117 protein-coding genes (2 of these 117 cut by a window edge) are annotated in these 110620 nt (G+C 69.7%); 42 read left to right on the forward strand and 75 right to left on the reverse strand.

Going from position 1 to position 110620, the window contains the following annotated elements; genetic code table 11:
- Nucleotides 1–463: the 5' portion of a response regulator transcription factor gene (locus tag AB0B45_RS01870; protein ID WP_358123807.1), read on the reverse strand. Its footprint begins 188 nt before the window's first position; the window shows 463 of its 651 coding nt (coding positions 1–463); the start codon lies at nucleotides 461–463; the stop codon falls past the left edge of the window.
- Nucleotides 460–1629, reverse strand: a complete 1170-nt coding sequence (locus AB0B45_RS01875) for a histidine kinase (RefSeq protein ID WP_358123809.1) — start codon at nucleotides 1627–1629, stop codon at nucleotides 460–462. The genes AB0B45_RS01870 and AB0B45_RS01875 overlap by 4 nt, the downstream gene beginning before the upstream one ends.
- Nucleotides 1630–1740: 111 nt before the next feature.
- Between AB0B45_RS01875 and AB0B45_RS01880 the strand changes: the two genes are divergently transcribed.
- The 3 genes from AB0B45_RS01880 to AB0B45_RS01890 are packed head-to-tail and all read left to right on the forward strand — an operon-like array spanning nucleotide 1741 to nucleotide 4151.
- Nucleotides 1741–1962, forward strand: a complete 222-nt coding sequence (locus AB0B45_RS01880; protein ID WP_358123811.1) for a hypothetical protein — start codon at nucleotides 1741–1743, stop codon at nucleotides 1960–1962.
- A 3-nt stretch (nucleotides 1963–1965) separates the two neighbouring features.
- Complete coding sequence (locus tag AB0B45_RS01885; RefSeq protein WP_358123813.1) at nucleotides 1966–2457, forward strand: PH domain-containing protein; 492 nt, start codon at nucleotides 1966–1968, stop codon at nucleotides 2455–2457.
- Complete coding sequence (locus tag AB0B45_RS01890; RefSeq protein ID WP_358123815.1) at nucleotides 2454–4151, forward strand: PH domain-containing protein; 1698 nt, start codon at nucleotides 2454–2456, stop codon at nucleotides 4149–4151. The genes AB0B45_RS01885 and AB0B45_RS01890 overlap by 4 nt, the downstream gene beginning before the upstream one ends.
- A gap of 55 nt (nucleotides 4152–4206) precedes the next feature.
- Here the strand turns inward: AB0B45_RS01890 and AB0B45_RS01895 are convergent, their stop codons facing one another.
- From AB0B45_RS01895 to AB0B45_RS01905, 3 genes are read right to left on the reverse strand one after another with little or no spacing between them, the layout of a single operon-like run.
- A complete protein-coding gene (locus AB0B45_RS01895) occupies nucleotides 4207–5733 on the reverse strand; it encodes a hypothetical protein (protein WP_358123817.1) in 1527 nt (508 codons plus the stop codon).
- A 44-nt stretch (nucleotides 5734–5777) separates the two neighbouring features.
- A complete protein-coding gene (locus AB0B45_RS01900) occupies nucleotides 5778–7205 on the reverse strand; it encodes a serine/threonine-protein kinase (RefSeq protein ID WP_358123819.1) in 1428 nt (475 codons plus the stop codon).
- Nucleotides 7206–7209: 4 nt separating this feature from the next.
- A complete protein-coding gene (locus AB0B45_RS01905) occupies nucleotides 7210–8727 on the reverse strand; it encodes a serine/threonine-protein kinase (protein WP_358123821.1) in 1518 nt (505 codons plus the stop codon).
- Nucleotides 8728–8865: 138 nt separating this feature from the next.
- Between AB0B45_RS01905 and AB0B45_RS01910 the strand changes: the two genes are divergently transcribed.
- Both AB0B45_RS01910 and AB0B45_RS01915 read left to right on the forward strand, forming a co-directional pair.
- On the forward strand, nucleotides 8866–10590 hold the full coding sequence (locus AB0B45_RS01910) for a DEDD exonuclease domain-containing protein (protein ID WP_358123823.1): 1725 nt from the start codon (nucleotides 8866–8868) through the stop codon (nucleotides 10588–10590).
- Nucleotides 10591–10607: 17 nt separating this feature from the next.
- Nucleotides 10608–10895 (forward strand): Lrp/AsnC ligand binding domain-containing protein, encoded by a 288-nt coding sequence (locus AB0B45_RS01915; RefSeq protein WP_358123825.1) that lies wholly within the window; start codon nucleotides 10608–10610, stop codon nucleotides 10893–10895.
- Between the two features lie 240 nt (nucleotides 10896–11135).
- On the opposite strand, the gene AB0B45_RS01920 is transcribed toward AB0B45_RS01915, so the two are convergent.
- The 4 genes from AB0B45_RS01920 to AB0B45_RS01935 are packed head-to-tail and all read right to left on the reverse strand — an operon-like array spanning nucleotide 11136 to nucleotide 15325.
- Nucleotides 11136–12782 (reverse strand): ubiquinol-cytochrome c reductase cytochrome b subunit, encoded by a 1647-nt coding sequence (locus tag AB0B45_RS01920; protein WP_358123827.1) that lies wholly within the window; start codon nucleotides 12780–12782, stop codon nucleotides 11136–11138.
- Complete coding sequence (locus tag AB0B45_RS01925; RefSeq protein WP_358123829.1) at nucleotides 12779–13888, reverse strand: Rieske 2Fe-2S domain-containing protein; 1110 nt, start codon at nucleotides 13886–13888, stop codon at nucleotides 12779–12781. The genes AB0B45_RS01920 and AB0B45_RS01925 overlap by 4 nt, the downstream gene beginning before the upstream one ends.
- Entirely contained in the window at nucleotides 13885–14694 is an 810-nt protein-coding gene (locus AB0B45_RS01930; protein WP_358123831.1) for a c-type cytochrome, read from the reverse strand. The genes AB0B45_RS01925 and AB0B45_RS01930 overlap by 4 nt, the downstream gene beginning before the upstream one ends.
- A gap of 16 nt (nucleotides 14695–14710) precedes the next feature.
- Complete coding sequence (locus tag AB0B45_RS01935) at nucleotides 14711–15325, reverse strand: heme-copper oxidase subunit III (RefSeq protein WP_358123833.1); 615 nt, start codon at nucleotides 15323–15325, stop codon at nucleotides 14711–14713.
- 196 nt (nucleotides 15326–15521) lie between these two features.
- Here AB0B45_RS01935 and AB0B45_RS01940 point away from each other — a divergent pair, with 196 nt between their 5' ends.
- From AB0B45_RS01940 to AB0B45_RS01950, 3 genes are all read left to right on the forward strand, one after another.
- Nucleotides 15522–15920, forward strand: a complete 399-nt coding sequence (locus AB0B45_RS01940) for a hypothetical protein (RefSeq protein ID WP_358124718.1) — start codon at nucleotides 15522–15524, stop codon at nucleotides 15918–15920.
- Between the two features lie 7 nt (nucleotides 15921–15927).
- Nucleotides 15928–16974, forward strand: coding sequence for an anthranilate phosphoribosyltransferase (gene trpD / locus AB0B45_RS01945; protein WP_358123835.1), 1047 nt, complete (start codon nucleotides 15928–15930; stop codon nucleotides 16972–16974).
- 105 nt (nucleotides 16975–17079) lie between these two features.
- On the forward strand, nucleotides 17080–17772 hold the full coding sequence (locus AB0B45_RS01950; protein WP_358123837.1) for a histidine kinase: 693 nt from the start codon (nucleotides 17080–17082) through the stop codon (nucleotides 17770–17772).
- Between the two features lie 13 nt (nucleotides 17773–17785).
- Here the strand turns inward: AB0B45_RS01950 and AB0B45_RS01955 are convergent, their stop codons facing one another.
- The 4 genes from AB0B45_RS01955 to coxB all read right to left on the reverse strand — a co-directional run bounded on the left by AB0B45_RS01955 (nucleotide 17786) and on the right by coxB (nucleotide 21920).
- Complete coding sequence (locus AB0B45_RS01955) at nucleotides 17786–18862, reverse strand: Ig-like domain-containing protein (protein ID WP_358123839.1); 1077 nt, start codon at nucleotides 18860–18862, stop codon at nucleotides 17786–17788.
- 252 nt (nucleotides 18863–19114) lie between these two features.
- Complete coding sequence (locus AB0B45_RS01960; protein ID WP_358123841.1) at nucleotides 19115–19510, reverse strand: cytochrome c oxidase subunit 4; 396 nt, start codon at nucleotides 19508–19510, stop codon at nucleotides 19115–19117.
- A complete protein-coding gene (gene ctaD / locus AB0B45_RS01965; RefSeq protein WP_358124721.1) occupies nucleotides 19507–21096 on the reverse strand; it encodes a cytochrome c oxidase subunit I in 1590 nt (529 codons plus the stop codon). The genes AB0B45_RS01960 and ctaD overlap by 4 nt, the downstream gene beginning before the upstream one ends.
- A 65-nt stretch (nucleotides 21097–21161) precedes the next feature.
- Nucleotides 21162–21920, reverse strand: coding sequence for a cytochrome c oxidase subunit II (coxB, locus tag AB0B45_RS01970; protein ID WP_358123843.1), 759 nt, complete (start codon nucleotides 21918–21920; stop codon nucleotides 21162–21164).
- Between the two features lie 197 nt (nucleotides 21921–22117).
- On the opposite strand from coxB, the gene AB0B45_RS01975 reads away from it, so the two are divergent.
- From AB0B45_RS01975 to AB0B45_RS01990, 4 genes are all read left to right on the forward strand, one after another.
- Nucleotides 22118–23251: a cysteine desulfurase family protein gene (locus AB0B45_RS01975; protein WP_358123845.1), complete on the forward strand. Its 1134-nt coding sequence runs from the start codon at nucleotides 22118–22120 to the stop codon at nucleotides 23249–23251.
- A gap of 64 nt (nucleotides 23252–23315) precedes the next feature.
- Nucleotides 23316–23561: a sulfurtransferase TusA family protein gene (locus tag AB0B45_RS01980; RefSeq protein WP_358123847.1), complete on the forward strand. Its 246-nt coding sequence runs from the start codon at nucleotides 23316–23318 to the stop codon at nucleotides 23559–23561.
- Nucleotides 23562–23823: 262 nt separating this feature from the next.
- On the forward strand, nucleotides 23824–24270 hold the full coding sequence (locus AB0B45_RS01985) for a MarR family winged helix-turn-helix transcriptional regulator (protein WP_358123849.1): 447 nt from the start codon (nucleotides 23824–23826) through the stop codon (nucleotides 24268–24270).
- A gap of 125 nt (nucleotides 24271–24395) precedes the next feature.
- Complete coding sequence (locus tag AB0B45_RS01990) at nucleotides 24396–24827, forward strand: CBS domain-containing protein (protein ID WP_358123851.1); 432 nt, start codon at nucleotides 24396–24398, stop codon at nucleotides 24825–24827.
- Nucleotides 24828–25022: 195 nt separating this feature from the next.
- Here the strand turns inward: AB0B45_RS01990 and AB0B45_RS01995 are convergent, their stop codons facing one another.
- Complete coding sequence (locus AB0B45_RS01995; protein WP_358123853.1) at nucleotides 25023–26009, reverse strand: carbohydrate kinase family protein; 987 nt, start codon at nucleotides 26007–26009, stop codon at nucleotides 25023–25025.
- Between the two features lie 100 nt (nucleotides 26010–26109).
- Nucleotides 26110–26463 (reverse strand): iron-sulfur cluster insertion protein ErpA, encoded by a 354-nt coding sequence (erpA, locus tag AB0B45_RS02000; RefSeq protein WP_358123855.1) that lies wholly within the window; start codon nucleotides 26461–26463, stop codon nucleotides 26110–26112.
- A gap of 341 nt (nucleotides 26464–26804) precedes the next feature.
- On the opposite strand from erpA, the gene nadA reads away from it, so the two are divergent.
- Nucleotides 26805–27947, forward strand: coding sequence for a quinolinate synthase NadA (gene nadA, locus AB0B45_RS02005; RefSeq protein WP_358123857.1), 1143 nt, complete (start codon nucleotides 26805–26807; stop codon nucleotides 27945–27947).
- 57 nt (nucleotides 27948–28004) lie between these two features.
- On the opposite strand, the gene AB0B45_RS02010 is transcribed toward nadA, so the two are convergent.
- The 7 genes from AB0B45_RS02010 to AB0B45_RS02040 form a co-directional block, all read right to left on the reverse strand.
- Nucleotides 28005–28724, reverse strand: a complete 720-nt coding sequence (locus tag AB0B45_RS02010; protein WP_358123859.1) for an SIMPL domain-containing protein — start codon at nucleotides 28722–28724, stop codon at nucleotides 28005–28007.
- Between the two features lie 56 nt (nucleotides 28725–28780).
- The gene (locus tag AB0B45_RS02015) at nucleotides 28781–29539 is read right to left on the reverse strand and encodes a maleylpyruvate isomerase family mycothiol-dependent enzyme (protein ID WP_358123861.1); all 759 of its coding nucleotides are present in this window, start codon (nucleotides 29537–29539) and stop codon (nucleotides 28781–28783) included.
- 85 nt (nucleotides 29540–29624) lie between these two features.
- Entirely contained in the window at nucleotides 29625–30938 is a 1314-nt protein-coding gene (locus AB0B45_RS02020) for a DUF998 domain-containing protein (RefSeq protein WP_358123863.1), read from the reverse strand.
- A 53-nt stretch (nucleotides 30939–30991) separates the two neighbouring features.
- Nucleotides 30992–31549, reverse strand: coding sequence for a hypothetical protein (locus AB0B45_RS02025; protein ID WP_358123865.1), 558 nt, complete (start codon nucleotides 31547–31549; stop codon nucleotides 30992–30994).
- A gap of 3 nt (nucleotides 31550–31552) precedes the next feature.
- Entirely contained in the window at nucleotides 31553–32452 is a 900-nt protein-coding gene (gene htpX / locus AB0B45_RS02030; protein ID WP_358123867.1) for a zinc metalloprotease HtpX, read from the reverse strand.
- 2 nt (nucleotides 32453–32454) lie between these two features.
- Complete coding sequence (locus AB0B45_RS02035) at nucleotides 32455–32733, reverse strand: hypothetical protein (RefSeq protein ID WP_358123869.1); 279 nt, start codon at nucleotides 32731–32733, stop codon at nucleotides 32455–32457.
- The gene (locus tag AB0B45_RS02040) at nucleotides 32730–33530 is read right to left on the reverse strand and encodes a PspA/IM30 family protein (RefSeq protein WP_358123871.1); all 801 of its coding nucleotides are present in this window, start codon (nucleotides 33528–33530) and stop codon (nucleotides 32730–32732) included. The genes AB0B45_RS02035 and AB0B45_RS02040 overlap by 4 nt, the downstream gene beginning before the upstream one ends.
- Nucleotides 33531–33682: 152 nt before the next feature.
- On the opposite strand from AB0B45_RS02040, the gene AB0B45_RS02045 reads away from it, so the two are divergent.
- Together AB0B45_RS02045 and AB0B45_RS02050 are read left to right on the forward strand one after the other, a co-directional pair.
- On the forward strand, nucleotides 33683–34267 hold the full coding sequence (locus AB0B45_RS02045; RefSeq protein ID WP_358124724.1) for a DUF3043 domain-containing protein: 585 nt from the start codon (nucleotides 33683–33685) through the stop codon (nucleotides 34265–34267).
- 161 nt (nucleotides 34268–34428) lie between these two features.
- Nucleotides 34429–36333, forward strand: a complete 1905-nt coding sequence (locus tag AB0B45_RS02050; RefSeq protein WP_358123873.1) for a multicopper oxidase domain-containing protein — start codon at nucleotides 34429–34431, stop codon at nucleotides 36331–36333.
- Nucleotide 36334: 1 nt separating this feature from the next.
- Here the strand turns inward: AB0B45_RS02050 and AB0B45_RS02055 are convergent, their stop codons facing one another.
- Both AB0B45_RS02055 and AB0B45_RS02060 read right to left on the reverse strand, forming a co-directional pair.
- Nucleotides 36335–37321: an SMI1/KNR4 family protein gene (locus AB0B45_RS02055; protein ID WP_358123874.1), complete on the reverse strand. Its 987-nt coding sequence runs from the start codon at nucleotides 37319–37321 to the stop codon at nucleotides 36335–36337.
- A 10-nt stretch (nucleotides 37322–37331) separates the two neighbouring features.
- Nucleotides 37332–38291 carry an SMI1/KNR4 family protein gene (locus tag AB0B45_RS02060; RefSeq protein ID WP_358123876.1) on the reverse strand — a complete coding sequence of 320 codons (960 nt, stop codon included), beginning with the start codon at nucleotides 38289–38291 and terminating at the stop codon, nucleotides 37332–37334.
- A 37-nt stretch (nucleotides 38292–38328) separates the two neighbouring features.
- Here AB0B45_RS02060 and AB0B45_RS02065 point away from each other — a divergent pair, with 37 nt between their 5' ends.
- On the forward strand, nucleotides 38329–39327 hold the full coding sequence (locus tag AB0B45_RS02065) for an aldo/keto reductase family protein (RefSeq protein WP_358123878.1): 999 nt from the start codon (nucleotides 38329–38331) through the stop codon (nucleotides 39325–39327).
- Nucleotides 39328–39377: 50 nt separating this feature from the next.
- Here AB0B45_RS02065 and AB0B45_RS02070 read toward each other — a convergent pair whose 3' ends face one another.
- On the reverse strand, nucleotides 39378–39584 hold the full coding sequence (locus AB0B45_RS02070) for a hypothetical protein (protein WP_358123880.1): 207 nt from the start codon (nucleotides 39582–39584) through the stop codon (nucleotides 39378–39380).
- Between the two features lie 80 nt (nucleotides 39585–39664).
- Between AB0B45_RS02070 and AB0B45_RS02075 the strand changes: the two genes are divergently transcribed.
- The gene (locus AB0B45_RS02075) at nucleotides 39665–40297 is read left to right on the forward strand and encodes an SCO2322 family protein (RefSeq protein ID WP_358123882.1); all 633 of its coding nucleotides are present in this window, start codon (nucleotides 39665–39667) and stop codon (nucleotides 40295–40297) included.
- A 3-nt stretch (nucleotides 40298–40300) separates the two neighbouring features.
- On the forward strand, nucleotides 40301–41326 hold the full coding sequence (locus tag AB0B45_RS02080) for a bifunctional adenosylcobinamide kinase/adenosylcobinamide-phosphate guanylyltransferase (RefSeq protein WP_358123884.1): 1026 nt from the start codon (nucleotides 40301–40303) through the stop codon (nucleotides 41324–41326).
- A gap of 75 nt (nucleotides 41327–41401) precedes the next feature.
- Here AB0B45_RS02080 and AB0B45_RS02085 read toward each other — a convergent pair whose 3' ends face one another.
- Entirely contained in the window at nucleotides 41402–42208 is an 807-nt protein-coding gene (locus AB0B45_RS02085) for an ATP-binding cassette domain-containing protein (protein ID WP_358123886.1), read from the reverse strand.
- A 162-nt stretch (nucleotides 42209–42370) separates the two neighbouring features.
- Between AB0B45_RS02085 and AB0B45_RS02090 the strand changes: the two genes are divergently transcribed.
- Nucleotides 42371–43132: an adenosylcobinamide-GDP ribazoletransferase gene (locus AB0B45_RS02090; RefSeq protein ID WP_358123888.1), complete on the forward strand. Its 762-nt coding sequence runs from the start codon at nucleotides 42371–42373 to the stop codon at nucleotides 43130–43132.
- On the opposite strand, the gene AB0B45_RS02095 is transcribed toward AB0B45_RS02090, so the two are convergent.
- From AB0B45_RS02095 to AB0B45_RS02105, 3 genes are read right to left on the reverse strand one after another with little or no spacing between them, the layout of a single operon-like run.
- Nucleotides 43125–44003 carry a CPBP family intramembrane glutamic endopeptidase gene (locus AB0B45_RS02095; RefSeq protein WP_358123890.1) on the reverse strand — a complete coding sequence of 293 codons (879 nt, stop codon included), beginning with the start codon at nucleotides 44001–44003 and terminating at the stop codon, nucleotides 43125–43127. The two genes, AB0B45_RS02090 and AB0B45_RS02095, sit on opposite strands and share 8 nt — an antisense overlap.
- Nucleotides 44000–44977, reverse strand: coding sequence for a hypothetical protein (locus AB0B45_RS02100; protein ID WP_358123892.1), 978 nt, complete (start codon nucleotides 44975–44977; stop codon nucleotides 44000–44002). Before AB0B45_RS02100 ends, AB0B45_RS02095 begins: the two co-directional genes overlap by 4 nt.
- Nucleotides 44974–45321: a GntR family transcriptional regulator gene (locus AB0B45_RS02105; protein ID WP_358123894.1), complete on the reverse strand. Its 348-nt coding sequence runs from the start codon at nucleotides 45319–45321 to the stop codon at nucleotides 44974–44976. The genes AB0B45_RS02100 and AB0B45_RS02105 overlap by 4 nt, the downstream gene beginning before the upstream one ends.
- 96 nt (nucleotides 45322–45417) lie before the next feature.
- Between AB0B45_RS02105 and AB0B45_RS02110 the strand changes: the two genes are divergently transcribed.
- The 8 genes from AB0B45_RS02110 to lipA all read left to right on the forward strand — a co-directional run bounded on the left by AB0B45_RS02110 (nucleotide 45418) and on the right by lipA (nucleotide 54310).
- Nucleotides 45418–46887, forward strand: a complete 1470-nt coding sequence (locus tag AB0B45_RS02110) for a leucyl aminopeptidase (protein WP_358123896.1) — start codon at nucleotides 45418–45420, stop codon at nucleotides 46885–46887.
- 38 nt (nucleotides 46888–46925) lie between these two features.
- On the forward strand, nucleotides 46926–48290 hold the full coding sequence (gene lpdA, locus AB0B45_RS02115) for a dihydrolipoyl dehydrogenase (protein ID WP_358123898.1): 1365 nt from the start codon (nucleotides 46926–46928) through the stop codon (nucleotides 48288–48290).
- A gap of 21 nt (nucleotides 48291–48311) precedes the next feature.
- On the forward strand, nucleotides 48312–49799 hold the full coding sequence (sucB, locus tag AB0B45_RS02120) for a 2-oxoglutarate dehydrogenase, E2 component, dihydrolipoamide succinyltransferase (protein ID WP_358123900.1): 1488 nt from the start codon (nucleotides 48312–48314) through the stop codon (nucleotides 49797–49799).
- Nucleotides 49800–49901: 102 nt separating this feature from the next.
- The gene (locus AB0B45_RS02125) at nucleotides 49902–50795 is read left to right on the forward strand and encodes a TIGR01777 family oxidoreductase (protein WP_358123902.1); all 894 of its coding nucleotides are present in this window, start codon (nucleotides 49902–49904) and stop codon (nucleotides 50793–50795) included.
- 37 nt (nucleotides 50796–50832) lie between these two features.
- Nucleotides 50833–51570 (forward strand): peptidase E, encoded by a 738-nt coding sequence (locus AB0B45_RS02130; protein WP_358123904.1) that lies wholly within the window; start codon nucleotides 50833–50835, stop codon nucleotides 51568–51570.
- A gap of 107 nt (nucleotides 51571–51677) precedes the next feature.
- Nucleotides 51678–52352 carry a lipoyl(octanoyl) transferase LipB gene (lipB, locus tag AB0B45_RS02135; RefSeq protein ID WP_358123906.1) on the forward strand — a complete coding sequence of 225 codons (675 nt, stop codon included), beginning with the start codon at nucleotides 51678–51680 and terminating at the stop codon, nucleotides 52350–52352.
- A 32-nt stretch (nucleotides 52353–52384) separates the two neighbouring features.
- Entirely contained in the window at nucleotides 52385–53362 is a 978-nt protein-coding gene (locus AB0B45_RS02140; protein WP_358123908.1) for a M48 family metallopeptidase, read from the forward strand.
- Between the two features lie 18 nt (nucleotides 53363–53380).
- Nucleotides 53381–54310 carry a lipoyl synthase gene (lipA, locus tag AB0B45_RS02145; protein WP_358123910.1) on the forward strand — a complete coding sequence of 310 codons (930 nt, stop codon included), beginning with the start codon at nucleotides 53381–53383 and terminating at the stop codon, nucleotides 54308–54310.
- A 160-nt stretch (nucleotides 54311–54470) separates the two neighbouring features.
- Here the strand turns inward: lipA and AB0B45_RS02150 are convergent, their stop codons facing one another.
- Complete coding sequence (locus AB0B45_RS02150; protein ID WP_358123912.1) at nucleotides 54471–54815, reverse strand: hypothetical protein; 345 nt, start codon at nucleotides 54813–54815, stop codon at nucleotides 54471–54473.
- Nucleotides 54808–55368 (reverse strand): sigma-70 family RNA polymerase sigma factor, encoded by a 561-nt coding sequence (locus tag AB0B45_RS02155; protein WP_358123914.1) that lies wholly within the window; start codon nucleotides 55366–55368, stop codon nucleotides 54808–54810. Before AB0B45_RS02155 ends, AB0B45_RS02150 begins: the two co-directional genes overlap by 8 nt.
- A gap of 236 nt (nucleotides 55369–55604) precedes the next feature.
- On the opposite strand from AB0B45_RS02155, the gene AB0B45_RS02160 reads away from it, so the two are divergent.
- The 4 genes from AB0B45_RS02160 (at nucleotide 55605) to AB0B45_RS02175 (ending at nucleotide 60858) form a co-directional block, all read left to right on the forward strand.
- On the forward strand, nucleotides 55605–57968 hold the full coding sequence (locus tag AB0B45_RS02160; RefSeq protein WP_358123916.1) for a glycoside hydrolase family 3 C-terminal domain-containing protein: 2364 nt from the start codon (nucleotides 55605–55607) through the stop codon (nucleotides 57966–57968).
- A 147-nt stretch (nucleotides 57969–58115) separates the two neighbouring features.
- Nucleotides 58116–59336, forward strand: a complete 1221-nt coding sequence (locus tag AB0B45_RS02165; RefSeq protein ID WP_358123918.1) for a lipase — start codon at nucleotides 58116–58118, stop codon at nucleotides 59334–59336.
- An 80-nt stretch (nucleotides 59337–59416) separates the two neighbouring features.
- Nucleotides 59417–60097, forward strand: coding sequence for a DUF4191 domain-containing protein (locus AB0B45_RS02170; RefSeq protein WP_358123920.1), 681 nt, complete (start codon nucleotides 59417–59419; stop codon nucleotides 60095–60097).
- The gene (locus AB0B45_RS02175) at nucleotides 60097–60858 is read left to right on the forward strand and encodes a class I SAM-dependent methyltransferase (protein WP_358123922.1); all 762 of its coding nucleotides are present in this window, start codon (nucleotides 60097–60099) and stop codon (nucleotides 60856–60858) included. Before AB0B45_RS02170 ends, AB0B45_RS02175 begins: the two co-directional genes overlap by 1 nt.
- A gap of 82 nt (nucleotides 60859–60940) precedes the next feature.
- Here AB0B45_RS02175 and AB0B45_RS02180 read toward each other — a convergent pair whose 3' ends face one another.
- Nucleotides 60941–65170, reverse strand: coding sequence for a GH92 family glycosyl hydrolase (locus AB0B45_RS02180; protein WP_358123924.1), 4230 nt, complete (start codon nucleotides 65168–65170; stop codon nucleotides 60941–60943).
- A gap of 108 nt (nucleotides 65171–65278) precedes the next feature.
- The gene (locus AB0B45_RS02185; RefSeq protein ID WP_358123926.1) at nucleotides 65279–65746 is read right to left on the reverse strand and encodes an RDD family protein; all 468 of its coding nucleotides are present in this window, start codon (nucleotides 65744–65746) and stop codon (nucleotides 65279–65281) included.
- A gap of 128 nt (nucleotides 65747–65874) precedes the next feature.
- On the opposite strand from AB0B45_RS02185, the gene AB0B45_RS02190 reads away from it, so the two are divergent.
- Together AB0B45_RS02190 and glnA are read left to right on the forward strand one after the other, a co-directional pair.
- Nucleotides 65875–66888 carry a hypothetical protein gene (locus tag AB0B45_RS02190; RefSeq protein ID WP_358123928.1) on the forward strand — a complete coding sequence of 338 codons (1014 nt, stop codon included), beginning with the start codon at nucleotides 65875–65877 and terminating at the stop codon, nucleotides 66886–66888.
- A 95-nt stretch (nucleotides 66889–66983) separates the two neighbouring features.
- Nucleotides 66984–68408, forward strand: coding sequence for a type I glutamate--ammonia ligase (gene glnA, locus AB0B45_RS02195; protein ID WP_358123930.1), 1425 nt, complete (start codon nucleotides 66984–66986; stop codon nucleotides 68406–68408).
- 194 nt (nucleotides 68409–68602) lie between these two features.
- Here the strand turns inward: glnA and AB0B45_RS02200 are convergent, their stop codons facing one another.
- From AB0B45_RS02200 to AB0B45_RS02245, 10 genes are all read right to left on the reverse strand, one after another.
- Entirely contained in the window at nucleotides 68603–68845 is a 243-nt protein-coding gene (locus tag AB0B45_RS02200; RefSeq protein WP_358123932.1) for a helix-turn-helix domain-containing protein, read from the reverse strand.
- A gap of 46 nt (nucleotides 68846–68891) precedes the next feature.
- The gene (locus tag AB0B45_RS02205; RefSeq protein WP_358123934.1) at nucleotides 68892–69227 is read right to left on the reverse strand and encodes a hypothetical protein; all 336 of its coding nucleotides are present in this window, start codon (nucleotides 69225–69227) and stop codon (nucleotides 68892–68894) included.
- Nucleotides 69224–71215 carry a hypothetical protein gene (locus AB0B45_RS02210; RefSeq protein ID WP_358123936.1) on the reverse strand — a complete coding sequence of 664 codons (1992 nt, stop codon included), beginning with the start codon at nucleotides 71213–71215 and terminating at the stop codon, nucleotides 69224–69226. The genes AB0B45_RS02205 and AB0B45_RS02210 overlap by 4 nt, the downstream gene beginning before the upstream one ends.
- Before the next feature lie 9 nt (nucleotides 71216–71224).
- Nucleotides 71225–72244, reverse strand: coding sequence for a hypothetical protein (locus AB0B45_RS02215; protein ID WP_358123938.1), 1020 nt, complete (start codon nucleotides 72242–72244; stop codon nucleotides 71225–71227).
- A complete protein-coding gene (locus AB0B45_RS02220) occupies nucleotides 72244–72702 on the reverse strand; it encodes a hypothetical protein (RefSeq protein WP_358123940.1) in 459 nt (152 codons plus the stop codon). Before AB0B45_RS02220 ends, AB0B45_RS02215 begins: the two co-directional genes overlap by 1 nt.
- 14 nt (nucleotides 72703–72716) lie before the next feature.
- Entirely contained in the window at nucleotides 72717–73238 is a 522-nt protein-coding gene (locus AB0B45_RS02225; RefSeq protein WP_358123942.1) for a hypothetical protein, read from the reverse strand.
- Nucleotides 73213–73467: a hypothetical protein gene (locus AB0B45_RS02230; protein ID WP_358123944.1), complete on the reverse strand. Its 255-nt coding sequence runs from the start codon at nucleotides 73465–73467 to the stop codon at nucleotides 73213–73215. The genes AB0B45_RS02225 and AB0B45_RS02230 overlap by 26 nt, the downstream gene beginning before the upstream one ends.
- A 164-nt stretch (nucleotides 73468–73631) precedes the next feature.
- Nucleotides 73632–74060: a hypothetical protein gene (locus AB0B45_RS02235; protein ID WP_358123946.1), complete on the reverse strand. Its 429-nt coding sequence runs from the start codon at nucleotides 74058–74060 to the stop codon at nucleotides 73632–73634.
- Nucleotides 74060–75775, reverse strand: a complete 1716-nt coding sequence (locus AB0B45_RS02240; protein WP_358123948.1) for a hypothetical protein — start codon at nucleotides 75773–75775, stop codon at nucleotides 74060–74062. The genes AB0B45_RS02235 and AB0B45_RS02240 overlap by 1 nt, the downstream gene beginning before the upstream one ends.
- Nucleotides 75772–76140, reverse strand: coding sequence for a WhiB family transcriptional regulator (locus tag AB0B45_RS02245; protein WP_358123950.1), 369 nt, complete (start codon nucleotides 76138–76140; stop codon nucleotides 75772–75774). The genes AB0B45_RS02240 and AB0B45_RS02245 overlap by 4 nt, the downstream gene beginning before the upstream one ends.
- 289 nt (nucleotides 76141–76429) lie before the next feature.
- On the opposite strand from AB0B45_RS02245, the gene AB0B45_RS02250 reads away from it, so the two are divergent.
- Nucleotides 76430–77131 (forward strand): GntR family transcriptional regulator, encoded by a 702-nt coding sequence (locus AB0B45_RS02250; RefSeq protein WP_358123952.1) that lies wholly within the window; start codon nucleotides 76430–76432, stop codon nucleotides 77129–77131.
- A gap of 61 nt (nucleotides 77132–77192) precedes the next feature.
- Here AB0B45_RS02250 and AB0B45_RS02255 read toward each other — a convergent pair whose 3' ends face one another.
- Entirely contained in the window at nucleotides 77193–77909 is a 717-nt protein-coding gene (locus AB0B45_RS02255; protein ID WP_358123954.1) for a 5-formyltetrahydrofolate cyclo-ligase, read from the reverse strand.
- Between the two features lie 13 nt (nucleotides 77910–77922).
- Nucleotides 77923–79089: a helix-turn-helix transcriptional regulator gene (locus AB0B45_RS02260; RefSeq protein WP_358123956.1), complete on the reverse strand. Its 1167-nt coding sequence runs from the start codon at nucleotides 79087–79089 to the stop codon at nucleotides 77923–77925.
- Between the two features lie 385 nt (nucleotides 79090–79474).
- Between AB0B45_RS02260 and AB0B45_RS02265 the strand changes: the two genes are divergently transcribed.
- The 4 genes from AB0B45_RS02265 (at nucleotide 79475) to AB0B45_RS02280 (ending at nucleotide 83223) form a co-directional block, all read left to right on the forward strand.
- Nucleotides 79475–80317, forward strand: a complete 843-nt coding sequence (locus AB0B45_RS02265) for an SAM-dependent methyltransferase (RefSeq protein WP_358124727.1) — start codon at nucleotides 79475–79477, stop codon at nucleotides 80315–80317.
- A gap of 913 nt (nucleotides 80318–81230) precedes the next feature.
- Nucleotides 81231–81473, forward strand: coding sequence for a hypothetical protein (locus AB0B45_RS02270; protein ID WP_358123958.1), 243 nt, complete (start codon nucleotides 81231–81233; stop codon nucleotides 81471–81473).
- A gap of 198 nt (nucleotides 81474–81671) precedes the next feature.
- Nucleotides 81672–82079 carry a Rid family hydrolase gene (locus AB0B45_RS02275; RefSeq protein WP_358123960.1) on the forward strand — a complete coding sequence of 136 codons (408 nt, stop codon included), beginning with the start codon at nucleotides 81672–81674 and terminating at the stop codon, nucleotides 82077–82079.
- A gap of 211 nt (nucleotides 82080–82290) precedes the next feature.
- Nucleotides 82291–83223 carry a TauD/TfdA family dioxygenase gene (locus AB0B45_RS02280; RefSeq protein ID WP_358123962.1) on the forward strand — a complete coding sequence of 311 codons (933 nt, stop codon included), beginning with the start codon at nucleotides 82291–82293 and terminating at the stop codon, nucleotides 83221–83223.
- Between the two features lie 138 nt (nucleotides 83224–83361).
- Here AB0B45_RS02280 and AB0B45_RS02285 read toward each other — a convergent pair whose 3' ends face one another.
- Nucleotides 83362–84135, reverse strand: a complete 774-nt coding sequence (locus tag AB0B45_RS02285) for a glycosyltransferase family A protein (protein ID WP_358123964.1) — start codon at nucleotides 84133–84135, stop codon at nucleotides 83362–83364.
- A gap of 66 nt (nucleotides 84136–84201) precedes the next feature.
- Here AB0B45_RS02285 and AB0B45_RS02290 point away from each other — a divergent pair, with 66 nt between their 5' ends.
- Genes AB0B45_RS02290 through AB0B45_RS02300 form a run of 3 tightly spaced genes read left to right on the forward strand, consistent with a single transcriptional unit; the run spans nucleotide 84202 to nucleotide 87923 of the window.
- Nucleotides 84202–85455 carry a nucleotide sugar dehydrogenase gene (locus AB0B45_RS02290; protein ID WP_358123966.1) on the forward strand — a complete coding sequence of 418 codons (1254 nt, stop codon included), beginning with the start codon at nucleotides 84202–84204 and terminating at the stop codon, nucleotides 85453–85455.
- Between the two features lie 45 nt (nucleotides 85456–85500).
- Entirely contained in the window at nucleotides 85501–86808 is a 1308-nt protein-coding gene (locus AB0B45_RS02295; RefSeq protein ID WP_358123968.1) for a hypothetical protein, read from the forward strand.
- Nucleotides 86805–87923 (forward strand): glycosyltransferase family 4 protein, encoded by a 1119-nt coding sequence (locus tag AB0B45_RS02300; protein ID WP_358123970.1) that lies wholly within the window; start codon nucleotides 86805–86807, stop codon nucleotides 87921–87923. The genes AB0B45_RS02295 and AB0B45_RS02300 overlap by 4 nt, the downstream gene beginning before the upstream one ends.
- A 168-nt stretch (nucleotides 87924–88091) precedes the next feature.
- Here the strand turns inward: AB0B45_RS02300 and AB0B45_RS02305 are convergent, their stop codons facing one another.
- Genes AB0B45_RS02305 through AB0B45_RS02350 form a run of 10 tightly spaced genes read right to left on the reverse strand, consistent with a single transcriptional unit; the run spans nucleotide 88092 to nucleotide 97329 of the window.
- Entirely contained in the window at nucleotides 88092–88352 is a 261-nt protein-coding gene (locus tag AB0B45_RS02305) for a hypothetical protein (RefSeq protein WP_358123972.1), read from the reverse strand.
- A gap of 51 nt (nucleotides 88353–88403) precedes the next feature.
- Nucleotides 88404–88709 (reverse strand): hypothetical protein, encoded by a 306-nt coding sequence (locus AB0B45_RS02310; protein WP_358123974.1) that lies wholly within the window; start codon nucleotides 88707–88709, stop codon nucleotides 88404–88406.
- A 43-nt stretch (nucleotides 88710–88752) separates the two neighbouring features.
- The gene (locus AB0B45_RS02315; protein ID WP_358123976.1) at nucleotides 88753–89724 is read right to left on the reverse strand and encodes a peptidoglycan recognition family protein; all 972 of its coding nucleotides are present in this window, start codon (nucleotides 89722–89724) and stop codon (nucleotides 88753–88755) included.
- A 38-nt stretch (nucleotides 89725–89762) separates the two neighbouring features.
- Entirely contained in the window at nucleotides 89763–90074 is a 312-nt protein-coding gene (locus AB0B45_RS02320) for a hypothetical protein (protein ID WP_358123978.1), read from the reverse strand.
- Nucleotides 90071–90472, reverse strand: coding sequence for a hypothetical protein (locus tag AB0B45_RS02325; RefSeq protein WP_358123980.1), 402 nt, complete (start codon nucleotides 90470–90472; stop codon nucleotides 90071–90073). Before AB0B45_RS02325 ends, AB0B45_RS02320 begins: the two co-directional genes overlap by 4 nt.
- 50 nt (nucleotides 90473–90522) lie before the next feature.
- Nucleotides 90523–93663: a fibronectin type III domain-containing protein gene (locus tag AB0B45_RS02330; RefSeq protein WP_358123982.1), complete on the reverse strand. Its 3141-nt coding sequence runs from the start codon at nucleotides 93661–93663 to the stop codon at nucleotides 90523–90525.
- A complete protein-coding gene (locus AB0B45_RS02335; protein ID WP_358123984.1) occupies nucleotides 93656–93826 on the reverse strand; it encodes a hypothetical protein in 171 nt (56 codons plus the stop codon). The genes AB0B45_RS02330 and AB0B45_RS02335 overlap by 8 nt, the downstream gene beginning before the upstream one ends.
- On the reverse strand, nucleotides 93827–93994 hold the full coding sequence (locus tag AB0B45_RS02340) for a hypothetical protein (protein ID WP_358123986.1): 168 nt from the start codon (nucleotides 93992–93994) through the stop codon (nucleotides 93827–93829). It lies immediately after the preceding gene.
- Entirely contained in the window at nucleotides 93991–94470 is a 480-nt protein-coding gene (locus AB0B45_RS02345; protein WP_358123988.1) for a hypothetical protein, read from the reverse strand. The genes AB0B45_RS02340 and AB0B45_RS02345 overlap by 4 nt, the downstream gene beginning before the upstream one ends.
- 9 nt (nucleotides 94471–94479) lie before the next feature.
- On the reverse strand, nucleotides 94480–97329 hold the full coding sequence (locus AB0B45_RS02350) for a fibronectin type III domain-containing protein (RefSeq protein ID WP_358123990.1): 2850 nt from the start codon (nucleotides 97327–97329) through the stop codon (nucleotides 94480–94482).
- 36 nt (nucleotides 97330–97365) lie between these two features.
- Here AB0B45_RS02350 and AB0B45_RS02355 point away from each other — a divergent pair, with 36 nt between their 5' ends.
- Nucleotides 97366–97539, forward strand: a complete 174-nt coding sequence (locus tag AB0B45_RS02355) for a hypothetical protein (protein ID WP_358123992.1) — start codon at nucleotides 97366–97368, stop codon at nucleotides 97537–97539.
- Here the strand turns inward: AB0B45_RS02355 and AB0B45_RS02360 are convergent.
- The 19 genes from AB0B45_RS02360 to AB0B45_RS02450 all read right to left on the reverse strand — a co-directional run.
- Nucleotides 97530–98399 (reverse strand): hypothetical protein, encoded by an 870-nt coding sequence (locus AB0B45_RS02360; protein WP_358123994.1) that lies wholly within the window; start codon nucleotides 98397–98399, stop codon nucleotides 97530–97532. The genes AB0B45_RS02355 and AB0B45_RS02360 overlap by 10 nt on opposite strands.
- Before the next feature lies 1 nt (nucleotide 98400).
- On the reverse strand, nucleotides 98401–100773 hold the full coding sequence (locus AB0B45_RS02365) for a hypothetical protein (RefSeq protein WP_358123996.1): 2373 nt from the start codon (nucleotides 100771–100773) through the stop codon (nucleotides 98401–98403).
- Between the two features lie 243 nt (nucleotides 100774–101016).
- Nucleotides 101017–101535 (reverse strand): hypothetical protein, encoded by a 519-nt coding sequence (locus AB0B45_RS02370; RefSeq protein ID WP_358123998.1) that lies wholly within the window; start codon nucleotides 101533–101535, stop codon nucleotides 101017–101019.
- Nucleotides 101532–102008, reverse strand: a complete 477-nt coding sequence (locus tag AB0B45_RS02375) for a hypothetical protein (RefSeq protein ID WP_358124000.1) — start codon at nucleotides 102006–102008, stop codon at nucleotides 101532–101534. Before AB0B45_RS02375 ends, AB0B45_RS02370 begins: the two co-directional genes overlap by 4 nt.
- A gap of 60 nt (nucleotides 102009–102068) precedes the next feature.
- Nucleotides 102069–102518, reverse strand: coding sequence for a minor capsid protein (locus AB0B45_RS02380; protein WP_358124002.1), 450 nt, complete (start codon nucleotides 102516–102518; stop codon nucleotides 102069–102071).
- The gene (locus AB0B45_RS02385; RefSeq protein ID WP_358124004.1) at nucleotides 102515–102868 is read right to left on the reverse strand and encodes a hypothetical protein; all 354 of its coding nucleotides are present in this window, start codon (nucleotides 102866–102868) and stop codon (nucleotides 102515–102517) included. The genes AB0B45_RS02380 and AB0B45_RS02385 overlap by 4 nt, the downstream gene beginning before the upstream one ends.
- Entirely contained in the window at nucleotides 102868–103179 is a 312-nt protein-coding gene (locus AB0B45_RS02390; RefSeq protein ID WP_358124006.1) for a hypothetical protein, read from the reverse strand. Before AB0B45_RS02390 ends, AB0B45_RS02385 begins: the two co-directional genes overlap by 1 nt.
- Nucleotides 103176–103565: a hypothetical protein gene (locus AB0B45_RS02395; protein WP_358124008.1), complete on the reverse strand. Its 390-nt coding sequence runs from the start codon at nucleotides 103563–103565 to the stop codon at nucleotides 103176–103178. Before AB0B45_RS02395 ends, AB0B45_RS02390 begins: the two co-directional genes overlap by 4 nt.
- A gap of 2 nt (nucleotides 103566–103567) precedes the next feature.
- Nucleotides 103568–103912 carry a hypothetical protein gene (locus tag AB0B45_RS02400; protein ID WP_358124010.1) on the reverse strand — a complete coding sequence of 115 codons (345 nt, stop codon included), beginning with the start codon at nucleotides 103910–103912 and terminating at the stop codon, nucleotides 103568–103570.
- The gene (locus AB0B45_RS02405; RefSeq protein WP_358124012.1) at nucleotides 103899–104189 is read right to left on the reverse strand and encodes a hypothetical protein; all 291 of its coding nucleotides are present in this window, start codon (nucleotides 104187–104189) and stop codon (nucleotides 103899–103901) included. The genes AB0B45_RS02400 and AB0B45_RS02405 overlap by 14 nt, the downstream gene beginning before the upstream one ends.
- Nucleotides 104186–104404, reverse strand: coding sequence for a hypothetical protein (locus tag AB0B45_RS02410; protein ID WP_358124014.1), 219 nt, complete (start codon nucleotides 104402–104404; stop codon nucleotides 104186–104188). Before AB0B45_RS02410 ends, AB0B45_RS02405 begins: the two co-directional genes overlap by 4 nt.
- A complete protein-coding gene (locus tag AB0B45_RS02415; protein ID WP_358124016.1) occupies nucleotides 104401–105339 on the reverse strand; it encodes a P22 phage major capsid protein family protein in 939 nt (312 codons plus the stop codon). Before AB0B45_RS02415 ends, AB0B45_RS02410 begins: the two co-directional genes overlap by 4 nt.
- A gap of 52 nt (nucleotides 105340–105391) precedes the next feature.
- Nucleotides 105392–106219, reverse strand: a complete 828-nt coding sequence (locus AB0B45_RS02420) for a hypothetical protein (protein ID WP_358124018.1) — start codon at nucleotides 106217–106219, stop codon at nucleotides 105392–105394.
- A gap of 76 nt (nucleotides 106220–106295) precedes the next feature.
- On the reverse strand, nucleotides 106296–106466 hold the full coding sequence (locus tag AB0B45_RS02425) for an Rmf/CrpP fold protein (protein ID WP_358124019.1): 171 nt from the start codon (nucleotides 106464–106466) through the stop codon (nucleotides 106296–106298).
- On the reverse strand, nucleotides 106463–108430 hold the full coding sequence (locus AB0B45_RS02430; protein ID WP_358124021.1) for a phage minor capsid protein: 1968 nt from the start codon (nucleotides 108428–108430) through the stop codon (nucleotides 106463–106465). The genes AB0B45_RS02425 and AB0B45_RS02430 overlap by 4 nt, the downstream gene beginning before the upstream one ends.
- Nucleotides 108430–109995, reverse strand: a complete 1566-nt coding sequence (locus AB0B45_RS02435) for a phage portal protein (protein ID WP_358124023.1) — start codon at nucleotides 109993–109995, stop codon at nucleotides 108430–108432. The genes AB0B45_RS02430 and AB0B45_RS02435 overlap by 1 nt, the downstream gene beginning before the upstream one ends.
- Nucleotides 109996–110010: 15 nt before the next feature.
- Nucleotides 110011–110175 (reverse strand): hypothetical protein, encoded by a 165-nt coding sequence (locus tag AB0B45_RS02440; RefSeq protein ID WP_358124025.1) that lies wholly within the window; start codon nucleotides 110173–110175, stop codon nucleotides 110011–110013.
- On the reverse strand, nucleotides 110172–110432 hold the full coding sequence (locus AB0B45_RS02445) for a hypothetical protein (RefSeq protein WP_358124027.1): 261 nt from the start codon (nucleotides 110430–110432) through the stop codon (nucleotides 110172–110174). Before AB0B45_RS02445 ends, AB0B45_RS02440 begins: the two co-directional genes overlap by 4 nt.
- A gap of 9 nt (nucleotides 110433–110441) precedes the next feature.
- Nucleotides 110442–110620: the 3' portion of a hypothetical protein gene (locus AB0B45_RS02450; protein WP_358124029.1), read on the reverse strand. Its footprint extends 109 nt past the window's final position; only the last 179 of its 288 coding nucleotides appear in the window; its start codon lies beyond the right edge, outside the window; the stop codon is at nucleotides 110442–110444.

A 110620-nucleotide genomic window follows, 5' to 3' on the forward strand; every position in this document is an offset into this window, starting at 1 on the left:
CCAGCAGGGAGCGCGCCCTGTCCCGACGGCTGCCCGCGCCGCCGTCTGCCACGTGGGAGATGAGCTGCCTGGTGACGGCCGGCGACAGGATCGGCTCCCCCGAGGCGACCTTACGGATCGCGGCGACCAGGTCGGCGGGCGGGATGTCCTTCAGCAGGAACCCGGCCGCGCCCGCCCTCAGCGCCCGCAGCACCTGCGCGTCGGCGTGGAAGGTGGTCAGCACCACCACCTCGGGCGATCCTGTCGTGGCGCGCAGCGCCTCGGTGGCCGACAGGCCGTCGACCCGCGGCATGCGGATGTCCATGAGCACCATGTCGGGGCGGTGCAGGGCGACCATCTTCGGCACCTGGTCCCCGTCGGCGGCCTCGCCCACCACCTCGATGTCGCCCGTGCCGCCGAGGATCATCGACAGCCCTGCCCTGACGAGCGCGTCGTCGTCGACGATCAGCACGCGAATCTTCATGTCGGCCACGGCAACCATGCTTCCAGAACGAAATCACCCTCGGGCGTACGGCGGTGCTCCAGCCGTCCGCCCGCCAGTTCGGCCCGCTCGGCCAGCCCTATCAGGCCCGTCCCCGTGCCGGGGATGGCGGACGGCCAGCCGATCTTGTTGCGCACCGCGATGGTCAGCCCCTCTTCCTTCCCGCCCGTCACGGCGACCAGGACAGGTGCGCCGGGCGCGTGCTTGCGCGCGTTGGTGAGCGCCTCCTGGACGATCCGGTAGGCGTTGCGGCCGAGGCTCTCCGGCGCCTGGTCGGCCTCCATCCGGAGCGTCACCTCCATGCCCGCCTCACGCGACTCCTCGGCCAGACTCGCCAGGTCGGCCAGCGTGGGCTGCGGCCGCTCGGGCTGGATCTCCCCCTGGTCGCCCGGCTGGCGCAGCACGCCGATGACCTCGCGCAGGTCCTGCAGCGCCTGGTGGGCGCTCTCCCTGATCGCCCCCGCCGCCTTGGCGATCTGCTCGGGCCGCGCGTCCGGCCTGAACTCCAGCGCGCCCGCGTGCAGGCTGAGGATCGAGATCCGGTGGGCGAGCACGTCGTGCATCTCGCGGGCGATGCGCTCGCGTTCGAGCCGCCTGGCCTCGCGCCCCGCCACCTTGGCCTGCTCCCTGAGCGAGTAGACCAACTGCCGCCTCGACCTGACCACGATCCCCCAGCCGAACACCAGCAGCACGAGCATGAAGCCCACCCCCGCCGACCACACGGGGCCGAGCTCTTCGTCGGGGCGCCACCACGACAGCGGGAGGAGCGTGACCAGGTTCAGCCCGAGGAGGATGCCGGAGATCTTGAAGGGGCGGTGCACGGCGACCGTGAACAGCGCCACCGCGGCCGCCCCGCCCACCATGACGAACGCGGTCGACACCAGCGTCGTCACGACCGACAGCGTGACCGGCCACCGGCGGCGCAGCCACACCGACGCGCACGTGAGCGCGCCGAGCACCTGCTCGCTGATCCGCAACGGCCTGGCCAGGCCGTCCAGGTCGGGCAGCGTCAGCACGGCCAGCCCGCAGGCGACCAGGAAGATGACGATGTCGACGATCCAGTCTCGGGTCGAACGGCGCACTGGCCGCCCCTCGTCGGGGTCGCCGAGCAGGACCGAAGGCAGCAGCCACCGGTACTCCAACTTCATGTCGCCCCACGTTAGGGCCTCCCTTCGGCACGCCGACAGCGACCAAAGTCGATGCCGGTCTCAACCTCCGGCCGACGCCCCGGCCCCCGTCCGAGCCGGAGGCTTGACGGCATGAAGGCAATCCTCGAAGTGGTCGGAGCCCTGTTCCTCATCCAGGGCATCGGCGGTGTGGTCAACACCGTCCTCGGCTGGTGGGGCTGGGCGCACAACTTCCTGATCATCAACCGCCTGCCGTTCCTCGACGGCTACGAGGTCTTCGCCGGCATCGGGCTCGGCGTCCTCGGTTTCGCGCTGCTCGCCGCGGCGGGCTCCATGAAGAAGCAGGCGAGCTGAACCATGGCCGAGCTCACCCTTCGCCCTCCTCGCAACCTCGCCGACCCTCGGGCCGCCTCCTGGTGGACCGTCCAGGCGTTCATGCTGGCGCTGCCGCTCGTTGTGGCCGTCGCCGTGGCGTACTGGTTCTTCACGCCGCACTCGGTCGCGCTCGGCGCGGCGGCCGTGGCCGTCTCGCTGGCCTGCGTGCTGCTGGCCGCGTTCGCGCCGCGCGCCTACTACCGGGTCCAGCGGTGGGAGATCACCGACGAGGCCGTCTACGTCCGCTCCGGCTGGGTCACCCACACGTGGAGGGTGGCGCCGATGTCGCGCATCCAGACCGTCGACACCGCCCGCGGCCCCGTGCAACGGCTGTTCGGACTGGCCGACGTCACGGTGACGACCGCGTCCGCCGCGGGCGCGATCAAGATCGAGGGGCTGGACCACGAGCTCGCCGCGGAGCTGGCCGCCAGGCTCACCGCGATCACGCAGGCCACGCGGGGAGACGCCACGTGACCGCCCAACGAGAGATCGAGACCGGGCTCGCGTGGAGCACGCTCCACCGGAGGATCCCGCTCGCCACCGCGGCGATGTCGCTGACGGTCGCCGCGCCCGCGGCGTTCGGCGTGACGCGGTTCCTGCTCGAGCAGGACCTGTCCCGCGAGCTGGTCATCGCCTGCGCCGCGGGCGTCGTGGCCCTGGTGCTGGTCGCCGGTTACGTCTACGGGGTGGCCCGCCTGCGCACCACCCGCTTCAGGCTCACCCCCGACCGGCTCGAACTGCACACCGGGGTCCTGGTGCGCCAGCACCGCTCGATCCCCCGTGACCGCGTGCGCAGCGTCGACGTCAAAGCCGATGTCGTACGGCGTGCGCTGCGCCTGGCCGTCGTCAAGGTCGGCACCGGCGAGCACACCACGGGAGAGCACACCGAGCTCACCCTGAACGCGATAGCCGCGCACGAGGCCGAGACGCTGCGTCGCACCCTCCTGACGGGGGCGGGTGCGGCCGCGTCAGGCCATGCCGCCGACACGCTCGAAGCGCCTTCCGCGCCGGGCGCCGAGCACGAGGAGAGCGGGCAGGCCGTGGCCACGCTGCGGTGGAGCTGGATCCGGTACGCGCCGCTGTCGATCTGGGTGTTCGTCGGTGGCGCGATCGCGTTCGGCGCGATCAAGAAGGTGCTCGACGTGGTCGGCGTCGACCTGTTCAGCACCTCGGCTGCCAAGGCGGTGTGGGAGTGGCTGGTCGGCAACCCGTGGGTCGCGGTGCCGAGCGTGATGGCCGTCAGCCTGCTGGTGGGGCTGGTCGGCGCGGTGGGCCTGTTCGCCGAGTCGTGGGGGAACTATCGCCTGGAGCAGGAGCCCAGGACGCTGCGGGTGCGCAGGGGGCTGCTCACCACCCGCTCGCTCACCATGGAGACGCGCAGGCTGCGCGGGGTGACGGTGGCCGAGCCGCTGCTGCTGAGGCTGGGCGGGGGCGCCAAGGTCAGGGTGGTGGCGGTCGGGCTGCGGAAGGCGGAGGGGCGGGAGAGCGAGGAGGTCTCCGCGCTGACCCCGCCGGTCCCGCGCGACGAGGCCTTCCGCGTCGCCTCCCACGTCCTGCACGCCGCGCCCGCGCCGGCTCGCAACACCCACGCCCCGCACGCCGCGCCTGCGCCGAGGCAGGGCGCCCACGCCCTGCCCGGGACCTCCGGCACGCTCGCCGCCTCGGCGGCGCGTGAGGCCGCGCTGTGGGGAGATCTGGAGCCGCACCCGAGGGCGGCCAGGGGGCGGCGGACGCGTCGGGCGCTCGTCACCGTCGCGCTGCTCGCCGCCGCCATGGGCGTCACCGAGTGGCTGACCGGCTGGATCCCGCCGGCCGCGTGGGCGCTGCCCGTCCTCGTCCTCCCCTTCGCCCTGGCCCTCGCCGCCGACGCCTACAGGGGGCTCGGGCACCGGCTCACCGGCGGTCACCTGCTCGCCAGGGCCGGCTCGGCCGGGCGCACCACGGTCGCGCTGGACACCGGCGGCATCGTCGGCTGGCGGATCAGGCAGTCCTTCTTCCAGCGCCGTCTCGGCCTCGTCACCGTGGCCGCCACGACCGCGGCGGGCGACGGCCACTACGACGTGATCGACGTGGGCACCACCGAGGGGCTCGACCTGGCGGCCCGCGCCGTACCAGGGCTGCTGGGGCCGTTCCTCGTCAGGGGCGTCGGCGGGGAGCGGCGGCGTTGACGCTTCCGCAGGAGCGGGCCCGCCGCCCCTCGGCGGCGGGCTCGTCAGTCCTTCTTCAGCCCGACTGGGCGAGAGAGGCGAGGATCTCCTTCGCGACCGTCATGGCGCCGGCCCTTGCCTCCTTCTCGCCCAGCACCTTGACCTTGGGCGAGTTGGTGGGCTCGTCGGCGCCGAGGTCCGACCCCGCGAATGAGGCGTGGACGAGCGTGGGGCCGAGTCTGACCACGACGTCGGCGCTGCCGTTGAACACGGTGTTCTTCTTGTCGACCCAGTACTGGATGTAGGCGTCGTCGCCGAGGCCCTTCAGCTTCTCGATCTTGCCCCAGGTGACGCCGCCGAACGCGCTGCTCTCCGTGGCCCTGGCGCTGCCGATCTTGCTGGAGAAGCGGCTCAGCGCGGCGGTCGGGTCGCCCGCGCCCGCGCGGTTGCTGAACACCTGGATCGTCAGGAGCGCGCTGCGGATCCTGCGCCTGCCCTCGCCTCCGGGCGCGTTCAGGCTGAGCCAGCGGCACTCGGTCTCCTTCATACCCGCGACGTCGTTGGCCCTGGCACGCTCGGTGGCCCCCGGCACGAGCTTCGTCATCGCGGGCGACATCCGCTTGCAGGCAGGAGGCAGCTGGGCCACCACCGTGGGTGTGGAAGTCGGCGTCGGCGTCGGCGTGCGGGTCGCGGACGGCGGCGCGCTCGGCTCGGCCTTGGCGAGCCGGCCCGGGTGGGCCCGCTTCCACTCCGCCGCCGACTTGGCCAGGTCCGTCAGCAGCAGGCCGACCTCGCGCAGCGCGTTCTCCTCGCTGACGGACTGCGTGCTCTCGCTCGAGAGGATCTTGGCGTCCTTGCGCTGCTGGCTCGCCTCGTAGTGGACCTCGATGATCAGGTCGTCGACGCGGGCGCGGCCCTCGCCGAAGGAGTACCAGAGCAGCTTGTCGCGCCGCCACGTGTACTGGCCGAAGGCGCCGTCGCCCACCCCCGCGTACTCCTTGACGGGCGAGTAGTAGTCCTTCTCCCCCGGGTCGTCGTCGGCCTGCTTCTTGTTGTTCGCCTTGTAGGTGAAGAAGCCCCGCTCCGACTCGTGCGACTGCTGCGCCTGCGCCCTGCCGGTCTTCGGCCCGTTGGGCTTGTGCTGGGCGATGCTGACCTTGATCTCGCGGCTGCGCCAGAACTCGCCGTAGGAGATGCGGCGGTTGGTCCAGTCGCAGGAGGAGTAGACGGCGAAGTCGGCGTCCCTCGACCGCTTGTCCACGGTCGCCGCGGGCACCAGCCGCTCGGTCTGCGCGGCGGGCAGCATGGTGCAGACGTCCAGCACCGGCGCGGCGGAGGGCGGCGTGGCGGACCCGCTCGCGGCGGGCGAAGCCGAATCGCCGGGGGTGGCCTTCGAGGCGGCCCTGCCGTACAGGAGGAAGGCGCCGGCGCCACCGGCGATCAGGACGACCGCGGCCCCTGCCGCCACGGTGGGCAGCACCCATGAGCGACGCTTCGGCGGCGGGGGCGGCGGTGACGACGGCATGGTCGGCACCTGCTGGAACTGCCAGTCCGGCGCGCGATATGGGTTGGTGGGAGGGGGATCGTCCTGACTCCAAGACATGGGCATGGATGCTAGCCGCTGTGATGGCGATTGACTCGCAGGGGTCAACCTCGAAGTGAGGATGTGACCTGCCGCGCCGCCTCCACCGCCACCCGCTGCCCCACCGCGTCCGCCTTCTTCACTTCCCTGACGTTGTAGACGATCTCCGCGGTGAGGTTGCTGTCGCGCGACGCCACGCGGTACCACACCTGTCCCGAGTCGCCGTCGCCCATCTGGTAGATCTCGAAGGAGTCCTGGGCGAAGGCGGCCTCACCCACGCCCTGCACGTCCCTGATCTTGTAGGTGGTCTTCCTGAAGATCGAGTCGTCGGACGAGGCGGCGGCCGCCCGATCGTCGTCGAACACCAGCTTCGCGACCTGCGGCCCGTCGTGGCCGCCCTGCGGCCGGTGCACGGCCAGCCGCAGGCTGATCGAGCGCTCGGCGTGCGATCCCTTCCACACCTCCCACACGCATCCGCCCCTGATCGGGGTGTTCCTGCGCACCTCTGCGCCGCCCAGCAGAGCCTTGGCCTGGGCGTCGGTGAGCAGCGCGCAGGCGTCGGGCACGTCCGCGAACCTGCCCCGCTCCCCCTCACCCGGTACGGCGAAGGCGTAGGTCACCCCGCCCACGGCGGCCACCGCCGCGACCGCCAGCGCCGTGGGCAGCTTCCACCTGCGGCGCGGCCGGTAGGCGACGGGCGCGGTGTTCGTCGAGCCGGTGAGCCGCTCGCGCGCCTCCCGCGGATGCGGGCGCCGTTCGGGCTGCTTGGCCAGCAGGTCGAGGATCAGCCTGCCCAGGTCCCTGCCCGCCCGCTCCGGCGGCGGCGGATCGCGCAGCAGGACGGCGGCGGCCACCGCGGCCTGCGTCTCCCTGTGGAAGGGCGCGTGGCCCTCGACCGCGGTGTAGAGGCTCGCGCCCAGCGAGAACAGGTCGGAGGCGGGGCCGGCGGGCAGGCCGTTCAGGCGCTCGGGGGGCATGTAGCCCGGCGAGCCCCCGCCGCCGACGCCGCCCACGGGCGCGGCCACGCCGAAGTCGGTGAGCATGGCGGTGCCGTCGGCGTCGAGCAGGATGTTGGCGGGCTTGACGTCCTGGTGGAGGATGCCGTGCGCGTGCGCCACCTCCAGCGCCGACAGCACCTGGAGGCCGATGCGGGCCACGATGTGCGGCGGCAGCGGCCCGCTCTCCTTGATGATCCTGTCGAGGGAGCGTCCCGTCGCCAGGTCCATGACGATCCAGGGCAGCCCCTGGTCGAGCACCACGTCGTGGACCATGACGATCGACGGGTCACGCAGCCTGCCCGCCGACCTGGCCTCGTGGATGGCCTGCTCGACGAAGGCCTGCCGTCCCGCCGCGTCGAGCTGCTGGGGGATGCGGACCTGCTTGAGCGCGACGTCGCGGCCGAGCCGTTCGTCGCGGGCGCGCCACACGGTGCCCGCGCCACCCTCGCCGAGCCGTTCGGCCAGCCGGTAGCGACCGGCGAGCACGTACTCCACGTCGCTAGCCCCCGCTCCGCAGCGCCTGCTCGCTCTGCCGGGCGACGGTGAGCGCGGTCGCCTTGACCTGGTCGTCGGTGGGCCTGCTCGCCAGCGTGGTGAACTCCACCTGGACCACCAGATTGGCCACCCGGTACATGACGACGGCGGTGTGGACCCTGCCCTGGGCGCTCAGCTCGTAGGTGTAGCCCTCCTCGCCCACTCCCTGCAGCGGCTGCGCCTTGCTGACCTGGGCGGTGAACGGCCCCTTCGCGCCGATCTCCTTCCACGACCACTGCAGCTGCCGGTACTTGCCGATCCACGCCCGCTGGCTCTCCATCAGCCTGCGCGCGGACTCGGTGGTCATCGACCACGGCTGCGGGGTGTCGGAGTCGCGCTGCGCGACCACCGACACGCCCCTGCCGCTGACCGTCCAGTCGCAGGCCACGCCGAGCCTGTCGTCGCTCTCCGCGGCGCTCTGCACGCCCTTGGGCGGCTGGCCCGTGCCGAGCACCTCGCCGACCTGCGAGGGGGTGAGCAGCCCGCACATGTCGACGGGAAGCGTGAACGCGGTGGGCGTGGCCGTACCGCCCCTCCAGAACACCAGGGCCGCGGCGACCGCGCCCGCGACGACCACGGCGCCGACGGGGATGAGCCACAGCGACCGGCTGCGCCGCGGCTTGGCGATCCTGCCGGGGACCGTCAGGTCCTGGCCGGCCAGCGGCGGGGCGGACTGGCCCATGGCGACCTGGCGCAGCGCGTGGACCGTGCTCCACGGGTCGGGACGCGCGGCGGGATGCCTGGCCATCATCGCGCTCAGCACGGGCGCCAGCGGGCCCGAGCGGTGCGGAGGCCTCGGCGGCATGGTGAGCGTCGCCTGGATGCGCTCCATCGCCGTGCCCTCATAGGCGGAGACCCCCTCGGCCGCGGCGAACAGCGTCGCGCCCAGCGACCACAGGTCGGCCGGCGGCCCACCGGCCTCACCCTCCAGGCGCTCGGGCGCGATGAACCCGGGCGAGCCGATCATCAGGCCCGCCTGGGTCAGCGTCGCCTGGCCCTCCTGCCTGGCGATGCCGAAGTCGGTCAGCACGACGCGGCCGCTGTCGGTGAGGAAGACGTTGCCCGGCTTGACGTCGCGGTGCTGCAGGCCGCGCGAGTGGGCGGCGGTCAGCGCCTCCAGCACGTCCGCGCCGATCCTGGCGACCGTCGCGGGCGGCAGCGCGCCCTCCTGCGCGATGGCCTCGCCGAGCGTGCGGCCGCGCAGCAGCTCCATGATCAGCCACGGCCTGCCGTACTCGACGATGACGTCGTGGAGCGCCACCACGCCGGGGTGGCGCAGCTGCGCGGTGGCCTGCGCCTCCCGCACCGCCCTCGCGACGGCTTCGGCCCTGCCCTGCTCGTCGAGCCCTTCGGGCAGCGTGAGCTCCTTGACCGCCACCTCGCGGTCAAGCATCTCATCTCTGGCCAGCCAGACCTTGCCCATCCCGCCGCTGCCCAGCGGCCTGATCAGGGTGTAGCGGCCGGCGAGTCGTCCCCCGGACATACAGGGGAGAGTAACGAATAATCTCCCCTGATGAGGTCCGGCCTCCGCGTTGTGACCTCTCGGCTCAGGCTCCCGATCAGTCGGGCGATCACCGGGCCGCCCCGATAACTGTCGGTCGCCGACTCTATGGTCTTGGACGTGGACGCGGTTCAAGGCACTCTCGACGAGCTCGGCACGCCGCTGAGCGAGGTCACCTTCGTCGTTTTCGACCTGGAGACCACCGGCGGCTCGGCGCACGAGCACGCGATCACCGAGATCGGCGCGGTCAAGGTGCGCGCGGGCGAGGTGATCGGCGAGTTCGCCACCCTCGTCGACCCCGGTGGACCGATCCCGCCGTTCATCTCCGTGCTGACCGGCATCACCGACGCCATGGTCGTGGCCGCCCCGCGCGTCGAGTCGGTGCTGCCCAGCTTTCTCGAGTTCATCTCGGGCACCACGCTGGTCGCCCACAACGCCGCCTTCGACACCGGCTTCATCAAGGCCGCCTGCGCCGCTCAGGGCTACCCCCCGCCCGCCAACCCGGTCGTCGACACCGTCGACCTGGCGCGCAGGGTGCTGACCCGCGACGAGATCCCCAACGCCAAGCTCTCCACGCTCGCCAGGTTCTTCCACAGCCCCGTCGAGCCGTGCCACCGCGCCCTTCAGGACGCCAGGGCGACCGTCGACGTGCTCCACGGCCTGATCGCCCGCGCCGGCTCCTTCCAGGTGCACACGCTCGAAGAGCTCAAGTCGTTCGTCCGCGCCCCCACGCCCGAGCAGCAGCGCAAACGCCATCTCGCCGAGACGGTGCCCCACGCCCCCGGCGTCTACCTGTTCGAGGACTCCCGCGGCGAGGTCCTCTACATCGGCAAGTCCACCAACCTGCGCAACCGCGTCCGCTCCTACTTCACCGCCAGCGAGACCAGGCCCCGCATCCGCGAGATGATCGGCATCGCCGAGCAGGTCCGCCACATCGTCTGCGCCACCCCGCTGGAGGCCGAGGTCAGGGAGCTGCGCCTGATCGGCGGCACCAAACCCCGCTACAACCGCAGGTCCCGCTTCCCTGAGAAGGTCGTCTGGCTCAAGCTGACCGACGAGGCCTTCCCCCGCCTGTCGATCGTCCGCGAGCTCAAGGACGACGGCGCCGCCTACCTCGGCCCGTTCACCAGCGCCAAGTCCGCCGACGACGCCCGCACCGCGATCCACGAGGCCCTGCCGCTGCGCCAGTGCACCGAACGCCTCACCCTCAAGACCTGGCGCCCCGCCTGCGTGCTGCACGAGATGGGCAGGTGCGGCGCCCCCTGCGAGGGCAAGGAGACGCCCGCCGACTACGCCCTCCACGTCGACAGCGCCCGCAGGGCCATGGCCACCGACGTCTCCCTCGTCTTCACCGCCCTCGAGGCCCGCATGGAGCGCCTGTCGGTCGAGCAGCGCTACGAGGAGGCCTCCGTCGACCGCGACCGGCTCGCCACCTACGTCCGCACCGCCGCCCGCATGCAGCGCCTGATCTCGCTGACCCGCATCCCGCAGATGGTCGCCGCCAGCCCCGCCTTCGACGGCGGATGGGAGATCCACGTCATCCGGTACGGCAGGCTCACCGCCGCGGGACACATGCCGCGCGGCGCCCACCCCACCCCCTTCGTCGAGGCGCTCGTCGCCACCTCCGAAACCGTCGCCCCCGGCGCGGGCCCCATCCCCGCCGCCAGCGCCGAGGAGACCGAGTGCATCCTGCGATGGCTGGAATCACCGGGCGTGCGGCTGGTCGAGGTCGACGGCGAGTGGGCGCTGCCCGCCCACGGCGCCGCCCGGCACAAGGCCCGCATCGACCTGGCCTACCAGCGCCTCGACCACCGCAGCAGGCGCGAGGGACGGCCATTGCGGTGACCCGATACAGTTGGAGCATGGTCACGGCAATCGTTCACATCAACGCCGAGGTGGACCGAATCCCGGAGATCGCGCAGACGATCGCCGAGATCGACGGCGTCAGCGAGGTCTACTCGATCACCGGCGAATACGACCTGATGGCCATGGTGCGCGTCGCCGCCTACGAGCAGATCGCCGAGGTCATCCCCGGCCGGCTCAACAAGGTGCCGGGCGTGCTCAACACCTCGACGCACATCGCGTTCCGCACGTACTCCAAGCACGACCTCGACGCCGCCTTCTCCATCGGCCTCACCGAATCCGACTAACCCCCCACCCATCTCCGCCTGACGTCGAGCGTCCCCTGCCATCCAGCGTTCCCCGGCGGCCGTTCAGCGTTCTCCGGCCGGGCCGTCCATCAGCCTGTACGGCAAGCCAGGTCGAGGCCACCGCAGGCGCGTGGGACCCCGCGTTGCCCCCTAAAGCCCTCCCGGACGGACCCGTGGAGATGCGGAAACGCCCCGGCTCGGACGGATGGTGTCCGGGACGGGGCGTTTCGCGTGGTGAGCCTAGTGCGTCAGGCTGCGGTCCTCGCCGGCGGTGATCTCGGCGTGCTCGTCGCCGTGACCGTGGCCGTCGTCCAGCGGGATCTTCTCCCCGCCGTACGCCTTCGACATCCGCCCGCGCAGCTTGCCGAGCGGGCCGCGCATCCCCTTCGGCGGGATGCCCTCGCCGTCGGCGTCGACGTCGACCTGCTGGATGGCCTCCTTGCCCCGCATGTGCGCCTCGATGTCCTCCGCCGGCGGCGTGTGGATCTCGATGAACTCACCGTGCGGCAGCCGCTTGATCACACCCGACTCCACGCCGTGCCCGATGACGGCGGCGTCGGAACGCTGCAGCCCCAGGCAAATGCGGTAGGTGACGATGTAGGCGATCACCGGGCCGACGATCACGGCCACGCGGCCGATGTAGGTCGTCCAGTTCAGGCTGATGTGGAAGTTGGCCGACAGCTCGTCGTTGGCGCCCAGCAGCCACAGCACGCCGTAGAACGTGATGGCCGCCATGCCGATCGAGGTGCGGTGCGCGTTGTTGCGGGGACGGTCGGCGATGTGGTGCTCGCGGTTGTCGCCGGTGACCCACCGCTCCAGGAACGGGTACAACGCCAGCCCGGTCATCACGATGCCCATCGGCACCAGCGCCGGGATGATCACGCTCAGCGGCAGCGTGCCGAACTCGTTGGCCCCGAAGATGTTGATCTCCCATGGCGGCATCAACCGCAGGGAGCCTTCGAGGAAGCCCATGTAGAAGTCGGGCTGTGAACCGGCCGAGATGTCGGCGGGGGTGTAGGGGCCGAACGCCCAGATCGGGTTGATCTGCGCGAAGGTCGCCAGGCCCGCCACCATCGCGAAGGTGAACAGGAAGTACGCCCCGGCCTTGAGCATGAACGCCGGGTAGAACGGAGCGCCGACCACGTTGTGGTTGTCGCGGCCCTTGCCGGGCATCTGCGTGTGCTTCTGCACCCACATCAGCACCATGTGGGCCGAGATGAGCGCCAGCAGGATGCCGGGGATCAGCAGGATGTGCAGCGAGTAGAACCGGGAGATGACGTCCTCGCCCGGGTACTCCCCGCCGAACAGGAAGAACGTGATGTACGTGCCGACCAGCGGCAGCGAGATCGCCACACCCTCGGTGATGCGCAGACCGGCGCCGGACAGCAGGTCGTCCGGCAGCGAGTAACCGGTCAGGCCCTCGGCCAGCGCCAGCGTCAGCAGCAGGACACCGATCAGCCAGTTCAGCTCGCGCGGCTTGCGGTATGCACCCGTGAAGAACACGCGGAGCATGTGCACCATCATGCCGGCGACGAACAGCAGGGCCGCCCAGTGGTGGATCTGCCGCATCAGCAGACCGCCGCGGACCTCGAAGCTGATCTCCAGCGCGGAGGCGTAGGCCTCCGACATCATGACGCCCTTGAGCGGCTCGTAGGAGCCGTCGTAGACGACGTGCATCATGCTGGGCTTGAAGAACAGCGTCAGGAACGTGCCGCTCAGCAACAGGATGACGAACGAGTAGAGCGCGATCTCACCGAGCAGGAACGACCAGTGGTCGGGGAAGACCTTGCGCAGGTTGCGCTTGAGGAAGGAGCCCGCGCCGATCCGGTCGTCGAGGTAGCTCGACGACCCGCCGATGGCCTTGGGAACCGTCTTCAGGTCGCTCATGCGTGGCCTCCCTCGGACCGGACCTTCGCCTCGGCGTCGCCGCGCTCCCAGAAGCTGGGACCGACGGGCACCGCGAAGTCTCCCTTGGCGATGAGGTAGCCCTGCTCGTCGACCGCGATGGGCAGCTGCGGCAGCGGCCTGGCGGCCGGGCCGAAGATGACCTTCGCGCCGTCAGCGGCGTCGAACGTCGACTGGTGGCAGGGGCACAGGATGTGGTGCGTGGTCTGCTCGTACAGGGCCGCGGGGCAGCCGACGTGCGTGCAGATCTTGGAGTAGGCGACGATGCCGTCGTGGGTCCAGTTCAGGTTCACGCCCGACTTGATCTCGTCGGGGCGGAACTTGATCAGGATCAGCGTGGCCTTCGCCAGGGCGTTGAGATCGTGCTCGTAGCCCTCGGGCACCACCGACAGGATGCCGCCCGGCGAGTTGAAGTCGGCGGCGCGGATCGGCTGACCCGTGCCCTCGACGACAAGCTTGAGCGGCTTGCCCTCCTTCGTCTTGGTGCCCCACACCGTGTGGCGGAGCTCCTTGTGGAAGGCGGAGGCGGGCATCTTGGAGTTGTCGAGGTCGCGCAGCAGCACCAGCGGGATCAGCCCCAGCGGGGCCGAGGCCAGCAGCAGCGTACGGCGCAGCAGCGGCCGCTTGACGAAGCCGCTCTCCTTGGCGCCCTGCAGGAACGTCTCGGAGACGTAGTCCCTGGTGTCGCTGTCGGAGGCCATCGCGTGGCGCTCCTGCACCAGCGTGTACTTCGGCATGACCTGGCGGACCCAGACCACGATGCCGGCCGCGAGGCCGAGCAGCGCCACCGTCAGCGGCGCGCCGAGCGCGAGGTTGGAGACCGCCGTGCTGTCGACGTCGCCCACCTGGAAGACCACGTAGTTGACGATGAACACGAGGGCTGCGATGAAGGTGACCGTGAAGCAGAGCGACGCGATCCGCTCGCCCTTGCGGGCCTTGCCCTCGTCTGGGTAGTAGACGCCGGGAACCTCGACGTCGTCCGACTTCTGCTCCGCGGGGATCAACGTCTTGCCGTGCGGAGGAGTGCCGATGACGCGCTTGGGGACGCGCTCGTCCGGCTGCTCGATCTCATGTCCGTTGTCTGTCATGACGCCTGTCGCTTCTTAGCGGTGATCCAGATGGCGGCCAGTACGAGGGCGCTGATGCCCACGAGCCACGCCACGAGGCCCTCGGTGACCGGGCCGATGCGGCCGAGACCGAAGCCTCCGGGGTCCTTCTGCTCGCGCACGTCGGTGATGTACGCGATCATGTCGCGCTTCTCCTTGGGCGTGATCGTGGAGTCGTTGAAGACCGGCATCGCCTGCGGGCCGGTGGCCATCGCCTCGTAGATCTGGGTGGGCGTCGCCTCGTTCAGGTTCGGCGCGTACTTGCCCTGGGTGAGGGCGCCGCCCGCGCCTGTCCAGTTGTGGCACTGGATGCAGTTGGCGCGGAAGAGCTCGCCACCCCTGGCCACGTCGCCCTGTGCGGGGTCGACGGCGTTCTTGTCGGGGACGACGGGTCCACCGCCGAGCGACTGCACGTAGGCGGCCAGCTGGCGCGTGGTGTCCTCGTTGACCCACGTGGGGTTGGGCTTGCGCGGCGCCTGGGCGCCAGGGTTGGCGGCGGGCATGCGGCCGCTGCTCACCTGGAAGTCGACCGCCGCCGCGCCCACGCCGACGAGCGTGGGTCCGGTGGACGTGCCCTCGGCGTTCATGCCGTGGCAGCTCGAGCAGTGCGCCTGGAAGAGGCTCTTGCCTTCTGCGACGTCGTCGGCCTTGCCGGACGCCAAAGCGGCGTCAGCCGGCCTGCTGGCCGGCGTGATGAGGGTGTACACCCCCCCGACCAGCGCCAACGCGAAAAGCAGGACGGCGTATCTCGCGAGCGGATGCCGCCGCCGAGCGGTGATCCTAGTCACAGAGATCCCCGTTTCCTTACTGGATGATGTAGATGGTCGCGAAAAGGCCGATCCAGACGACGTCAACGAAGTGCCAGTAGTAGGACACGACGATGGCGCTGGTCGCCTGCTCATGTGTGAAGCGCTTCGCGGCGTACGTGCGTCCCAGCATGAAAAGGAACGCGATCAGTCCACCGGTCACGTGGAGGCCATGGAAGCCCGTGGTCAGGTAGAACACCGAGGTGTAGGCGTTCGCGGAAAGCGTCGCGCCCTCGTGGGCGAGCTGCATGTACTCGTACAGCTGGCCGCCGACGAAGACGGCGCCCATGAGGAAGCTGACGAAGTACCAGAAGCGGAGCCTGCTGACCTGACCCTTTTCCGCGGCCCACACGCCAAGCTGACACGTCACACTCGACAGGACCAGGATGATCGTGTTGACCGTAGAGAACGGAACGTTCAGCTCTGCCTCGGGCCAGGCCTTGCCCTCGCCGAGACTCACTGACCGGATGGTGAAGTACATCGCGAACAGCGCCGCGAAGAACATGAGCTCAGAGGACAGCCACACGATCGTCCCCACGCTGACCAGATTCGGCCGGCGGGACGAGTGAGCCGTCGTCGTCGTAATTGCGGATGCTGTCGCCACGGGCAGCATTATTGCGGCTCTGGTGGTCGGGTCGCCGCACGACCCCCCGTTAGTGGCCCCGAAGACGCCCCCAGCCTGGGACAATTAGTGCAAAACGCCCGCCGACCCCTGCGGCTGGGTTTCCGCGTGAAGGCACCGGTACGATCCCAGGTGACCATACTGCTACCACCGATAGTGAGCTGCGACCGTGAGCACCGACGACACCATGAGGGTCCTCGTCTACAGCGACGACGCCAGGACCCGCGACCAGGTACGGCAGGCCATCGGGCGCCGTCCCGCAGCCGACGTCCCGCTGGTGGAGATCGTGGAGTGCGCCACCCAGCCCAAGGTCCTGCAGTTGCTCGACTCGGGCACGATCGACGTCGCCGTGCTCGACGGCGAGACCCAGCCCGCGGGCGGCATGGGTGTCAGCAAGCAGGCCAAGGACGAGGTCTACGACTGCCCCCCGATCCTGCTGCTGGTCGCGCGCAAGGACGACCGCTGGCTGGCCAACTGGTCGCGCGCCGACGCCGTCGTCCCGCAGCCGCTGGAGCCGATCGCCGTGGCCGACGCCGTCGCCACCCTCATGCGCCAGCGCTCCGCCACCCGACTCAACGCGAAGTAGGTTCGCCATGGACGCTCGCACCACCTGGCCATCGCTGCTGTCAGCCCTCCTGGCGGGGGAACACCTGACCGCCGACGAGACGGCGTGGGCGATGCGGGAGATCATGTCGGGCTCCGCCACCCCCGCGCAGATCGCCGGGTTCGCGGTCGCGCTGCGCGCCAAGGGCGAGACCGTCGCCGAGGTGACGGGCCTGGCGCGGACGATGCTGGAGCTGGCCACCCCGCTGAAGGTGGAAGGGCCCGTCGTCGACATCGTCGGCACGGGGGGCGACCGCGCTCACACGGTCAACGTCTCCACCATGGCGGCCATCGTCACCGCGGCCGCCGGCGCGCGCGTGGTCAAGCACGGCAACCGCGCCGCGTCCTCTTCCTGTGGTGCCGCCGACGTCCTGGAGTACCTCGGCATCAGGCTCGACCTGCCGCCGGAGTCGACCGCGCGGGTGGCGGCCGAGGCGGGCATCGCGTTCTGCTTCGCGCCCGTCTACCACCCCGCGCTCCGCTTCGCCGGGCCGCCGCGCAAGGAGCTGGGCGTTCCGACGATCTTCAACTTCCTCGGCCCCCTGACCAACCCCGCCCGCCCTTCCGCGCAGGCCATCGGCGTCTACGACGCCCGCATGCTGCCCGTCCTGGCCGGCGTCTTCGCCGAGCGCGGCGTCTCCGCGCTGGTCTTCCGCGGCGACGACGGGCTCGACGAGCTGACCATCGCCACCACCTCGACGGTGTGGGTGGTGCGTGAGGGCGCGGCGACGCAGACCGTGTTCGACCCCGCGGTGCTGGGCATCCCGCGCGCGGAGGTCGGGGCGTTGCGCGGCGGCGACGTGGCCTTCAACGCGCAGGCGGTGCACGACCTGCTGCGCGGGAAGACAGGTCCCGTGCGCGACGCGGTGCTGCTCAACGCGGCGGCGGCGCTGGTGGCGGCGAACGCTCCTGGCGACGACCTCGACTCGGCGATGATCGACGGGTACGCGCGTGCCGTACAGGCGGTCGACTCGGGTCGCGCCGCCGCCACGCTCGACCGGTGGATCGAGGTCAGCCGCACCCTCAGCCCCGCCTGACCGCTCCCCCGGGGAGCCGGGGACAGAACCCTCCGCTCGGTGGCGGAGTGGAGATCCACCGCCAAGCGGATGCGCACCATGGAGCCCACGCCTACGCTCCGGGCCATGCCGCCTCTTCTGTCATGGCTGACCGCCGTGACCACGGTAGTCCTGTGCCCCGCCGTCCTCCTCCTGTTCCGGCTCCGCGCCCGCCAGGCGGCCGACCTCGCCGCCGAGCGAAGGGCGCGGGTGGAGACCCTACGACGCGCCCTGATCGTCCAGGAACTGCACGAGGTGGTGGCACACCGCGTGAGCGTCATGACCCTCGGCATCGGCGCGGGCAGGATGACCATGGGCAAGGATGCGCGCAGGGCCGCCGACACCCTCAGGGACGCGGAGGAGTCGGGCCGCCAGGCGCTCGGCGAGCTGCAACGCATGCTGGGCCTCCTGAGCGCCTTCACCGGCGTCCCGCCTTCGCGAACCCCGCAGCCCCGCCTCGACGACCTGCCCGACCTGCTCCACGAGGCCCGTGGGAGCGGCCTGCTGGTGGACTTCACCCAGGACGGCGCACCTGCACCGACCGCCCCAGGGGTGGAGTTGTCTGCTTTTCGCATCGTCCAGGAGGCTCTCAGAGACGCTGAGGGAGCGTCCAGGGCCAGTGTGACCCTGAGGTGGCGACAGGGCTTCCTGGAGGTCCTGGTGAGCGACGACGGCCCTTCCAGGCCCGCGGGTCAGGTCGTGCGCGAGCGGGCCGCCCTCGTGGGCGGCACCATCACGGCCGAAGGGCATGGCGTGCACGCCCGTCTCCCCCTCCACTGATCGCGGGCCGCGGCTACAGCGCCTCGGTGGTGGACGACTTCAGCGCGCTCCACTGGAGCCACTGCTTCCAGTTCTCCTGCCAGTGCCCCCACCCGTTGGTCGGCTCGAGCGGCCGCGGCGAGCCCGTGATGACGATCGGGTCGCCGATCAGCGTGTTCTTGATGAACCACGCCGCGTTCGCGGGGCTGACGTTCACGCACCCGTGGCTCACGTTGGCGTACCCCTGCGAACCCACCGACCAGGGCGCGCTGTGCACGTACTCGCCCGAGCTGGAGATCCTGACGGTGTTGTAGACGGTCAGCTGGTAGTACCCGGCCTGTCCTGGGCCGATCCCCGGGGAGGTCATGACCGTCACAGGCTCCCTGGACATCGCCAGGTGGATGCCCGAGGTCGTGTAGTACTTCCACACCCCGCCCTGTCCCGCGCTCATCGGCATGGTCCTGACGACCTTGCCGTCCCGCTTCACCTTCAGGTGGTGGTTGCTCATGGTGCCGGAGGTGATCTGCTCCCTGCCGACGGTGAAGTCGAGGGTGTAGTCGCGCTTGCCGTAGATGCCTGAGGCGCCGCGCACGCCCGCCAGGCGCGCCTCGAGACGCACCTTGGTGCGCGGGGGCCAGTAGACCCTGGGCCTGAAGTCCACGTGCCGGTCGTCGAACCAGTGCCAGGCGCCCTCGACCGGCTTGGAGGTCCTGACGACGAGGTTGCGCTCGACGGCCACCCGGTCGGTGACGTCCTTGTCGAAGGTGAGCATGATGGGCATGCCGACGCCGACCGTGAGGCCGGTGTCGTCCTTGTGCGGCAGCATCTGCTCGATGCTGAAGGAGCTCTTCGCCTTGACCGTGGTGAAGGTGGTGGTGGTCCTGGTCGTCTGGCCTGTGGGGTTGGCGACGAGCGCGCTGACGGTGTACGAGGAGCCGGGCCTGGCGTAGCGCTTGCTGCGCCACTGCGTGCCGTCCGCGCTGAGCTCGCCGTCCAGGTTGCCGGACGCGCCGGAGACGCTGACGCTCCTGAGCGTGCCGCCGCGCGCCGAGACCAGGACCGTCTGGTCGGTGGGCACGTCGCCGGTCTTGTCGGCGGGAATGATCGCCACGCTCGCGGGCGGAGGCGCCGCGCTGGGCGAGGCGATCCCAACCGGTGTCCCCGCCGAACACGCTGTGAGTACGGCGAGGGCAAGAGCTCCAGCCGAACCTTGAGTCATCCGCCCCACGGGTGCTCCCCTCTCGTTCGAACCCCTAACGTCCCCTTACTACCCTCAGTGATCGTTTCGCCACATTCGACAGGAGGTAAAAAACGCCAAAAGCGGGCGCCCTCGGACAGGGCACCCGCTTTTGCGTCGGTGGGGTCAGTGAGAGAAGTTGCCCCGGTAGTACTGGAAGACGAACCCGACCATCGACATGATCACCAGGAAGACGCCGATCAGGAACATCCACAGGCCGATCACGAAACCGACGAACGCGAACGCCGCCGCGAGGCAGACGAACAGCGGCCACCAGCTGCTCGGGCTGAAGAAGCCGATCTCACCGGCGCCGTCGCTGATCTCGGCCGTCTTGTTGTCCTCCGGCTGGTCGCCGATGCGACGAGCCGTGAACATCAGGTAGTAGCCGATCATGAAGGCGAAGCCGACCGAGATGGCCATGGCCGTGGTGCCTACGGGCTCCTTGGACCAGTACCAGTAGACGACGTCCACGCCCGCGAAGAACAGTCCGCAGAGCAGGAACAGCCAACCCTGAACCCTCATCGAGCCTCAACCTCCTGCGGCTTGGCCGACACGTGCGGGTAGTGGAGGTCGAACGCGGGGCGCTCGGACCTGATGCGCGGCAGCGAGGTGAAGTTGTGCCGCGGCGGCGGGCAGGAGGTCGCCCACTCGAGCGAACCTCCGTAGCCCCACGGGTCGTCGACGGTGACCTTGGGCGCGCTGCGCCAGGTCTTCCAGACGTTGTAGAAGAACGGCAGCGTCGAGGCGCCGAGGATGAAGGCGCCCACCGACGAGATCATGTTCAGGTCGGTGAAGCCGTCGGTCGGCGCGTAGTCGGCGTAGCGGCGGGGGAAGCCCACCATGCCCAGCCAGTGCTGCACGAGGAAGGTGGTGTGGAAGCCGATGAACAGCAGCCAGAAGTGGACCTTGCCCAGCTTGTCGTTGAGCATCCGGCCGGTGAACTTGGGCCACCAGAAGTAGAAGCCCGCGAACATCGCGAACACCACGGTGCCGAACACCACGTAGTGGAAGTGCGCCACCACGAAGTAGCTGTCGCTGATCTGGAAGTCCAGCGGCGGCGAGGCCAGGATGACGCCGGTCAGACCGCCGAGGAGGAAGGTGATCAAGAAGCCCACCGAGAACAGCATCGGCGACTCGAAGCTCAGATGGCCTCGCCACATGGTGCCGATCCAGTTGAAGAACTTCACGCCCGTCGGCACCGCGATGAGGAACGTCATGAACGAGAAGAACGGCAGCAGGACCTGGCCCGTGGCGAACATGTGGTGCGCCCACACCGTGATCGACAGACCGGCGATCGAGATGGTGGCGGCCACGAGGCTGATGTAACCGAAGACCGGCTTGCGGCTGAAGACCGGGATGATCTCGGTCACGATGCCGAAGAAGGGCAGCGCGATGATGTAGACCTCGGGGTGGCCGAAGAACCAGAACAGGTGCTGCCACAGCATCGCGCCACCGGTCTCGGGGGCGAAGATGTGCGTGCCGAGCTTGCGGTCGGCCTCGAGCGCCAGCAGCGCGGCGGCCAGCACGGGGAAGGCCATCAGCACGAGCATGCTGGTGAGCAGGATGTTCCAGGTGAACATCGGCATCCGGAACATCGTCATGCCGGGCGCGCGCATGCAGATGATGGTGGTGATGAAGTTCACCGAGCCGAGGATCGTGCCCAGACCGGACAGGGCCAGACCCATGATCCACAGGTCGCCGCCGACGCCGGGCGAGCTGATCGCGTTCGACAGCGGGGTGTAGGCGAACCAGCCGAAGCTCGCCGCGCCGTTCGGGGTCAGGAAGCCGCTGACGGCGATGATGCTGCCGAACAGGTAGAGCCAGTAGCTGACCATGTTGAGGCGCGGGAAGGCCACGTCGGGGGCGCCGATCTGCAGCGGCATCAGCTCGTTGGCGAAGCCGGCGAACAGCGGCGTCGCGAACATCAGCAGCATGATCGTGCCGTGCATGGTGAACAGCTGGTTGAACTGCTCGTTCGAGGTGAACTGCATCCCCGGCTGGGCCAGCTCGGCTCGCATGATGAGCGCCATCACGCCGCCGATGAGGAAGAACACGAACGACGTGATCAGGTAGAGATGTCCGATGATCTTGTGATCGGTGGAGGACATCCACTTGGCGATCGCCAGACCCTTGCGGGTCGGCTGCGCCGTGACGGAGGGTACTTGGATGGCGGTCACTGGGTTCTCCCAGCCTGGGTCGTCATGTACTGGTCGAACTCAGCCTGCGAAACGAGCTTGACCCTGAAGAGCATGCGGCTGTGGTCGACGCCGCACAGCTCGGCGCAGCGGCCCGCGTAGACGCCCGGCTTGTTCAGCGTGGTGATCTCGAACTTGTTCTTCTCGCCGGAGATGCCGGGGATCACGTCGCGCTTGAACATGAAGGCGGGGACCCAGAACGAGTGGATCACGTCGTCGGCGTCCAGCTTGAACAGGACCTTCTTGTTCACGGGAAGCACCAGCTCGGGCGACTGGGCCGCCCGGTAGTCGCTGACCGGCATGCCGACGACCTTGGCGGTCTTGCCACCGGCGTCGGTGGTGAACCGCCAGCTCCACTGGAAACCTTCCACGTGGACCGTCACGTCGGCCTGCGGCGAGGTGTCCATGAGCTTCGTCTGGTCGCGGGCGGTGAAGAAGAAGAACACCGACACCATGACAAGCGGCACGACCGTGTAGAGGATCTCGATCGGCAGGTTGTAGCGAACCTGCGGAGGAAGCTCGGCCGAGCTCTTTCGCTTGCGATGGAAGATGCACGCCCAGACGATCAGGACGATGACGACGAGTCCCGTGGCCAGCGCCGCGATCCAGGCCCCATTCCACAAGTTCGTGACGACGTCAGCCTGCTCGGTGACTCCCTCGGGAAGGAGCCCACGCGACCAGTCGGCCTTGGGCACGTCATTTGCACAGGCCGTCGCGGAGGCCAGCAGCAACGCCAAACCGGCGGCGCTCGACACTCTGCGCCGGCCCAACGGACGCCGCTCAGTACGGCGGGTCGGACTCACGGATCGCCTACCCCACAGATGAAGCCCAGGAGTCTCTCCTGGGCGCTCGTATTTCCATATGCACAGCTGATTGCAGACACATTAGCGTGGGGGGTGGTCGGCTCCCCGCTCACCCCCGTTAATGTCTCGATGTGCCTTACTTCGACGCGGCATCGACCGAGCCCCTGCATCCCCGGGCGCGTGAGGCGCTCATCGCGACCCTGGACGCGGGCTGGGCAGACCCCGCGCGGTTGTACGGCCAAGCCCGCCGCGCCCACCTGCTTCTCGAACAGGCGCGCACGGAGGTGGCCGAAGCGCTCGGCGCCAGGCCGGACGAGGTCACCTTCACCTCTTCCGGCACCCAGGCCGTGCATCTCGGCGTGCTCGGCACCCTACACGGCAGGCGGAGGGCCGGACGTCACCTCGTCACCAGCGCGGTGGAGCACTCCAGCGTCCTGCACGCCGCCGCGGTGCACGAGAGCGACGGCGGCACGGTCACCACCGTGGGCGTCAACCTGGCGGGTCGTGTGGATCTCGACGCCTTCGTGGCGGCCGTGTCCGTCGAGGGCACCGCGCTGGCCTGTCTCCAGACGGCCAACCACGAGGTCGGCACCCTGCAGCCGGTGGCCGAGGCCGCCGCGGCGTGCCGGGAGCGCGGGGTTCCGCTGCTGGTCGACGCCGCCCAGAGCGCGGGCCGCCTGCCGGTTCCGCAGGGCTGGTCGGTGCTGACGGCGAGCGCGCACAAGTGGGGCGGGCCGGCGGGAGTGGGCGTGCTGGCGGTCAGGAAGGGCACGCGCTTCCGCTCGTTCCTGCCGGAGGACGAGCGCGAGCGCCGCAGGGTGCCGGGGTTCGAGAACGTCCCCTCGATCGTCGCCGCGGCGGCCGCGCTGAAGGCGATGAGGGAGGAGGCGGCACAGGAGAACGCCCGCCTTTCCGCGCTCGTCGACACGATCAGGGAGCGCGTCCCCGAGCTCGTGCCCGACGTGGAGGTGATCGGCGATCCCGTCGACAGGGCGCCCCACATCGTCACCTTCTCCTGTCTCTACGTCGACGGCGAGGCGCTGCTGACCGAGCTGGACAAGGCGGGTTTCGCGGTATCCTCCGGTAGTTCGTGCACGGCTAGTACGCTTCGTCCATCGCATGTTTTGGAGGCGATGGGCGTGCTTACGCATGGAAACGTCCGGGTATCGCTGCCCAGGGGCGCTTCCGCGGCCGAGGTGGACAGGTTTCTCGCCGTCCTCCCCGAGATGGTGCGCCGGATCCGTCAAGACGCAGGGGTCGTATGACCGGGCTTGTTGAGGTCGTTCAGAGCCGCGGCACGGTGGTCATGAGACCGACGAAGGGGGCCTCGTGACCGTCGCAGCTCAGCCGACTCTGACCATCGACGCACTCGGCAAGAAGTGCCCGATCCCGATCATCATGCTCGCCGAGCAGATCAACTTCGTGCCGCTGAACGCCATCGTGGCCGTTCTCGCCGACGATCCCGCCGCCTACAACGACGTGCCCGCCTGGTGCAGGCTCAAGTCGCACCCGCACGTGGGCACCTACGAGCTGCCGGGTGGCGGCTGGGAGATCCACGTCCGGCGCAACTACTGACCCGCCGGCGCTCCCGGTGCGGGATCTCCTCGCGGAGATCCCGCACGACGCCGTCGGCGCGTCGTCGTGAGGAGGTGCGCGACCATCCGAGGCGCGCCGTCGAGCCGGAGGCGCGGGTCCCGCGGCGCGGGCGGTGGGCGGCAAGGGAGTCGAGAAGTCCATGTGAGCTCCGGACGGTCTCTTTGAAGAACGTATGAGCGCAGATGATCTGACGTCAAACGAAGAATGTTAGGCTGACCCTGCAGAAAGAGGAGAGGATCCGATGCAGGTCAGGCCGACATACTTTCCTCAGCTCGCGGGCGAACGGCTCGACATCGCCCTGTGCAGAGCCTCGGCCACCGTGGCGCGCGCGGCCGACGCCCACGCGGCAGGGCAGAGCCTGGGCGTGGGCCAGCACCTGGTGCTGAAGATGCTCTACACCGTCGGCCCCTGCTCCCAGCAGGCGCTCAGCGAGGAGCTGCGCATCGACCGCAGCGTGATGGTGACGATCTGCGACGACCTGGAGCGGGACGGTTGCGTCAGGCGTGAGCGCAACCCCCATGACAGGCGCTCCTACGCCGTCACGATCACCGACGCGGGGCGGCAGCGGCTCGTCACCGCGGAGCGGTCCATCCCCGGCTACCTCGACGACACCTTCAAGGCGCTGACGCCCGACGAGCGCACGCAGCTCGCCACGCTCCTCGGCAAGCTGCTCGGCATCTCCGGCTGACGCCCGTGCCGCCCGCCGTCACGCGCCCGGCGCGATCGAGAGACGCGGGCCACTTCAGGGTCACAAACAGTGTCAATTGGGTAGAAATCCCCCGGAACAACGTCATCGACTTCGGGGGGAACCAGATGACAAGCGGACATCCGCACGACACCGCGCGTGACCTCATGAACCCGGGCGTGGAATGCATCGCCGCCCACGAGACCCTCGACCGCGCGGCGCAGATGATGCGCGACATGGGAGTCGGCGCCCTGCCCATCTGCGGGCCCGACGACCGCCTCAAGGGCATCATCACCGACAGGGACATCGTCGTGAAGTGCATCGCGGAAGGACACGACCCTTCGCGCACCACAGCGGCCGACCTGGCGACGGGGCTGGTCTGGGTGGCCGCCGACGCGACGGTCCAGGAGGCGCTGGCCCGCATGGAGGAGAACCAGATCAGACGCCTTCCGGTGATCGAGCAGCACCGCATCATCGGCATGATCAGCGAGGCCGACCTGGCCAAGCACCTGCCCGACGACCAGCTCGCCACCTTCTGCCACCGGGTCTACGCGTCCTGACCGTCCCGCTCGCACGAACGCGGGCGCCGGACCGCGCAGGCGGCCCGGTCCCCGACGTGACGGCGGGAGGCGAAGTCCCGCTGGAGCGGCGTGATGGATGGACGGCCACCGGTGACCCCGGTGGCCGTCACCCGGCCTGCCGTACCGGACTGACCCCGTGAAGGGCCGGTCGCGGCATCAGCCCGTTGAGGGCGATCAGGCGTAGTGGCAGCGGACGTGCTCGGCCACCTCGTCGGCGGCGGCCTGCCCGTACGCGGCGGCGAAGCGCTCGAGGAACACGCGCTGGCCGAGCTCGTACTCCTGGCAGCCCACCCGCTCCAGCACGTGCGTGGCCGTCAGGTTGCCGACCTGGCCCGCCCGCTCCAGCGGCAGCCCCCACGCGACGCCCGCGAGGAAGCCTGCCCTGAACGCGTCGCCGACGCCCGTCGGGTCCGCCTTGCCCAGCTCAGGCGCGGGGGTCACGTGGATGGACGGCTCCCCCTTGCGGTCGATGACCGCGCCCTTCGGCCCGAGCGTGGTCACGCGCACGCCGACCCTGTCGAGGACCTCGGCGTCCGACCAGCCGGTCTTCTGCTCGATGAGGCCCTTCTCGTAGTCGTTGGAGAACAGGTACGCCGCGCCGTCGACGAGCTGGCGGATCTGCTCGCCCGCCATCCTGGCCAGCTGCTGCGACGGGTCGGCGGCGAACGGGATGCTCCGCTGGCGGCACTCGTCGGTGTGGCGCAACATCGCGTCGGGGTCGTTCGGGCTGATCAGCACCAGGTCGAGCCCGCCGACGCGGTCGGCGATCGGCTGCAGCTCGATGAGCCGGGCCTCCGCCATCGCGCCGGTGTAGAACGAGGCGATCTGGTTGTGCTGCTCGTCGGTGGTGCACAGGAAACGAGCCGTGTGGTGGGTGTCGGAGATGTGCACCGAGTCACAGTCGACCCTGTGCCGCTCCAGCCACGAGCGATAGTCGGCAAAGTCGGCGCCGACCGCGCCCACGAGGATGGGGTTGAGGCCGAGACAGCCCATCCCGAAGGTGATGTTTGCCGCGCAACCTCCGCGCCTGACCTGCAGATCGTCGACGAGGAACGACAGGGAGACCCGGTCGAGCTGATCGGCGATGAGCTGGTCCCCGAAACTTCCGGGGAAGGTCATCAGATGGTCGGTCGCGATGGAGCCGGTGACGGCGATGCGCACGGGATTCTTCTTCCTCGTTGTCAGCAAGCCAATGAAGCCCCAAGAGAATACGCGAAGGTCCCGCACGCACAAAGGCGAGCGGGACCTTCGCGGCGTCGACCTAGTTGAACGAGTCGCCGCAGGCGCAGGAGCCCGTGGCGTTGGGGTTGTCGATGGTGAAGCCCTGCTTCTCGATCGTGTCGACGAAGTCGATCGTGGCGCCGATGAGGTACGGCGCGCTCATCCTGTCGGTCACGACGCCCACACCGCCGAAGTCGGACACGATGTCGCCGTCCATCGAGCGGTCGTCGAAGAAGAGCTGGTAGCGCAGACCCGAACAGCCACCCGGCTGCACAGCCACGCGCAGCTGGAGACCCTCTTCACCCTGCTGCTCCAGCAGGCTCTTGACCTTGGCGGCGGCCGCGTCGGTCAGGTTCAGGCCCTGCGTCGTGGTCTCGTTGCTCTCAACCGTCATGTGCTGACTCCCGCGTCTGTCAGCCGCAGTGTCACGGCTGTCTGTTTCTGACGTCCTACTTAGACGCTACCAACACCAGAGGCTTGCTATGCATTCCGTGCCTGAGGGGTTGTTATAGATCGTCCAGAAAAACCGGAAAACGGAACCCTGGTGCGCCGCCACCTCCGCGTCGCCCCTCCCACACCACCGCCGTCCGACGTGCGACCCCCGGTCCCGCCCCGCCCAGCGCCCTCACGACCTGCGCAGACCCGCAGGAGGGGCGCGAAAAGGGTGCCCGGAATAAAAGCCCCCAAGCCGTGTGTCATCATTAGTCGTCACTTCGACGATAAGGGGGTACGGCCATGGCCACCCAGACAGGGCTGCCGCTCTTCGTCCTCGGGCAGGGCACCGATCCGCACAGTGAGAAGGGTGTCGACTGTCCCGGTGAACTTCCGCCGGCCTCCGACCCGGGGCTGGTGGAACGGGCGCGCAAGGCGAAGGAGGCGCTGGGCGACAAGCTGTTCGTCCTCGGCCACCACTACCAGCGGGACGAAGTGATCCAGTTCGCCGACGTGACCGGCGACTCCTTCAAACTCGCCCAGCAGGCCGCCGCCCGCCCCGAGGCCGAGTTCATCGTCTTCTGCGGCGTGCACTTCATGGCCGAGTCCGCCGACATCCTGACCAACGACTCCCAGAAGGTGATCCTCCCGGACCTGGCGGCGGGGTGCTCGATGGCCGACATGGCCACGTTCGACCAGGTCGAGGAGGCGTGGGAGCTGCTGGAGGACGCCGGCATCGCCGACATCACGGTGCCGGTCACCTATATGAACTCCAGCGCCGACATCAAGAGCTTCTGCGGCAGGAACGGCGGCGCCGTGTGCACCTCGTCCAACGCGAAGCGGGCGCTCGAGTGGGCCTTCGAGCAGGGGCAGAAGGTGCTCTTCCTGCCCGACCAGCACCTGGGCCGCAACACGGCGGTGCTGGAGATGGGCATGTCGCTGGAGGACTGCGTCGTCTACAACCCGCACCGGCCGCCGAGCGCCGACGAGCTGCGCAAGGCCAAGATGATCCTCTGGAAGGGCCACTGCTCGGTGCACGGCCGTTTCACCGCCGACTCCGTCGACGACGTACGGCGCCGCATCCCCGGCGTCAACGTCCTGGTCCACCCCGAGTGCAAGCACGAGGTCGTGCTGAAGGCCGACTACGTGGGCTCGACCGAGTACATCATCAAGAAGCTCGAAGCGGCCCCGTCCGGCTCGCAGTGGGCGATCGGCACCGAGCTGAACCTGGTCAAGCGGCTGGGGCAGATGTTCCCCGACAAGGGCGTCTCGTTCCTGGACAAGACGGTCTGCTACTGCTCCACCATGAACCGCATCGACCTGCCGCACCTGGTGTGGGCGCTGGAGTCGCTCGCGCTCGGCGAGGTGGTCAACCAGATCACGGTCGACGCCGACACCGCCCACTGGGCCAAGGTCGCCCTGGACCGCATGCTGGCCCTGCCGTAAGCACCCGGGACCGCTCCCGGCCCGGCGGCCGGGAGCGGCAGCGCCTTGCAGGACGAGCTAGCGAAGCATGTAGACCACCCGGACGTTGATCCCCAAGGTCTGGCGTCCTGGGCTCACCGACGCCTTGTCCTGCGCGAGCGAGCCGGCGAACGTCATGGGGACGGGCCCGCCCGTGACCTCCTCGGTGATCTCGACCACCTCGCCGAGCTGGCGTCCCGCCAGCGCCGCGTACTGCTTGGCCTTGATCCCCGCGTCCTTGAACGCGGCGGCGCGCGCCGCCTCCATCGCCCTGCCCGGGTTGGACACCTCGAAGGTGATCCCGTTGAGCCTGACCTCCTCGCCGGCCGCGGCGGCCGCGTCGATGATCCGGTCGGCCTTGGAAAGGTCGCGGACGATCGCCTCGACGCCTTGGGCGCCGCGGTAGCCGGACACCTTCGGGAAGGTCTCGTACTCGGGGCCGAGCGACAGCTCGTTCGTCGTCAGGTCATCGGCGGACACACCCGCCTTGACCAGCGCGGCGGTGAGCGTCACCGCCGCCGCCCTCGCCGCGGCGAACGCCTCGCCCGCGGTGGCCCTGCGCAACTCGACGGCCGCCGACAGCCGCATGACGTCGGGAGCCGCGGAGACCGCGCCCTGCCCGACGACCGCGACCTGGTTTCTCGCTCTGTCCACAACCACCCTCGCTGATTCCGGCGCCGCATGAGCCGTACCGCCGAGCGTGCTCATCATCCCGAGCGCGACGGCCGAGGCCGCGAGCGCGTCAGCAAGTTTGATCATAGGCGCCATGTCACCATCGGTCCGATGCGCGCACATGAACCGACGCGGCCACTTGACTAGATCATGGAACGATCGGCCCACCAGGCCAGCAGCTTGGTCTCGCCCTCGGATCGGTGACGCTCGACCGGGCGCCGTCCCCACGCCATCAGCAACAGGTCGGCGGCCGTGTCGGTGTGCAGGGTCGCCGAGGCGTCCGCGGTCGAGCGCCGGTAGGCGTAGCCGCCGGGATGCAGAGTGATCAGCCAGGCCGCGCCCGTGCCGGTCCGCCACGAGATCGTCTCTCCGTCGCCGGCCAGCTCGGCGACCCGCGGACGCCATCGGGCGTACGGCAGGACGTCGAGGAACTCCTCCACCCCGTCGGCCGCCACGTCCTCGTCGATCGAGAGCGGGCGGCCCAGCGCCAGCGCGGCGTCGGCGTGGTGGACGGCCGTCTCGTGCAGCTGCCTGCGCGACCAGAACCGCACGTGCCTGTCGCCGCCCCACGACCACACGGGTTCTCGGGGATCCCGCAGCGCCAGCGCCTCGCCCAGCTCCGTCGCGCCCTCGCGGAGCCATCCGGGCAGCCGGTCGGCGGGCGTCCCCGCCGCCTCGGCCTCGATCGCCGTCCTGTCGAGCCGTCTGGGCGCCAGCTCCCGCACCATCCGCGCCGCCCACCTGTGGACGCAGCCGGTGTGCCTCACCAGCCGCTCCAGGTTCCATCCCGGGCAGGTGGGCACGGGGGCGCCGAAGTCGGCGTCCTGGATCGTGCTCGCCATCCGCTCGATCTGCGTGACCGCCGCCGCGGTGTGGTCCTCGTGCGTCCAGTCCCTGACCATCCGGCCTCCCGTCCGCGCTTCCGCCGGCCCGGCCGCCCAGCCGTCCGGCCGTCCGGCCGATCGTGTCACCGTCCGGCGAGCTCGGCTACTGGCATGCCTCGACCACCGCGGCGGGCAGCTCCCTCTCCGGCACCCGCACCAGGCGTGCCCCCAGCGCCGCGGCCAGCCGTTCGTGGCAGCAGTTCGGCCGTCCCCCGCTGATGACCGTCACGGGCACGGCGAGGAAGGGGTGCTCCCGCCTGACCTTGCGCAACGTGGCGGCCATCTCCCTGTGGGCCAGCCACTCCCCCACCACCGCGGCGACCACCCTGCCGGTGCCGTAGACGCCGTACGGGTCCAACGTGCCGTTCCGCAACCGGTGGAGCGACGGCCCCAGGACCCTGGCCAGCGCGGTCGCCCCCCATGTGGCGCCGAACGCGGGCAGCCACCAGCCGAGCCCCGCCACCAGCGCCCTGCGTCGCCTGCGCACCTCGCACGCCGGCTCGACGAGGACGAGGCTCGCGACGCGCAACGGGTGCAGCCTGGCGAAGGCCTCGGCGTGCCACGCGGCCACCGAGTGCGCCACGACCGTGGCGCGGATGGTGCAGGGGACGAGGGCGGCCAGGCGGGCGGCCTCGCCGTACAGAGTGGGAGGGGCGGGGGCGGCGGGGCTGCGCCCGAGACCGGGCCGGTCGAAGCGGATGACGCTACGGGTGGAGCGCAGCCCCTCGGCTACCTCGTCGCCGTGGAACCACGCACCCGCGGGGCCTGAGCTGACCAGGACGGGGTGGCCGCGACCCTCGTTGACGACGTGCATCGGCCCCGTCTCCACGCGCGGGGTGGCCTCGCCGAGCAGCCTGGTGGCGAGGTAGATGAGCCAGACGGCGATCAGTGTCACCTGGACGCGCTGGGCCAGTCCCGCGTACCCGCCGAACACGTCGGCGACGAGTGCGGTCCCGCTGGAGGCGAACACGACGGCGGTGAACGCGCAGCCGACCCTCGACCCCCACGCGGCGCTCAGCACCACCATCGCGACCAGCACGGCCGCGTTGGCCGCGCCGCTGGCCGGCACGTGCAGCCAAGCCTGGAGCGAGAGCGCGCGCCCGCAGTTCGCGCAGTCGAGCGGGAAGAACGCGGCGAGGGTGGTGAACAGCCCGAACAGGGCCATCGCCAGCCAGCCCTGCCATTCCTCCCGCACCCTGACGACCAGGGCGACACCGGCCATGCACGCCAGTCCCGCGAGGGCGTCGCACGCCCTGAACATCCGGGACCAGGGCTGGTCGCGGGCGGCCAGCTCACCGACGTAGCCGTCGATCCTGTCGAGGGCCGGCGCGGCCAGCTGGCCCGGCAGCCATGCGCTGTAGAGGACAGCCCCGACGACGAACGCGCAGGCGGCGGCCACAGTAAGTCGTCGCTCCATGTCACCAGTAAATCACCCAAAGTGACACAGATAGGACACCGGGTTCCCCGGGCTCACAGGCCGGGCGCACCCCACACGGGGAACCACCTGCTGAGGTCCTCCTCGATCTTCAGCTCGCCCTCCAGCGCCGCCCGTGCCTGCAGTTCCAGCGCGTTGTCCCTGGTCTGGCCGCTCAGCGGGGCGAACGGATAGAACGTCCCCCGCTTGTACAGGTAGACGATCGCCAGCCGGCGTCCCCGCGGGTCGGCGAAGGACACCAGCGAGCACAGCAGGGAAGGCCCGAACCCAGCGTCCTCCAGCGACGAGTTCACCGCGTGCAGCTCGGTGACCAGGTCGCCGATCGCGTCGGGCGCCCGCCTGACCACGAGCCACGAGTACCCGTAGTCGTCGCGCGTCTCCTCCACCCGGTCCCCGAGCAGCTGCTTGACGTCGCTCTCCACCGTCGCGAACGCGCCGCCCTCGGCGGCCCGGTAGCTGACCGACCCCACTCCCGTCGGCGCGAACCCCATGGCGGCCTGCAGGGTGACGGCCGCGTACGGCAGCGCGAACAGCGCGTCGAGGTTGGGTTTGACCGGCTTGGACCTGCCGAGGATCACGTCGATCCAACCCATCGCTCAGCCCCTCCCGAGTTGCGCGGAGATCTTCGCCAGGTTCTCCAGGCGGCGCTGGAGCGGCGGGTGCGTGGAGAACAGGCTCGCCAGCGCCTTGCCAGGGGCCAGCGCGGGCGCGAAGTAGAAGGCGTTGAACGGCTCGGCCTCGCGCAGGTCGCGCGTGGGGATCCTGGCCATCTCGCCGCTGATCTTGACCAGCGCGCTCGCCAGCGCCGACGGCTTCTGCGTCAGCAGCGCGCCCGCCCGGTCGGCGGCCAGTTCCCTGTAGCGGGAAAGGGCGCGGGTGAGCAGGAAGCTGACGGCGTAGACGACGATCGAGACCAGCATGACGATCAGCCCGATGGGAAGCCCGCCCTGGTTGCTGTCGCGGCGGCTGCCCAGCCCGCTGTAGAGGGCGAATCGCGTCATGAGGCCCGCCACGATGCCGAGGAAGGAGGCGATCGTCATGACGGCGACGTCGCGGTGGGCGACGTGGGAGAGCTCGTGCGCCAGCACGCCTTCGAGCTCCTCTGGCCCCAGGCGGCGCAGAATGCCGGTCGTCACGCAGACGACGGACTTCTTCTGGTTGCGGCCCGTCGCGAAGGCGTTGGGCACGTCCGAGTTGGCGACGGCCACCCTCGGCTTGGGCATGTCGGCCATCGCGCAGAGCCTGTCGACCAGGCCGTGAAGTTCCGGCGCCTCCTGCGGCGAGACCTCCCGCCCGCCCATCGCGAACAGCGCGATCCGGTCGGACAGGAAGTACTGCGCCAGCAGCATCACACCGGCGATCAGCAGAACGCTCAGCGCCCGCACGCCCAGGGCGATGAGGGCGCCGACAAAGACGACGTAGAGCAACCCCAGCAGGAACATCGTGACGACCATGCGGGTGGTGAGTCCGCGGTCTGACGCGAACCGGGTGCTCACGGCTAGCCCGGGATGAGCCCCGAGTCGCCCAGCATCTCCCTGACTTCCTCGATCGAGGCGTCAGCGGGGGGAAGGATCAGCTCGGACGGCTCCAGGCTGTCGTCTGGCAGCGCCTTGCCCACATGGCGCACCTTGTCGAGCAGAGCGTGGAGCTTCTCGCGGAACTCCGGCTCGTTGTCGGCCTCGATGGCCGCCTCGAGCTCGCCGTCCAGTTCGTTGAGCACTCCGAGGTCGGAGTCAGCGATCTGGACCTGGCCCTCGCCCATGATTCTGACGATCATGCGGGCTCCCCGGGCTGACGCAACTGCTGGGTCTGCTGCTGCGGCTGGGGCTGAGCCTGCGGCTGCCCCTGCTCGATGGAGGGCTGAGGACCGGAACCCTGACCGAGTTCGGCCTTCATCCTGGCCAGCTCCAGTTCGACGTCCCTGCCGCCGCCCATGCGGTCGAGCTCGGCCTGGATGTCGTCGGTACGGCTGCCGCTGAAGTCGTCGAGCGCGCCGGAGGCCAGCAGCTCGTCGATCGCGCCGGCGCGGGCCTGCATCTGCGCGGTCTTGTCCTCGGCCCGCTGGATCGCCAGGCCGACGTCACCCATCTCCTCGGAGATGCCGGAGAACGCCTCGTTGATGCGGGTCTGCGCCTCGGCCGCGGTGTAGGTGGCCTTGATGGTCTCCTTCTTGTGCCGGAAGGAGTCGACCTTCGCCTGCAGCCGCTGGGAGGCCGTGGTGAGCTTCTCCTCCTCGGCCTGCAGGTTGTCATGCTGGACCCGGAGGTCGGCGATCTGGGCCTGCATGCTGGAGCGACGGGTCAGCGCCTCGCGCGCCAGGTCCTCGCGTCCAACCGACAGCGCCTTGCGCCCCTGGTCCTCAAGACGGGTGGCCTGCTGCTCGATATGGTTGATCTGCAGCTCCACCCGCTTGCGCGACGTGGCCACGTCGGCCACACCCCTGCGCACCTTCTGCAGCAGTTCGAGTTGCCGCTGATACGAGTAGTCAAGGGTCTCGCGCGGATCCTCCATTTTGTCCAGGGCCTTGTTGGCCTTGGACTTGAAGATCATCGAAAGTCTCTTCATCACGCTCATGCGCGTCGGCCGTCCCCTTCTTAGGTCGTGCTGTGGTCACCCAGTGCAGCGCAGCCGCCTTGGGATTACCCTACGCATAACGCACGGGGGCGTCACTAAGTTGCACTCCAGGTAGGGTTGAAGCTGTGTTGCGACGCCGTTCCCAGACCTCAGTGGACGAATCCCCCGTCCCCACTGACGATCCTAAGCCCCAGGGCAAAGGTCGTCCCACCCCCAAGCGCCGTGACGCCGAGGGGCGTCGGCGCCAACCGGTGACCGCGCCTTCCAACCGCAAAGAGGCCTACAAGCAGATGCGGGCCAGGCAGGCGTCCGACCGGGACAAGGCCCGTCAGGGCATGCTGCGCGGCGAGGAGCGCTACCTGCCCGCCCGAGACAAGGGCCCCGTGCGCAAGTTCGCGCGCGACTGGGTCGACTCGCGGCGCGTCGTCAGCCAGTACTTCCTGCCGTTCTCGCTGGTGATCCTGGTGCTGACGTGGGTCCCCTTCCCGCCCGCGATCCGCCAGTGGGTCTACTTCGGCGTCATCACGATCGGCTGGCCGATCATGATGGTCGGCGTGCTGGCCACGTCGGTCTGGGTGTCCTGGAAGGTCAAGAAGGTCGCTGCGGAGAAGTTCCCGAACGAGGACCTCAAGGGCATCGGCTTCTACGCGGCCATGCGCGCGCTGCAGATCCGCAGGCTCCGCTTCCCTCCGCCGCAGTTCCTGCCCGGTGGCAAGCCCGCGCCGCCCAAGGCCTGACCCCGTCTCATCCGGTACGGCCCGCGTCCCTCAGGACGCGGGCCGTACCGGCATGTGCGCCTGCCCTCGAGAACTTAACGTTTCCTAAAAAAGCGGGAAACCTGTGAGTCGTCACGATCGTCACACCCGTTGGGGTCCGGTTCTTCACTGACGGGGAGACCATGCGAACGACAAGACGGGGATTTCTCGGCGTGGCCGTCGGGGCGGCCGCCTCGGTCACGGCCACCACGACGGGCGTCGCCGACGCCGAACCACTCATCGCGGACAGTCCTCCCGAGCTGGCGGGGACCGACAAGCCGGCCACCGCCACGCTCACGCCCTTCCTCGACGCCCTGCCCGTCCCTCAGGTGCTCAGGCCCAGGGGCAAGGAGGTCGTGCTCGAGATGCGCTCGGTGCGCAGGCGGCTGCACTCCCAGCTGCCGCCCACGCGGCTCTGGACGTATGCCGGCAGCTTCCCTGGCCCGACCATCGAGGTACGGCGCGGCCAGAGGGTCAAGCTGGCATGGACGAACACGATCAAGGACGAGACCGTCCCGGTCACCGCGGTCCAGGTGCCCGCGGGCCCGACCATTCCGATCAACAATCCGGGAAGGGACGGGGCGACGCCGCGCGCCGACGTGGCGGCGATCCCGCCATGGCTGGTGGTCCACCTGCACGGGGCCATCACCAACGCGGGCAACGACGGATGGGGCGAGAACGGGCTGCTGGCCGGTGAGGCCGAGGCGGTGGAGTACCTCAACGAGCAGCCGTCCACCGGGCTCTGGTACCACGACCACGGCATGCACGTGGGCACGTGGACGGTCTTCTCGGGACTGCTCGGCGCCTACCTGATCAGGGACGAGGAGGAGGACGCGCTCAGGTTGCCGAGCGGCAGGCACGAGGTCCCTCTCATCCTGTGCGACCGCAACTTCGACACCGACGCGGGCGGGCTGCTCAACGGGGAGCTGCTGCACAAGGTGCAGATCACCGCGACCACGCCGAAGGTGGTGACCAGGCCGTTCGCCGGGCCGTACACGCTGGTGAACGGGGTGGTCTGGCCGTACATGGACGTGGATCCGCGGTGGTACAGGTTCAGGATGCTCAACGCCTCCAACGCGCGGACGTTCACCTTACGCCTGCTCGACGAGGCGACGGGGCAGCCGCTGGCGGGCATGGTCAAGCAGATCGGCAGCGACGGCGGGCTGCTGCCCGCGCCGGTGGCCATCGACGGCGGCCTGGTGCTCGCGCCCGCCGAACGGGCCGACGTGCTCGTCGACTTCCGGGCGTTGGCCGGCAAGAAGGTGAAGCTGGTCAACTGCGGTCCAGGCGCTCCCGGGCAGCCGGCGCCGCAGGCGAACATCCCCTTCCCCGACGTGATGCAGTTCAGGGTGGCCGATCGCAAGCCGGACGGCTCCTTCACTCTGCCCGCGGTGACCTCGCCGAGCTTCGTGCGCACCACGCACGACAACCTGCCCGCCGAGCACGGTCACAGGGTGGTGCTCACGATGGTGGGCGGCGGGGACCACTCGCAGATGTGGGAGATGGCCGAGGATCCGGAGGCGCCGGTCGGGACCGAGGGCGTCGTGCAGATCAAGGACGCTTCGGGCAAGGTCAAGACCTACCGGCGGGTGGCGAGGATGCCCGACGACGCGGTCAACTTCTTCGCCGCGCTGGGCGGGACCGAGGTGTGGACGTTCGTCAACGTCGCTCCGGTGCTGCACCCCATGCACATCCACCTGATGCGCTTCCAGATCCTCAGCCGGGATATTTACGATATTTCAGGATTCAAGGTGGACAAGGGGACGACGGAGACGCCGGTCGTCTTCAAGCAGGCGGGCGTGCTCGACCCGAACGAGCAGGGCTGGAAGGACGTCGTCAGGGTCGGCGGCGCCGAGGTCGTCAAGGTCGCCGGGCGCTTCGAGGGCGGCAGCGGGCGCTTCGCGTACCACTGCCACCTGCTCGAGCACCAGGACGAGGGCATGATGCGGCCGCTGGTCGTCTTCCCGCCCGCCGTACTGGCGCTGCGCGGGCAGCATGGCCACCACAGGCACGCCCTCGTCGACGAGGCCCGCCTGAAGCGGCGCTAGGTCACTCGGGCGACTCCCAGCGGACGGCCCCGCGGACCACGCGAGGCCGTCCTCCGTCGATCGCGGTGCCGTGCAGCAGGGCGTCGGCGTTGGCCTGCAGCAGGTCCAGGTAGGACGGCTTTCGGGGGAAGACGACACCCGAAGCCCCGTCGTCCCACCCCTCGGCCCACCCGACGTCGCCCACGACGGAGTCGATCATGGCGTAGGCCCGGTTCTCGTCGTCCTCGGGGTAGAGCAGGAACGGGATCATCCTGCCGTTCCAGTACTCCGCGCGAGGGTCATCGCCCTCCACCATGTCCCCCCTGCACATCAACCGCCAGCCGTCGCGGATCTCCCTGATGCCGAGTCCCATCCCCCCGTCGGGCCCGAAGACCATGCCACCGTCGTGCCTGAGCAGGGAGGCGCGCAGGTCGTCGGGGAACCTCAGACCCATCTGCGACTCGGCGACGGCGATCGTGCGCGCCCTGCCGGGGCCGCGCAGTGAGGCGTAGGTGACGGGGGCGTTGCGCATGAGCCAGCGCTCGATCCGCCGCCACTGCGCGTCGACCTGGCGCTTCACCTGGGAATCGAGCGGCCTGACGATCACGGGACGCCGCTCGGGGGAGCACGCGGGGTCGGGCGTGGGGGCGATCGTCGGCGATGGCGTGGGGACGTACGCGGTGGACGGCTCGGGCGCAGGGCTCCGCTCGGCCATCCCGGCCATCGGACGCAGGCTCGCCTGCTGCTCGCGTTCCCTTTCCGCCTCGCCCGCCGAGGTGATCGCCACGGCCGTGCCGACGCCGGCCACCAGCAGACCGACGACCAGCCCTGCCAGCAGACCGTTGAGGAAGCGACCGTCAGGAGGCCGGTGGTAGCGCTCGAGGTCCTCGGGAGCGGGACGGCCGAGCACCGGCTCCTGCTCGGGAGCGGGAGGGGTCCTTCTGTCGATCCTGATCGCGATCGCGGCGAGCACGGCGGCGGTCAGCGCCATCCGCAGGAGCTTGAGCACGCGCGGCACCCTACCCGACGTACTCCCAGACCAGTTCGCCGGAGATCACGGCCGGCCGCTCGCCGTCGACGGGCTCACCGGACTCCAGCGCGTCGGCGATCGCTCTGAGCAGGGCGTGGAAGGAGCGCGCCCACGGCTCGCCGGTGAAGTGCATCGGCGAGGCCTCGACCGTCGTGCCGAGATCCCCCTTGACGGAGTCGAGCACCAGGTAGCCGCCGGAGCCGTCGGGCCCCAGGGGGATCATCCTGCCGTCCCATGCCTCGACTCGCGGGCCGGCGGCGGCGTCGAAGTCGTCCCCCTCGCACAGGTAGCGCCAGGTGTCCCTGATGCCACGGATGTCCTCCGTCTCGTGTCCGGGCAGCGGGAAGCCGCCGTTGTGCCGCAGGAGAGAGGCGCGCAGGTCATCGGGAAAGCGCAGGCCCATCTGCGACTCGGCCACCGCGATCGTTCCCGCTCGTCCTGGACTGCCGAGCTCGCGGTGGGACGTCGGGGCGTTGACGCTGAGCCAGCGTTCGATGCGCCGCCACTGCCGGTCCACCGCCCGCTTCACCCTCGGATCGATCGGCCGTACGGCCGGCGCGCGCCGGGCGGGGCGGCACGCAGGATCATCCGGTGTCTCGGACGACGGCTCGTCCCCCGGTTCGCCATCTCGCCGCAGGGCCCGGAACAACTCCTCGGCCTGGAGGCTCTCCGCCTCCACGACGTAGGTCGGTGGCCCCTCCCACTGCGGGCCCTTGTCGAAGGCCCACCGGTCGAGCACCAGAGAGCCGCCCGCCAGCACCGCAATCGCCACGCCCGCGACCATCCACCGGCGCAGGGACTTCCCCGCCCCTTCGGCGTCTCCGGTCCGCTCGGAGTCTTCCTCTCCCGCGGTGTCCTGGGCCGATGGTGTGCGGGCGCGGCGGCGTAGCCTTACCACGATGGCCGTCAGGATCGCGGCGGTCAGCGCGTGCCGTACAAGCTTCACCACGCCGGGCACACTATCCCGAACCGATACAGTCGTGTGCATGGAATTTCGTCACCTCGGCCGCAGCGGTCTCCTGGTCAGCGAGATCAGCTACGGCAACTGGATCACCCACGGCTCCCAGGTCGAGGAGGAGGCCGCCAACGCCTGCGTGAAGGCCGCCCTCGACGAGGGCATCACCACCTTCGACACCGCGGACGTCTACGCGGGCACGCGGGCCGAGGAGGTGCTCGGCAGGGCGCTGAAGGGCGTCAGGCGGGAGTCGCTGGAGATCTTCACCAAGGTCTACTGGCCCACGGGCCCCGGCCCCAACGACCGCGGCCTGTCGCGCAAGCACATCACCGAGTCGATCCACGGCTCGCTGCGCCGCCTGCAGACCGACTACGTCGACCTCTACCAGGCCCATCGCTTCGACTACGCGACGCCGCTCGAGGAGACCCTCAAGACCTTCGACGATCTCGTACGGCAGGGCAAGGTCCTCTACGTCGGCGTCAGCGAGTGGAACGCCGACCAGATCGCCCAGGCGCTGAAGATCGCCGACGAGATGGGCTTCGACCGGATCGTGTCGAACCAGCCGCAGTACAACGCCCTGTGGCGCGTCATCGAGTCGGAGATCGTGCCCCTGAGCGAGAAGGAGGGCGTCAGCCAGATCGTCTGGTCGCCCATCGCCCAGGGCGTGCTGACCGGCAAGTACCTGCCGGGCCAGGCCGCTCCCGCGGGCTCGCGCGCCACCGACGAGACCGGCGCCAAGATGATCGACAGGTTCATGAACGACGACGTGCTGACCCGCGTCCAGGACCTCCAGCCGATCGCCGACGACCTCGGCCTGTCCATGGCCCAGCTCTCGATCGCGTGGGTGCTGCAGAACCCCAACGTCGCCAGCGCCATCGTCGGAGCCTCCAGGCCCGAGCAGGTGCGCGACAACGTCAAGGCCGCGGGCGTCAAGCTCGACGCCGAGGTGCTCAAGAAGATCGACGACGTGCTCGGCCCGATCATCGAGCGCGACCCTGCCAAGACGGTCTCGCCGGCCACCCGGCCATAGCGGTTACGCATCAAACGAAAAACCCCTTGGCTCCCAAGGGGTTTTTTCATTCACTCCGTTCGCAACGCCAAACCCGTATATTCAACCCGGTCCTCGTCGAGCAAAGCCACTTGCTCGACCCCCGATTCCAGCAGGTCACGATAGTTCTCGCCGAGCCACGACTCGGCGTCGGCCTGACTGGGGAAAACCTCACGCGGCAAGGGGCGGTCGGTCACTTCACCACCATTTGCGTTTTCATAACGCCAGCGCCATGTCATGCCATACGCTCCTTTTCCGCGGGATCGCCCGAGCTCATATCGGCACCCGCACCATACCCCTGGAGCATGGAGGTTGATCGATGCTGCGCGCATTCGGGCTCGCCTGCGCGGCGGCCCTGTTCCTTTCCACTCCCGCCCTCGCCGATCCCGCCCCCGGCGCGCCCGACCCGGACGCCCCCCGCCTGTGGAGCTACTGGCACAGCGACGGCACCGCGTGGCTGTCCGGTGAGGCGAACGCCACGGTGCGCGACGGCTCGGTGATCGGCTGGCGCTTCGCCGCCGCTCCCGACGGCTCGGCCGCCGAGTCTCCCAGCGGCGAGATTCCCGCGTTCGACCAGGTCTGCGGCAAGGAGCCCGCCGCTTCCGGTCACCAGCGTGTGGCCCTCGTGGTCGACTTCGGCGATCCCGACACCGACGCCTACCCAGGCGAGCGGCCGCCCGCCCTCCTCACCACGTGCGTGACCGGGGCCGAGGGGTCCACGGGGACGCAGGCGCTCGCCCTGGCCGCCAGGGTGCGTGCGCAGTCCTCTGGAACGGTCCTCGCGGTCAACGACTACCCCGCCCGGGCGAAGGGCGGCGCCGCTCCCGCCCCCGCCTCTCCGGAGGACGGAGGGCCGCCGGTGCTGTGGATCGCGGGCGGCGTGGCCGCGGTCGCGCTCGTGGGCGGCGGGGTGCTGGTGGCGCGCCGGTCCCGCGGGCGTGTCACGCTGTGAGGCGTGCTTGTCAGGTTCATCGGTACGGCGGGGCGCGACGGCTGGCCCTCGCCCGGGTGTTCGTGCGTCTCGTGCGCGGGACTGCCGCAGGGCCGCTGGACGCCTCTGCGCGTGGAGATCGACGGCGTGCTGACGCTGGGGGACCGCGCGGTCCCTCCCGGCTACCAGGTCGAGGGAGCTCTCCTCGTCGCCCCTGACGGCTCCACACTCCTCGACCTGTCCCGCACCCCCTCCCCCGTCCCCCCGGAGTTCCCTCCTCCCGCCGCGGCTCCTCCTGCGTGCGATCTCGTGCTGGTGGATCTGCTCGGCGATCCTTCCGTCCTCGGCGACCTGCGAAGGCGCGGGCTCGTCACCGCCAGGACCCACGTCATCGCCGTCGGCCTCGACCATCGCGTCAGGTCGGAGTCCGAGCTGGCCAGACGGCTCGCGCTGTGGGGGGCGCATGCCGTACCGGACGGGACCGTCGTGGACACCGCGCACGCTCCCCTGCCCGCCCCGGCCGCGCCACGACGGACGCTGCTGCTGGGCGGCTCGCGCTCGGGCAAGTCCGACGAGGCCGAGCTGCGGCTGGCGGCCGAGCCCCACGTCACCTATCTCGCCACGGGACCCTCGGGCCACGGCGACCCCGAGTGGGCCGCGCGGGTGGCCGCCCACCGCGCCAGGCGTCCGGCCCACTGGGCGAGCGAGGAGACCACCAAGCTGGCCGAAACGATCGCGCGGGCCACGACACCGCTGCTGGTCGACGGGCTCGGGACGTGGCTGGCGGCGATGTTCGACGAGGCGGGCGCGTGGGAGGAGCCTTCGCGGCGTGAGGAGGTCGTACGGCGCTGCGACGAGCTCGTCGAGGCCTGGCGCTCGACCGGGCAGCGGATCGTCGCGGTCTCGGACGAGGTGGGGCTCGGCGTCGTCCCTTCCACCTCGAGCGGGCGTGCCTTCCGCGACGCTCTCGGCCGCCTGAACCAGCGGTTGGCGGCCGAGTCGGAGGACGTCACGCTCGTGGTGGCCGGACGCCTGCTCCCCCTCGTCTGAGTGAACGCCTCTCGGTGGGGTCCGGCTCGTCAGCCGACCCCTCCGGACGCACGCGGGGCGGACGGGGCCCGGGTGTCAGGGGCGGGGGTTGCGGGCGGCGCGGGCCGACCAGCGGCCGTCCAGCCGGTCCACGCGGAGCTCGCGGCCGAAGCACTCCGACAGCGCCGCCTCGGTCAGCGTGTCCTCCACCGGGCCCGCCGCCAGGATGCGGGTGTCGCGCATGAGCAGCGCGTGCGTGGTCGTGGCGGGCACCTCCTCCAGGTGGTGCGTGACGGTCACCGTCGTCAGCCCGTCGCGTCCGGCCAGGTCCTCGATCGCGGTGATGAGGTCCTCGCGGGCGGGGAAGTCCAGTCCTGCGAACGGCTCGTCCAGCAGCAGGATCGCCGGGTCGGCCATGAGCGCCCTCGCCACCCTGATCCTGGCCCGCTCCCCCTGCGAGCACACCACGAACAGCCGGTCCGCCAGGTCCTTGCAGCCCATCTCGGCCAGCAGCGCGTGGGCCCTGTCGTGTTCGGCCTGGCCGTACCTGTCCCAGAGCGGCGCGCTCGTGCCCGTGTGCCCGGTGAGGACCACGGTGTGCGCGGTCGCGGCCTCCTCCTCCAGCAGCGCCTCGTCCACCAGGCGCTGGCTCGCCGCGACCAGGCCGATGTCCCTGCGCAGCTCGCGGAGATCCACCCTGCCCATCCGGCGGCCGAGGATGGTGACGGCGCCCTCGCTGGGATGCCGTACGGCGGCGGCCAGCGACAGCAAGGTCGTCTTCCCCGCGCCGTTGGGCCCGAGGATCACCCAGTGCTGGCCGTAGGCGACCTGCCAGTCGATCCCGGCCAGCAGCGTCTTGCCGACCACTCTGACGCTGACACCTTCGAGTTCCACGGCGTGCATCCGGACACCCTAACGACCGCCCTGCCGTGACCGTTCCGCGGGTCCGCCTCGGGGGTGCGCTCGCATCGCCATCCTGCCCGACCGCCGACCGCGGCCGGAGCCGGGGCGGGAGGGAGGGAGGGAGGGAGGGTGGGTGGGTGGGTGAACGTAGGATCGGCCGTCATGACCGGGTGGGCGGACGGGGCGCGGTTCGCGGTGGGGACGTTGAGCGTCTTCCCCGTCAGGGTCGATCGGGTCGACCGCGAGGTGGCGGGGCAGGCGATGGTCCTCGCGCCGCTGGTCGGGCTGGCGCTCGGCGCCGTGAGCTGCCTGCCGCTGGCGCTGCCGGGTTCGGAGCTGCTCGGGGCGGCGCTGGCGCTGGGCCTGCTCGCGTTGCTGACCAGGGGCCTGCACCTGGACGGGCTCGCGGACCTGGCGGACGGGCTGGGGAGCGGCAGGCCCGCCACTCAAGCCCTTGATGTGATGAAAAAGTCGGATATTGGGCCGTTCGGGGTTGTCACGCTGGTCCTCACACTGATCGTGCAGTGCGCGGCGCTGGCCGAGGCGGGCCCCGTCGCGCTGGTCGCGGCCTGCGTGACCGGGCGGCTGGCCCTGACCTGGGCCTGCACCCGGGGAGTGCGGTCCGCGCGGCCCGGCGGGCTCGGCGACATGGTGGCGGGCACCGTACGGCGGGGCACGGCGCTCGTCGCCACCCTGGTCGTGCTGGTCGCGGCCGTGCTCGTGGGAGCGGGAGTGGGTCAGGGAGTGGCCGGGCCCGCGGGAGGGTTCGTCCTCCCGCTGGCCGTGCTCGCCGGGCTGGGGGCGGCGATGGGGCTGCTCGCGCACGCCGTGCGAAGGCTCGGCGGTGTCACGGGCGACGTGCTGGGCGCGCTCGTCGAGACCGCGGCCACCGCCGTGCTCGTCGTGTGCGCGGTGGTCAGCTGACCGGTGTCGGGCTGACCGGCTGCGCCTGCCGAACGGGCGACAGCTTGAACACGACGGCCGCGATGACGGCCAGCACCGCCCACCCGACGAGACCCGTGATGCCCGCGAAGACGGTGTTCGGCGGGTCGGCCGCGTCGCCCATCAGCAGGGCCAGCGAGGCGGCAGGGTTGAGCGCCGCGTGGCCGATCACGGCGGGCCACACGCTGCCGGTGCGCAGGCGCAGCCAGCCGAACAGCATCCCGACCAGCACGCAGAACCCCACGAAGAGCAGGGCGGCCCACGGGCCGACGGCCGGGTAGTTGTAGCCGAGGGCGGTCGCGGGGGCGTGCCAGAGCCCCCAGATCACCCCGGAGAGCACCAGCCCGCCGAGGACTCCGCGCGATTCGACCAGCCGGGGCAGCAGCCAGCCGCGCCAGCCCCACTCCTCCCCCAACATCGGGATGATGTTGAGTATCGGCAGCAGCAGGGTCGAGACGAGCAACTGGACGACCAGGGCGGTGTGCGGGTCGGCCGAGGCCCCGAGCACCGAGGCGAGGATGCTGAGGCGGCCGAGGTCGAGGGAGACCAGGCCGAGCGCCGAGGTCAGGGCGAGCGTGCCGTACACGACCAGGGGAACGGCCGCCCACGTGGCGAACAGCAACCCGATGGTACGGCGCGGGCGCTCGCCGAAGGTGAGGCCCGTCTCCCTGGCCCAGGCGCGGAACGGCGTGCGCCTGGCGAGCCATACGGCGAGCACGCCGAGGGTGGGGGTGAACATCATGAGCGCGATCAGCGGGCCGAACCGCGGGTCGGCCAGCCCTTCACCGAGCCACAGGGGAAGCGCGGCGAGCCACGCCGCGGCGAAGGCGACGAGGAGGAAGAGCGCGATCATGCGCTGACCCTTTCCTCGATGAGGGCGTTGAGCAGGGCCGCGCCGCGCGCGGCGTCGTCGATGCTGATGAGGAGCTGGCCGCCGGAGCGGTAGCGCAGGACCAGGCAGTCGCCACCGCGCAGCATGATCGCCGCGGCTCCGGGGAGGCCGCGGATGCCCCAGCCGCCGACCTGGTTCGGAAAGCGCTGCTCCGACCAGGCACGCTCGATCTTCGACAGCCTGATCCTGCGCACCGGCCAGCCGAGGGGCCCGAAGCCGATGGCCACGCCGTCCTCGGTGATGCGCACGGTGACGGTGGAGGTCAGCAGGCCGCAGGCGAGCACGAGGGCGGCCACGCCGAACAGCGGCCCGCCCGCGCCGGGCATCAGCCCCATGAGCGTGAGAACGCCGAAGACCGCCGTCAGCAGCGCCGCGCCCATGGTGACCGCGATCAGCCCCGCGTTGGAGACGCGGCCGACCCACACCGAGCGCTGGCCAGGACGCAGCCGCAGTCTCGGCGGCGCCTCGCCCTCGGGGGTGGCCTGGTCGGGCGCACCTCTGAGGAGGAGGCCCGCGATGACGCCGGCCGCGGCGGTCGCGGCCAGGACGACCGCGACGTCCCATCCGACGGTCCTGGCCTGGGTCCAGACCGGGACGTCGAGGTTGGCGGAGACGATCGACAGCTCCATGCCGACGACGAAGACGCCCCCGCCGAACAGGGCGCCCCACCAGTAGGCGCGGCTCAGCCGCAGCTCGAAGGCCTTGCCGTGGAGTGCGATGCCCACCACGACCGCCAGGGTCATGACCTCCATCGCGAGGCTGAACAGCAGGTTCTGGGTGAAGGACATGCTGCCGTCGGGGGTGGTGCCACTCCAGTGGGTGGCGAGCGGGTCGGGCAGTCTGTCGCGCAGGAGGAAGGGGATCGCCACGAGGACGGCGGCGACGGTCAGTCCCCATGTCCCGGCGGCGAGCAGCGCGCGGTTCCTGCTGGTCATGGCAGCTCCTTCAGTACGTTGACGAGGTCGTCGCGGCTGTAGCCGTACCTCTTCGCCTCCTCGAGCAGGTCGCGCGCCCGCTGGACGATGAGCGCCCGGCCGGTCGGGACGCCGGCCACGCTCACCCCCCTGCCTCTCCTGAACTCGAGGAGGCCCTCGTCGCGGAGGTCGCGCAGGGCGCGCAACACGGTGTTTGCGTTGATGCCGAGCGCCTCGGCGAGGTCCTTGGCCGGTGGAAGGCGATCGCCCGCCTGGTAGGAGCCCTCGCCTATGGCGCGTCTGATCGCCCCCGCCACCTGCTCGTGCAGGGGCCGGGGATCGTTGAGATCGAGCGTGAGCAACATGGTGCTATCGACACTAGCATCATTTTCCGACACCGTATTGGTAGGATGAACCCCTGTTTATGAATAAGCCGCCAACCGTGGATAGCATCGGTTTACGTGACCACTGTGCGGCTGAACTCAGCAGATCCCGTCTCGTTCGAAACCGACGCGCTGGTCGTCGGTTTCCTGTCAGGTTCCGAGGGCCCGCGCCCCACGGCGAAGGGCCTCGACGCCGCCTTCGACGGCAAGCTGGCCCCCTCGCTGAACGCCGTCGGTTTCACGGGAAAGCCGGGTGAGGTGGCCAAGATCCCGACGTTCGGCGCCATCACCGCGCCGCTGCTGGTGGCCGTCGGCCTCGGTGAGTCCGCCGACTCCGAGGGCCTGCGCCGCGCCGCGGGCGCCGCTGTCCGCTCTCTCGCCGGTACGGCACGCGCCGCGCTCACGCTGCCCGCCGCCTCCGCCGACGAGGCCGAGGCGATCGCGCTGGGCGGCCTGCTGGGCGCCTACAGCTTCGCCAGGTACCGCACCGACGGCGAGCAGAAGCCCCCCGTCGGCGAGCTGGTCGTGCTGACCGCCGCCGAGGGCTCGGCCGAGCGCGTCGCGATCGTGGCCGACTCGGTCGCGCTGGTGCGCGACCTGGTCAACACCCCGCCGATGGACCTGTGGCCTGCGAAGTTCGCCGAGATCGCCGAGCGCGAGGGCGCCAAGGCGGGCCTGACCGTCGAGGTGCTCGACGAGAAGCAGCTCAAGGAGGGCGGCTACGGCGGCATCATCGGCGTCGGCCAGGGCTCGGCCAACCCGCCGCGCCTGGTCCGCCTGTCCTACTCCCACCCAGAGGCGAGCCAGACGCTGGCCTACGTCGGCAAGGGCATCACCTTCGACTCCGGCGGCCTGTCGCTCAAGCCGTCGGCCGCCATGGACTGGATGAAGTCCGACATGGGCGGCGCGGGCGCGGTGTTCGGCGCCCTCGTCGGCATCGCCCGCCTCGGCCTCAAGGTGAACGCCGTCGGCTACCTCTGCCTGGCCGAGAACCTGCCCAGCGGCACGGCCACCCGCCCGTCCGATGTGCTGACCAGCTACAGCGGCAAGACGGTCGAGGTGCTCGACACCGACGCCGAAGGCCGTCTGGTGCTCATGGACGGCATCGCCCGCGCCGCCGAGGACGACCCCGACCTGATCGTCGACGTCGCCACCCTGACCGGCGCGCAGATCGTCGCGCTCGGCTGGCGTACGGCGGGCGTCATGTCCAACGACGACGCCATCCGCGAACTGGTCGTCTCCATCGCCGACGAGGCGGGCGAGGGCGCGTGGGGCATGCCACTGCCCGAGGAGCTCCGCAAGGGCCTCGACTCGCCGATCGCCGACATCGCCAATCTCCAGCCCGAGCGCTGGGGCAGCATGCTGGCTGCGGGCATCTTCCTGAAGGAGTTCGTGCCGGAGGGCAGGCGCTGGGCGCACATCGACATGGCGGGGCCCGCCTTCAACAAGGGCGAGCCGCACGGCTACACGCCGAAGGGCGGTACGGGCGCCATCACCCGCACCCTCATCGGACTGGCCGAGAGGGCCGCAACGGCCCTTAACAAGTGAAAAGATGACGGCATCACCATCCGACAAGGAGCTTTCCTGTGGCCTACGACATCGTCGTCCTAGGTGGCGGTAGCGGCGGCTACGCCTGCGCACTGCGCGCGGCAGAGCTGGGCAAGACGGTCGCGCTGATCGAGAAGGACAAGATCGGCGGCACCTGCCTGCACCGCGGCTGCATTCCCACCAAGGCCCTGCTGCACTCGGCCGAGATCGCCGACGAGACCCGCGAGAGCGAGGCCTTCGGCGTCAAGGCACGTTTCGACGGCATCGACGTGCCCGGCGTCCACGCCTTCAAGGACAAGATCGTCACTCGGGCGTGGAAGGGCGTGCAGGGCCTGCTCAAGTCAGCGGGCGTCACGGTCGTCGAGGGTGAGGGCAGGCTCGTCGGCCCCAACCGCGTCCAGGTCGGCGCGGAGGTCTACGAGGGCGCCAATCTCGTCCTGGCCACGGGCAGCGCGCCGAAGTCGCTGCCCGGCCTGGAGATCGACGGCGAGCGGGTCATCACCAGCGAGCACACGCTGAGGATGGATCGCGTGCCCTCCTCGGTCATCGTGCTCGGCGGCGGCGTCATCGGCGTGGAGCTGGCCAGCGTCTACCGTTCCTTCGGCGCCGAGGTCACCATCGTCGAGGCCCTGCCCCACCTGCTTCCCCTCGAGGAGGAGTCGAGCTCCAAGCTGCTGGAGCGCGCCTTCCGCCGCAGGGGCATCAAGTACGAGCTGGGTGTCTTCTTCGACAGCGTCAAGACCACCGACACCGGCGTGGTCGTCACGCTGGCCAACGGCAAGACCATCGACGCGGAGCTGCTGCTGGTGGCCGTGGGCCGCGGCGCGGTCAGCGATGGCATGGGCTTCGAGGAGCAGGGCGTCGCGATCGAGCGCGGCACCGTGGTCGTCGACGAGCACTGCCGGACCAGCGTGCCGGGCGTCTACGCGATCGGCGACCTGATCCCCACCCTGCAGCTGGCCCACGCCGGCTTCGCCGAGGGCATCATGGTGGCCGAGCACATCGCGGGCCTCAACCCGCCGCCGATCGACTACGACGGCGTGCCGCGCATCACCTACTCCGACCCCGAGGTCGCCTCGGTGGGCATCACCTCCAAGCAGGCGGCCGAGCGGGGCATCGAGATCGTCGAACAGGTCTACGACCTGGCCGGCAACCCCAAGAGCCAGATTCTCGGCACTTCGGGCGCCGTCAAGGTGCTGGCCGAGAAGGACGGCCCCGTCGTGGGCGTCCACATGGTCGGCCGCCGCATCGGCGAGCTCGTCACCGAGGGCCAGCTGATCTACAACTGGGAGGCGCTCCCCACGGAGGTCGCCCAGCTGATCCACGCTCACCCGACCCAGTCCGAAGCCTTGGGCGAGGCCATGCTGGCGCTGGCCGGCAAGCCCCTGCACGTCCACAACTAAGAACTCGAGGAAGACATACCCATGCCGGTCTCCGTACAGATGCCCCAGCTCGGCGAGAGCGTGACCGAGGGCACGGTAACCCGTTGGCTGAAGAAGGAGGGCGAGCGCGTCGAGGCCGACGAGCCGCTCCTCGAAGTGTCGACCGACAAGGTCGACACCGAGATCCCGTCGCCTTCGGCGGGTGTTCTGACCAAGATTGTCGTCGCCGAGGACGAGACCGTCGAGGTCGGCGCCGAGCTTGCGATCATTGACGAGAACGGCACGGCCGGCGCCGCCGCTCCCGCTCCTGAGGCCGCGGCCGCTCCTGAGCCCGAGCCGGAGCCCGAGCCCGAGCCCGCCCCTGTTTCCTCGATCCCGCAGCCCGCGCCCGCCGCCGCGCCCGCCCCTGCTCCCGCCGCCGCACCAGCGCCGGCACAGGCTCCCGCTCAGGCGCCGGCTCCCGCGCAGGCCCAGGCTCCCGCGCCTTCGCCGATCGCGACGGCGCCCGCCGCCGCGCCGAGCCCGCTGCCGTCCTCGGGTGAGAGCCCCTACGTCACGCCGCTGGTGCGCAAGCTCGCCAACGAGCACGGGGTCGACCTCGACTCGCTGACCGGCACCGGCGTCGGTGGCCGCATCCGCAAGCAGGACGTGCTCGAGGCGGCCAAGACGCAGCGCGACCAGGCCGCCCCCGCTCCCGCCGCCCAGGCCCCCGCGCCCGCCCAGGCCGCGCCCGCCGCGGCTCCGGCCGCCGCGGCCCAGGCCGCTCCGGTGACCGCCGCGCCCGAGGCGGTCCAGGTCGACACCACGCTGCGCGGCCGTACCGAGAAGATGTCGCGCCTGCGTCAGACCATCGCCAAGCGCATGGTCGAGTCGCTGCAGACCGCGGCCCAGCTCACCTCGGTCGTCGAGGTCGACGTCACCAAGATCGCCAAGCTGCGCGCGAAGGCCAAGGACGACTTCTTCCGCCGCGAGGGCGTCAAGCTGACCTTCACGCCGTTCTTCGCGATGGCCGCGGTCGAGGCGCTCAAGCAGCACCCGAAGCTCAACGCCACGATCAACAACGAGACCAACGAGGTGACCTACTTCGACGTCGAGAACCTCGGCGTCGCGGTCGACACCGAGCGTGGCCTGCTCGCGGCGGTCGTCAAGAGCGCCGGTGACCTCAACCTGGCCGGTCTGGCCAGGAAGATCACCGACGTGGCCGAGCGCACCCGTGACAACAAGGTGACTCCTGACGAGCTCACCGGCGGCACGTTCACGCTGACCAACACCGGCAGCCGCGGCGCGCTGTTCGACACGCCGATCCTGAACCAGCCGCAGGTCGGCATGCTCGGCACCGGCGCGGTCGTCAAGCGTCCCGTCGTGCTCGACACGCCGGAGGGCGAGGTCATAGCGGTCAGGTCGATGGTGTACCTCGCGCTGACCTACGACCACCGTCTGGTCGACGGTGCCGACGCGGCTCGCTTCCTCACGACGATCAAGCGTCGTCTCGAGGAGGGCCGCTTCGAGGCGCAGCTGGGCCTGGCCTAGTCCCGGCTGCTCTGGCTCGTCGTGCGGGCGCCCGCGGAGACTTCTCCGCGGGCGCCCGCCCGCGTTCGAGGCTCACGGCGGCCTTCCGCGTAGGGTGGGAGGATGGCGATCATCGTGACGGGTGCGTCGGGCCTGCTCGGCCAGGCGCTGGTCGGCGCGCTCACCGAGGAGGGCGAGCAGGTCGTCCGGCTGGTACGGCGCCCGCCCACGAGCGGCGACGAGTCGCTCTGGCAGCCCGACAAGGGCCTCGTCGACCAGGCCGTGCTGGAGGGCGCCGAGGCCGTGGTGCACCTGGCGGGCGCGGGGCTCGGCGAGCATCGATGGAGCGACGCCTACCGGCGGGAGATCGTCGACAGCAGGATGTCCGGCACCAGGACGCTGGTCACGGCGCTGAAGGGGCTGAACAGGCCGCCACAGCTGCTGCTGTCCGCCTCGGGAGCGGGCTTCTACGGCGACACGGGCGATCGGGTGACCGACGAGAGCGGGCCGCGCGGCGAGGGCTTCCTGGCGGAGCTGTGCGAGCGCTGGGAGGCCGAGGCCAGAAAGGCCGAGCAGGCGGGCATCAGGACCGCCCAGCTCAGGACCGCGATCACGCTGTCTGCGCGAGGCGGGGCGCTCAAACAGCTGCTGCCGGTCTTCAGGATGGGGCTCGGCGCGCCGCTGGGCTCGGGCAGGCAGTGGTGGGCGTGGATCTCGCTCGACGACTGGATCCGCGCAGTCCTCCATATCCTGAGAAATCGCGGCATCGAGGGGCCGGTGAACGTGGCCGCGCCCGAGCCCGTCACCAACAAGGAGTTCACCACGGCGCTGGGCAGGGCGATGAAGAAACCGACGATGCCGATCGCCGTTCCGGGGTTCGCGCTACGGGCGGGGCTCGGCGGGCTCGCGGACGAAGGGTTGCTGATCGGACAGCGTGCCGTGCCGTCGAAACTGCTTGACAGCGGTTTCAGGTTCCTGCATCCGACCCTCGACGAGGCGCTGGCAGCCGTACTCTAGTGAGCCATTCGTCCGACTCACCGTGGGGGGTAGCACAATGACCAGGTCAGGGCAGTCCCATATCCTCGCCATCGGCGGCGGATCCTTCAAGGCGACAGAGCGCTACGGCTTCCTGCAGGCCAGCCCGCTGTTGCGCTACGCGCTCGATCTCACAGGACAGGACAGGCCCAAGCTCGGCCTGCTCGCCACCGCGACAGGTGACGACGCCGACTGGCTGCTGAAGATGTACGGCGCCTTCGCCGGGTGGGATGTCGAGGTGAGCCACCTGACGGTGTTCCCGATGCCCAACGTCGAGGACCCGAAGGCGTGGATGCTCGACCAGGACATGATCTACGTCAGCGGTGGCAGCGTGGCCAACTTGGCCGCGTTGTGGCGCCTGCACGGCCTTGACGAGGCCTTCGAGGAGGCGTGGCGGTCCGGTGTGGTGCTGGCGGGGCAGAGCGCGGGCGCGCTGTGCTGGCACGTCGGCGGCAACACCGACTCCTTCGGCCCCCAGTTGCGGGTGTGGGCCGACGGCCTGGCGCTGCTGCCCTACTCCTGCGGCGTCCACTACAACTCCGACCCGCAGCGCAGGCAGCTGCTGCACGACTCGGTGGCCGCGGGCGAGCTGCCCGACGGCTACGCCGCCGACGAGGGTGTCGGCCTGCACTACGTCGGCACCGAGTTCATCCAGGCGGTCACCGTCGACCCCGCGGGCTACGCCTACCGGGTGGAGCACGACGGCGCGGGCGGGGTGAAGGAGTTCAGGATCGAGCCGAGGCTGCTCACCGCGTGACCCGCGGACGGCGGGAGTCCCCCTCACGGGCCCGCGATGATGCGGCCGAGGTGGCCGGGGGAGGTCATTGCGGTCCCGTGGCCGTTTCTTGTGAGTAACCTTTATCTGTGGCGAAGCTGACGATTGTCCGTCTTGGTGTGGACGTGCCCTACGAGCAGGCCTGGGCACTCCAGAGACGGGTCCACGCCGGCAGGGTCGCAGGATCGCTCGGGGACACCGCGCTGCTGCTGGAGCACGCGCCGGTCTACACCGCGGGCAGGCGCACGGCCGCGCACGAGCGGCCCGCCGACGGCACCCCCGTCGTCGACGTCGACAGAGGCGGCCGCATCACCTGGCACGGGCCTGGTCAGCTCGTCGGCTACCCGATCATGCGGGTGGGAGACGTCGGCGCCTACGTCCACGCGCTCGAAGAGGCGATGATCCAGATCTGCGCCGACTTCGGCGTGAGCGTGCACAGGGTCGAGGGACGCAGCGGCGTCTGGGTGCGCGACGAGGGCGGCCCCGAACGCGCCCTGGGCGCGGTCGGCATCAGGATCGTCGGCGGCGTCACGATGCACGGCTTCGCGCTCAACTGCGCCAACGATCCGAGCTGGTTCAACAGGATCGTGCCGTGCGGCATCACCGACGCGGGGGTCACCTCGCTGTCGCAGGAGTCGGGGCGGCGCATCGTGGTCGACGAGGTCATGCCGTACGCGGAGAAGCGCCTGGCCGAGGCGCTGGAGGCCGAGCCCCGGGACATGCACGAGGAGGATCTTCTCCAAGCGGTGGCGAAACTGCGGTGAAATCGGGATGAGCCGCCTCTAGGATCGGCGGCATGCGAAGGAGCGCCGCTCTTGTCCTTTCCCTCGCTGTCCACGCGCTGACCCTCGGTTTCTTCGTGCTCGGAGTGACCGTCGTCGTCAACGGCTCGGCCCTGTTCCTGTCCTGGATGCTCGGCGGCCTGCTGGTGGCGATCGGGGTCCTGCTGCGCCCGCGGCTGGGCCGCCTGCCCGCCGACGCCGAGGTCGTCGACAGGGCCGCCGCCCCCGAGTTGTACGGAATGGCCGCGCGCGTGGCCGACGAGATGGGCGTGGCCAGGCCCGTCCACGTGGCCGTGATGGATCTGGCCACGGCCGCCGCCTATGTTCGGGTCGGCGTGCGCAGGACCCCCGCCCTGGTCGTGGGCCTGCCGCTGTGGCTGACGCTGTCGCCGAGGCAGCGGGTGACGCTGCTGGCGGGCGCCTACGCGAGCGAGGAGACCCTCGACGGGCTGATCGTCGAGGGGGCGCTGTCGACGCTCGGCGAGTGGCGTCACACGCTGCTCGGCGCCGAGCCGTTGACCGCTCGCAGGGAGGCCGACCTCACGATGGCGATGTCACTCGGCGCGTGGAGTCCGAACAGCTCCTACAACGCGGCGGGCCTGCTCGGCCGGATCGTCGGCAGGGTCTTCGGCTGGCCTGTGCTGGTGCTGGAGCACGTGCTGAGGCGGCTGACCCCTTCGGGTGACCCGCGGGCGGCGGCCAGGCGACGGGCGCTCACGCTGCGGGCGGTGACCGAGGACGACGTGGCCGAACTGGACGAGCTGGTCGCCGGCCGCAGTTATCTCGCGCCGATGCAGGCGGCGGTGCTGCGAGGGGAGAGCGTGGAGGAGATCAGGCAGGCGGCGCTGACGAGGTCCAGATTGGCCGACGACGGCGTGCTCACCTCCGCGCCGGGCTCGCGCCTGCTCGGCGGGCCCGAGTCGGCGGTCATCGACACCGAACTGAGCAGGCACTACGCCAGAGCCGTACGCGGGTTCGGTCTCATAAGTTGAGAGACGTAAGCTTTAACGGTGACCGTTGCTCCTGAAGGCCGTAAGCTCCTCCGCCTCGAGGTGCGAAACGCCGAAACCCCTATTGAGCGCAAGCCCCCGTGGATCAAGACCAAGCTCAGGACCGGTCCCGAGTACACCGAGCTGAAATCGCTGGTGCGCCGGGAGGGCCTGCACACGGTCTGTGAAGAGGCGGGCTGTCCCAACATCTACGAGTGCTGGGAGGACCGGGAGGCGACGTTCCTCATCGGCGGCGACCAGTGCACCCGGCGCTGCGACTTCTGCCAGATCGACACGGGCAAGCCCAAGGAGTACGACAAGGACGAGCCGCGCAGGGTCGCCGAGTCCGTCCAGCAGATGGGCCTGAAGTACGCCACGGTGACCGGTGTGGCCCGTGACGACCTGCCCGACGGCGGCGCGTGGCTCTACGCGGAGACCGCCAGGCAGATCCACTCGCTGCTGCCCGGCTGCGGCGTCGAGCTCCTGGTTCCCGACTTCAACGGCAACCAGGAGCAGCTGGAGGAGGTCTTCTCCAGCAAGCCGGAGGTGTTCGCGCACAACATCGAGACGGTGCCGCGGATCTTCAAGCGGATCCGTCCCGCCTTCCGCTACGAGCGCTCGCTCGCCGTGATCACCAAGGGGCGCGAGGCGGGGCTCGTCACCAAGTCCAATCTGATCCTGGGCATGGGCGAGGAGCGGTCCGAGGTGACCCAGGCGATGCGCGACCTCCACGAGGCCGGCTGCGACCTGCTGACGATCACCCAGTACCTCCGCCCGACGCCGCGCCACCACCCCGTCGAACGGTGGGTGAAGCCGGAGGAGTTCGTGGAGCTGCAGGCCGAGGCCGAGGCGATCGGCTTCGCCGGCGTCATGTCGGGGCCCCTGGTGCGCTCGTCGTACCGCGCGGGGCGGCTCTACCAGCAGGCCATCGAGGCCCGCCAGAACGTCTGATCCCCGGAAAGAGAGAAGGCCGCACACCCGTGCGGCCTTCTCTCTTTCCCCCGGGACGATCCGGCCTCCCGCGGACGACCCGGCCTCCAGGGAACGGCCTGGCCTTGCGCGGACGGCCCGGCTTCTCAGGGAGGCCCTGCGCGAGGCCGGCGGCCGGCGATCAGCCGTCCGATCGCGACGATGAGGCGGCCTGCGCGGGCACCGCAGCGCCGGGACGGTTGTCACCGCCCCGCTGCTCCCTGGCATGTCCCGCTACCGTCAGCTCGCAGCGGCCGTCCACGCACGATCGCTGCAGCCGGCCCATCGAGACGGTCTGCGCCAGCCCGATCGCCCAGCAGGTCGGGCACCCGCGCAGAGCGAGCAGTCCGACCGGGGCCAGGAGCAGGCTGCCTGGGCCGACCACCGGGATGAGCGCGACCGAACCGATCAGCGCGCCGAACCCCACCGCTCCTCGTACCAGGTGCCGGGGCAGCGATGTGCTCGCGAAGCTTCCCTTGTCATTCATCGTCGCCTCCAAGGGCGGAGCCGGATGTGCCCCGCAGAGTGTGGTTGACCGCCACGCGGGCGCGGTGCAGCCGCGACTTCATGGCGGCCGTGCTGAGGCCGAGCGCGTCGGCGACCATCCGCCCGCTGTACCCCAGGACGTCTCGCATGATCAGCACGTGTCGCTGGTCGGCGGGCAGGGCGGCGATGGCGGCCGCCACCCGCCCTGCTTCCAGGCGTTGCAGCACCTCGTCCTCGACCGACGGCATGGCGGTCTCCTGGGGCAGCGGGTGGTGCCGCAGCATCAGCCGCGACCTCCGCAGGCACTCGTTGCGGACGATGCGGAACATCCACGACGCCAGCGCGCCTGACGCTCGCAGCATCCCGATCTTCCGGTACAGGATGATCAGCGCTTCCTGCGCGGCGTCCTCGGCGTCCTCGTGCGTGGCGCACAGCGCGTGGGCGAAGCGCCGCACGTGCGGGTGCGAGCCGGACACCACCGCGGCGATCGATTCGACGTCGCCGGCCTGCGCGGCGACGATCAGCCGGTCGGCGGGCCAGGTCGGGTCAGCCACGCGACCGGCCCCTGCGACGCAGCGCGACCACGCACGCGCAGACGAGGACGGCCGCGACGACGACGACGGCACCAATGATCATGACTACCTCCGGATCCTGTCCCGACGGTGTTGTCGGCACGCGCATGAGAGGCGTGGACCTCGTCAAAGGATTCACCAGTGTGCCCGGAGTCACAAAAGTAACGTGATGGTCACAAACCTATCGATCAGTAGGTTTTCTGGTTAACACTGGCTGCGTGGACTTCGACGAACTGATCAACCAGCTGGACCTGCCCACCAAGATCCGCCTGCTCACCGGCGCGGACATGTGGTCGCTGCCCGCCATCCCCGAGATCGGCCTCGACCGGCTCGTCATGAGCGACGGGCCCATCGGCGTGCGCGGCGAGCAGTGGACCTCCGCCGACCCCTCGATCGCGCTGCCGAGCCCGACCGCGCTGGCCGCGACGTGGGACGTCGAGCTGGTCCGCCAGGTGGGCCGCCTGCTCGCCCAGGAGGCCAGGCGCAAGGGCGTGCACGTGCTGCTGGCGCCCACCATCAACCTGCACCGCTCCCCGCTCGGCGGCCGGCACTTCGAGTGCTTCTCCGAGGACCCCTACCTCACGGGCGAGCTGGGCGCCGCCTACGTCGAGGGCGTCCAGGAGGGCGGCGTCGGGACCACGCCGAAGCACTTCGTGGCCAACGACTTCGAGACCGACCGCTTCACCGTCGACGTCAAGGTCACCGACAGGGTGCTCAGGGAGGCGTACCTGGCGCCCTTCGAGCGGGTGGTCCAGGCGGGCGCGTGGGGCATGATGACGGCCTACAACTCGGTCAACGGGACCACCATGACCGAGCACTCCGCCCTGGTGAACGGCGTCCTCAAGGGCGAGTGGGGCTTCGACGGCTTCGTCGTGTCCGACTGGACGGCCGTGCGCTCCACCGAGGCGGCGGCGGTCGGCGGGACCGACGTGGCCATGCCGGGGCCGTTCGGACCGTGGGGCGCCAAGCTGGAGGAGGCGGTGCGCGAGGGCCGGGTGCCCGAGTCCGCCGTCGACGACAAGGTGCGCCGCATCCTGCGCCTGGCCTCCCGCGTGGGCGCGCTCCACTCCGGCGAGGCGGCCCCCGCGCGGGCGGAGGCGATCGACGGAGCGGCGCTCGCCCACGAGGTCGCGGCGCGCTCGTTCACGCTGCTGAGGAACGAGGGCGATCTGCTCCCCCTCGCCGGCGCGCCGACGCTGGCGCTCATCGGCTCGGCCGCCGACGAGGCGCGGATCATGGGCGGCGGCAGCGCGCAGGTCTTCCCCGAACGCACGGTCTCCCCGCTGGAGGGGCTCGGCGCCCGTGGCGAGGTCAGGTACGCGCTCGGCACCGACCCCCGGGTGCGTCTGGCGCCGCTGGCCGTACCGACGACGGCGCGGTTCCTGGACGCCGAGGGCGAACTTCTGGCCGAGCACCCGCTGGCCACGACGGAGGCCAGGTGGGTCGGCCAGCTGCCGCCCGACGTCGACGGCGACCGGCTCAGCGCGGTACGGCTGAGCGCCGCCTACACCCCCGACGTCACGGGCGCGCACGAGCTGTCGGTGGCGGGCGTGGGGCCCTTCACGCTGCGCGTGGACGGCACGACGGTGTTCGACGAGGCGATCGAGCTGGAGGGCGACGACCCCGCGGCGGCGTTCCTGTCGCCGCCGGAGAAGCGCGTCGTGGTCGAGCTGGTCGCGGGCAGGGCGTACGAGCTGGAGGTGACGCATCCCGCCGGGGCCTTCAGCGGCATGGCGTTCGTCGCCTACACCCTCGGTCACGCCAACCCCTCCCCCGGCGAGGACGCGCTCATCGCCGAGGCCGTGGAGGTGGCGCGCTCGTGCGAGGTGGCCGTGGTGGTGGCGTCCACGACGCTGGAGGTCGAGAGCGAGGGCTTCGACCGCAAGGACCTGCGCCTGCCCGGCCGCCAGGACGAGCTCATCGCCGCCGTCGCCGCCGCCAACCCCCGCACGATCGTCGTGGTGAACGCCGGCTCGCCCGTCGAGATGCCGTGGGCGTCCGACGTGGCGGCGGTGCTGCTGACCTGGTTCCCCGGCCAGGAGGCGGGCCTGGCCCTGGCCGACGTCCTGTACGGCGACGCCGAGCCGGGCGGCCGGCTGCCCACCACCTGGCCCGCGAGGCTCGACGACAGCCCCGTCGTCGACGTCACGCCGGTCGACGGCGAGGTCCCCTACGAGGAGGGCGTCTTCATCGGCTACCGCGCGTGGGAGAAGCGGGGACGCGTCCCCGCCTTCTGGTTCGGCCACGGCCTCGGCTACACGACCTGGTCCTACGACTCGATCGCCGCCGAGGGCTCGACGGTGACGGTCGCGGTCACCAACACGGGCGCGCGCCGAGGGCGTGAGGTCGTGCAGGTGTACCTCTCGGCGGTGGCGCGGGACGACCGGCCTGCCAGCTGGCTGGCCGGGTTCGACGTGGTGGAGGCGGCGCCGGGCGAGACCGTGCTGACCACGCTGTTCCTGCCCGAGCGGGCCTTCCAGGTGTGGACGGAGGACGGCTGGAGCACCGTGCACGGCGAGTACACGATCCAGGCCGGCCGCAGCGTCGCCGACCTGAGGGCCGTCGCGACCGTCAAAGTCTGACGCGGCCGTAGTCCTCGGACGGACGGCGGCTCCTCGGGTCAGCCCGCGGTATCACGACCGGTTCCTCCAACGGAAGGAAGGGCGGGCGGAAGATCGCTGAAAGGCTCCTCGCAGAGGACGTCGAGTGCCTGTTGGAGGAGATGACCGATGCCGGTTTCCACGCGAGTCCCCCTGACTGGACGGGCGGTCGCGGGCTTGGCCGCCGCGCTGATGACGCTGGCCGCCACGCCCGCGGCGGCCGCCGAGCCGCCGAGCGCGCCCGTAGAGGTACGGCTCCAAGCGCCGACAGGGAGGCAGCCGATCGGCACGGCCGCCCTGCGCCTGGTGGACAGGTCGCGCCCTGACCCGTGGGTGGCGGCCCGGCCGTACAGGGAGCTCATGGTGAGCCTCTGGTACCCGGCCTCCGCCGCGGCCGACCTGCCCCTGGCGCCGCAGATGACCCCGCGGGCCGCGGCCGACTTCGACAAGACGCTCGCGCCCGCCGTCTTCGGCATCAGGCCGGGACAGGCGGACTGGGCCGCGACGAGGACGCACGCCAGGGCGGGCGCGCCCGTCGACCGGCGGGCGCGAAGGCTTCCTGTCGTCCTGTTCTCCGCCGGGTTCGGCGCGCCGCGCACGATAGGGGCCACGCTGGTCGAGGAGCTGGCCGCCAGGGGCTACCTCGTCGTCGGCGTCGACCACACCTACGAGGCGGCGCAGGTCGAGTTCCCCGGCGGCAGGGTCGAGCGGGCCAGGATTCCCGCGCGGCCGACGCCGGCCGACATGACGAAGGCGCAGGACGTCAGGGTGGCGGACATGACGTTCGTGCTCGACCGGCTGGAGCGGCTCGGCCGGAGGGCCGGGCTCGACACCGAGGGTGCGTCGCTTCCCGCGGGCCTGCGCGGGAGCATAGACCTGTCCCGCGTCGGCGTCTTCGGCCACTCCATGGGCGGGGCGACGGCCGCGCAGATCACGCGCGGCGACAGGCGCGTCGACGTGGGCGTCAACCTCGACGGCGGCTTCCGCGGCTCGGTGGCCGAGACCGGCGTCGCCAAGCCGTTCCTCCAGATGGCCGCGGAGGATCACACGAGGGAGAGCGACCCGTCATGGAAGTCGTTCTGGGCGGCGTCCAGCGGATGGAAGCGGGAGCTGCGGTTCACCGGAGCCGCCCACTACAGCTTCACCGACGCCGAGGTGCTGGCCCCGCAGCTCGCGCGTGAGCTGGGCGTGCCGACCCGCGACCTCATCGGGACGATCGACCCCGAGCGGGCCGTCGCGGCGCAGCGCGCCTTCGTGACCGCCTTCTTCGACCTGCACCTGAAAGGCAGGCCGACCCCGCTGTTCGAGGGGCAGAGCAGGCGCTTCCCCGAGGTGAAGCCGATCCCCTAGAACCCGGCCCCGTCGGAAACGCGGCGAAACGTCGGGTCACGTTTTCATCTCCGGCGGGGGGTGTTTGTATCCTTCACAACATGGCGAAGCCCGTAGACCCAGAGAAGCCGGGGCGCATCAAGCAGCTCCGCATGATCGCGAAGATCATCCAGCAGGCCAATCCCAAGGGGATGCCGATCGTCTTCCTTTCGGCGGTCGCCACGCTGGCGGTGGTCATCGTGATCGGTCTGGTCACGGACTACTTCTGGTACTCGATCGTCCTCGGCATCATGCTGGCGTTCACCGTGGGCCTGGTCGTGTTCGGCCAGCTCGCGCAGCGGGCCCAGTACCGCATGCTCGACGGCCAGACCGGCGCGGCCGCGGCGGTCCTGCAGGGCATGCGGGGCAACTGGGAGGTGACCCCGGCGATCGCCGCCAACCGTGACCAGGACCTCGTGCACCTGGTCGTGGGCTTCCCCGGCATCGTCCTGGTCTCCGAGGGCCCGGGCAACCGCGTGCAGAAGATGCTCGTCGGCGAGAAGAAGCGCCTGCAGCGCGTCGTCATGGACGTGCCCGTCTACGACGTCCAGTGCGGCGACGGCGAGGGGCAGATCCCGCTCGGCAAGCTGCAGCGTCACCTGATGAAGCTGCCGCGCAACCTCAAGAAGCCCGCGGTCAACCAGGTGAAGGACCGGCTGCGCTCGCTGCCGAAGAACCTGCCGATGCCCAAGGGCCCGATGCCCAAGGGCGCGCGGATGCCGCGCGGCCCGAAGATGCGCTAGTGCTGTCGGCTTCGTCGCGGGCCAACCGCTTCTGGTGGGACGGCAACGCGGACGAGTACCAGGTGGAGCACGGCGAGTTCCTGCGCGACTCCGGCTTCATCTGGTGCCCCGAGGGCGTCGACGAGGCCGAGGCACACCTGCTCGGCCCGGTCGAGGGCAAGGACGTGCTGGAGATCGGCTGCGGCGCCGCCCAGTGCTCGCGCTGGCTGTCCACACGAGGGGCGCGGGTCGCCGCGTTCGACATCTCCCACCGGCAGCTGCGCCACTCCCAGCGGATCGACATGGAGACGGGCCTGCGGGTGCCCGTGCTCCAGGCCGACGCCGAGAGCCTGCCCTTCGGCGACGGCGCCTTCGACGTGGTGTGCTCGGCCTTCGGGGCGCTGCCGTTCGTGGCCGCGCCGCTGAGCGTCCTCACCGAGGTGAAGCGGGTGCTCAGGCGGGGCGGCCGGTTCGTGTTCTCGGTGAGCCATCCGATCAGGTGGGCCTTCCCCGACGATCCGGGCGAGCGCGGCCTCACCTCTGACCGCTCCTACTTCGACCGCACGCCGTACGTCGAGACCGACGACGAGGGAAGGCCCACCTACGTCGAGCACCACAGGACCATGGGCGACTGGGTCGGCCTGATCGCGGCGAGCGGGCTCACCCTGACCTCCCTCATGGAGCCGGAGTGGCCGGACGGCCATGACCGGGTGTGGGGCGGATGGAGCCCGCTGAGAGGCCGTCACCTCCCCGGCACGGCGATCTTCACCTGTAGCGCGTAGCCATCGAACGGCCGCGGTGCCGCCTGGGAGCTGCGGCACCGCGTCTGCTCCTTCTCAACGCTCTCGACGTCCGGTCACGGGTTCAGCAGTTCTCCGGACCTCGCACCGTGTTCGGCAGGCCGTTGTCGCGCATCGCGGGATCGTTGCCCGAACAGGTCAGCGGACCGCCGACCGTGCTGGCGCTGACCAGCGGCCCCGCGCCGCCGGTCAGGGTGACGGGACCGCCGACCTCGGCCGCCTCCAGGCTCACCTCGCCCCGCACGCCCGACACGCTCACGGGGCCGCCCACCGACGCGCCGGTGAGGACGAGCGCGGCGGCCTTGTGCGCGGTGACGGGCCCCTCGACCCTGGCGTCCTTCGCCAGGAGCGCGGCGCCCTGCCGTACCGTGACGGGGCCCGTCACCGTGGCGCCCTCCGCCAGGCAGGTGACGCCCTCGGCCACCGTCAGCGGCCCCCTGTGGGTGCCGCTGACGGTCCTGGAACAGGCCTGGTCGGGTACGGCCAGCAGTTCCAGCTCGGCGACGTGCCCCGACGTCGTGAAGCGGTAGTGCCCGAACCGCCCCGGCTTGGCGATCTTGAAGGGTCTGGTCTGCTTCTGCCAGGCGAAGCTCTCCTGCTTGCGCTCGTCGATGACGGCCCAGGTGACGCCGTCGTAGGAGCCCTCCAGCTTCCACTCCGAGGGGGCGGCGGAGGCGCCGGACGTGAGCGTGTAGAAGGTGACAGGCTCGCGCCCCGCCGCCGTCAGCGTGACGGGTCCGCTGAAGACCGCCTCGGTGGCCGAGGTGTCGTCCGAGAGCGCGGCAGGGCCGCCGGTGACCCGGATGTCGCGCATCGGACGCGGCGACCGCCCCTCAGGGGTGATCGACTGTAGCGGCGAGCCCCACGTGGAAGGCTCGGGCCCCATGTCGAAGTCGAGCACCGCGCCCTTGGCCAGGACGTCGTGCGGCAGCGAGGTGGAGGCCCAGGCCCTGCCGTTCACCTTGAGCCCCTGGACGTAGACGTTGCGCGCGCTGTTCTTCGGCGCGTTGACGACCAGGTCCTTTCCTCCCGGCAGGTGCACGGTCGCCTTGGTGAACAGCGGGGAGCCGACCGCGTAGTGCGGGCTGCCCATCTGGAGGGGGTAGAAGCCGAGGGCGCTGAAGAGGTACCAGGCCGACATCTCGCCGTTGTCCTCGTCGCCCGGGTAACCCTGGCCGATCTCGCTGCCGAGGTAGAGCCGCGAGAGCGCCTCCCTTGCCTTGGCCTGCGCCTTCCACGGCTGGCCCGCGTAGTCGTACATGTAGATGATGTGGTGGGAGGGCTGGTTGCTGTGGCCGTACTGGCCCATCCTGACATCCCTGGCCTCGCGCATCTCATGGATGATGCCGCCGTAGGAGCCGGGGAACGTCGCGGTCTCGGGGGTGGCGAAGAAGTCGTCCAGCTTCTTGGCCAGGCCCGCGCGCCCGCCGTACAGGGAGGCGAGGCCCACGCCGTCCTGGGGAGCGTGGAAGGCCATGTTCCAGCCGCTGGTCTCGGTGTAGTCGTAGCCCCACACGCGCGGGTCGTACGACGACGGCGTCCAGCGCCACTTGCCGGCCGAGTCGCGGCCCTGGAAGAAGCCGACCGAGGGATCGAACATGTTGACGTAGTTGAGCGCCCTGGAGCGGAAGTACTCCGCCTCCTCCGTACGGCCCAGCGCCTCGGCCATGTTCGCGATGCCGAAGTCGTTGATGTAGCCGTCGACGGCCCACGACATCGCCTCGCCCACCTCGTCCCTCGCGGTGTAGCCGCGGAAGACCGAGGTCTGCATGCCCTTGCGGCCGACCGCGCCGTTGGGCGGCACGACGGTGGCGTTCTTCAGCGCCGCCTCGTAGGCGCCCTGCACGTCGAAGCCTCGTACGCCCTTGACGTAGGCGTCGGCGAAGGCCACGTCGGAGCTGGTGCCGACCATCAGGTCGGCGTAGCCGGGCGAGGACCACCTGGCGATCCAGCCGCCGTCACGGTACTGCTGGACGAACCCGTCGATCAGCTCGCCCGCCTTGTCGGGTGTGAGCAGCGAGTAGGCGGGCCAGGTGGTCCTGTAGGTGTCCCAGAAGCCGTTGTTGACGTAGATCCTGCCCGGGACGATCTTCGCTCCCGTCTGGGTGGGCGTGTCGGGTCCGGTGCGCGGCGCCACGGGGCTGGCGTAGCGGGCGCCCTCGGGGGTGTTCTCGAAGCCCGAGTTCGGATACAGGAACAGGCGGTAGAGGTTGGAGTAGAGCGTGGTGAGCTGGTCGTCCGTGGCACCCTCGACCTCGACGACGCCGAGCTTGTCCTCCCAGGCCTTCTTCGCCCTGGCCCTGACCTCGTCGAAGGTGCCCGCCTCCAGCTCCAGGTTGCGCTTGGCCTGCGCGACGCCGATGAAGGAGGTGGCGATCCGCATCGTGACCTGCTTGGCGCCGAAGGCGAGGTAGCCGGTGACGTTGTCGCGGCCCGCCCCCGTCAGCTTGCCGCCGCCGGTCGGGGTCTGGTCGAAGACGGCGTAGACGAACATCCTGGTCGCGCCGGCCGACAGGCCGCTGCGGGTGTCGGTGAAGCCGGTGACGACTCCCCCGTCGATCGTCAGGCCGCCGTTGTTGTTGTAGTTGTCGAAGATCAGGCTGCCCCGCTGGTCGGGGAAGGTGAAGCGGAACACCGCCGAGTGGTCGGTGGGGGCGATCTCCGTACGGATGCCGTTGAGCAGGTCGACGGAGTAGTAGTACGGCCTGGCCGTCTCCCTGTCATGGGTGAACTGGGTGGCCCTGGCCACCCTGTCGGGGTTGGGCGTGGCCAGCAGCGAAGGCATGACCTGGAAGGACTGCCTGTCGCCCATCCACGGGCTCGGTTCGTGGCTGGCGGCGAAGGCCTGGATGGTCGGGATGTTGTCCGGGTTGCCGTTGCGCTGGTACTCGTACAGCCAGGTGTTGGAGCCCGACCCCGTCATCGGGGTCCAGAAGTTGAAGCCGTGCGGCACGGCGGTCGCGGGGAAGTTGTTGCCCCGGGAGAAGCCTCCGGTGGAATGGGTGCCCCTGGTCGTGATCGCGTGATCGGCGACGCTCTGCTGGGCCTGGGCCTTGGTGTCGGCCAGCGTGATGTCGTCGATGAAGCCCTTGAACGGCAGCGGCCCGACGGGCGCGTCGAAGGCGACGAGCACCCGCTTGACGCGCTTGCCCTTGGCGATCTCGCCGAGCCGTACGCGCTTGTTGTTCCACTGGTCGGCGTAGAGGGTCTTCGACTCGCCCTGGGCGCGCGCTCCCGCCTTGACGCCGTGGTGGTCGCTCGCCGCCAGGTCGCTGAGGTAGGTGCCGTCGGAGAAGGCCAGGTCGACACCGGCGTAGGTGCTGGGATAGCGCAGGTCGGCGCCCGTGAGCTCGGGGAAGATCTTGTAGGACAGCTCGGTGTCGGCGCCGACGGGGACGTCCACCTCGAAGAGCTTGTTGGTGGAGCGGCCGCCCCGCTCGGTCGTGGTGCTGCCCGAGTAGCGCAGCGCCTTCAGTCCTGTGTATCCGGCGCGCGGCTTGGCGGTGAAGCCGCCGCTCGGGCCGCCGCTGACCAGGCTGCGCATGTCGGAGGGCGGCTTGGGCGAGGTGTCGCCGTCGGACAGCTGCAGCTCGGCGAGCTGGACGATGCCGCCCGAGCCGTTGCGCGTGACGTTCAGCCGGTAGTACAGGTAGGCGCCGGGGGTGGCGACGTCGAACTCGCGGGTCTTCAGCCTGGCGTCGAACACCTCGCCGGCGCGGGTGTCGACCGCCGTCCAGCTCTGGCCGTCGGCCGAGCCTTCGAGCGTCCAGTCGCGCGGGTCGCGCTCGGGGGCGTCGTTCGCCGAGGCCAGCGCGTAGCGGGCCACCCTGATGGGCTTGGACAGCTTGGCCTTCACCCAGCCGGTGCCGGCGAACACCAGCCACTTGGTGTTGACGTCGCCGTCGAACAGGTTCTCCTTCACCTCTCCGGCCTCGGCGAACTCCCCGCTGGCCGCCACCTCGACGACCTCGTCGGTGATGTTGCCGGGGATGCCGCCGGTGGTGGAGCCGGTGACGCCTTCGGCGCCCTTGCCGTCGTCGACCGTGTTGACCCAGGTCGGCTGCGGCTGGCCAGGCTCGAAGGAGGTGTGGAAGAGCGCGTCGGTGGGGGCGAGGTCCACCTTCGCCCTGCGGGCGGTGGGAGGCGGGGTGACGTCGGGGGGTGGAGGGGGCGGGGTTGGGGTGGCGGACGGCGCGTCCGAGGGGAGTGGCGAGGGTGGCGGATCGGCCAGCGCCACCCCCGGTAACGCCAGGAACAGCGCGCTCGCCAACGCGGCCAGATGTGCTCTCCGCATGCCGGGACCTCCGAGGAAGCTGACAACGTTGTCACCGAAGATCCTTCGTGTAGACAACGTTGTCAACGCCCGGCCAGATCACCTTTTGATGAAGAGCGCTGTGCGCACCTACATACGGACGACCACGGTGTTGGAGACGCGGTCGTGAACGCCGCGCTGGTCCCTGTCGAAGATCACAGCGGGGACGGCGAGGCACAGCAGGATCGTGCGGACCAGGACAGGGAACCACCTCGGCCGGCCGCCGTCCATGGCGGCGACCCTGATGTTCATCAGGCGGTGCCCGAAGGTCTGCCCGAGGAACCCGACGAGCAGCAGGTACTGCACCGCGAAGATCGCCACCGGCACCCACGGCGACTCGGCGGGGTTGATCCTGAGCAGCGCCTGCGCGATCGCCCACGTGCAGATCAGCCAGTCGATGACCAGCGCGCCGAACCTGCGCCCGAACCTGGCGACCGAGCCGCTGCCCTCCTCCGGAAGGCCGAGGCGCTCACCTGGGTAGCCGAGATCCACGCCGGCGGACCTCACCCCGCCCAGCCAGGTCTGGGTCCAGCGGGGCCGCTGCTCCTTGCTGCTCATGCCCTCAACGGTATCGGAGGGGTGGCCGGTCCCGACGGCCGCACATCGTGATCCAAACGCGCTTCTGTCCAAGGTCATCCCGCCAGCATCATGGCTCAGCACCTTTCACATGAACGGGGAGTCAGGGGATGTCAGGGGACGATCTCGACGCGCGCTTCAACGAGCTCGTCGCGCAGATCGACGCGACCGAACAGCGCAGGATGCGGACCGCCGCGACCAAGGGGGCGCGCGCTCCCCGCCGGTCGCGCTCGAGGCGGCGCAGGTGGCCGGCGGTCTGGGCGGTGGTCGCCGTCGTGGCGGCGGCGGGCGTGCTCGTGGCGGCCAGGCCCGACCTGCTGTCGGAGGTCGCGCCCGCCGTACGGCAGGCCGCCCCCGCCCCCGGCCCCGTCCCCGGTCCCGTCCCCGAGGAGACCGAGCCCGTCGCCGTGCGGCCCGAGAAGCTCGGTCCCTTCGACGGGTCGAAGGCGGAGAAGTACGCCGAGGGCGTGGCCGGCATCGTCCTGCCGAAGGCCAAGGCCATGGGCGGCCTGTCGAAGAAGGAGGTCGCCAAGGGGCTGAAGCGGGCCAAGGCCCTGCTCGCCGCGGCCTACCTCGACCGCGCGGCGCTCATGGGCGGCAAGCCCAAGGCGTTCGTCGCCGCGCTCGATCCCGCCCAGCGGGCCGACTTCCGCAAGCACCTCGACCTGCGCGGGAAGGAGGTCTACAACAGCCGCGACGCGCTGGCCAGCTTCGCGCCCAAGACCGCCGAGCTGGTCACCGACGTCATCAAGACCAACGGAAGGATCACGCTCGCCAAGGACAGGCATGGAGTGCTCGTCAAGGTCAACCACGTGTTCGTCTACGCCGTCCAGCGGCCCGGCGCTCCCGACACCGCCATGCGGCTGGTCGTCCACGCCAAGGGAGAAGTCCTGCTCCAGCGCGTCGGCGGGCGCGTGACCACCTGGGCGCGCCTCTACCGGGACGGCGCCACTCCCGCCCGCTGCGACGTGGACGACGGCTTCATCCACCCCTTCTACGACGACTCGGCGCCCGACACCACGTCCAAGAGGTCGGACGAGCCGCCTTCCGACCCCTACGACCTCGACGAGAAGCCGACGAGGAAGAAGGACGACGCCGAGTGCAGCGCCTCGCAGCCGACCTGACGCCCCCTTAACACATGCGAAACAATCGGGACACGGCCCGGAAACGGCCGACCCCTAAGGTCGGCCTGATAGCCCATGCCCCGGGAGGTTCGAGAGTGTTTAACTCCGCCGACGACGTCCTGAAGTTCATTAGGGACGAAGGGGTGCAGTTCGTCGATGTCAGGTTCACCGACCTGCCGGGGACGACGCACCATTTCACCTTTCCCGTAGAGAACTTCGGCGCCAGCGTTTTCTCCGACGGCCTCATGTTCGACGGCTCGTCTATCCGCGGTTTCCAGGCCATCCACGAGTCGGACATGCTGCTGCTGCCCGACCCTTCCAGCGCCGTGCTCGACCCGTTCCGTCAGCACAAGACGCTCAACATCAACTTTTTCGTGCACGACCCGCTGACCGGTGAGGCCTACAGCCGCGACCCGCGCAACATCGCCCGCAAGGCCGAGGAGTACCTCAAGGGCACCGGCATCGCCGACACCGTGTACTTCGGGCCCGAGGCCGAGTTCTACATCTTCGACGACGTGCGCTTCGAGACCAACCAGCACTCGAGCTACTACTACGTCGACTCCATCGAGGGCGCCTGGAACACCGGCAAGGCGGCCGAGGGCGGCAACCTCGGCTACAAGCCCCGCTACAAGGGCGGCTACTTCCCCGTCCCGCCGATGGACCACTTCACCGACCTGCGCTCGGAGATGGTCCGCAACCTCATCGAGTGCGGCATCGACGTCGAGATGCAGCACCACGAGGTCGGCACCGCCGGCCAGGCCGAGATCGACTTCAAGTTCGGCACGCTGCTCAAGACGGCCGACAACCTGATGCTCTACAAGTACGTCATCAAGAGCACGGCGCTGGAGTACGGCCACACGGTCACCTTCATGCCCAAGCCGATCTTCGGTGACAACGGCTCGGGCATGCACTGCCACCAGTCGCTGTGGAAGGACGGCTCGCCGCTCTTCTACGACGAGGTCGGCTACGCGGGCCTGTCCGACACCGCCCGCTACTACATCGGCGGCCTGCTCAAGCACGCGCCTTCGCTGCTGGCATTCACCAACCCGACGGTCAACTCCTACCACCGGCTCGTGCCCGGCTACGAGGCGCCCGTCAACCTGGTCTACTCCCAGCGCAACCGCTCGGCCTGCGTGCGCATCCCGATCACCGGGTCCAACCCGAAGGCCAAGCGCATCGAGTTCCGGGTGCCCGACCCGTCGTGCAACCCGTACTTCGCGTTCGCGGCGATGCTGATGGCAGGCATCGACGGCATCCGCAACAAGATCGAGCCGCCGGAGCCGGTCGACAAGGACCTGTACGAGCTTCCCCCCGAGGAGGCGCGTCTGGTCCCGCAGGTTCCAGGCTCGCTGTCGGAGGTGCTCGACGCGCTCGAGGCCGACCACGACTACCTGCTCGAGGGCGGCGTGTTCACGCCCGACCTGATCGAGACGTGGGTCGCCTACAAGCGTGAGAACGAGGTCGACCCGATCAGGCTGCGGCCGCACCCGCACGAGTTCGAGATGTACTACGACGTGTGACGGCGCGGTTTTCCGGCCTCGGCGATCTTCCCAGAAATGGGCGCTGAGCTGGGAAAACCTTGTCGTTAGTTGTCGTTGTTTGTAGTTGCTGAGCAACGTCAACCGGAACAGAACCGGAACAGAACGGCCCGGCACCGTAATCGGTGCCGGGCCGTTCTTCGCTGGTGGGGAGGATGATAGCGGTTCCGCAATCCTCAGCTCGCCACCGACTCCGCGTAGTGTTCGTCCTCCCACGCTTCCACATCGGCGATCTTGTACCGGACGTGCTTGCCGAACTTCATGAACCGGGGGCCGCCGCCGCGCGAGTTCCAGGCGTAGACGGTCATGATGGGCACCCCCAATCGGTCCGCAAGGTCCTCCGGGCTCAGATGCTTCGCTGCCACCCATCCCCCTTCACGATCCTGGCCGCCTTCGCAACCTTTGTCGTCACTTGTCATCCTGACGCATTTGACGCAATTATCGCATATTGGCGCGTCATATGCTTCACCGGGCCTCCTTGGAGCTGCTCACCAGGGCCCCGATGCCCGACACCAGCAGCAGCGTGCCGCCGAGCGCGCCCCATGTGGCGGCCGCCAGCATCGACACCGCGGTGCCCGTCAGGGTGAGGCCGACCGCGCCCGCGCCGCGCCGCTCCAGCCCCAGCAGCACCGCGCCGACCGCCACGACAACCAGCGGCACGACCACGACGGCCTCCACGCTGGACACCTGCGCCAGCGGGGCGGCCGCCCACGCGACCGCCAGCCACGCCGCCACCGTCGCGATGCGCAGCGCCATGTCCTCGGCTTGGTGACCTCTCCTGGCCTCTACGTGCATAGTCACTGTGCAACCTCCTCCGTCATGGGGAGCTGGTAGGTGTCCCCGGTCTTCACGAGCGCCTGGTCGGCGGTCATCTCCAGCAGCACCCGGAACGCCGTCGCGGCCGGGATGCCGGTCCGGACGATCAGGTCACCGCCCGTCAACGCGCCGCCCTCGGCCCGCAGCTCGTCGTAGATCCGCTGGCCGTACTGCCGCTTCTGGCCCGGCGTGAACGGCGCGAACTCCAGGACGTTGTCCAGGTCGGCACCCTGCGCCAGCAGCGCATCCAGATCGGCCACCACCGCGGCCGCCGCATCGGCCGGCTCGACAACCGGCGTCGATCCCGGCTTCGCGGGCGGCTTGCCGTGCGCCATCCACACCAGCGTCTTGCGGGGCGCGTTCTTCGCCCACCGTGCGGGCTTCTCCTGCACGCGGGACCGCATCAGCACCGGGCGCGGCTCCCACCCGCACACGTAGCCCAGACCCTTCGTCGGCTGCCCGTTCGGGAACGCCTTGCGGATTCTGTGCGCGTCCACGTTCATCCGGCCCTGCAGCGCCGACCGGGCCGAGTACGCGTCGCCCGTGCGCAGCAGGATCACGGTGCCCGAGGTGACCAACGACAGGATTCGCCCGTTGCCGAGCTCGTCCACGGTCGGGACCTGCGTGATCAAGCCCAGCATGACGCCGGCCTTCGACCCCTCGGCCAGCAGCTCCTGCACCAGCTCGGCGATCTCGTCGTAGGCCAGCACCTTGTGAGCCTCGTCGATGACGCAGTACAGCAGGTCCAGGCCATCCATGCCGGGGTGGGTGTAGGAGTGCTTGCCGTGCTGCTCCTCGCCGTCCTCATCGGTCCACTGGATGTCCGCCAGCATCGCGTTGCGGGCGTACATCTCGTCCCGCAGCTTCAGCAGCAGCGCCTTGGTCTCCTCCACCCCGCGAGCCACCGCGCCCTCAGGCAGGTGCTGCATCCACTCCGGGCACGACTGGCCCTTCTGCGGGTCGCAGAACATCGGCGTGATGTGCTCGGCGTACATCATCTCGGTGAACAGCAGCCGCAAGATCGTGGACTTCCCAACCCGCATGGCGCCGCTGATCAACATCGGCAGCGGCCCGGATCCGGGCTCCCACAGCTGGATGCGAGCCTCGCCAGCGCCGTCCGCGTACGGGCCGATCGCCATGATGCCGGTGTCCATGTCGAGCGTCGGCTTCGTCCAGTACTGGATGTCCTGCACGGCCATCTCGTCGAGCAGCGTCAGGTCGGCGGCGTTCTGCGCGCCGTCCGCCGTCTCCTCGACATACACCAGGTCCAGCGGCTTGCCGTACGCGCTGGCGATGCGGGCGCGAGCCTCCATCGCCTCCTCGGTGGTCTGGTCTTCCAGGATGATCCGGTAGCGGGTGCCGTACTTGAACGGCGCACGGTCCGTCAGGTACGAGCCGGCCAGCACGCCGCGCGCTGCGCCAGGCTTCTTCGCCCACAGCAGCATGTTCCCGTCCGGGCCAGACGCCGCAGGCGCCGCCTCCAGCTCGCGCCGCTTGGGCTCGGGCCGGACGGTGCGCAGCCGGTACTTCCACCACCAGGGCGCGCTGATCAGCAGACCGGCGCTGAACAGCGCCGACTGCGCCCACCCGAACGGGCTGTCCACCGCGGCGGCGAAGGTGTAGCCCGCAGTGGTGAGCAGCGCTGCCGGGACCTGCGCCGGGTGCAGCCGCGCGGTCGCGCGGACCTTCGGCCACAGCGAGGCGACGGCGGCCGCCGAGAACGTCACGACACCGCCCAGCCACCAGGGCTGTCCGGTCACGTTCAGCAGCACGCCTGCACCCCACACCGTGGCGAGCGCACCGTACGGGGCCAGGCCGTACCGGTGCCGGTAGCTGAGCTGTTTCGCGTCCTTGAAGGTGGCCACGGCGGCGGCCAGCGCCTCCGCGCGCGCCGGCTGCCCGTTCTCGTGCCGGGGGTCGGCGTCGGGCTGCCGGTCGAGGACCGGCTGCTCGTTGGTGGTGATGGTCGCCACCGAAGCCTCCTACTGCTCGTACCAGGTCATGTCGCGGACGGGACGGACCGGCGCACCCTTCACGGCCGCCTCGACGCCGCCGTGGTTGCGGTTCAACGCGCCGATGCCCTGCGCGACGGCAGGCTCGACGCCGCCCGCGTCCACGACGTTCTGCGCGGTCGCGCGGGTGAGTCTCGCCGCGGCATGGGCGGCCGCGTGCGTGCGTTCGAGGATCTGCAGGAAGTGGTTGGCGGTCTGCCGGTCGAGCTTGTCGTGCTCGACCGCCTCGAACGCCCGCCACGCCTGCAGGTACCGAAGGCGGGTCTGGTGCGCGTAGGCCATGGCGTCGTCGTGGATGCGCTGCGCGTCGCCCAGGCCCCGGCTGTTGGCGTTGCGGAACGATTTCAGCCAGCGCCGCAGCAGGCTGACGCCGCCGGTCGCGAACGCCACCTTCAACGCCCCGATGCTGGGAATGGCCGGGGCGACGCTGCCGCCTCCTCCGCTGCTCATGTCGATTCCTTCCAGGGCGATGACCGCCGCGCGCAGGTCATTGTCATGCGTGACGGGTCGGACGATCTCGGCCTCGACGACCTCGAGGACCGGTTGCGGGGCGGGGACGGGGGCGAGTGTGGTGGCCGGGCCAAGCGGGATGGGCCGCGCTCCGCCCGGCACCGTGGCGTTGCCGGGCGGGGCGGGCTTGGGCTTGATCACTTCGGCCTCCACGGTGACGTCCTGGTCGGACGCCGCTGGAGGAGTTCCGATAGCGGGGCCGCTATCACCAGGCGTGTCGTCGCGGCCGCCGCTGCTGCGCTCCAGGACCGTGCGGACGACAACCGTGACGGAGGACCGCGCGAACGCCCACGCGCGGGCTGGCCGCGACACCGGCTCCAGGTCGGTGCTGAGACGCTCGACGGTCTCCCGAAGCGGTCCCAGCTCCGCCGTGTCCAGCTCGCCCGCGGCGCTGGTGTCCTCGCCCTTGACACTGAGGTAGTACCCCATCGACACGGCGAGGATCACCAAGCAGACGGCGGCGGCGAGGACGGTCTGCATCAGCGGCCACCCGCCTCGACCCCGGCGACGACGCCGTTCTTGCCGACCTCGACCTGCCGGACGATGTCCCCGTGAATCTGCGCGCCCCAGATCGCGCCGAGAGCGGCGCCGACGAGGAACGGGCCGACCATGCACGCGATCAGCGTGGGACGGTCGGGCACGCCGTCCTTCAGGTCCAGCCAGGTCCCAGCGCCGAGGAACGACGCCGCCGCGATCAGCACGAACGCCGCCAGCCAGAAGGAGACGGCCAGCCAGTCACCGAAGCTGGTCGCCCACCCGCCGGCCGGGCTGAGGAACCCGCAGAAACTCGCGACCAGCAGGAGGAACGCAGCGGCCACGCCCATCTTGCCGCGCGGCTTGCCCTTCGACTCGCCGTCGCCCTTCTTGCGGCGGCGGAACCCGCCGAACACCAGGCCGAAGCCGAGGCAGACGGCGCTGACGATGTAGTACCACTCCATGAGGGGATGCCCTTTCAGGACGAAAGCAGGATCGGGGTGAGGATCAGCGCGGACAGGACGACCGCACCGAGGAGGCGGGACCACTTGATGCCGACCCAGGCGACGAGTGACCACAGCCCGACCCAGGCCGCGGCGATGGGGTGCAGCTCGTTGAGCGGAGGCAGCTGCGCGAACACCGCGCTCGAAGGGCCGGACCGCCACAGGCTGCGCAGCCCGGAAATCGGTCGGCCGGTGCCGAGCCACGCCACAGCGGTGAACACCGCCACCCAGGCGACGGCGAACCATCCGTAGGCGATGCCCGCGGCCGCCCACACGTGCTCTTGGGCCTTGTGGTGGGCACGGACCAGCGCGACGGACGGGAGTTGCGCGGCCATCACACCGGGGTACCCGGCGTTGATGTGGTCGCGCAGCGTGCGCCGCCGTACGACCGGCCGCACCGGTTTGGCGGGCTGCTCGGCCGGGGGCTCGACGGCTGGCTCCTCGATGGGGGCCTGCTCGTCGACGGGCCGCTCAGCGAACGGCGACGCGATCTTCATCGTTGGCCTCCTTTGCTGCGTCTCGGGCGATCTGGGCGAGCGAGTCGGCCAGGTCGCGCCACGCCTGGTCGGCCTTTGTCGGGCTGAGTCGGGCCAGGACCGACATCTCGATCCGGACCCAGTCCCATCCGAGGTCCGCCTTCTCCTGGCCGGTGCGCGCGGCGTCCATCGCCGCGGTGAAGCGCTCTTCGCGGCGCTCCCGCCGGACGGTGATGCGCTTGCGTGCCATGGTTACCCCACCCCCCTTGTGATTACGGACGGTGACTGTTGTTACGATTCGCCTCGCGCGCTACGCGCATGCGCGTTGCGCGTTGCCTGCGCATGGGTCGCCCCAATTCGGCAGGGTGGCCGCCCGCAGCGCCGGGTGAGCGCCGTACGCGCGGCTACGTTCGGTCACAGGGACAGCAGCCGGGCGATCACGGCGTCCCAGTCGATCCGGGCCATCTCCTCGCCCTCCGGAACCAGCTCGTACAGCCCGGCCAGGTGCTTGGCGAACAGGTCGGCCGAGGTGCGGAACACGCCCAACGTGAGGTCCCCCTGCGTGATGCCGAGCAGCACGTGCTTGACGTCCGAGGACGGCTGGACCCGCAGCGCGGTGCGGTCCGGCTTCGACAGGCACTCGGCCAGCCTGTCCATCCCGTCCAGCAGGACCGCGCGGGGCGCGCCCACCGTGGCGGGCCAGTCCTCGATCTCGAGCCGGACGAAGTACGGGTCGTCCACCAGGTAGGTCAGCCACCCGTTGTGGAACTCCTCGGTGGCCTCGTCCCACAGAGGGAGGTAGCAGTCCCGCTCGACTGTCTTGTCCGTCTGGTTGGTCGTCATCAGTTCGCTCCCTTGTCGTTGGCGGACGAGTCGTTCCCGTCCTCTTCGTCTGCGCCGGACGGTCCGCCGTCCGCCACCTCGTTCGTCTGCGCGGACGAGGCGGTCTCGTCCGCGTTGTTCGTGGCGGACGGTCCGCCGTCCGCCGCCTTCTTCGTCCGCGCGGACGAGCCGTTCCCATGCAGCAGTCGCAACAGCGCGCTGGCGCGCTCGTTGCTGATCGTCCGTCCGTCCGCTTTCACGGCGGCCGCGAGCGAGTCGCGGGTGAGCCGCGCGCCGGTCCGCTGGTGCTCGGCGAGGATCGTCCGTCCGAGCGGCAGCAGCTCGCCAAGGTCGTCCGTGCCTGCGGTCCGTCCGCCGTTCGTCCGCACGGACGGCCGCCGTCCGGCCGTCCGCTTCTTGCCGGACCGTCCGCCCGGACGAGGCTTGCTGTCCGCGCCGTCCGTCCGCTTCCGCGCGGGCTTCTCGTCCGCCTCGTCCGTCCGCTTCTCGTCCGGTGTCCGTCCGCCGTCCGTCCGCTTCTCGTCCGCCGTGTTCGTCTGCTTGCTCTGGCCGCTCTCGCCCGCCGTCCGTCCGCCGTCCGTCCGCTCGTTCTCGTCCGCCGTCCGTCCGCGCCCGAACAGCAACCGGCGCAGCCGTCCGCCCGACCTCCGTCCGCCGTCCGTCCGCTTCTTGTGCGCGCCATCCGTCCGCGTCTCGTCCGCCTGCTCGTCCGCCGGACGTAGCTCGCCGGCGGGCTGCGGACGGTACATCGGGAACATCCCGGCGCCGACCTGGTTCACGAACCGCGCGACCTTCTGCATCGCGTCGGCGGCGTCCGGGTCCATGCCGTAGAGCTCCTGCGACAGCGCCGCCATGTTGGTGAGCGCGAGCTGCAGCTGGTCCCGCTGCGCGGCGATCACCTTCGCCTGCGCGTCCTCCACCGACTGCCACGCCATCCGGACGGCGCGGCGCGTCCGCACCACCTCGACCGCGATGTGCGGCGACTGCACGCCCTCGCTGATCGCCCACTTGAAGGCCGCGAACGTCTCCTTGGTGTGCAGCAGCCAGCGCAGCACCGAGAACTTCGGCGCCCGCGGGTCGATCAGTCCGGCCGCGCGCAGGTCCTGCCGGTGCAGGTGCCGAGAGTGCATCGACCACAGCCACGGCGACGCCAGCGAGCACGCCGCGAACAGCTCCGGGTAGTCCGGCACGTGCGTGTAGCTCAGGTACCCGGCGCCCGCACCGACCCCGTAGGAGATCATCCGGGTCACAAAGGCCGAGTCACCCTCGCGCAGCGCGACGTGCGCGTGCCAGGACACGTACACCGCGACCGACTCGACGATCCCGGCCGCGAGTACGGCCCACAGCGGCGGGAGACCGCGCTGCATGAACGCCATCGCCTGCCCGGAGACCGCGACGCCGTTGACGCCGAGGTTCGTGGTGGACATGACAGCCAGGCGGCCGGCGACCCGTGCCCGCTCGGCCCACCGTGCGCGCCGCTCGGCCCACCGTGCCCGGGTCTGCTCGGCGTCGGCTTCGGCTTCGGCGGCGACGCGGGCCTTGCGCTCCTCGGCCAGGATCGTGTTCCGCCGGGCGACTTCGGCCTCGTGCTGGACCTGCTGCAGTGCACGCTCGTGACGAGCCTCCGCGCGCAGCCGCTCCTGCTCGATGCGGACCTGCTCCGCTTCGAGCCGGGCGCGCTCGCGCTCGGGGCTGGGTGCGAGGAGTCCTTTCACGCCGCCACCTCGTCGTAGCGCTGGAACTCCGCGCCGATGCCGAGCTGGCGGCGCAGCTTGGGGTCGGTGCCGCCGATGACGCCGATCGGGTCGTACGGCTGGAGCCGCGCCCGCTCGACGCATTCGCCGGCCAGTCCGGTGAAGGGGCAGCCGTCGCACCGCTTGGTTGCGGCTTCGTACGCGGCGTCGTACTTGGCCGAGTTCTCGACAATGGGGAACCAGTCGTCGGGGTCCGCGCTGGGCTTGCGGCACTGGGCGTCGGTCGTGAGGAGGATCGCGTCGAGCTCGCGCAGGCGCGCGGCGGCCCGGCGGTCGGCGTCGGATGTGACAGCGCGGTGCCGCGGTGCCACGATGTGGCTGGACATCGGGTCTCGATTCCTTTCGCGAGGGGAGACCTGGTGTTCGTAAGGGCCTCGCCTGGAAGTGGAGTTCTGGGCGAGGCCCGCGAGGGCTTTGTGGACAGGGCGGCCTTCCGGTGGAGCGGAGAGCCGCCTCTTTTCGCGCTCTGCTACTCTGTGTTTACGAGTAAACAGCGTCGCAATAGCCATGCTGCACCACCAAACGATCAATGTCAAGCCCGCAGGGAGACGCCCTCACGCTGCCCGTAATACGATCAACGCCAGCCTGCCCAGCCCAACGGAGGAGGACCCGCCCGTGCCCGTCGTGCGATTTCCCGAGGTCCTAGCCGACCTCCGGACCAAGATCCTCGACGGCACCTACCCGCCGGGCGAACCACTCCCCCACACCGAAGCTCTGAAAGAGACCTACGGCGTCGGCGCCCACGTCATCACCAGGGCCATGCGGCAACTGAAAGAAGAGGGCCTGATATGGCGCGTCGCCAACCGAGGCATGATCGTCCAAGCGCCGATAGTGACGATCGAGATCCCCATGGCCATCGAGCGGCGCGACGAGCCCACCGTATGGGCGACCGCCTGCCGCCGAGCTGGTTGCGCAGGCCGCCTGACGTCGCACGCTCCGCGTGAGGAATCCGCGCCCGAGGAAGTCGCCCACGGCCTCCACCTCGAACCCGGCGCACCTGTCATGACCTGGGAACTTCACGGCGACATCGGTGGACAGCTCGTCTGCCTAGACCGGACATATGTGCCTAAAGAGCTGCACGACGCCGCCACCTTCGACGTCGAACGGTCGTCCGGCGTCGTGAGCCTGCGCACCCGCCTTATCCCGGCGGGCCGGGAGGAGGCATCGAAGCTGAAGGTCAGCCAAGGCAGCCCCCTGGTGCAGGTCATCCGCATCACCTACGACGACACCGGCCAGCCACTTCATGTGCTGCGCCGCATCGCCAACCCACAGCGGGTCCACATCGCCGACCAGCGCCTACCATTTACTTCACCCTGAACTCCACCCGCTCCAGCGTCGCGCCGCGCCGGTTGCGCTCCACACGGCCTGATCGTCGGCATCAGGGTGTGGAGCGCCGTGCCGCAAGAATCGGAATCTCAGCTATCTGGTCCTCCCGTAGGTCATCCCATGTGATGCCCTCCGGCCGACGCGACCTCGGGCAGGGGATGAGTTCCTCCGGGGTGACGATGTAGTCGACGCTGAAATCGTGTTCGGCCTCAGGAATGTCTTCGTCGATCACTTGGAGTCGGTGGACTGGTGCCACGATCACGGTCTGCGCGGTCACGAGACCGGCCTCGATCAGGAGAGCCACCTCAAGGTCGGAGTAGCCGGCACCTTTGCCGATGCGCGCCCCGGACCGATTCACCGCGACGCTGCCGCACACCACCAGGTCGATGGGCCGCATCTGATCTATACCTACCCGGGGCGCGACTCTCCTGGCCCCCTCCTTCCCGGCCGCCTCGTCTGGAGGAACATCGAGCGAGGCAGGGTCGAGAAGGTAGAACGGCTGGAGGCTGGCCATCCTCGGTACGGCCATATAGAGGAGCTTGCCCTCGCGCAGAGCTTGTGCGCGGACGGAATGCTGGGCGTGATCGGGATTGGCTTTCACTGTCTCCGCGTGCCGCCACGCCTCCAACTCGGCCAGGCGCTCGGCTGTCACGTTCGCGCCGTCGAAGTCTGGGATCGTGCCGTACACATCTGGTGGTACGACGCCCGCGTGCAAGAGACGACGCCACACCTTGTCGCGGACCGTTTGCTTAGCCTGATCGATGATCACGCCCCACCTGTCTCTACACGGTCGACATCAGGGCGAAGAGGCGGTCATGGACCTCCTGAACCCAGGCCTCCCCTCGCCACTGCCGCAGTTCTCTACCGGCTGCGAACGCTAGGTTAAGACCGCCGCCGCCCCGTGTCAGCTCCACCGTGTCAATGGTCCGGTGTACGGCGTCCGCGGCTTCGTCGAGCTTGCGCTGGCGAATCAGGGCGAGGCTGAGGTTGCCAAGGGCGATGGCCTGGCTCTTGCGCTTCGATTCCAGCTCGGCGATGGTGGCACGCAAGATCGGCTCGGCCTTGTCGGGGAGATCAAGGAACAGGTAGCACGAGCCAGCCAGCCGGTTGAACTCGTTGATCGTGTAGTACTCCGCAGCGAGGTCCTCGACGTTGACCCTGTCGAACTGAGTCTCAGCCTTCCTGAGAGCGTCTTCGCACGCCTTGAGTTCACCTTTCATGGCGTGCCCCTCGGCGACGTGAAGTAGGGATAGACCCATGAGTGACGGGCTGGCAAGCCTGGCCACTTCTGCCGCTTGCTGAGCCAGTGCTACCCCTTCGACTGGATCATTGGCGCCATATAGGGCGAGGTAGCTCTTACGCAGGATGGCGTACGCCTCCGCGAACGGATCTCGGACGAGTCGCGCCGCGCTCACCGCGTCGTCAAAGTAGGACTGCGGGGCTCGGTGGTCGTGCCTGGAGCTCGCATCCCAGATCAGTTGCCCCATGAACGTCGCCGAGGCGGCTTCCACTTCGCAGAGCGCGCGCCGCACACGGGGGTTGCTCGTCTTCTCGCGAAGGTATTTCACCTGGCCATGGACCTGCCCGGCCGGGCCTAAGAGAGTTGCTGACGGTGACTGATTGTAGGAGCTGTCCAGTTCGCGTAGCCGTTCATGCAAATAGGCCACAGTCACCAAATCGGCCGAAGTGGGATTATCGAGCACATAACTCATATGCTCGCTCGGTTTTTTCTCGGTGGTCGTCACGTCATCAAGCAGGGCTTGGAGCTCCACCTCTGGCACCTTAAGCGCCCGACATAGCTTGGGGCGCAAGAATGGCTGCGGTTCGGTCTCCGCTCGTTCCCATCTGTTGACAGTTGACCGTTCAACTCCAAGATGCGCTGCAAGACTCTCCTGCGTGAATCCAACGGCCTTTCGGCGCTGGGCGAACCGCAGGCGCTTGGCCGCCATGACGCATACCTCCAGATATCAGCCCGTGCGCCAACCATAACTCTTGCTCGCTATCCGCGCAGGTCAGAATCCCCTATGCGACATTGGCGCCTCATTTCTGCCTCATTTCCGCTGTTGGACTCTCCCACGCGAAGCGCTTACCTGGCTAGGCACGGTGTTGCTGCTGCTCGTCGCCGATTCGCGCGACCTGCGCAGCCTTCACAGATCGATTCCTAAAAGCGGGAACCCGCCAGCTGACGCCATCACGCTGGCAGGTTCCCTTGATCGCACATCGGAGGTGCGACCCAATGGACGACTGTAGAGCCACCTCACCACCGAGCGCACCGCTTCAAAAGCGCGGTACTCAGGCAGTGACGTCGCGTAGAGCGAGCCGAGGCAACCCATGATGTCCAGCTATGGCGAGTACAACTCTCGCAGTCTCTTCTCACCGCCTGCGGCTACCCAGGCCGGGGTCTACAGCGCCCTTCTCGGTAGAGGAGCGGAGAAGGACGCTTACCAAACCGAGCTGATCGTCGCTGAGGAACTGGAGAATGCGGTCCCCGGCGTGAAAGAAGCCGCTGGCGAGGGGCGCAAGTTCATCGGCCGCGCCGCTTCCACGCTGGGAAAGCAGGGGCTCAGCCAGTTCATCGACCTCGGCTCGGGCCTCCCACGCCCCCCGTACCTGCACGAGATCGTCCGTCGCGACCAGCGGGAAGCGGCGGTGGCCTACGTCGACTATGACCCGCGCGTCTGCCGCCACGGCTGGGCGCACCTCAAGGGCGAGGGCCTGGCGATGATCCATGAAGACATCCGCCAGATCGACAAGGTCCTGGCCAACGCGGACCTGCTCGGCGTCATCGACTTCGACAAGCCCGTGGCCGTCGTACTGGGCGCGATCTGCCACTTCCTCACCGACGAGGAGGCGACGCGCATCCTTGAGACGCTTCGCCAGATCTTGGCCCCAGGCAGCGCGGCGATCGTCACCCATGCCACGACAGACGGGGCGACCGATCAGGAGATCGCTGCCGGCCGGGCCGTCTACACGCAGGTATCGGAGATTCACCTGCGCACGCGGCGGCAGATCCAGGACCTGCTGAGTGGCTGGGACCTCATGGAGCCCGGAGTGGTCAACCCCGCCACCTGGTTCCCTCACGACCGGTGGGCCCCCCTCGAGGCCGACCCTGAGGCGCCGCTTCACATGTACGGCGCCGTCGCCTGGCTGCTGCCGTCAGAGGGGCAGGCAGCGTGATCCCTCAGCCCCCCACACAGGACTCCGGCCGCCCGCCGGGCACACCCCCGTCGTGCCCACCGGGAGGCGGCCGGTCGCGATGGCAGGCAGAAACCCACCCGTTAGGGCCTCTGGCTGCCACGCACAGCGTGGCCGGCCCGGTGACTACCCCCGCCGCGCCACCTGCGGGCGCGAGCCGACCGATCGACCCCCAGTCTCTGGTCGGCTCGCGCCCAGTTCCACCGCACCCCACGCAGCAGCCCCGCGCAGTGGGCGCCATGGGTCCCTCACAGGCCCTCTCGGCTGGGGACGAGATCTGCTCTCCTCCGCCGGGAGGTACCAACCACCCCACTGCCCGCCATGCAGCGGCACCTCGAGAGCGCGGACACAGACGGCGCCTGCGGCGCCTGCTCCGTATCTCTGTCGCGCTGGTACCGGGCATGGGCCGCGGGCCGGGTTCCGCAGCCCCCGGCTCGCGGCCCGATGACGAAGCCCGTGCCGAGGCTGCTGCGGCGCTCGAGAAGGAGTGCCGCGCGTACGCCGCCGGCCTGTTCGCTGAGACGGGCGGGAGATGGGCGGGCGACTACGGCGTGGGCAGCCGCCTCATCACCGCCTTCTTCTGCGGGGAAGCCGGTCCAGGCGGTGACAGGTGCGAGGGTCGAACGCCGGAGGAGTTGCAGGCGCAGCTCAGGGTCGAGGATCCGGTGCTGGTGAGGCTCTGGGTTCCGCCTATCCGCACACCGCAGCACGCTCCCGGGCGGACTGGCGCCCATGAACCCGATCGGCAGCCCACCCCTGCACACCGCGCGCAGGCTCACACCACCGTGCGGACGGCTGACTGGTCGGAGAGGGAAAGCAGCAGCGGCGGCGGCACGGCGGTCGCCGCTGCCGCTCCCCCCATCAGAACACCGCGCTGGGCAGGAGACACACAGTCGTGACCACAACCTCCTTCAAATACAGCCGCCCCACGGAGCGCCTGGTGATCCTCATCGCGCCCACCTGGGGCCAAGGCCCGCCGATCGTCCACCTGGAGCACAGCAGCAGCTCAACTCTGCTGGCCAGCCGCCTGGCGAATATCGGTGGCCAGAACGTGGAGGAGTGGCTGACAGCGCAAGACGTGACGCTCTGCCGTGAGGGATGGGGCCCGGCCACCCGCCATGCCGGCATCATCCGTTAGCCCCCGTGCAGCCAAGAGAAGACGAGGGCTGGCGCACCTGCACCGGATCGACCCGGTGGGGGTAGACACGCAGATCACCGCCGAGCACATCGAGTTTCTGCTCCTACGGCCGCGGATGCCTGACCCTGCTCGACAGCATCAGCGGCCACCTGACCGACGCTGGCCGCAGTCCGCGGCTGGGGCCCAAGGAAGGCAAACATGATGGTTCAGGCAAGGTGCGTGCGCGAGGAGAAAAGAGTCTTCTCTGGCGGCATCTGGGAGGACAAGTACGGCTACGCCAGGGCGGTAGTGGCAGGGCCGAGGGTCGTGGTCTCTGGATGCACGGCCACGGTCGATGGCCAGGTACAGCATGAGGAAGACGCCTACCTGCAAGCCATGACGGCCTTCGGTATCGCGCTCGACGCGGTCGAGGCGGCGGGCCTGACCAGGGAGGACGTGGTCATGGTGCGCTACTACGTGGTGGATGACAGCCACTATGACGCGGTCGGCACGGCGCTGTCGGAGGTGCTCGGGCACGTGAGGCCGGCGTGCACAGGCGTCAAGGTGGCGGGGCTGATCGACAAGCGGATGCTGGTCGAGATCGAGATTGAGGCATTTCGGGCATGACGGTCGCGCGTCGAGTCGCCCCCTCTCTGGGCAGCGCCGCCCGCGGTCCGGCGCCCCGAGCTCGGTCCATCAGGCGGTCCTAGGGTCCCTCCGACGAGGATCACGAGCACAAATGACCACGTAGACCATCACGTGGAGTAGCCCGACCCAACAGAAGGAACGGAAGTGCACCAGCACCACGCACTGTCCCCTCAACCCAAAGGAGTACAGCATGATCCAGCCCGACTCCAGGCCGCCGGCCTTCATCAACTTGTCGAAGGAGCTCGAAGCCGCTCTGATCGAGATCGGAGGTGCGCTCCCCGCTTGGGACGTGGCTGGTTCCTTCCTGGCGGATGCCACGCTCAAGCGGTACCAGGCGGACATGGAGTCCGTGCCGCTGGTCAAGGAGACCGTCGCGCAGCTGCGCGACGCGCTGACCGGAGAGGGCGGCGGATACGCCGTGCTGCGCCTTGGAAACCTCGCCAAGGCGCTGGGGACCGACGACCGGTTCCTGCGGCTGGCGACGGCCTTCGCGGCCGAAGTGGCCGTCCCCTTCTCGCCCTTCCCGCGGTGGCCCCTCTGGAAGGACATCGGGGTCAAGGTCGACAAGGACCCCGGCAAGTCCAGCGGCATCGGGTACAACGCGTTCCACATGGACCTGGTGAACGCGACCCGGCCCCCGGACTACACCACGCTCCTGTGCGTCCGCCCCGACCCGCTCGGCGGCGGCCCCAGCATCCTCTCCGACCCCCACGCGGCGGTGGCGCGGCTGTCGGAGAACAGCCGCGCCCTGCTGTCCGAGGCGGCCTACCACTACGGAACCTTCTTCGACCTGCACGGCGTCGGCGAGGAGTACAAGCCGTTTCCGATCCTGGACGACTCCGACTCGGGCGAGGGGTTCGTCCGGTTCACCGCCAAGATGTTGGAGAGGTCCGAGCTCGGCCAGGCGCACGCCGACGCCGCCAGGGAGCTCGCCGAGGAGCTCGTCCGGGGGCAGGTCTCCTTCATGCTCCAGTCCGGGGACTACCTCATCGTGAACCAGCGCCGCTTCCTGCACGGTCGGGAGGCGCTCCACAGCGGTCAGGAGACCGTCCCGGTCGCCGACCGACGACTGCTTCTCCAGATGTTTCTGCGCGCGCCGGCCGGAGTCGGCTCGGCCGCGTAGCCGGCCGAAGGCACTTCGGTGACCCGTCGAGTCCCGCCCCCGGGCCCAGCCCCCGAGCACGCGGCACGCCCGCGGGGCGGGGCCCGGTCGGGCATCCCCGGAAACGGTCGCGCGGGCGTGCCGGGCCCGGGAGCGGACCTAGATGCGGGAGTTGCGCAGCGACTGCCACACGGCGCCAGCCAGCGCCTGCGTGGCCCGCAGGACCGACAGATGCTCGTGCTCGCGGTACACGGCCCAGTTGTACTGCACGAGCGACAGCTTGTTGGAGGAGAGCGATCCCGCCTGGTGGGCCCGGTACACCGCAAGCGGCTCAGCCAGACCCCGGGCGACAGCACCGTCCCGCATGATCGACAGCCACAGCGCGTAGTCCTGGCGCTTGCGCATCTCCGGCATCAGCCTCGTGCCCAGGACGTTGCGGTCGTACATGGCCGTCAACGCGCCGATGTAGTCCCGGCGCAGCATCGCGCGGTAGTCCACGTGCTCCCGCGCACGGACCACCCGTCCGTTCGGGACCCAGTCGGTGCTCTCGCCGGTGAAGTCAGCGTCCATCTTGAAGTAGCTGGTGAACGTCAGCGGCGCATCGCCCTCGGCGGCGAAGGCGAGCTGCTTCTCGGTCTTCTCCGGAAGCCACATGTCGTCAGAGTCGAGGAAAGCCACGTAGTCCCCGCGGACCCGCTCGATCGCGAGGTTGCGGGCCCGCGCCGCGCCTCCCCGCTCGGGCGCCAACTGCGGCAGAACGCGCTCGTCCTGAGCGGCGAACTCGCGCAGCAGATCCATCGAGCCGTCGGAGGACTGGTCGTCGGTGACCAGCAGCTCCACGTCGCTGTGCGTCTGCGTGAGCACCGATCGAACCGCCGCGCCGAGCGTGGCCGCCGAGTTGTACACGGGCATCACGACCGACACCAGGGGCACAGCGCATCTCCTTCCCAGACCAGGAACGACGGTCCATTCAAGCACCGCAACCGAGTAGGAGCTGACATGCAGATAGTCGTTGCTGGTCAGGGCTACGTAGGGCTTCCGCTAGCCGTACGCGCCGCAGAGGTGGGGCATCGCGTGATCGGCTACGACGTGGACCTGCACCGTATCAAGCAGCTCACCGCCGGTGAGTCGTACGTGGAGGATGTGACCTCCTCGCGGCTCCGTGCGGTGCTGGACTCCGGGGCCTACTCCGCGACCGCCGACGTTGCCGCGCTGGCCGGCATCGACATCGCGGTGATCACCGTGCCGACTCCACTGCGGGACGGCATGCCCGACCTGACCTACATCGAGTCCTGCGCCCGGACGCTGGGCGGACACCTGCGACCCGGCGCGACCGTGGTCCTGGAGTCCACCAGCTACCCGGGTACCACGCGGGAGCTGCTGGTGCCGATCCTGGAGGAGGCATCGGGCCTGCGGGCTGGGGACTTCCTGGCCGGGTTCAGCCCCGAGCGGATCACCCCCGGCAGCAAGCGGTTCTCGTTCGAGGAGACGCCCAAGCTGGTGTCCGGGATCGACGCGAAATCCCTCGACGCCATCAAGGGTTTCTACGACACCGTGTTCGACATCACGGTGCCGGTCTCCAGTCCCGAGGTCGCCGAGATGGCCAAGCTGCTGGAGAACACGTTCCGGCTGGTGAACATCTCCATGATCAACGAGCTGGCGATGCTCGCCCATTCTCTCGGCGTGAACATCTGGGAGGCGGTCGACGCCGCCGCAACCAAGCCCTTCGGCTTCACGCGGTTCACCCCTGGGCCGGGAGTCGGCGGGCACTGCCTGCCCGTCGACCCGTTGTTCCTGTCCTGGAAGGTCCACCAGGAGCTCGGCGTCCCTTTCCGGTTCGTGGAACTCGCCGCCGAGGTGAACCATCGCATGCCCGAGTACGTCGTGCGGCGCCTCGTGGAAGCGCTCGACAAGCGGCGGATTCCCATCAACGGGGCCCGGATTCTGCTGCTCGGCCTCACCTACAAGGCCAACGCGACTGACCTTCGGGAATCGCCGTCCCTGCGGGTGGCCGACCTTCTGCGCGACCTCGGGGCCGAAGTGCGCGGCGCCGACCCCAACATCCCCGGGGGAGACCGCACGGAACTGGCTGTGCTCCTGGTGGACGCGAGCCCGGAGGAGATCGCCGGTGCCGATGCGGTGGTGCTGCTCATGGACCACGTCCTCTTCGACTTCGAGGTGATCCAGGAACACGCGCCCTACGTTCTCGACTGCCGAAACCGGTTGTCGGGCGCGAACGTCGAGGTTCTTTAGCCTCCCCGGAATTCCCTGCCGCCTTCCATTTCCAGGAGTTCTCCCTTGCGCGCCGAATGGGAACAGGCCCACACGGACTTCACGATGCCCGTGCAGCGTCGCGCCCCTGCCTCGCTGACCGACAGCGAGAGCGACTGGCGCCAGTATCTGGAGATGGCCCCCAACGGGTGGCTGATCCGGGACAACGCCCTGACCGAGGCGCTGGTGAGCGGTCGGCCACTGCACCTGCTGCACACCACCAGGGGCCTGGACGCCATCCGGGCGGGCCGGCAGCTGCACGTCTCCTCCGGATGCCTGGTCGGGGCCCTGTACTGCTCGCCCCTCACCGCCGAGCGCGGCGGGTTGCGGCCTCACAACCTCGGGGCCTATCTGATGGAGACGAAGAGCGACGCCCGGCCCTTGGTCTTCGAGGTCACTCCGGACGCCCCGATCCGGCCCTTGGGCGTTGACTACCTGCATCTCGGCGCGATCCACCTACGGATCTACCAGCGCTACCAGAACTTCCTCACCCCGGCCGAGACCGGCCGGCTCGACCGCATCGTGCTGGCCGGTCTGCGCGGAGCCGCCGGGTTCCTCGACCTCGCCCTGCGCAACGCCTCCGGACATCCCACTGCGGCGCCGGAGTTCATCGACCGGCTGTCCGAGGCCGTGGTCATGGTGCCGTTCCTCGGCTACCTGTACTTCGAGGTGCTGTCCGAGTACCTGATGCTCCACTCCACTACTCCGGAGACCAAATCCCTCGCCCAGATTGGGGAGTTGAATAACCGGCTCTACAAGAAGCTGGCGTTCTCCGCAGTGGACACCATGGGCGAGCTGTTCGACCTGTCCCGATTCGCACCGCGCCATGACCGGCTCGTCCAGCTGATCGAGGGCATAGAACCGGATCTCAGCGCGGGAGCTGCGGAGTACGTACGGCGGCGGCTGTCCCACCTTCTCACCCGGACCGCATTACACCCGTCCCAGGATGCGGCGGCGGTCAGCTTCCAGGGCGCCGATCTCGGGATGGTCCAGGAGTTCGCACCGGGGCTGATCGGGCAGATGCTCTTCCGCGAGGTCCGATATCTCCCCCGCTACGGGGAGCTGTACCACTACTTCGAGCAGGCCAAAGCCCTTGAGGCATGGGCCTTCTGGAATCAGCATGGAATACCCACACCCTTCAACGGAATCCTCCCCAAAGGGGAGATCGGAATCCAGCCCGCCTACCCCCGAGCGCCGGTCCGAGTGTGGACGGCGGAGCGGGACGGCAGGGGCTATCTGCATCCGATCACGGAGATCCAGGCCACCATCACGCCGCACCTGGCGTCGTGGTCGGCACCTCCCCGTCAGCGCGAGATGAACGAGGTTGCTGCATGACCGCCAAGCTCCGCATCCTGACCGGCATCAACCGGGCCGCCGGGCCTTCGTCCGGGAGCACGATCCTCGTCCACGATCTCTACGGCGCGATGCCTGAAATCCACACGACCTTCCTGGGCCGGGAACCGGTCGATCCGGCATGGAAGGCTGCGTTTGATCAGCTGATCACCCTGGCCACGCCAAAGCGTCCCCATGGCCCCGAATTCGACGCCTACCTTGCCCAGTTAACGCGCGAAGTCGGCACGCTCATCGAGCAGATCCGGCCGAATGCCATTCACGCCCAGCACCTTGGGTTCGCTCTCAGCCTGGCCTTCACCCGAGCCGCCGGCAACGTCCCGATCATCGCCATCGCCCACGGCCCCGACGTGATGGCGGCCGAGCGCAGCGAGCGGGACTGCGAGCTGCTGCACGAGGTCGTCGCCGCGAGTGCCTCGGTCGTAGCGCCGACCGCCGCCCTCGCCGGCCGGATCGACCAGCTCACCGGAAGGCGGTGCGGCGACCGAATCGCCGTCATCCCGTGGGGCATCCCCCTGGGCGACGTCCGGGTGCGCGAGTACCTGTCCACCGGAACCGGACCTCTGTCTCTGGTGCACGCCGGGCGGCTGGACGACAACAAGTCCACGCTCACTGCCATCGAAGCCCTCGCTCTGACCGACCAGCCGCACCGCTTGACCGTGATCGGCCACGGAATCCTGCGGGAGCACCTGGAACAGCGGGCCGTCGAACTCGGACTCCGCGAGCGGGTTCGGTTCGATCCGTTCCTACCTCGCGCCGAACTGTGGCGCCGTCTGCCGGCCTTCGACGCCTTCGTCTTCACGACCAGGGGTCTGGAGGCGTTCGGTCTGGTGGCCATCGAGGCGCAGGCCCACGGCCTCCCCGTCGTCTACTCCGATGTGCCCGGGATGGCGGAGACCCTGGGCCAAGCCGGTACCCCGTTCACGGCAGGTGACCCGGCGAGCCTGGCGTCCGCGCTCGATCAGCTGGCCCGCGACGTGCAATGGCGCAGAGCTCTGATCCGCGCCGGGCTGGACAACTCCCGCCGGTACGAGATCACCCACACCGCCAGGCAGTTGGCCGGTCTGACCGCCAAGGTCGCCTCCGCCGCCCCCGTCTGATCCACCCCATTGCTGCTGGCCCGCGATGAGCTGTGGGTCAGCAGCGCGCCGGCCCCGAAGGAGCGAAACGCCAGCTGAAGGTTGCTAGCACTCCGCAATAGCATCGAAACGCCGAAAGCGCCCCGCCCCTCCCGATGGGGAGGAGCGGGGCGCTCGTCATGACATGGCTTATCGCTGGGCAGCGGGGAGGTCGGGCCGCGGGGTGTGGCGGGCCTTCCAGCCAGCCAGGGCCGTCAGCGCGGTCGGCACCAGCGGCAGCGTGATCGCCTCGATCCAGTCGGGCAGGAACGCGATCATGCTGGGGTCGTCGGCGACCGCCTGCAGCGCCGCCATGCCAGCGACACCAGCGAGGTAGGCCGTCAGACCCATCGCCTTGACCTTGGTCTCGACCGGCGGCTTCGAGTAGGTGACCTGGGGATCTGCGTGCATGTGCCCCTCCTTCGGGACAGCCCGCCACCACGGCGGGGGAAGGTTGAATGGTCAGGCTCGGGGCGGCCACGACCACTGGCCGTGGTCCGGGCCCTCGGACCGCGAGGCCGCCCAGTAGCTCGTGTTGCCGTCCAGCAGCACCTGGAGGTTCACGGTCTTCTCGGCGCCCTCGAACGTGCGGACCACGACGGCCGGGTAGACCTCGCCGAGCTTCACGGGGGAACGCACGACGCCCTGACCGCCGTACGACTGCATGTTGTGCAGGTCGATCATCGACACGTCGTGGCCGGACAGCTTGTACAGGACGACCCGGCCGATCGTCGGCTTCGGGGTCGTCTCGGGACTGGGGGTGGACATGGGAGTGCCCTCCTTTTGATTCGTGCCGAAAGCGGAGCCGCTATCAGCGACGGAACATGCTGATCTTGGCCATCGAGACCCGCTCGACGACCGCCGTGGCGACGTCCACGAGCGGGTTGAACACCCGCAAGCGGAGCTGGTTCTTGGCGTTCAGCGAGAACTGGCCACCGACGTTCTCCTCGACCCTGCCGTTGACGTCGGCGCGGGCCGACAGCCGCCAAGCGTCGTCCTCGAACGTCTTGCCGTCGCGGCTGTAGCGCGACCAGGCGATGTCCACCTCCTGGCCCGGCCGCAGGCCGCGGACCTTCACCAGGCCGTCCACGATGCACCACCGGGAGTCCTTGGCCAGGATCGCGACACCGTCTTCGCTGTGCGCGTCCGGGTCGTCGGTCCACTCGGTGTGCCAGCGCACCGCCAGCTCGCCTCCGGCCGGGACGTCCTGGTCCTCACCGGCACCCAGAGAGATGACCTCAGGCACGTCGTCCTCCTCCTGCTTGATGGGCGTTCCTGGACTGCTGATCAGCGCGGCGACGTGCGCGCGGAACGTGGACATGTTGAGGCTGTGCGGGTCGGGCTTTTGGAGGTTGACCTCCTTGTGGGCCAACACCCTCGACGCGGGCAGCCCGAACTCCCGGCACAGCTCAGCGCACAACGCGTGGTACGCGTCGATCTGCACGCTCGGCCACGGCGAGCGGCCGTCGTTCTCGGCCTCAATCCCGATCGACGCGCTGTTGGTGTGGTGCGGGCTCGTGGACGGCGCGTTGTGCCAGCACCTCCCGGCGGCCACGACCCAGATCCGGCCCGTGTGCTCCAGCCAGAATTGCGACAGCGGCCCACCGAGCCCCGGCCTGCCGTTCACCACGATGTGCCGGTCACGCCATCCGGCGGTGTGGTGGCACACCACGCCCTCGACGGAGGGCTGCGGCCCGTGCCCGCGGGACTTCCACCCGCCCACCTCTGTCACCGGGAAGCCCGTCCTGCGGGCGACGTCGGCGAGCTGCGTCAGCCACGGCATGTCAGTTGTCCCCCTTGGAACTGTCGTTGTCGATCGGGTCAGCCTCGCGTCAGGCTGATCAGCGAGATCACAGCTCCGGCCAGGGCGATAAGCACGCCGACCACCAGGATGATCTGCTTTGTCCGGTCGGAGAGGTCCGTTCGGGTGACGGCCTCCCGTTCGAGCGCGTCTGCGCGCGCCTCCAGCTGCTCGACCCGTTTGGCGAGCTCGGCGTGACGGCCGTCGACCTGGTCGAGCCGCTGCAAGATCAACGCGTTCTGGCCGTTGACCTTCTCGAAGCCCAGCGTGACCAGGCCGCGCAGTTCGGCCAGGGCGAGCGGCACTGTGTTGGAAGACTCCTCGCTCGTCACGGCAGCACCGACTCGCCGTCCAGCGAGTAGGTGATCTCCCAGTTGTCGTACTTGCGGATCGCCACCGTGCGGCCCTCGCCGGCCAGGGCGGAGGCGAACTCGGCCGCCGACACCGGCTCCGTCCGGTACTGGCCGGGCAGACCAGTCGGATGGTCCACGATCGCGTACAGCACCCACTGGGGCGGCTGCCCGGCCGGGGTGTCCCGCACGCACACGAACCAGGTCCGGTCCGACAGATACTGCATCTGGCCGCCCACGAAGAAAGCGCCGCGGCGGGCGTGGCCGTGCTGGTAGAACAGCTTGGCCGCTTGGTCCACCTTCGTCAGGTCCGGCCCGCCTGCGGGGTCGTCGCCGATCGGCAGCTCCATGTCGTCGCTCGACGGCGAGAACAGCAGCATGAAGATCACTCCAATCGTGGGGGTTCAACAAAGCGCCGGCGAGCCGGTCATCACGCGGGCAGCGAGTAGTGGCGGTACGGCCCGTCGCCGTGCACCAACACCTCATCCCGGCGAGGCTCCACCAACAGCGGAGGCACATCCTTGCGGATCGCTTTGACCAGCCAGAAGATGCGGCCTCGCGGTTGACCGTGGACGGCGAACTGGCCGTCATGCGGATAGGTGGCGGAGGCGGCCTGCGAGTGTTCACCGCACTCGGTCAGCAGGACAGCGCGGCCGTCTGCGCTGGTGAGAGCCTCGAAGTAGGTGGGGAGCTCGACGACAGCGTGCCCCTGTTCGTCGAGTGTGACGTCACCCCAATATTCGACGCCATTGTGCGGCGATTCAGTCGTGGCATGAATCAGGTACCGGTCATGAGCGTCGGGGTGGTCAATGATGAAAGTTTTCACATTGCCGTTGATGGTGACAGTCGGCCCATTGATGTGCAGACTGGTTCCAGCGTTGAGATACATATTGTCAGGCGCTTCAATGAACACATCCCCGTCGGTCCAGGTCTGGATCCTTCCTTTTCCGACGCCCCCGTCCATGGTTCCCATTTCGACGTAATTGTCGTTGAAAATGATGAAGTTCCGCGCCTGAGTGCCAGGGACGTCCATGGCCAGCGAGATCACGTTCGGGTGAAGCTCGATCCGTGACTGATATCCGCCAGCGTTTGACGTTTCAAACGTCATGCCGACGTGGTCCGGATTAAGCGAGTTACTGTGGATCTTGATAGTGCCGTTAGATGTACCCAGCGCAGGCGTAAACCGGATCTCTGGAATCACCGTCCCGGGCGGGTTGAAAATCATCCTCGCCCCCGAGAATCCCGTCGCCATCTGTCCAACAAACGTGGCATTCCCGGTGGATGAGGAAATATCAACGGTTACCTGGTTGCTGCTGTTGAACGCCTTCAACCCTGAAGCGTCGAGCTGGATTCGGGCGCCAGAAGCGGCGCTGCGTAGCGTGAAGGCCCCGGTGTTCAACAGGCTGATCGTCTCAACGCCCGAAGCGTTGAACCCCCGGATCCCGCTCTGCCCCAACTCCACGCGCGCACCGGTCGGCGACCCAGCGACGATCCGCGTCGACAAGGTCAGCACGGCTTCGAGCTTGCCCGCCGTGATCGAACCGGCGGCCAGCTTGTCCGCGGTGATGGCGTTCGCCTTCAGATGCCCGGTGTCGATCGCCAGCGCCTGGACCAGGCCGCCCGTGATGGTGTTCGCGATGACCTTGTCGGCCGCGTTGACGGTGCCGTTCTGCAGGTTCGCGCCGGAGATGATCTGCCCGATCACGTCGGTGTTGACGAGCGGCGCGGTGGCCACGGTGACGTGCGCGGACTGCCCTGACTCGTTGCCGGACCGGTCGCGCGCGGTCAGCCAGACCTCGCGGTCGACGTTGTACGGCTGGCCGCCGATGACGATCGACCCCGCGACCTCCAGATAGTCCACCGCGTGGGCGCTGCCCGGCACGAGCGGGTCAGCGAGCCACACCCGGACCCGGTCGAAGTCCGAAGGCATCGCCACGGCACCCGTCCCGAGCCCGTCCCACGCCACGTGGATCATGCCCAGCCTGGTGGTGACGACCGGGGTGGACGGCACCGGGGGCGGCGTCACGTCGTCCGGGATGACCACGATCACCTGCGAGGAGAAGCCGCCCTGCACGCCGGCCGCCGTCGCCCGCACCTTGAACGCGTACTCGATATTCACCCGCAGCGGCGAGTACGTCGCCGTCGTGTCGCCCCCGTCGACGACCGCGATCTGCTGCCATATCCCGCCCGGCGTGTTCTCCCGGCCGTACAGCTCGTAGGAGTTCACGTCGATCGCCACGCCGTTCACGTCGGCGGTGACGGGTGACCAGGTCGCGGTGATCTGCCCCTGCGGGTAGCCCTGGCCGTCGATGTAGGCGATGGGGTTGACCACCAGGCCCTGCGGCGCGGCCGGGGTGCGGCCGCCCGGTTCAGGGGCGGGGGTGCCGCCCGAGCCGCCCGACCCGACGCCGCCCGTCAGGATCCCGGCCGCCTTGCGGGCGAGCTTGATGTCCCGCTCGAGGAACCGGTCATTCAAGATCAGGTTGCCGGAGACGTGGCCGTCAGCTTCGCAGCCGAGCGTGATCTGCCACACCCTCAGGGACTGCATGGTCGCCTGGTCGCCGGGCGCGAGCACGTAGTCGCCCGGCTTGTAGTGGACCAGCGGCAGCCAGCGCGCCGCGTCCAAGTCGATGCCGCGGGTGATCTGGACCCGCTCGCCCGCCGCCCGCTGCAACGCGATCTGGCCGAGCAGGGTCGCGGTGCCGGAGTCGGACACGCCGCCCTGCGACTGGTGGGTCTCCCACCTCCCCCACGGGGTGGCCGCGCTCGGGTTGGTGACCTCAACCGCGAGCCCGCCCTCACCACGGATGAGGATCGCCGAGGACAGGTCCTCCAGCGTGGCATCGTCCGGCGCTTCGACGATGTCGCGGCCGAGCCGGAGATCGACGGGTGCGGCGCCGCTGGCCCTGTTGGTGGCCAGGAAGCCGCCTTCGTTGTAGACGTGCAGCGTCCGGCCGACCAACTGCCAGTCGCAGACGCCCTGCTCGGACAGGTTGATGAGCAGCGTGAGCAGGTCAATGCCCGGCTCCAGCCCGAGCGTGAGCTGCTTGTTCCACGCCTGGCCCGCACTGTCATGCGTCGTGGAGAAGCTGACGCCGAGGCCCGGGATCGCGCCGCGCGCCTGCCCTTCCGTGGTGAACGTCCGCAGGATCGCGCCGGGGGTGACGGCGGAGAACTGCCGCTTGCCCTCCACCATCGTGCCGCCCGCGTACAGGACGACCTTGCGCATCTGCCAGCCGTAGCCGGGGCAGGTGAACGTCAGCGACGCCGTCTGGTCGGTGTGCTGACCGGCCCGCTTCAACCGCAGGAACCGGGCGTTGGCCGCTTCCACCCAGCTGCCAGTGTCCGGGTCGTAGTGCTCGACGGCCACCTCCACCGGGGAGGTGAGCAGGTCTGCGCCCTGCGCGTGCCTGCTGTACGTGACCTTCAATGAAGAGATGTCGTTCAGCGGCAGCGCCATCTCGAACTTCAGCGGCGCCGACAGCGGCCCGAGCCGGACTCCGTTCGGCTCGTGGGCCACCAGCCGCAGGCCGTGCCGTACGACCTGGCCCGGGATGATGACCTTAGGCACGCTCCTGCTCCGCCTCCCTCAGCCGCTGGTTGTCGGCCCGCAGCTGGTCGACGGCGGCCGACAGCAGCGCGACCCGGTAGGTGAGCTCGTCGATCTGCTGGGCGTGCTGCTGCCGCAGGTTCGTGATGACCAGCTCCAGGTCGACGTTCAACTCGGCGGACATCTATGCCTCCTGTGAGGTGGGTGAAGGGTTGGCGAGCAGTTCGTTGATCTCGTCGCGCAGCTGGTCCACAGCCGCCGACAGCACCGCGTTCTCGTACATCAGCTCGTCGATGCGGCGCCTCTGCACGGTGATGATGCGGCCGGGCTCGACGACCAGGTCCTCCATCACGCCCCCGCTCGCATCGCCGCCCGCTGATACTGGAGTCGGGCGGTCGCGGCTTTCACCGGGTCGATCTGTGTGTGCGAGCGCAGCGGGGCGAGCACGTCGGCGGCCGCGCGTGCGGCAGCCGTACGAGCCTTCGGTACGGCTGCCGCGACCACCGCGTGGTCGCGCTTGCACCGCTCGACCTGCTCCAGCACCGCGGCGCGGGCCTCCTCGCCGGTCACACCCCACGGGCCGGGCTCTCTTTCGCCCACGTCCGGCTCGTAGATCGGCAGCACCGACTGGTGCAGGATCACGTCCAGGACCTCCTCCGCCGAGGTCAGCCCGTACGCCACGGCGGTGTTCTCGATCGCCATCTTCGGCAGCCACACCGTCATCGACACGCCATCGGTCTGATTGGTGAGCGTCATCTGCCACGCCTCGATCCGGCCGCTGCGGTCCGCCGAGTCGCGCACGTCCGTGACCTGCCACTGATCCGGCACCCGTACCTCCTACGCGGCCCGCCAGGCCCAGATCGAAAACGTGAGGACGTCCGCCGCCGCGTCGCCGGTGAAGAAGAACAGCGACGACGACGTGCGGCTGTGGATATACACATCCGCCGGGGCCGGGCCGACACCAGCGCCGAAGGGCTTCTGCGCCGACCACACGACGCTTGGGGTGCTCAGCATCGTCCACCCGAAGTTCACCTGGTGGTACGTGCCGGCGCCCCGGTCGATCGTCACCTCAAGCATGATCAGACCGCCGTCAGGGCCCCCGAGCTGCCACGTGCCCCGGTGGAACGTCCCGCTTGGGTCGAACACGAGGTACTGGTCCTGCTGTGTCGGGTGCGCCCACCCGATCGACGCCTGGTTCTCCACCGCCGACACGAAACCGCCGCGCTGCTCACCGTTCGACGGGTTCAGGATCGCCGCCTGCCAGAAGCCGGCCGCATGCGTCAGTCGGCACAGCGCGGTGTTGCCCTGGTTGGTGCCCGACTCCATGATCAGCGTCGCCTCGCCCGTGAAGCGGGAACCGTCGCTGTAGATGCGCGACTGGTTGGTTCCGCTGCCGGGGATGAAACGAATCTCGGGGTTGGTCGCGCCCGCTGGGTTGACCACGACGCGCGCGCCGGTCACCCCGGACGCGAGCTGCCCGACGATGCTGACCGCGCCGGACGCGGCGGCGATGCTCACCGTCTGCTGGCCAGACGCGTTGAACGCCACCAGCCCAGTCGAGTTGAGCTCCACGCGCGCCCCGGAAGCGTTCCCGGCGACGACCCGCGTGGCCAGCGTCAGCACCGACTCCAGCTTCGCCGCCGTGACCTGGTTGGCCCCGATGTGGCCAGCCTGGATCTGCCCTGCTTGGATCTTGTCGGCGGTGACAGCGTTCGCGGCGAGGTGACCCGTCTGGATTGCCAGCGCCTGGATCAGGCCGCCGGTGATGGAGTTGGCCACCACCTTGTCCGAGGCGGTGATCGACCCGTCCACCAGGTGAGCACCGTCGATGACCTCGCCGATCACGTCGGTGTCGACCAGCGCGGCCGTCGCGATCGTCGCCGAGCTCGACGGAGCCGACTCGTTACCCGCCCGGTCCACGCTGGTGAAGCGGAACTGCCTGTCCGCCCCGTACGGCTGGCCCGGCACGACGACCGTCCCGGCCGCCGCCATCGAGTCGATGACCGACCAGCCCGGCGCGAGCGGGTTCTGCATCCACACCAGCAGCCGCGCGAAGTCGGACGGCATCGGCACGTTGCCCGTGCCGCGCCCGTCCCACGTCACGTGGATCACGCCCAGCCTCGTCGCGAGCTGCGGCGCGGTCGGAACCGGCGGCGGGGTCGCGTCGGTCGGGATCGTTACCGCCACCTGGGAGGAGAACGGGCCCAGCTTGCCGAGGTTCACCGCGCGCACCTTGAAGGCGTACGACTCCCCCACCACCAGCGGCGAGTACGTCGCCGTGGTGTCACCGGCCTCCGTCGAGGCGACGAGGAACCACGGCGTCCCGACCTGGTTGAGCCGCATGAACAGCTCGTAGCCGCCCACGGCCAGCGCGACCCCGCCCACATCGGAAGTGACCGCGCCCCACGTGACCGTCACCTGACCGCGAGGAAACCCGTGCTCATCGAGGTACGCGATCGGGTTCACGATGAGGCCCTGCGGCGCCGCCGGCGTGCGCGGCTCCGGAGCCTCCGGGGCAGGGACCGGCCGGGCACCTGACCCTCCGTCCGCCGTCGAACCGCCGACGATGCCCGCCGTGCGGCGGGCCAGACGGATCTCCCGCTCCAGAAAGCGATCGTTGAGGACCAGCGACCCGCCGACCACGCCCGTGGAGTTGCGGGCCAAGCTCACCTGACGGACCCGCAGCGACTCCAGCGCGCCACCGTCCCCGGGCGCGAGCACCCGGTCACCGGGCCGGTAGTCCTTGAGCGGCAACGAGCGCGCCCCGTACAAGACGATGCCGCGTGTCCGCTGCACCCGCTCGGACCCGGCCCGCTCGAGCGCGGAATCTGCGAGGAGTATCGCGGTGCCCTCATCGGAGACGCCGCCAGCGCCGATGTACTGCTCCCACGGCCCCCACGGCTGCACCGCAGCAGGGTTGTCGAGCGTCTTAACGAGCCCGTTGTCGCCGACGATCAGCACCGACGACGCCACATCCTCCAACGTGCCGTCATCGGGGGCTTCGGCGATGTCGCGGCCGTACCGCAGGTCCACCGGAGCAGACCCGGACGCCAGGTCTCTGTTCATCGCCGTCTCGGCGTTGAACGCCTGGATGGTGCGGCCGCTGACGCGGTAGTCGCACACGCCCTGCTCGGCGAGGTTCTGCAGCGCCGTCAGCGCGTCCATGCCGGGCTGGTAGTAGATGGTGAGGATCTTGTTCCACGTCTGGCCCGCGCTGTCGTGGGTCGGGGTGAAGTCCCAGTTGAGGCCGGGCACCGCGCCGCGGCTTTTGGCTTCGGCGATGAACGTCTGCAGGATCGCCCCAGCGGTCGCCGCCAGGAACGGCCGCTTGCCGTCCACCAGCGGCGCCGACCCCGGGTAGAGCACGATCTTGCGGAGCATCCACACGAAGCCCGGCAGGTCGAACGTAGTCAGCCCGGTCAGGTTGGAGCCGTCGCCGCGGCGCTTGATGCGCAGGAACCGCGAGTCGGGCGCCTCAGTCCACACCTGGCCGTCCACGCTCCACTGGACGGCGATCTCGCACGGCTGGTCGAGCAGGTTCGCGCCGACCGCCGCGGTGGTGCCGGCCACCTTCAGCGACGGCACGTCGTTGAGTGGCCAACCCGCCTCGACCGACAGCGGGTGCGGGAGAACGCCGAGCCGGCCACCGAACGGCGAGTAGGCCACGAGCCGCAGATCGAAGGTCACGTGCCGACCTCCCCATCCACGACAATGGGAGCCATCGTGATCGCTCCCACTTCACGGCCCCCGATCGACGTCCATGTGACTCCGCGCGGCCGCATCATCATCGTCCCGGCCGTATGGCCGCCCGAGCTCGACGCCGACGACGCCGACCGCCTCGCGGAACGGCTGACGGCCGCCGCCGTGCAGAGCAGGGCCAGGACTGGTCACAGGTAGGCGCGGCGGGCGCGGATTTCCACCTTCGAGTTCGCGTCCGTGCTCGTCGCGGCTGTGGACACCAGCACCGCGCGAGAGAACGGATCTCCCACCGCCACGGCGGGCGTCAGGTGCAGCCACCGGAACTGCGAGCCGGGGCCGATCGCGTCGATCTCCCCCGTCACGTCCGTCCCGGCGGCCAGGTCCCACGTGTCAGCCGTCACCTTCGCGGCCTGCATGCGGCCGCAGTCGATCAGCAGACGCTCCCCCGCCAGCAGCCCGCCCGTGCGCAGCACCCACCCGGTCGTGGCGACATCCCCGATCGACGGCTGTACGGCCGGGCCGGTGAAGCGCAGCAGCGCGTCCACGATCGGCCCGGTCGAACCCGCGAGCGTGGTCACCGCCTGGGCGAGCTGGTTGGGTGCGCCCGTCCAGGTGGACTCGGACTCGTCCCGCCACAGCGCGCCCGGCACCTCGACGATGGTCGTGATCCGGGCGGTCGCGGCGCCGGTGTTGACGTCCGGCTCGGAGTTCGCGGTGATCGTCACGTCAGCGACGCGCACGATGCTGCCCGCCTCGTACCGCAGCGTCATGAGCCGGTGCCGCACCCCCAGAAGCGCGCTCAGGGCCTCCAGGTTCCGCTCCATCTGCTCATAGCCGCCGTCCGCCCCCGAAGGGGTGGCCGAGCTCACCTTGAAGGACAGACCGAACGCCGTGGCCTCCAAATCGAGGCCGGTCACGGGGATGTCGCCGTGCCGACCCGGCACGCTGACCTTCACGGCCCGCGCGCCGGGCAACGGCCTGCGCTGTGTCCCCTTCTTGAGCCGCCAGCAGCCCGCCGGGTGGTCGAGCGGCACCCCGTCAAGTGAGTAGCTCGGCACCTCAGATCACTCCCATCGCGCCGACGTACTGGAGCCCGCGGTTCACAGTCACCGACGTGGGTTCGGCCTGCGGGTAGTGGTTCGTCACGTTGACCACCGTCCGGGACAGGGCGCGGCCGCCGCCGAGGCCTTCCGGGACGGTCACACCGGGCACCGACAGGTCCGGCATCGCCGTCTTCGACGCGAGCGTGGCCACCTTCTCCAGCGAGGAGACGACGAGCCCGGCCGTCTTATCGACGCCGACCGCCATGCCCTGCATCATGAAGCGGCCGATCGCGGCGAACACGCGCGACGGCGACTTGATGCCGAGCGAGTTCTTCACGGACTTGACGATGTTCGAGAAGAAGCCGCTGACCTGGTTGTAGAAGGTGGACGCCATCGACTGGATGCCGTTCCAGATGCCGTTGACGATGTCCCGGCCGATGCCCATCACGGTCGATCCCAGATTCGACACCGCGCCGGTGATCATTCTTGGGAGGTCGCGGAACCAGCCGACCAGCGTGGTGCCGATCCACCGGCCGATCGCGTTGACCATGTCCGGGATGATCGAGTTGCCAACCAGGACGTTGTACATCCAGCGGAAGATCTCGACCGCCTTGTCGATGTACGGCTTGACCTGGCCGACGACCTCGGCGACCTTGACGCCGAAGGAAGCGAACCCGACTCCGAGCTTGGTCAGCATCGGCAGGATGGGGATCAGTGCAGGGAGGACCTGCTGGATCGCCATGACCGCCAAATCGGTCAAAATCGGAAGAACAGGCAGCATCGCCTTAGCTAGTTCGACAAAGGCAGGAACCAGCCCATTTAGCAGCGAAGGGATCAGTTGCAGGATCGGCGGCAGGACCTGCTGCACGATCGCGCCCAGAATCTTCCCGAAAGCGGCGTAGACGGGTTGCATCAGCGGCGCTAGTTGGGCCAAAGCGGACGAAACGGACGCCAGTGCGGGTCGCAGGGCGTCGGCTAGCGCGCTGATCACGGGTCCGAGCACGGCCGAAAGGTTGGTCAGTGCCATCCCGAGGACCTGGCCCAGAATGCCCGCGAGCTGCGCCACGATCGGCAGCAGCGGAGCCACCGCGGCGAGCGCAGCCGACAGCCCTTGACCGAGCGCGAGCAGACCCGCCTGCAGCGCTGGGTCGGCGAAAGCCTTGGCGAGCATCGTCGCGACCATGGTCAGCCCAGGTCCGAGCGCGGCCAGAGCCGGCCCAAGCGCGGACACCGCAGCGGCGATCCCAGGACCGAGCGCGGTCGCGATGTTGGCGATGTGCGGCGCGACCTGCGCCAACGCGCCGCCCAAGGCCTTGAAGATCGGCATTAGGGCGCCGCCGACCTGCGACAACGCTTGGAAGATCGTGACCAGGATCTGCTGGCCTTGGGCGCTCGCGAGGAAGGCGTTCAGCTGGTCCAAGATCTGGCCGAGCACGCCCAGCGCGTTCGACCCGCCCGTGGACATCGCCGCGAAGACGGACCGGATGATGCCGACCACGTCGCCGGCGACTTGGCCGAGCTGCTTGAACACGTCCATCGCGCCCTGCATCCAGCCGAGCGCCTTGCCCGACTGGGCTGCGTTGGACAGGAACTCACCGAAGCGCGCGGCCGCATCCGCGATCCCAGGCGCCAGCCCGGACGAGAAGCCAGCGCCGACCACGGCCAGGTCGCGGAACCCGGCCAGGAGCGGCTGGATCGCGGGCTGCATCGCGGCGAGCGCCGACCGCAGCGAAGCGAAGATCGACGACAGCGCCGACACCGACGCCGACGACGCGGCGAACCGCGCCACCTCCGCGCCAGCCAGACCGAACTCCCGCGCTACGCCCTGCATGCCGGACTGGAGAGGCCCGACCACGGCGGCCGCGACCGCCCGGATGTGGCCTGCCAGCGGCTCGAAGAAGGCGTCCTGGACGGCGCTCTTAAGCGTGTCGATCGCGGGCTTGACCGCGCGCAGCTCACGCGCAGCCGCCTGTGCGGCCGGTGAAAGCCCCTGCAGCGACTCCTTGAACTTTTCCGGGTCATCGCCCAAGGCCGCGCCAAAGGCCTCGCCCACACCGAGCAGCGCCACCTTGAGGGTGGCCATCGCGGCCTGGCCGAGCGCTACCGCACCAGGTAGAGCAGCGACAATGCCGACAGCTGGGGCCAGCGCCGCGCCGAGACCGACCGCGGTCTGCGCGGTCGCCGCCATCGAGGCCGCCAGAGTGGCCGCCTTGAGCGCCGCGCCAGTGAACTGGACGCCCATCGACCCGGCCGACTTGGCGAGCCCGCCCACGTCGATGTCGAGCTTCTTCGCGGCGTCCCGCATAAAGGTCATGAACCGGCGCACAGCCTGCGTGCCCCGGTCCTTCACGTTGATCTCGGCGAACAGTTCGCCGACGTTCAGCGCCACCGGGATTCACCTCCTGGGGTTTCGGATGGGGTGAAGCCAGCGGCCGAAAGCTGGGCGAGGACACGCGGCTTCACCGCCGCCCCTCGCCTGGGTCCAGGGCACGGGCCAGACGCGAGTCACACGTCAGCAGCCCGTGCAACCGCGTCCGCAGCCACCGCCACGACCTGACGCGCAGCACGCCGGGCTCGCCGAGATCGATGCCGAACGTCTCGTGCAGATCGGCCTCGACGAGCGCCCAGCGCGTCAGGATGTCTTGCCACGAGACGGTGCGGCCTTTCGAGACCGAGAGGCCGTCGTCAGGGTCGTAGTAGTCGCGGACCCCCGAGATCGGGTCGACTTCGCCGCCGACGCTGTCGCCCGACGAGTCGCCCGATTCGGGGCCGGGGCTTCCCCCGTGCTACCCGAGGCCCAGATCTTCGCGGCAGCTTCCTTACCGGCCGCGACCCACACCAGCGCCGTCGCACCGACGTGCTGGATCTTCGGCCACGACACGCCGTCCGCGCGCAGCTCCTCGAACACGGGCCCGAGGACGCGCTGGTAGAGGTCGCGCTCCTCGTCGTCGTCCAGGACGACGGCGGCCAGCTCGTTGAGCTTGGGGTCGTCCACCGCCTGGCCCTGCTCAGCCGCCAGGCCGGCGTGCATGAGCCGCTGGCACAGCAGACCCACCTCGGCGTCCGGGGCGGGAATGACGTACACCTTCCCGCCCACCGGCAGCCGCAGCGAGTCGTCGAAGAAGTCGTCGAGGTCCTGGAACTGGGTCACGGAGTGACCACCGGGTTCGCGATCTCGACGGGCGCGCCCTGACCCAGCAGGGTGAAGTTGAACGGCTCCAGGTCCGTCACGCTGCCGCCCTTGGTGAACTCCGAGACGGTGCAGACGCCCTTGTAGGCGTCGGGCGCCCCGTCCCGGCGGTACCACCGCACGGGGATGTTCGCGCCGAAACCGACCTTCCGGGCGGCCTGACGGATCGCCTCCTGGCCCGGGTCGGCGGTAAACACGACGTCGTCGGTCCGCTTACGACGGCCCTCGGCCTCGATCTGCCAGGTCCGGCCGGTGACGACGGAGGAGCCCCAGCCCTCCTCGTCGTCGAAGTCGCCGTCGTCCTCGGTGTTGTCGTCGGTGGTCTCCTCGAAGCTGGTGAGACCCTTCACCGGAATCCACGTCGGGTTCGCCATGTCGGGCCCGGTGCCGACGTCGAGCTTCCAGTCCTTCGCGAGCAGGGAACGCAGCCCCATGATCGTCTCCTTTGGTTGAGCACATGCGCCGAAAGCGGAACCGCTATTGGCAGGAAAAGGTCAGGCCACGTCGCGATGCAGCGACGGCCGATGAACCATCAGGTCGAAAGAGTCGGCCCGCTCCCAGCGGCCCGAGCTGTCCCGCCCGAGCGGGGCGATCAGCGTGCGGCGCGCGAGCAGCACGACCACACCCGTCGAGAGCGTCACGTTCGCCAGCCCGTGCACGTTGTCGAACACGCCGTCCGCCAGGTCGTCCACGACCCGCGGGTCCGTCTTGGCCCGGAACCGGGCCTGCATCTGGACGCTGGAGTCCGGCTGCTCGACGTCGTCGCCGCCCTGGCCCACGCCGTACACCGCCAGCGCGATAGCCGTGTCCGGCTTGGCCGGGAGACCACCGATCGTCAACGCCGTCTGGTTGTCGGTGTAGATGCCGTTCGGGTTCCACGTGGCCACGCCGGCTTCGCCGAGCAGGACCGCGAACCCGGTCAGCAGGTCACGGGTCCAGGTCACTTGAGCACCTGCCGGAGCTGTTTGGCGATCATCAGTTTGACCACCTCGGCCTCCTCTCGGACCGCGAGCTCCAGGAACTTCGCGGTGCGGCCCGGCTTGTGGTTGTAGTCGAGGTTTTCGTGCTGGACCACGCTGTAAGGCGTGTCATACGAGACGATGCCCCGCAGCTCGGACTCATCGACGACGGCCGTACCCGACCGCTCCAGCGTGCCCTCGTCGTGCGGCACCCGCTGGTTGGACACCGCCAGCACGTGCTCCGTGGCGTTGCGCAGGCCCCGCGCGGCCGCGCGCTCGATCTCAGCCGTGAGCGCCTCCGCGTTGACCTTCGCGTTGAACCTGGCGTTCGCCATCAGCGGCACACCACCTCAACATGGTCCGGCGTCGGCAGGCCGCCGCCATCACGGGCGAAGGATGTGATCACGGTGGTCACCCGCCCGTTGACGGTGACCCTGCTCCCCTCCGGGCAGATTGTGCCGGGAGGGAGGAACACGGTGGTGTCGGAGACGGTTTCGGCGCCCTGCGCGTCACGCACCAGGCGCCGCTCGTCGTCCACCAGGCAGCGGGACTCGAAGGCCGGCCCGAACACCGGGCCGTACGCCCCGTCGCCCTCGAACGGTTCGATGGTCGCCGAGTGGCGCAGCAGCCATTCCGGCAGCATCACCACACGCTCCCGTCGAGGATGTAGCCGGGCAGCAGCCCGGCCCGCTGGAGGATCGACGAGGCGTCCGGGGAGTACCGCGCGGGCGGCGTGTCGCTGGAGCCGCCGCGCTCAAGACGGACCGAGCCGATCGAAACCCGGCTGAAGGCCGCCGCGACACCGAACTCGTCGCCCACCGCGATCGTCCACGCGGCCTGCGCGCACGTCGCCCGCTTCATCGCGTCGGCGTCCTCAGGCCGGGTCGGCATGCCCGTGTCGTCGGTCGGGTAGATCGAGGCGAACAGCAGCTCGTCGATCCGCTCCGACGCGCGGTCCAGACGCCGGTCGATGTCGTCGGGCCCGGTCTTGCCGGTATATGCCGTGTAATCGGCAGCGGTCGCGTACCCCATGGCTACACCGGCAGTTCGAGCACCGCGACCGTCAGCCCGGCCGGGTTGTCGTAGTCGATGTAGACCTTGCCGTTGGCCTGCCGGTACACCGCGGGCGGCGGCGGGATCAGCACGTCACCCGTGAGCGCCGGGATGACATACTGCCGGTCCACGACGTCCTGGCCGTCCACCGTCACGGGGATCTGCAGCGTCACCGTGCGCGACGCCGCGTTGGTGTTCTTCACCCGCACCATCCGCCGCTCCGAGTGGACGAACATGTGCCCGTCCACGACGGCCGGCGCCAGCGCGACGGTCAGGTCCATCCCCGCGCGGGGCACTACGACGGCAGTCAGGTCAGTCCTCGCCATCTTCGTCCTCCCCGAACTCTTCGATCAGCGCCGCCTTCGACAGCGCCTTAGCGTCGGCCTCGTCCATGCCGCGAGCGACCGCGTAGGCGATCCACGCGGCCTTGTTGTCGTGCTCGGACGGGCGGTCCGGCCCGGCCGAAGCCGAGCCGGTGTCCGTGGCGGAGTCGGGCTCGGGCCCGCTGATGATCCGCCAGTTGTCCAACATGTCCAGCCAGGGGTCGCGGTCGGTCGCCTCGACCACCTGACCGGTGTTGGAGTTGCGGTAGACGAGCGTCACGTGCCCTCCCAGTAGAGGCCATACGCGATCCGCTCAGCCGTCCGATCCGCCTCTGCCTTGGTGGCAATGACGGGCGTCTGGTGGAAGACCAGAGAGCCGCCCGCGTAGCGGTGCACCTCGACGTAGAACTTGCCGTCGCCGGTGGACTTGATCGAGATGCTGGTGACCGATGACAGCGGAATGATGACGTTGCCGAATCGGGCCCAGCCGCTCACGCCGCGACCCCGTGGATCAGGACGGCGCGGTCAGCGTCGAGCGTCTTGACGCCGTAGAGGCAGTCCACGCTGACGACGTCCTGCTTAGCCTTGATGTCGTAGTCCATGACCACGCGCACGCCGAAGCCCTTGTAGCTCTCCACGGCCGCGTTGGCCGCGCCCTGAGGCAGCACCAGCGGGCGCGTCACCAGGGCGAACGCGGTGCGGTGGAAGGCGACGCCGATCTCGGTGTTCGGCTGGCCCGAGGTCGGGGTGCCGGTCGGGGCCTCGATGTTCTGGGTCTGGTAGCCGTCGAATCCGAAGATCCTTCTGCCCAGGTTGGCCTCACGGAGACCGTCCGTGTCGCCCCTTGTGTCCGCCTGGTGGAACAGCGGGTCCGACAGCCACTTGGCTTCGATCTCCGGACCGATGACGAGCTGCCGGTCGGCCGCAGGGACGTTGCGCTGGTTCAGCACGCGCCTGGCGTCGATCGCCGTCTTCGGGTCGTCGTAGTTGTGGATCGCAGGGCCAGTCACACCCGTGATCGCCGCACCGGCCTTGCCCACGCGCTGCACGATGTCGGCGCGCAGGCTCAGGATGTCCCTGTCGATCTTCTGAGAGATTGCCTCCATCGCGGGGTTGAGGAGCTGCGTGCCGAAATCCTCGATCTCGAGCGTGAGCTCCTCCGCCGTGACGGCGAAGCTGACGTCTGCGAAATGGTTCAGCGTGATCGGCACGCTGCCCTCGGACGCGTTCTGGATCTGGATTCCGCTGGCGCGGTTGAACTCGTTCGCCACGAACACCGCGGGCTTGCGCACGGAGATCGTGTCGCCGACGCGGGAGACGAACTCCTGCTCGTAGTCGCGGTGCACGAGCTGGGCCATGACGCAGGTCTCGTACAGGGTCGCGAGGGCCTGCTTAGCGATGATCGACGGGGTCAGAAAGGTGTTAGGCATTCGGGCCTTTCACTCCTTGAGTAGGGCCGATAGCGGCTCCGCTATCGGCTACTTAGGACGAGGCGCGCTTCTTACGCCTGGCGCGGAACTCGTCGATGGAGGGCTCGGAACTTGCGGGACGCCCACCAGGCCCGCCGGTGAACTCGCCTCCCGAGCGCGCAGGCGGCCCCGCCTGGGTAGCCGCCTTGAACTTGGGGTTGTCCTCTACTGCTGTCTGGATCGTCTCCGTCAGCGCCGTGGAGAACTCGTCAGCGTCCGGGTCCATGTCCCGGACCGCCTTCAGGAAAGACCTGCTGTCGAGCAGGGCGTCAGGGTCCGCGCCGACCTTCTGGCTGGCGCGGTGGACCGCGAGCTCGATCAGGGCGCGGCGGTGCCGCTCCCGCTCCTTGTCGCGCTCCTGGGCCGTGGTGTCCCGCTCGGCCGTCAGCGTCTCGATCACCTGCTGCGGGTCGAGCGGCTTCTCCTCGTCGGCGATCAGCCCGAGCGCTTTGCCGATCTTCTGCGCGAACTCGGCCTGCGCCTGCGCTGTGACCTCCTCCGGGGACGGCCCCTGCCCGGTCGCCTCATCGGCGGCCTTCTGCGCGTCCTTCAGCTTCGACCGCCAGTCGGCCGCCTCCGCGCGGGTGTCCTTGATGAGCTTCTGCGCCCACGAAGGAAGCTGGTCCACACGCTTGGCGTCGGGGTTGACCGCCGTGTCGTCGGCCACCGTCGTCTCGGGCGGCGTGACCTCGGCCTGCGCGGGAGGAGTCTGCTCCTCCTGCTGCGGCTGGCCTTCGCCGTCCTCGGGCGCGCCACCAGCGATCAGGTAGATCGGGGTGACGCCGTCCTTTCGGTAGCCGATGAGCGCGCCCGGCGTGATCGGCAGGGTGTTTTCGAGCATGACGAGATCGCCCTCCTGGAGCATGTCGTCGAGAAATGGAAGGACCCGCGCCAGGCAGGCCCGTGAAGAAGGGCGACTACTCGCCCGAGCTGTGTCGCACGTACGTGCGTATCCACAGCAGCCGCAGCGCACGCTGCCGGTCATCGCCCCGCACCGGATACGGGCAGGCGGTCACCGGCATGCCGCGCTCGCCGGCCAGGCGGCCGAACGTCGCGGCCGCCCTGCGGTCGGTCTCCGAGATGGTCATACGCCGAACTCCCTACCGGCGCCGCCCGCGCGGATCTGCGCGGCCGCCTTCTTGTCGGACTCCCGGCCGAGCATCTGCGCGCGGAACTCTGTCAGCGTCAGCCGCGGGTTGTCCGCCCACCAGCGCAGCAGCTCCTCCGAGGCGTATTTGCGCGCCCTCGAGGCTGGCCCGGAGAACAGCGACCGCTCGTTGATCCCAGCCGCCCGGCCTTCGGCGTTCAGCATGAAGCCGTTCGTCGCCGCCTCGGCCCGGTTGTACGCCTGGTCGAGCCATCCGGCGTACAGGCGTCGCACCGTCTCGTCGATGTCCTCGCCCGAACGTCGGTCCGACTCCAGCAGCGCCCGCCGCTCCTGACGCTCCAGCTCACCCGGGTCGAGCCCGTGAACCTCGGCGTACGCCTCCATGTAGGAGTAGCGGCCCGACGCGATCAGGTCCGAGATACGGCGATCCTCCTCGGTCTCCTCATCGCGCCAGTTCCAGGACCACTGCTCACGCTGCCGGGTCTGCTGCTCGATGCGGTCCAGCTCGTCGAGCACGCGCGCCAGGCCCTGCTCGTCGTCGCGGTACCGCTCCATCAGCGCCGTCAGGTGGTCGTCCGTCAGGTCGCCCAAGTCGTTGATCTCCGACAGAGCGGCGATCGGGTCATCCTGCGCGGCCGGGCCAGTCGACTTCCGTGCGACCTCCTCGCGGCGGTTCGTCTCCTGTTCGAGCCGCGCCATGGCCAGCTCGTCGTGGCCGAACTTGCGGGCCTGCTCGGCGAGCTGCTGGTCGGTCAGCTTCTCCAGGTCCTTCGGCGGGGCGTCGGCCTGTTCACGACCGGTCTTGCGCCGCAGCCCGGCCGCCTTGGTCAGCTCCTTGAGCTGCGCCTGATACTCGGCGGTCTTCGCGTCGGCCTTCGACCGTGCGCCCTCGTCGAGCGACACCGCCGCGCGCCGCTTGTGCTCCCGGATCTTCCGCTCCAGGTAGCGCTGCCGCTGCGTGTCGGCGTACGTCGTCTTCGACTGCACGACCGGCGCCGGCCTGGACACCCCCGGAAGGTAGGCGCTCAGGTTGTGCCCGCAGTTCGGGTGCAGCAGACCCGCCAGGCGGGCCTCCGCGACCGTCCCCTCGACCTGGACGAACACCTGCACGCCTGTGGCCGGGTTCTCCTCCACGCGCGTCCCGGCTGCGCCGGACAGGCCCAGGACTTTGCCCTCCCAGCGGGCGCACCGGTCGCAGGTGTGCGGCAGCCGCGACACGCTGACCAGGCTGATCCCCGCGTCACGCAGCGTGGATAGATGCCCGTCCACCGCCGCACGCGCGGTCGCCGTCCGCATGGCCATCTCGACGTAGCTCGCCATGTTCCACGTCCGGGGCGGGTTCGAGTTGTCCACGAACCCGGTGATGCCCTGCGCGGTGAACCGGTCGAGAGCCCGCTGCGCGGCCTCCCGCCGAGTTTCCGCGCCGACCAGCACCCGGCCGGCCGTCTCGGCGACGACCTTCCGATAGATGTCATCGACCGCCCGCAGCGCGCCCTCATGCACCGCCGTGACGAGCCTGACCGCCTGCGCGGCCAGCTCAGCGACGCCCTGGCCAGGGTTGATGAGCCGCTTCGCGCCGAGGTTCTTCGCGTCCTGCAGCACCCGCTCCAGCCGCTTACGCAGCTTCGCGTCGTGGACCTGCAGCACCGCGCCGCGCACCGCGGCGTCCATGCCTTCAGCCCACGTGTCCAGCACCGCCCGCTGCGCCGCCGCCTTCGTGGCCGCCTCGAGGCGGCGGACGATCGACTCGGCGTCCTTACGGAGCTGAGTCACCTCGCCCAGCCGCTTGGCCGCCCAGTCGTTGCCGTCTTCCTCGTCGAGGTCCTTGCCGACCCGCGTGGCGATCCGCTCCAGCAGCGCCGTCTCCGCGTCGCCGTACATGGCCGCGAGCCGTCGCGCCTGCTCCAGCCCGGCATCGATCGCCCCGGCTGGAGTGACGGTCATCAGTCCTCGCCAGCGTCAGGGATGAACGTCTCGGTCAGCGTCGCCGGGTCCGGGACGTTGAGCCCGAGCTCGTCACGCATCCGTTCCTTCTCTGCCTGGACCTGCGCCTCGTCCCAGTCGGGGTGCACCCACCGGATCTTCGTGTCGAGGCTAACGGCCTGCGCCCGGTTCAGCATGTCCAGAGTGCGACCGATCGACTCGGGGTCCGGCAGGACACCGTCCGGCCATTCGATCATGGCGCGTTCCGCCACGACCTTCTGTCCGAACACGGCGTGATCGACGGCCAGCATCGCCTCCGACAGCCACGCAAGCCGCGGCGTCCAGTAGCCGATCTTCCGGTTACGCGTCGAGTACGAGCGGTGCTTCTGCATGTGGATCTCGGTCGCCGTCCGGGCCTGCCCGTCGCCGCCCTCACCGAAGCTCTGCACGTTGTACCCGGCTCCGCGCACGATCTGCTCCACCAGGTTCTTCGCCGTCTCGGCGTGCTCGGCCACCCGGATCGAGAACTGCGACAGAGTGATCATGCTGCCGGGGTTGTTCGGCGACGGCAGCATGCCGCCCATCGGACTGTAGATCTCCCGGTCGGGGTCCCACGACGCGGCCTGCCCGCGGCCGTTGGTCGTCAGGTACACCTCTGGGACGATGATGCGTGCCTTGCCGAGCCGCAGATCGCGCATCCAGGACGTCCAGGTCTCGTCCAGTGCGTCCATCAGCGGTTCCACGCCCGCGTAGTCGGACCGGCCGATCGCCGTGCCTCGGATGAGCCGGTGCGGCCGCATGTTCGGGATGTACTCCACCAACAGGCCCCGGTCGTATCCGCTGTCGAACCCGCCGTCCTCGTCCACCAACTCGGCGAACTCGGCCGTGGCCGGATGCTCCTCCAGCGGCACCTGAATGCCCAAGTGGTCCTCATCGCCCAGATAGAGGCCGTGGAAGACGCGGCCCTTCTCATGCCGCTCCAGGTGCCGCCACACCTGCTTGTCTTCCTCGTGCACGACCTTCCAGAACGTGACCGACTTGAGCCGCCCGTTGTGGAACTCGGGCACCGCGGCGTCCGGCGGCAGCGCGTCCATCACCGGGTAGTCCGCCATCGTCGTGTCCCAGCCGACACGCAGATACACGCCGCCGTACGCGGCGGCCATCTCGGCCGCCTCCAGCAGCGAGCCGTACACCCCGGCCTCGTGCATCACCGCGTCCAGCCGCTTCTGGCCCGTCTTGCCCTTGACCTTGAGCGTCGGAGGCTCAGAGAACAGCAAGTCGGCCGAGGTCGCCGCGATGTCGGCGGCGATGGGAATGTGAAGCTTCGTCGCCCGGGACTGCGCGGCCGGCGTAGGCGTCCCCCAGAAATAACGGATCATCCGGCCCAGATAGCCGCCCGCGCGTGTGACGGGCCGGTCCCACCCCTTCGGGTCCATCCCGACCATCGGCGCGATCTTGTTACCGCCGTACACTTCCGCCAACCGGTCCGGATCGCCCGCGTACCAGGCGCCGTGCTGGTCGTAGAGCGCCATCTCCTGTCGGATCGACGGCGGCGGCCACTCCTGATTACGCTCGGGAAGCGGCATCGGCCACCCTCCTGTTCACGTGTGCTCGATCTCCGACAAGGCGGCAGCAAGCTGAGTCCAGCCCTCAGCGATGGAGACCTTTGCCTCGACCATCGCCGGGTTGGGCTCACACTCAGCGCGCTCCAGGACCTCGGCGGCATGGGACGCGGCCTGCCGCCATGTGATCGTCTGGTCGCTCATCCGGCAGCCGCCGACCAGTGCCAGGTGCCCGGCTCGGTGCCCGGCGGGATGTTGAACTCGTGGAATCCGCCCATAGCGCCAGGCGTGAACACCCACAGGTGCACGTGGAAGTCGGAATCGAGCGGCGGGACCGCGGCGAGGCGCACCCCTTCGGGGTCGAGCGTGTCCACGTCGGCGGTCACGATCGCCGCCCTGATCGCGTGCAGGCCCTGCTTGCCCCGGTAGCGGACGATCTGTCCGGTCGTCGGACGATCCATGGAGACTCCTTAGATGACGTCGATCAGCCCGGTAGGCAGCACCGGCCGTTCGATCACGCCGGTGATCCGCACCCACAACTGGTAGGTGCCTTCGGTGAGCTGGGTCGCTCCGGGGCCGATCAGGATGCGGGCCTCCCGCCCTCGACCGCTGACCTGCCCCCACGAGGCAGGCCGCCAGTCCCCCTCGA

The sequence above is a fragment of the Nonomuraea sp. NPDC049152 genome (assembly GCF_040648355.1).
In the GTDB taxonomy this organism is placed as follows: domain Bacteria; phylum Actinomycetota; class Actinomycetes; order Streptosporangiales; family Streptosporangiaceae; genus Nonomuraea.

What these genes read in the sequence shown, in the direction of transcription:
- AB0B45_RS01875 (WP_358123809.1), bottom strand. Translation starts at nt 1,629, where the DNA reads ATGAAGTTGGAGTACCGGTGGCTGCTGCCTTCGGTCCTGCTCGGCGAC.
- AB0B45_RS01880 (WP_358123811.1), top strand. Translation starts at nt 1,741, where the DNA reads ATGAAGGCAATCCTCGAAGTGGTCGGAGCCCTGTTCCTCATCCAGGGC.
- AB0B45_RS01885 (WP_358123813.1), top strand. Translation starts at nt 1,966, where the DNA reads ATGGCCGAGCTCACCCTTCGCCCTCCTCGCAACCTCGCCGACCCTCGG.
- AB0B45_RS01895 (WP_358123817.1), bottom strand. Translation starts at nt 5,733, where the DNA reads ATGTCTTGGAGTCAGGACGATCCCCCTCCCACCAACCCATATCGCGCG.
- AB0B45_RS01905 (WP_358123821.1), bottom strand. Translation starts at nt 8,727, where the DNA reads ATGTCCGGGGGACGACTCGCCGGCCGCTACACCCTGATCAGGCCGCTG.
- AB0B45_RS01915 (WP_358123825.1), top strand. Translation starts at nt 10,608, where the DNA reads ATGGTCACGGCAATCGTTCACATCAACGCCGAGGTGGACCGAATCCCG.
- AB0B45_RS01920 (WP_358123827.1), bottom strand. Translation starts at nt 12,782, where the DNA reads ATGAGCGACCTGAAGACGGTTCCCAAGGCCATCGGCGGGTCGTCGAGC.
- AB0B45_RS01925 (WP_358123829.1), bottom strand. Translation starts at nt 13,888, where the DNA reads ATGACAGACAACGGACATGAGATCGAGCAGCCGGACGAGCGCGTCCCC.
- AB0B45_RS01935 (WP_358123833.1), bottom strand. Translation starts at nt 15,325, where the DNA reads ATGCTGCCCGTGGCGACAGCATCCGCAATTACGACGACGACGGCTCAC.
- AB0B45_RS01940 (WP_358124718.1), top strand. Translation starts at nt 15,522, where the DNA reads ATGAGGGTCCTCGTCTACAGCGACGACGCCAGGACCCGCGACCAGGTA.
- trpD (WP_358123835.1), top strand. Translation starts at nt 15,928, where the DNA reads ATGGACGCTCGCACCACCTGGCCATCGCTGCTGTCAGCCCTCCTGGCG.
- AB0B45_RS01950 (WP_358123837.1), top strand. Translation starts at nt 17,080, where the DNA reads ATGCCGCCTCTTCTGTCATGGCTGACCGCCGTGACCACGGTAGTCCTG.
- AB0B45_RS01960 (WP_358123841.1), bottom strand. Translation starts at nt 19,510, where the DNA reads ATGAGGGTTCAGGGTTGGCTGTTCCTGCTCTGCGGACTGTTCTTCGCG.
- ctaD (WP_358124721.1), bottom strand. Translation starts at nt 21,096, where the DNA reads ATGTCCTCCACCGATCACAAGATCATCGGACATCTCTACCTGATCACG.
- AB0B45_RS01985 (WP_358123849.1), top strand. Translation starts at nt 23,824, where the DNA reads ATGCAGGTCAGGCCGACATACTTTCCTCAGCTCGCGGGCGAACGGCTC.
- AB0B45_RS01990 (WP_358123851.1), top strand. Translation starts at nt 24,396, where the DNA reads ATGACAAGCGGACATCCGCACGACACCGCGCGTGACCTCATGAACCCG.
- erpA (WP_358123855.1), bottom strand. Translation starts at nt 26,463, where the DNA reads ATGACGGTTGAGAGCAACGAGACCACGACGCAGGGCCTGAACCTGACC.
- nadA (WP_358123857.1), top strand. Translation starts at nt 26,805, where the DNA reads ATGGCCACCCAGACAGGGCTGCCGCTCTTCGTCCTCGGGCAGGGCACC.
- AB0B45_RS02010 (WP_358123859.1), bottom strand. Translation starts at nt 28,724, where the DNA reads ATGATCAAACTTGCTGACGCGCTCGCGGCCTCGGCCGTCGCGCTCGGG.
- AB0B45_RS02015 (WP_358123861.1), bottom strand. Translation starts at nt 29,539, where the DNA reads ATGGTCAGGGACTGGACGCACGAGGACCACACCGCGGCGGCGGTCACG.
- AB0B45_RS02020 (WP_358123863.1), bottom strand. Translation starts at nt 30,938, where the DNA reads ATGGAGCGACGACTTACTGTGGCCGCCGCCTGCGCGTTCGTCGTCGGG.
- AB0B45_RS02025 (WP_358123865.1), bottom strand. Translation starts at nt 31,549, where the DNA reads ATGGGTTGGATCGACGTGATCCTCGGCAGGTCCAAGCCGGTCAAACCC.
- AB0B45_RS02035 (WP_358123869.1), bottom strand. Translation starts at nt 32,733, where the DNA reads ATGATCGTCAGAATCATGGGCGAGGGCCAGGTCCAGATCGCTGACTCC.
- AB0B45_RS02040 (WP_358123871.1), bottom strand. Translation starts at nt 33,530, where the DNA reads ATGAGCGTGATGAAGAGACTTTCGATGATCTTCAAGTCCAAGGCCAAC.
- AB0B45_RS02050 (WP_358123873.1), top strand. Translation starts at nt 34,429, where the DNA reads ATGCGAACGACAAGACGGGGATTTCTCGGCGTGGCCGTCGGGGCGGCC.
- AB0B45_RS02065 (WP_358123878.1), top strand. Translation starts at nt 38,329, where the DNA reads ATGGAATTTCGTCACCTCGGCCGCAGCGGTCTCCTGGTCAGCGAGATC.
- AB0B45_RS02070 (WP_358123880.1), bottom strand. Translation starts at nt 39,584, where the DNA reads ATGACATGGCGCTGGCGTTATGAAAACGCAAATGGTGGTGAAGTGACC.
- AB0B45_RS02075 (WP_358123882.1), top strand. Translation starts at nt 39,665, where the DNA reads ATGCTGCGCGCATTCGGGCTCGCCTGCGCGGCGGCCCTGTTCCTTTCC.
- AB0B45_RS02085 (WP_358123886.1), bottom strand. Translation starts at nt 42,208, where the DNA reads ATGCACGCCGTGGAACTCGAAGGTGTCAGCGTCAGAGTGGTCGGCAAG.
- AB0B45_RS02090 (WP_358123888.1), top strand. Translation starts at nt 42,371, where the DNA reads ATGACCGGGTGGGCGGACGGGGCGCGGTTCGCGGTGGGGACGTTGAGC.
- AB0B45_RS02095 (WP_358123890.1), bottom strand. Translation starts at nt 44,003, where the DNA reads ATGATCGCGCTCTTCCTCCTCGTCGCCTTCGCCGCGGCGTGGCTCGCC.
- AB0B45_RS02100 (WP_358123892.1), bottom strand. Translation starts at nt 44,977, where the DNA reads ATGACCAGCAGGAACCGCGCGCTGCTCGCCGCCGGGACATGGGGACTG.
- AB0B45_RS02105 (WP_358123894.1), bottom strand. Translation starts at nt 45,321, where the DNA reads ATGTTGCTCACGCTCGATCTCAACGATCCCCGGCCCCTGCACGAGCAG.
- sucB (WP_358123900.1), top strand. Translation starts at nt 48,312, where the DNA reads ATGCCGGTCTCCGTACAGATGCCCCAGCTCGGCGAGAGCGTGACCGAG.
- AB0B45_RS02125 (WP_358123902.1), top strand. Translation starts at nt 49,902, where the DNA reads ATGGCGATCATCGTGACGGGTGCGTCGGGCCTGCTCGGCCAGGCGCTG.
- AB0B45_RS02130 (WP_358123904.1), top strand. Translation starts at nt 50,833, where the DNA reads ATGACCAGGTCAGGGCAGTCCCATATCCTCGCCATCGGCGGCGGATCC.
- AB0B45_RS02140 (WP_358123908.1), top strand. Translation starts at nt 52,385, where the DNA reads ATGCGAAGGAGCGCCGCTCTTGTCCTTTCCCTCGCTGTCCACGCGCTG.
- AB0B45_RS02150 (WP_358123912.1), bottom strand. Translation starts at nt 54,815, where the DNA reads ATGAATGACAAGGGAAGCTTCGCGAGCACATCGCTGCCCCGGCACCTG.
- AB0B45_RS02165 (WP_358123918.1), top strand. Translation starts at nt 58,116, where the DNA reads ATGCCGGTTTCCACGCGAGTCCCCCTGACTGGACGGGCGGTCGCGGGC.
- AB0B45_RS02170 (WP_358123920.1), top strand. Translation starts at nt 59,417, where the DNA reads ATGGCGAAGCCCGTAGACCCAGAGAAGCCGGGGCGCATCAAGCAGCTC.
- AB0B45_RS02180 (WP_358123924.1), bottom strand. Translation starts at nt 65,170, where the DNA reads ATGCGGAGAGCACATCTGGCCGCGTTGGCGAGCGCGCTGTTCCTGGCG.
- AB0B45_RS02185 (WP_358123926.1), bottom strand. Translation starts at nt 65,746, where the DNA reads ATGAGCAGCAAGGAGCAGCGGCCCCGCTGGACCCAGACCTGGCTGGGC.
- AB0B45_RS02190 (WP_358123928.1), top strand. Translation starts at nt 65,875, where the DNA reads ATGTCAGGGGACGATCTCGACGCGCGCTTCAACGAGCTCGTCGCGCAG.
- AB0B45_RS02200 (WP_358123932.1), bottom strand. Translation starts at nt 68,845, where the DNA reads ATGACAAGTGACGACAAAGGTTGCGAAGGCGGCCAGGATCGTGAAGGG.
- AB0B45_RS02215 (WP_358123938.1), bottom strand. Translation starts at nt 72,244, where the DNA reads ATGCAGACCGTCCTCGCCGCCGCCGTCTGCTTGGTGATCCTCGCCGTG.
- AB0B45_RS02220 (WP_358123940.1), bottom strand. Translation starts at nt 72,702, where the DNA reads ATGGAGTGGTACTACATCGTCAGCGCCGTCTGCCTCGGCTTCGGCCTG.
- AB0B45_RS02225 (WP_358123942.1), bottom strand. Translation starts at nt 73,238, where the DNA reads ATGAAGATCGCGTCGCCGTTCGCTGAGCGGCCCGTCGACGAGCAGGCC.
- AB0B45_RS02230 (WP_358123944.1), bottom strand. Translation starts at nt 73,467, where the DNA reads ATGGCACGCAAGCGCATCACCGTCCGGCGGGAGCGCCGCGAAGAGCGC.
- AB0B45_RS02235 (WP_358123946.1), bottom strand. Translation starts at nt 74,060, where the DNA reads ATGACGACCAACCAGACGGACAAGACAGTCGAGCGGGACTGCTACCTC.
- AB0B45_RS02245 (WP_358123950.1), bottom strand. Translation starts at nt 76,140, where the DNA reads ATGTCCAGCCACATCGTGGCACCGCGGCACCGCGCTGTCACATCCGAC.
- AB0B45_RS02260 (WP_358123956.1), bottom strand. Translation starts at nt 79,089, where the DNA reads ATGGCGGCCAAGCGCCTGCGGTTCGCCCAGCGCCGAAAGGCCGTTGGA.
- AB0B45_RS02265 (WP_358124727.1), top strand. Translation starts at nt 79,475, where the DNA reads ATGTCCAGCTATGGCGAGTACAACTCTCGCAGTCTCTTCTCACCGCCT.
- AB0B45_RS02275 (WP_358123960.1), top strand. Translation starts at nt 81,672, where the DNA reads ATGATGGTTCAGGCAAGGTGCGTGCGCGAGGAGAAAAGAGTCTTCTCT.
- AB0B45_RS02280 (WP_358123962.1), top strand. Translation starts at nt 82,291, where the DNA reads ATGATCCAGCCCGACTCCAGGCCGCCGGCCTTCATCAACTTGTCGAAG.
- AB0B45_RS02290 (WP_358123966.1), top strand. Translation starts at nt 84,202, where the DNA reads ATGCAGATAGTCGTTGCTGGTCAGGGCTACGTAGGGCTTCCGCTAGCC.
- AB0B45_RS02300 (WP_358123970.1), top strand. Translation starts at nt 86,805, where the DNA reads ATGACCGCCAAGCTCCGCATCCTGACCGGCATCAACCGGGCCGCCGGG.
- AB0B45_RS02305 (WP_358123972.1), bottom strand. Translation starts at nt 88,352, where the DNA reads ATGCACGCAGATCCCCAGGTCACCTACTCGAAGCCGCCGGTCGAGACC.
- AB0B45_RS02310 (WP_358123974.1), bottom strand. Translation starts at nt 88,709, where the DNA reads ATGTCCACCCCCAGTCCCGAGACGACCCCGAAGCCGACGATCGGCCGG.
- AB0B45_RS02315 (WP_358123976.1), bottom strand. Translation starts at nt 89,724, where the DNA reads ATGCCGTGGCTGACGCAGCTCGCCGACGTCGCCCGCAGGACGGGCTTC.
- AB0B45_RS02325 (WP_358123980.1), bottom strand. Translation starts at nt 90,472, where the DNA reads ATGCTGCTGTTCTCGCCGTCGAGCGACGACATGGAGCTGCCGATCGGC.
- AB0B45_RS02335 (WP_358123984.1), bottom strand. Translation starts at nt 93,826, where the DNA reads ATGTCCGCCGAGTTGAACGTCGACCTGGAGCTGGTCATCACGAACCTG.
- AB0B45_RS02375 (WP_358124000.1), bottom strand. Translation starts at nt 102,008, where the DNA reads ATGGGGCTGCGTTCCCTGCTCGCGAAGGACTGGAAGCTCGACGTCGGC.
- AB0B45_RS02385 (WP_358124004.1), bottom strand. Translation starts at nt 102,868, where the DNA reads ATGGCGAACGCCAGGTTCAACGCGAAGGTCAACGCGGAGGCGCTCACG.
- AB0B45_RS02395 (WP_358124008.1), bottom strand. Translation starts at nt 103,565, where the DNA reads ATGGGGTACGCGACCGCTGCCGATTACACGGCATATACCGGCAAGACC.
- AB0B45_RS02400 (WP_358124010.1), bottom strand. Translation starts at nt 103,912, where the DNA reads ATGGCGAGGACTGACCTGACTGCCGTCGTAGTGCCCCGCGCGGGGATG.
- AB0B45_RS02415 (WP_358124016.1), bottom strand. Translation starts at nt 105,339, where the DNA reads ATGCCTAACACCTTTCTGACCCCGTCGATCATCGCTAAGCAGGCCCTC.
- AB0B45_RS02420 (WP_358124018.1), bottom strand. Translation starts at nt 106,219, where the DNA reads ATGCTCGAAAACACCCTGCCGATCACGCCGGGCGCGCTCATCGGCTAC.
- AB0B45_RS02425 (WP_358124019.1), bottom strand. Translation starts at nt 106,466, where the DNA reads ATGACCATCTCGGAGACCGACCGCAGGGCGGCCGCGACGTTCGGCCGC.
- AB0B45_RS02430 (WP_358124021.1), bottom strand. Translation starts at nt 108,430, where the DNA reads ATGACCGTCACTCCAGCCGGGGCGATCGATGCCGGGCTGGAGCAGGCG.
- AB0B45_RS02435 (WP_358124023.1), bottom strand. Translation starts at nt 109,995, where the DNA reads ATGCCGCTTCCCGAGCGTAATCAGGAGTGGCCGCCGCCGTCGATCCGA.
- AB0B45_RS02440 (WP_358124025.1), bottom strand. Translation starts at nt 110,175, where the DNA reads ATGAGCGACCAGACGATCACATGGCGGCAGGCCGCGTCCCATGCCGCC.
- AB0B45_RS02445 (WP_358124027.1), bottom strand. Translation starts at nt 110,432, where the DNA reads ATGGATCGTCCGACGACCGGACAGATCGTCCGCTACCGGGGCAAGCAG.